This is a genomic window from Legionella sheltonii, from assembly GCF_026191355.1.
GTDB classification, from domain to species: Bacteria; Pseudomonadota; Gammaproteobacteria; order Legionellales; family Legionellaceae; genus Legionella; species Legionella sheltonii.
Map to the genome: position 1 here is coordinate 1 of NZ_JAPHOQ010000012.1, position 115,343 is coordinate 115,343.

The following is a 115,343-nucleotide window of genomic DNA, read 5'->3' on the forward strand; positions in this document are numbered from 1 at the left end:
TATTTAGTCAATAAAAACCTGTCAATAATCTTTTAAAATCATAAGCTTTTTGAGTTTTCTATGTTAGGGATTGTCTCATAGGAGTCAGATTTTTTAATTTGTTTGAGTTTCTTAAAGAACGAATTATTTTTACTCACCTGGCTTTGAGGCTCAAAATCCCTTTTCAAACACTTCAAGAAATTATCAAATTCGAGAAAAATTTCTATTCTTAATTGATAATCATCTTCTTTATGATCGCTATTTGTTTTATAAAATACTACCGCTTCATTACTCAGAGCAGTTATTTCTTTTTGTAACTCATTCTTTGATTTACAAAAGCTACTGAGTTTCATTGCGTGCTCGGTCAATTCAACAAACTTTTCTTTATATGTTTCAATTTTCATATTAAATCCTTTTTAAATTAGAGAGTTACTCCTCAGGGCATAAAAGAAAAGCAAAAAACATGCCGGCTCGTTGGATTGAGTTTTTCATCTCACGCTATCCCGAGCGCAGTGAGGGCTCCTCATTTGGATAGACAGCTTATTTGATGGGAGAATCTCTTGCGAGGGGATAGTGGCCCTCAGTCACATTGCACTAACTGGGTTACACGCTATGTATTCCTAGTTTCTTTATTAAACCCCCCTTTACATACAGGAGAATTTAAAACGCTTTTGCCCCTGTTTTCCCATTCTTCGGGGGTAAATAAATGCATACTTAGGGCGTGTAACCCAAGATCAAATTCATTTTTTAGTAATTGATTTAAGAGCCTATGTCGTGCGATTCGCGATAGATCAGTAAAGCGTGCAGAAACAACAGTAACTTTGAAATGTGTTTGTGCATTTTCAGGAACGTGATGATTAGCCGATTCATCTTCGACGTTTAAATAAATGGGAGCTAATTCTTGAGTTACTAATTTTTCGATACGGTTTTTACGTGACATATTTATCTCTAACACAAATTAATAATAAAAAAGCCGCCATAAAGCGGCTTTTTGAAAAGTATACTATTAGATTCTGCAGTTTGCAGGAACATATCGATCATCAGCAGCATTTTGTACTGCACAAGTCCAGGTAATTGGATTTGTAGGCGGTGTTCCTGCAACCAGTGGTTGTCTATTAGATGATGGAGTTAATGTAAGGACCACATTATTTGCTAGTGCAGTATAGGTCACTGTAATTACGCCAGTAGCTGGAGTAACCACAACACTTTGCACGTTAGCTGTTGCTGGGGGTTGAGCCCAACCTAAGTCTAAAGCATTAGCACCCGTTGTCGCATTTTCAGAAATAGTAGTCTGTGCTGAAGAGGCAAGACTTAATCCTTCTGTTACACGAGCTCTAACAACGTAGTCCTGATAAGCTGGAATAGCAATTGCGGCAAGAATACCAACGATTGCTACCACTATCATCAACTCAATTAAAGTAAAGCCTTTTTGTTTCATCATTTGCTCCCTAATGATTGGTACAACGATAAATATGCAAAAAAAATGCCATTTATCATAAACTTACAACAAAAATAGGCCAGAACAAATATACAACCTGCCATGGCAAGAAAAGGAAGTCCTCTTAACTTTCTTTTCCTCCTTTAATTGTAGCAGAAGCAGATAAGTGTTGCTTATGTTGTAGGACTATTTTAATCCGGCAATATTTTGTTTTTTTTAAATGACAAAAAAATATGAAAAAAATAATTAACTTATAACCCAGATTAGTACGGCCTAATCCAGGCTACAATATTGTTTAGGTTAAAGATTACTTGAGTACTTTGGGTACTAGTTGATTCTTTAAACGAACATAATCAGGCAATCCATTAATGTAATCTGGATAAGCTTCACCTTGAATGAGTGGTGACAAATATTGTTTGCATTCAGCAGTGATGCCCATTCCATCCTCAGCAATATAATGTTTGGGCATCGCTTTTTCTTGATTGGCAACATCGGCTAATTGGACGTGACCAATAGACCATTGATAGGGTTCATCTTGTTCACGAATGATAATGGGCATGATGGCATTATGGCCTTTGATGGCATATTCCACCGCGGCCTTACCCAGAGCATAAGCCTGATCCAGGTCGACTTTTGAGGCGATGTGCCGGGCCGCACGTTGTAAATAATCTGCGACTGCCCAGTGGTATTTGTAATTCAGTTCCGTTTTGATGTACTGAGCAATGACTGGTGCAACGCCACCTAATTGGGCATGACCGAATGCGTCACGAATTCCTGCATCACTTAAGAATTTACCTTCCGTGTTACGAATTCCCTCAGAAACGACAACAACGCAATAACCATATTTTTTAACGCATTCATCCACTTTATTCAGGAATTTGCCTTGTTGAAAAGGAACCTCTGGTAATAAAATAATGTGGGGTGGTTCATCAGGGTGTTGGCTTGCCAAACCGCTGGCAGCAGCAATCCATCCTGCATGACGTCCCATTACTTCTAGAATAAAGACTTTTGTTGATGAGGCAGCCATAGAGGCAACATCAAAACCTGCTTCTCGGGTAGAAACAGCAACATATTTAGCAACCGAACCAAATCCAGGGCACGCATCAGTAAAGGGAAGATCATTATCTACCGTTTTTGGTATACCAATGCATGTAATCGGATAGCCCATTTTCGAGCCTATTTGCGATACTTTATGTGCGGTATCTTGGGAATCCCCCCCGCCGTTATAGAAAAAATATCCTATATTATGTGCTTTAAAAACTTCAATTAACCGTTCGAATTCTTCACCATCATTTTTTAGTTTATAGCGGCAAGAACCAAATGCACCAGAAGGTGTTTGTAATAATTTAGCGATATCTGAGTCACTCTCGAGTGATGTATCAATGAGCTCTTCATTTAAGGCACCAATAATCCCGTTTTTGGCTGCATATACTTTGCCAATATGTTGTGGGAATTTCCTGGCAGTTTGAATCACGGCGCAAGCTGAAGCATTAATTACCGCAGTGACACCGCCTGATTGAGCATATATTGCATTTTTTATAGTCATTCTTTCTCCTGGTTAAGAGTAATTACTTGTCTCCATAGCCTCTTGGAGGAGAGTAAGTGAGAAGATAGGTAATCACTTAAATTCTTATTTTTTGATGTTCATATTCATTAATTACTGCATCAATGCTTTGAATTAATTCGGCAAAAGGGGTGGCGAGCTCTTCAATTGAAGCAGTGTGTGCTGCCAGTTTTTCTACCTGTACTACTTTTTTCTGTAACGTTGGCACCCCAGAAAAACAACATGCTCCATGCAGTTTATGTGCTGCTTCGCCAATTTTTTTAATATTTTTATCATGCATTAATTGGATAAATTCTTCACGATTTTTATGTAATTCCTCCACAAATCGGCTAAGAAACTCTTCGGCAAGTGCTTGATTTCCAGATACTTTTTGCACACATAACTGCCAATCAATTGCTGCATGTTTTGCTTTATCGGCAATCCGCAGGATTTGGGTCAGTAATTGTTTTTCATCTATAGGTTTTTGCAAGCAAAAATCCACACCTGATTTTTTTAAATCAATGCTATTCACATCGCTGCCATTCGCACTAATTAAAACAATAGGGGTATGGCGGTTAAGTTGTGATTTTTGTCGAATGAGTCGGGCTGCTTCTAATCCATTGACTTTAGGCATCTGCAAATCGAGCAAAATGAGGTCGTATTTTTTGTCATTACACGCTGCTACGGCCATTTCACCGTCATCAACTGAAGTCATATTTGCATGAGTGCCCAATAAAGAGTCCAGGAGCATTTTGTTAACTGGGTTGTCTTCGGCAATGAGTAAATCAGGGTGCATAAAGCGTAGTTGTTCTCTTAAACCATCCAATTCATGATTGACTGGTTTTTCAATGTTCTCTTGGCTGGTGAGGGATTCAATAACATCTTGAAGTTTTTGAATGCTGATGGGTTTATATAAAAAGCCCTGAGCTCCAAGAGCTGTGTAATCATTAATAAGCCATTTGGAAATGAGCACGTATGGAAAATAATTATGTTCGGCAATGATTTTGGCTATCTTTTGTTCATAACCTCTATTGATATTGAGAAAAGCAATGTTACAGTCTTTGTTATTCTCAAGAGCACTCGCAAGTTGGTTAAACGAATTTACGGGAATACATTGAATTCCCCAATAACCTAAGCCATTGCATAGTGCTTCCAAATGGAGCGAATTATCATCAAAGCATAACATTTTAAAATGCGCGAAGGGGTGTATTTGATTTTTTTCTATTTCATAGGCAACTAACTTTTCAACCTTCACCTGAGCAGTGAAGCTAGAACCTTTATTGAGCTCGCTGGTAAAGCTGATACGCCCATGCATTTCTTCACAGAGCTTTTTACAAATGACTAATCCTAGACCTGAACCGCCATAACGACGAGTAATGCTTGTATCGGCCTGATTAAATGCAGTAAATAATTTACTTTGATCCTCTGGAGAAATACCTAAACCAGTATCAGTTATTGTGATGCATAAAGTGTAATCTTTATCTGTTTCTTGTTCTACTTTAGTGCGGACCAATACATAACCATGATCGGTAAATTTAACCGCATTAGTCACTAGATTGGTGATAAATTGTTTGATTCTAAAGGGATCACCTAAAACAATTTTAGGTACACTGACATCGGTTATGGGGATTAAATCAATACCTTTTTTATGAGCATTTGGTGCTGCAAGGGTAAGCACTTCATCGATACAATGACGAATATTTAAGGGGATGCAATCCAGGTGAAGTTTTCCCGCATCAATTTTAGAAAAATCGAGGATATCATTAATAATTCCTAACAAATCTTGTGCAGATGCTTTGATTGTTTTTACATAATCTAATTGCAAGGGATCAAGCTTGCTTTCCAATAAAACATTAGTAAAGCCAATAACTCCATTCATTGGTGTACGGATTTCATGACTCATATTGGCAATAAATTCTGATTTTTGCCGACTTTTTTCTTCTATTTTTTTCTTCTCAAGTGAGAGCTCGATATTTTTTTCTTCTAACAGTTCAAGACTTTGCTGTAAATCTTCCGTGGCTATTTCGATGTGTTGATTTAAGTCACGTATTGTCTCGAGGTATTTTTTTTGCAAATGGGAACATCCTTGCTCAATGATGCCTAGTTCACCTGGACTCGTTGTTTTGATTTCTGTTTCGAATTCATTGCGTAAAATTTGTTTCATGCTCCGACGTAAACGGGAAATGGGTAAATAAATACGCTTAGAGAGAAAGTAGTGTATGGTCAATCCCATGAGCAAACCAAAAAGAGTAATAAAGATGGTTACAATGAGCATTTGATAACGTTTGATGATCATTGAGCGAGTATCAATATCAATGGATAACCAACCTAAAATATCATCTGCGCGAGTGGTCATTGGGCTGAGGATGTTCTTAAAAGACGAATTGGAATAAAGATTGAATTTAGGAATAGTAACTGGTGCGATGAAGTTAATGGTAAAAGGATTAATTTGCTTACTTTCAATATAATCCCCCGTAAATTTAGGAGGATTGAAGGGTTTATTCAGGGAATGTTTACCACCACGGTAAGCCAGCAGTTGTCCGTCACTACTGTAAAAAGCGAGGGCTTTTACTTCTGGATTGATTGTGGATGCATTAATTAACCCTTGCAACGTGCGATCGTCACGTCGAAGCATGGCGTATTGTGCTGCAGGAAGTAGTTGACGGATGTATGCTTCGCCCAGACGAGACATGTGCTGTTTTAAGTCATTACCAAACAGTCCATTATAAAAAATAGCGAGAAGCAGGGCGACTAAAAAGGCGGGAATTAGGGTGGTAATTCTCAGTTGATACTTAATACCAATTCTTTTCAAAGTGACTCACCAATATAGTTCGGATAATACTTTAATTTTAGCCTGCATAGAGCACATCGTAACGTGAATGGTAATAAACAGACTTTAGGTGGCTCTGCTCATAATATCCTTCACCCAGGCTTCAAAGTCAGTTATTATAGCCCGATTATTTTATTCCTTACAATGTGGAAGAGATTATGACAGTTAGAACCCGATTTGCACCAAGCCCAACTGGTTTTTTACATGTGGGTGGAGTCAGAACTGCTTTATTTTCATGGCTTTATGCAAAGCGCCATCAGGGGCAGTTCATTTTGCGCATAGAAGATACGGATCAAGAACGTTCTACTAAGGAATCGGTACAAGCTATCCTGGATGGTATGTCTTGGTTAGGTATGGATTATGACGAAGGCCCCTTTTATCAAACTGAACGTTATGATCGATACAACCAAGTAGCACAGCAATTTTTGAATGAGGGCAAGGCTTACCGTTGCGAGTGCAGCAAAGAGCGTCTGGAAGCGTTACGAACCGCTCAATTAGCTGCCAAAGAAAAACCCCGTTATGATGGCCATTGTCGAGATAAAAACTTACCCTTATCGGATAAGCCTTATGTAATCCGTTTTAAAAATCCTGAACAAGGTACTGTCTCATTTCATGATGAAGTATATGGAGAAATCCATGTAGCGAATAGTGAGTTAGATGATTTGATTCTTGTACGTTCTGATGGCCACCCAACCTATAATTTTGCTGTGGTTATCGATGATATCGATATGAAGATAACCCATGTAATTCGAGGTGATGATCATATTAATAACACCCCAAGACAAATAAACTTGTTTCAAGCGCTTAACGCTTCAATTCCAGTATTCGCTCATTTACCCATGATCTTAGGTGAAGATGGCAAACGTTTATCCAAAAGACACGGTGCGGTAAGTGTGTTGCAATTTAAAGAGTTAGGGGTTTTACCACACGCATTACTCAATTATTTAGTACGTTTAGGCTGGTCTTATGGCGATCAAGAAATCTTCAGTATCAATGAGATGATTGAATGTTTTGAATTAAAAAACGTGAGTCGGGGTGTTTCAAGTTTTAACTATGAAAAGTTATATTGGCTCAATCAACATTATCAAAAAAATGATTCTGTTGAGGCGGTAGCTGAATCATTGCGTTGGCATTTTGAACAATCGGGCATTGATCTGACTAAGGGGCCAAAATTAACCGATTTAGTGGCAATTCAGGCTGAGCGATGTAAGACTTTAGCTGAAATGTGCCAAATGAGTTTATATTTTTTTACTGATTCAATTGAATATGATGAAGCCGCTGTGAAAAAACATTTACGCCCAGTCATCTTAGAGCCTTTGACGGCACTTTATGAGCGTTTACAAACAGTGGAGACTTGGGAAAAGGATCATTTGCAAGAATGCATTAATGACATCAGCGCACAATTTGATATCAATATGGGGAAAATCGCACAGCCATTACGGGTCGCTGTAACGGGTTCGGGCATGTCACCATCAATTGATATGACCCTGACTTTATTAGGTAGAGAAAGAGTATTAACTCGCCTGAAAAATGCTTTAGAACAATTGAAAATTAGAGCTCAAGCCAATAGTTGATTTCTAAATTGGTTGTAGTTCATAGTCTGCAGGTCGAAGTAAAATCTTGATCTGCAGATTCTAAATTCTTAGATTCGTGACTATCATATATTCTTTCGTATGAGAGATCATTTTAATAAAACAAAGGGATAATTGCTTATGAAATTAAAATCACCGTTCTTAGAATTAGCCTTTGTGGCTTTTTTCTCTCCACCCATGCTTTATGCTGCTAATTCTGACTCATCGTCTAATATCACAAATCAGTTACAGAAAGAGATTGATAGCTATTATCAGCAATACAGTAAAAAGGAAAAGTTTACAGCGATTGCCGCATCCGTCTTAATTCCTCAGAATCAAATGAGCTCTAAAAAAGAAACCCATACGGTGGTACACGGTACTATGGGAGTTCCTCCCTTATCTCAACCTATTACCTCAAGCAATTTGTTTGATATTGGCAGTATTACCAAATCATTTACTGCGCTTATCCTTTTGCAATTGCAGACAGAAGGTAAATTATCTCTAGATGACCATTTGGGGAAATGGTTACCTCAATATCCTAATTGGAAAGAGGTTACTCTAAGACAATTATTGAATATGACAAGTGGTATTCCAAATTATTCAGCAGATGATGAGTTTTCCAAGAAAATGGAGGCCAATTTAAATCGAGTTTGGACGGATGAAGAGTTACTTAAATACGCTCACCCTGAAAAACCGCTTAAAAAGAGGCAGGGAAATCTTTTTGAATATTCTAATTCCAATTACATCCTTGCCGCTATGGTTATCGAAAAAATAACCAATGATACCTTTGCAAATCAATTAAAATTGCGGATTATCAACGCACAAAATGGATTAAATAATTCATTTTATCTTGCTGGACCAGATGGTCAAGCGGAAGGAAAAGCCATTGAAAATCGCCGAGTCCATGGATATTTTTATGATGAGAAAAAGAATAAATTAATTGATACATTGACTAATGATTTATCTTGGGCTGCTGCTGCTGGTGCAATCGTTGCAAATACGGAAGATGTAGTTCGCTGGGTACAACAGCTTTATCACGGAACATTGGTTAAGCCTATTTATAGAGAGCGGATTTTGGCTGAATTAGAGTCCGTTGTCTCTATGAAAACAGGACAACCTATTGCTCAAGTCACTGAAGAAGATCCTCATGGATTTGGTTTAGGAGTAGGGTATCTTTATGATAAAGAATTCAAACAACGGTTTTGGGTTTATAAGGGAAGTACTTTAGGATTTCGCGTCATGTATTTTTGGCAGCCTTGTAATAATGTAACTACAGTAGTTGCTTTAAATAGTAAAGGCGGTGAAGGGAATCCAGACTCTAAGTTAGGCGATGAGATTATTAAAGCGAACCTAGGTTTATACAAGGTCATTTTAAAAAATTATCCTGAACTCCAGTGTATTTCTTAGCTTCATCTTTTTTGACCCTTTTCTCCCTGTGGAGAAGGGGTTATCTAGCTTTTAAAGCCTCAATTTGAATTAAATAAAAACAAGTTGTAGTGGCAATGTAATTAACATGCTACAATTTGTGCTTTACGATTTATAAATCAACATATATGGCTACTTCTAAAGATGATACTATAAATTCTAAATCCCCACCTGCAATCCTTAAAATTAATAAAAAAACCGATCATTTTTTTATTTCCATTAGTAAGAAGCGGGGGGTACATTCATTCCTAATGCTCGGGACATATGACCCGCAAGAACATAAAATCCAACGGTTACTTTGTCGTGTAGGCAAGGCACACAATCTTACTGATCCTAACTTTTTGACTAATATGCAGTGTATCTGTAATGGATTGTTTTTTAGTAATCCAGCAACTTTAAGGGATGAATGGATCTATAGGGAGAAAATTGGCGGACAGCCGATCAGTTATCAAGCATATGATATTACCTATGAACAATATATCGAATTTTTACGAATATTGGAGTCATTGCAAACAGATACAAATAAGTTCCCCTGTTATAAACCCATAAGGCCAGCAGGACCTTTTGAATCCGAACTGGAGGGCGAGAGTGCTGAAAAGACTATAGAAAATCAGGATAAAATTAAATTAATATACAGTCAGGATATAGTCTTTCCTGCTCGTGATGTACGTCAAATACAAGAAAGTGTTAGTGGATTGGATTTAGGTAACACCTGCAGGCATTCAGCAATCAAAATCGTTGAAGAAGTTCAGCATGCACCAGTTGGCTCTTTAGTTTCTCCCAGTTTTTTTATGGAATTACCTTATCAAACGGTATTGGAGTACGGTAAACCCAGTCAAGATATCCCTTTTTATGTACTTCCAGCTCCTCCATCCGCTTTTGTTCTAAGTGATGAAGGGGATGGGGTAAAAGAAATGATACTCAGAAAGCTATATGCTCGAATGGAAAAGCTGCCGTGTCTAGAGCCTGATTCACAAGATACACAAATTAAATTTTCAAAATTAAAAGAATTATATTTAGACCTGGTTGGACCAAAGAAAGATTTAACTTTGGATTTATTAATTAAAAATATTCAGGATTGGAAAGATATAAATAAATCGAAATTAGAGGTTTTAAGAAAAACATATTTTTGGGATTATCTCCCTCTCGTCAAAAGAACATCGTCTACTATGAAGTTACTTGATGAGATAGAAAATGATCTTAACAGTGGACTTAATACTAGATTACATGGCTAGTATAGCTGATTCCTGGTATGAGCAACTGAATGCAAAAGAAGACATTAATAAGTCTGGGGGGCTAGTATTTATTGCCATTAAGTTGAGGCGATACAATAGTTGAGGTGTCATTTCCGTCAAGGGGCTAATCCCTCTATAAATTTTGTCCAATGCCAGTTGACGAATCCATTTTCGTCTTTGTCAAAATGACATACAATGATTTTCTGCAAAAGCCATTCATAAAGAGTGGTTTCTTCTTAACATTATCGTAGTAATCTAATATTTGAATAGGAATCAAAGGAGTGAATATGAAACTTTATTATACTAAATCAGCATGTTCCTTAGCAGTACGTATTGTTCTTAATGAATTAGGAATAGATTTTCAAGATGAAGAAGTGGATTTAAAGGCGAAAAAAACACGTTCAGATGAAAATTATTTATCGATTAATCCTAAAGGTGCAGTACCAGCACTTCATCTGGATAACGGGGATTTGTTGACAGAGAATCAGGTTATTTTGCAATATTTAGCGGACAAAACACCAGGCCAAAAACTTTTACCCGCAGTAGGGGACTTAAAAAGATACCACACCCTCGAGTGGATAAATTATGTTGCTACGGAATTACATAAAACTATAGGCATGTTCTTTTATCCTAATCTTAATGAAGAAACAAAAAATATTTTTATGTCCATAATCACCACTCGATTGAAGTATGTTAATGAGCATCTTGCAAAAGGGCCGTACTTGATGGGAGAAGACTTTTCTTTGGCGGATGCTTATTTATTTGTCATAACCAGATGGGCGTATTATTTTAAAATGGATCTTTCCGCGTATAAACATTTAGAACAATTTATGAAGGTCGTTGCCGAACGTCCTGCGGTTGTGACTTCGCTACAACAAGAAAAATTGTAATAAGTACTTGTCACTGAGTAAGAACGTTTGTATTGTGTGTATTTTTTGCCTTATCTGCACTTTATATCCAATCGTTCTTCAATTTTTTTGCTCTAAGATAAGGAAAATACTACTCTAATTATTTTGGGAGGTGGAATGTGCCTGTGAAATCTGCTTTTCGAGGTGGAATAGAACTTAATTTTTCCCCTCAACGCAAATTTGAACCCATTGAAGGTGTGGAACAAGAGAAACAGGCACCGATTATTGCACGCAATGCAGTGCGCTTTTTAATGATGGGTTGGACAGAGCAGTGGACTGAGTTTTTAACCCCAGCCGTAGCTTATGCTGTTTTTGTAAAACGTGATCATGAATTATTACGGGAATTACGTTTCGCTTTTCAACAGGGTTTTTTAGATCTTTTTGAGCAATTAAAGGATAAGGAATTAACTGCTGAGCAAAAAGAGCAAGTCCATCTTTATTTAAGTAATTGTTTCACGTTACTCCCTTATGGAGATTTAACACCGTATGAAGCCTTTAAAATTCCTCAGTACATTGATGGTCATCTGGAACTAGTCGAATATCAAGTCAAGCCAATTGAATTAACCAAAAGATCAGGATGGAACCGTTTTTTTATTCAAGATCAAGACCGTGTTTTTGCTTATGGACTTGAGCCACTTTTTCAACAAAAAGCAGAATCTCACCTAATTTTCATGGGTACAACTTATCCTATGGGACAAGGCTTCATCCCCCAAGTGAATACTGATTCCAAAGGTTTTGAAACGGTTGGTGAGTCACTTTATCAAACGGGACGAGATCGGATTCATCAATGGTTAAGTAGTCAAAAAAATAAAGTGCATGTATGTGGTGTAAGCCTAGGCGGTTCATTAAGCTTATTACTTGCTATCGATAAAGGAAATTATGCATTGTCTCGTGTTGATGCGCTCAATCCTGCCGGGCTGCATGATGGTTGGTCCAAAAATAGAAATGATCATTGGAATGAATTGGCCGATAAGCCACTAGTCGTTGTACAAAAGCAAGGCAATGACCCTGTTTCAGCTTTTGGAGTCTGGAAGGATGATTGGTACATTATACAAGTAACTCCACCACCTGATAAGCAAGGGCCTAATTGTTTTTGCGACCATTTTTTAAATTATGCCGGATTCGCCGATACGACTTTTACCTATATTGAGGCCGAACAGGATAATGTCAAACGAAAAGCTCGTAATTTTTGGCTTTACACCATTGGCAGGGCATTACTATATGGTCTTTTTTTTCTACCATATACTTATGCAGTGCGTCCGCTTGCTTATTTTTTTGTACAAAATTGGATGTTTTCGCTTTCTGTATTAGGAGTATTTGCAGGAGTGGGTCTTACCTTGGCTGGCATCTTACCCGTAGCCGCTTTATTTATGATTGCAGGGGGATTGCTGGCCTCTATTTTTGCCTATGTAGAGTATCTTTCTAAAAAGAATCCAGAAAATTCTGCCATTCGAGCGCTTGTAGAAAAAGAGGAGCTGGCGGAGATGCATGATCCTTCTCTTTCTCGCAATCCGACTATGGATATTTACAATAAAGACGAGACAGTAGATATAGAACTTACTTATCAGCAAATCCACACCTATTATGATGTGATGCGGCGGCTAGTAAAAGGAAAAAACTATTTGCCTGACGACGAACACAAAAGTAACCATGTAGAAGGAGTTAGCAAAAAAGCATTACTCGAAGAAAGTTCTAATTCCCAAAAGGCAGATTTTGTAGTGCCTTTTAGAGTTACTCGAGCGAAGGCCACTCACATTCGTCGTACTTTAAATTGGGTACAACAATTAGGAATGGAGAACGAAGCCTTATTAAAGACGAATTTAGAAAAATGCTACACTGAGTATCGAATAGGTAAAGGCATATAATTTATAGTCATAGTTCCCTCGGCTGGATTGGCTGGGGCTAGGTTATTTTTATTCAACGACCAGAATAGGGAAAGGGAGGTTGAATTGTCAGACGGAGCAACATTTAAAGGAGGCTTGGAACTCAAATTTTTTGAGCAAGGTGAGTTTGAATCTCTTGAAGGGGTGGATTCTTCTCAAATCACTCCCATTTTAGCGCGCAATATACTGCGCTTTTTTACTATGGGATGGACAAAATCCTGGACTCAATTTTTAACTCCAACGGTCATCTCTTCTTTTTTTCTTCAGCGAGATATGGATTTGTTAAGAGAAGTTCGTTTAGCCATGCAACAAGGGTACCTGGAGCTTTTTAAGCAACTCCAGGAAAACGAATTGAATGCCGAGCAAAGCGAACAAGTTCAACTTTATTTAAGTAATTGCCTGTCTATGCTTCCTTATGGCGACTTAACTCCTTATGAGTCCTTTAAAATTCCACAATGTATTGGTGGTCATTGGGAATTAATTGAGTATCAAGTTACTCCGATTGAACTCACAGAGAAACATGGGTGGAAGCAGTTTTTTACCTATGATCATGATCGCGTTTTTGCTTATGGACTTAAGCCCATCTTCCATGAAACAGCAGAATCACATTTAATTTTTATGGGGACTACCTATCCTGCCGGTCAGGGTTTCTTAACCCAAATAAAAACGGACTCGAAAGGATTTGAAACAGTTGGCTTATCCTTATATCGCAGTGGTAGAGAAGCAATTCGAACGTGGCTCAATCAACAGAAAAATACAATTCATGTATGTGGAGTAAGTTTGGGAGGGGCTTTAAGTTTATTGCTTGCTCTTGATAAGGGGGATTATAAAATATCACGTGTTGATGCATTGAACCCTCCAGGGCTTTTTGATCCTCTATTTAAAAGTAGGTATGACCACTGGGAAGAATTGACTGAAAAGCCAAGAGTTGTGGTACAAAAACAGGGTGATGATCCAGTTTCCTCTTTCGGTATTTGGAAAAAAGATTGGGACATTCTTCAAGTGGTACCTCCAAAAGAGAAGAAAGGTCCCAATGCTTTTTTTGATCATTGTTTAAATTATGCAGGATTTGCAGAGACCGAATTCAGATATGTTTCCGCAGAATATGATAATTCCCAGCGCAAAACACATCATCTCTTAATTAATGCATTAGTGAGATCGCTTATTTATTACAATATATTAGTACCTTATAGCTATGCATTTCGTCCTTTTGGACATTATGTGCTGAATAAATTACTCCCGCAAATGGCTAGGAGTATCTTTCCGGGGGTGAGGGAGTTAGCCCAAATACATCATCCTGCTTTACCTCGCAATCGAACGATGGATATGTATGATGAACATAATACTATTGAACTGGATCTCACCTATCAACAAATCAATACTTATTATCATGTCATGCGCCGTCTTGTTAAAAATAAAAATTTTATACCCAGTAAAGATAAAGAAATTCAGCATGTGAACGGCATCACCAAAAAAGCTTTATTAACAGTTATCAGTGATCCTAAAAAGTCGCAGCTAAATATTCCTTTTACAGTAACTAAAGCCAAAGCGTCGCATATCATGCATACTTTAGCCTTGGTGGAGCGATTGGGTTTGGATGATAAAGAGACCCTTAAATACGAATTAGAAAAAAACTACGAAACATATCGGTTGGGTAAGCAATAATTAATTTTCTTCCGATGGTTGCACGACGTTTTAACGTATTCAGTGGCTGCATACAAGATAACAAGAAGTTCGGATTAAATTATCTTAATCCGAGCTGTAATTTGTATCATGACTCTTGATTTAAAAAATTTTTAAAAACGAAAAATTAGATGGCCAGCGACTGAATAGAGAAATGGATAATATGAGTCGGCAGGATTCAGTTGTGACTCCCCATAACCCGCATTAAAATTTCCAGCAACTTCACCGGTTATATGCTCAGTGAAATTATAATTCACACCTACAGTAAAAGCAGGTCCTGGACGCCAGTTATCGACAACAATATCTTTACGATGCACACCTGCAACTCCAGCTCCGGAAAAGATTTTCATTTGGGAGTGAGGAATAGGGACCATGAGTTTCCCCATCAGCGTTACGACTTCAGTTTCGGTTGTTAAAACGTCTAAACCATCGTGTTTGAAACTGAATAAACTTATGGAGTCAAAATGAACATTCGCCTCTGGAAAATGCATATAACTGGTTTCGATTGCAAAGAAGCGAGTAAATTCATAGCCAGCTAAAACTCCCCATGCACTCCCACCTTCTTCGACATCAATAGGAGTTGATAACATCAAGGCCACATTTTGATTTTCTTCACTTGGAACTAAACCTTGCCAGGTAGTTGAACCAAAACCCGCAATTGCACCTATATAAAAAGGGTGGTGGGGCATATCATTGGCTTGTGCGAAACAAAAAGATGTTGAAAGAAATAACAATGAGAATAAAAATGATTTTGAATTTTTATTTTGCACAATAAGTTCTCTACGAAGATTGATTTGGTCATTAGAATTTCTGGTTGGGCTATAGCCCAACCTTAATTACTTTTTTATTGACTGTAACAATTTAATATAAATTACTGACAGGGTTGTTTCGTGGAACTACAAATTCTACCACGTGAATCTATTCCACCGAGACGATAACAATTCCAATTATCAAGACAATCTTGTTTCGTAGTGTAAGGTTGAGCAGCACAGGCTTTATCCAATGAACCATATACGCTAACCATACGAGCATACAACATATTCATGTCTTGACACATGCCAGCAGGTAAGCCAGAGCTAGTACAGTAACATGTTGCGACTTTTTTAAATGAGGAACAAAAACTGGCATCATTAGTAGGGACAGCATTACCACAAGTATTTCCATATGAAAAAACTGAGAAACTAAGCAAAAACATTAAACCTGCAAAAAATCCTCGAATCATTTTTAAAATCCTCTATGGCAGAAAGTTTATCTGATTTACTCTATCAGAAAATTAATCGGGCTGCAAAATATCGTATGAATAATGTAGTTGAGACGAACAAGAAGTTAGCATAATTAGTGAATTATTGCCGGAGAGTCTTAGTAGGTTAGGCTGTGTCAAATCAATCAACATATTACTCCCGCCAGGGCAGAGATTTGGGAGGACGAGTTCTGCATTAACGATGAGGGATAATTGGCTGCGTAACGTTGTAATAAAAGCGATAAAGTGAATTCTAAATCACGGGAATTTAAAAAAATTGTTCTACATGTTCCTGTTTTTGCATAAGCTCACGTGAATTGTTCTCAAATACTATTGATTCCATGATCTGAATGACCTCTTGGACAATTTGTTCACGAAATGCAGGTTTTAAGTTGGCTGAAATGACTAAATAATGGAGATTTTGATTGTCATCACGTATGAAACTTGCTTCAAAGATATAATTTATTGCAAGTAAATCATCATTATTGTTTTTAATCTGTTTTGTATTAAGCCCAAATAAGTCCAAATTTCTATTAGAGCGTTCAACGAAATTACCTCTTATATTGAGGTTAATAAGAAATTTTGTATTTCGTTTAAATGAGATCATCCGACTGCCACATCGTTTTAATATTTTTCTATAAATAGAGGGTATCTTGAGTAGTTTTGTATAGATTGGAGTCACTAGATGAGTAAATAAACTTTCTACCGTATTGGGCTTAAACGAGCTAATAGCGCAAAGCTTTACTAGGTTTGAGCAATATTGATAGTTGCTGGTATCAATAATGGAGTTGCGTATTTGTTGAGATAAACTGGTTAGTGTTGCTTTATCATCAAGGCTAATTTTAGCCGGTTCCACTCTCAGGAAACAGCCAATCGTATTATCATAAATGGAGTTATCTCGAGTGGATTGAATGATATTGATATAAGTATAAGGGGTTTCACTCGTGTAGTTTCCGCAGCAGTTTCGTAAAGCCAACGCAATCACTGCGCATAATGTATTATTGATGCTGATGTGGTTGCGTTCGCAAAAAAGTTTGAGATGATTGATTAGGTTCTCTGATATTACTGAATAAGTTGAATAAGGAATATGTGCCGTATGCATGTCATGAATTACATGCTCTTCGGGAAAAGTAAATAAACTGGCATCTTTCAAATATTCCTCCCAAAATGGAATATCTTCCTCCGAATGCATTTTCATTGCAGTTCGCTCATTAAAAATATGTTCTTTAAAACGCGTATCAATTTCAATTTTATCAAGAGTTACTTGATTATAAAGTTGATAAAATTGAGATAATTCAGCAAATAAAATATCGATACAATGATCATCAGAAATGAGGTGTGGAGTGCAAATTTGCAGTTCTGATTCATGCTCATTTATGTAAAATAATTTACCAATGATTAAAGGAGTTTTTTTAGGCCATGGATATAAATTGATGAGTTGATTCATTGACTCCTGTAATTCACGTTCACATTGTTGCATAGGAAGTGATGTGAAATCATTAATACTCAATTGAAACGAATATTTATTTTGCTTTTTTTGTGCTGGGTTTAATTTTAAGATCTGAAAAGTTAGTGCTTCATGTTTTTTTAAAACCGCTTCAAAGGCAAATTCTAAAGCTTTTTCATTTAAATGACCACTCAGCCTCTTTCTCGCGACAATATTTAGTTTTTGTGCTTTAGGCTCAAATGTGTATGACAGTAAGCGCTCCAAGAACCACAGGCTTACAATTTACAACTTAGGGGTATAATCTAAGCCAATATTCCAAGGCAACAGTTTTTCATAATCATCAACACTGTTGCAAAGAGGAGCGTTCTTTAACAACATGACATAGTAATGATAAGGGTCGAGATTGTGTAATTTAGCCGTTCTGATGATACTGAAGTGTAAACACAAGGCCTCAGCACCTTCAACAGAGGCGCAAAACAAGAAGTTCTTTCGAGCAATGACCAAGGGTTTGATTTCTTGTTCAGTAAGATTGTTATCGATTTCCAGACGCCCATCATCTAAAAAGCGCATCAGTCCATCTCTATATTTAACACAGTAATTGAGTGCTTTCCCAAGCGGTGATTGGGGCAAAGTTGTAGGATAGACCTTATCAACCCATGTATTAAAGGCTTCCATGAGTGGTTTGGATTTTTCCTGACGCAACTGGTGACGTTGGTCTGGATTCAGTTGATTATTTTTAGCCTCACGCTCTATTTTATAAAGCTCTTTAAAAAAGCGCATGGCTTCTTTGGCAATGCCTTTGCCTTTATTAGATTGGGCAATAGGTTCAAATTTTCTGCGCGCATGCGCGTTGCAATTGACAATGTGCGCATTGCTGCTACCCACAAGTTCAAAAAAATTGTCACCATCGACATGTAAATAGCCATTGAATCCGACAAACCAATCGTAAATAAATTGTTTGTGCTCCACATCGTTGTAGTCATAAAGAATAACGGATTTATCCGGTGGTCCACCCCGAATGCAATACACATAGGATTTGGTTTCTGCTTTTCTTCCAGGCTCATGCAAGACCTGCAAGGTCGTTGCATCACAACTGGCCACATCATACTCAATCACACTGTCTTTCAACAGATTATAAATGGGACGCAGTGGTGTCATTAACTCAATGAGCCAGCGCGCCATGGTTTGGCGTGAGCAATCAATACCATGTCGTTCGCTGAGTTGTCGCTCCAGATGGTACAGTGGTTGCCTGTCATCCAGCTTGCTGACCACCAGGAATGATAAAAACTCTTCTGTTGCTTTAATTTTGGGGAGAATTTGTTTGGGCGCTGCTGCGGTTACGATTTGATTCTCGCATCCTTTAGTGCAAGCAACTACTTCACGTCGTTGCTCCACAATTTCGATGACGCAAGGTTGGTAATGCAGTAGCTCTTTGGTTTCATAACGAATCACTGTTTTGCATGCACCACAGGCACATTGCTTGTCTTCATCAGATACCGGAATAATTTCAATGCGACGGGGTAGTTCTTTCTGCGCTTTTTTATTCTTCTTTCTTGTATGGGCAGCCACTGGTGTCATTTCTTCGGTCTGCTCACCGCTTGCTTCAGCCTGAGAAAAAATGCTCTGATTATTTTCAAACAAAGACAGCTGAGGATTTTCAGGGTCAATATAACGCTCAGAGCGCTTGCCAAAACGGTGACGGCGTAGCTCCATGATTTGTGCTTTTAAAGAATCATAGGCTTCCGCGTAGTGTTCATTGCGTGCTTGAGATAGAGCAAGCTCTGCTTTTAATGCGAGTATTTCGTTACTTAATTGCTCTATTTTTTCTTCGTACATCATGTTGAAATGGCACCTGTTTGCTGAGTCAATTATATCACATTACGTTGATTTTAAAAACAAATTAATCGTTTTTTGTAAATTATTTCTAATAGAAATTCGTAGCCAATACTTCCGGCAACAATGTGTGTTTTGCAAAATCCAATCCTGAGAGCAGCCAGCTTAATTGGTCATTGGTAAGGCTCATGACCGCGTCATCGTGTTTGGGAAATTTTAGTTTTCCTTGCTCCAATCGCTTATAACAGAGCCAAAACCCATTTCGCTCCCACCACAGCATTTTTATTTTATTGGCTTGGCGGTTTCTGAAAAGAAAAATTTGCCCTGATGTGGGGTTCAACTGAAGATGGTCGGAAATCAACATCACCAGTCCATCAATTTGTCGCCTAAAATCAATAGGCTTTGGATAGAGCCATATGCTTGCATTAAATGATAAAAACATGGCTAACCCCACAAGGACAACAACATTGGCAATAAAGTCTGGTCGTGAATTTTTAGCTCATGCCCATTGTTCAATACCAAGGTGCATACTGTCTCTGGAGCTCTTTGTGTCAGCTTATTTAATTGAATCGGTACTAATTTGGATGAAGCTATTTCTTCCCGATACTTTCGCTCCCAATAGCCAAATTGATGGTAGTTTAATTGATGCTTTCGACAGTACGTTACTCGCGACAAACCACTTTCTTTTTGATGCGTTACATGCTCCATCCATCTCTGTTCTTTCGTGCCATCTGTTTCTTGGGGGGATATAATTTGTGGGGATATATTCATCGTACTCTCCTCTCTAAATTGATGTTGCAGAGTATGACGAAACGGAGATAATTATTAAATTATGTAGTTGCTGGCGCGCTTACGTATGACATCCAGAGTAAAAACTGAAAATCACTCAGAGGAATGTTGATTAGTTTATGATAGTCAGGTTGCTTATTTGAGCGTTTTTTCTTACTTTTTTTGGTATTTTTGATAATTGGGATTAGTTTGGCAATATTTGTGGCTTTATAAAAGTCATGAATGCTGATGCTTCTATTTAAATCCTCACTTATTTTCGCAATGATACGAGCTGCTGATAAAGAGTGTCCTCCTAAATCAAAAAAATCATCATGAATACCGACCAGGGGAACTCCTAATTCTTCTGACCAAATTTGTGAAAGTTTTTTTTCTAAGGCAGTACTGGGTTCTACATAATCATGACTGGCACTTAATGAGGGTAAAGGTAATGCTGTTTTATCTAATTTACCATTAGCGGTTAGAGGGAAGAAATCAACCTTTACAAAAACTGAGGGAATCATGTATTCAGGTAAATATATTTGTAAAAATTGTCGTAGTTGATTTGCATTTAGGGCGCTATCACCGTTTTTTAGGATGTAATAGGCTACTAATCGTTGTTCTCCAAAAGAATCCTTTTGAGTCAGTAGCACTGCTTCTTTAATATCAGGTTGAGTAAGCAGGTATTTTTGTATTTCACCTGGTTCAATACGATATCCACGTATTTTGACTTGCTCATCAATTCGCCCTAAATATTCAATTACTCCATCCGAACGTTTTTTGCATAAGTCTCCTGTTTTATATAAACGAGTTTGGTTATTGGTAATAAATTGTTGTTGCGTTAATTGGGGTTGATTTAAGTAACCACGAGCCAGACATGTGCCACCGATATATAATTCGCCTGGCTCTCCATCTCGAACAGGCTGACCTTTAGTATCAAGAATCAAGCAATTCATATTGGAGCCTGCTGTTCCAATAGGCACATTGGTACCTAAATCGACACAGTTTAAAATACTTATTTTATAAGTTGAAACTGCTACAGTAGTTTCTGTTGGTCCATATTCGTTATATAAAACATGTTTAGGGTAGAGCTTAAGCCAAGATTGGCATTCAGTAGAAGACAAGTTTTCTCCACCAAGGATAATCGAGCGTAATTGGGGTAAGGTAACGAAGTTATTTTTTGCTTCTTGCACAAGTACCTTAAAATAACTTGGAGTCGATTTTATGATGTTAATGCGCGATTTTGCTAAATAATGCAGATAAGATCGTACATCTTTCTTAATCACATCTTCGCAAAGAACCACAGTTAACCCAAGCATTAGAGGAACAATAGTCGAAGTGACTGACATATCAAAGATAGGATTGGCAGAAAAATCAATTCTTTGCTGAGGTTTACACTGAGTATAATCAGCAAACCATTTGCAATAATTCACCACCGAACGATGCTCAATGAGCACGCCTTTGGGAGCGCCTGTGGAGCCAGATGTATAAATTATATAGGCTAAATGTTCAGGAGTATTTGTTGGTGCGAGGTTATCTATTGGCTGTTTATTAATCTTATTATTATTCCCATTCAAGAGAATTACTGTTCCCTGGTAGGATTTAAATGAATCAGTAAACTGAGATTGTGTGATTAAAATTGGTGCTTGGCTATCATGAAGTAAAAATAATAAACGTTCTTTGGGTTGAGATGCATCTAAAGGCAGATATGCTCCGCCTGCTTTTAAAATGGCAAGAAGTGTTATTAGAAAATTAAATGAACGGTCCAAACAGAGTGCAACGGGAGTGTCTGGCTTTAAACCTGAGCTTTGTAAATAATGAGCCAGTTGATTGGCTCTTTGATTAAGCTCGCGATAAGTCAGTTTTTCATTCCCTTTTAGCGCAGCGATATAATTGGGGAAGTGGCGCGCATATCCTTCAAATAAGGCATGTATTATTTTTTTATTAGCCATTTTTTGTCCTAAATTCGGCAGTTAAAGAATAGCGTACAATCTAAATCTTTTGCTGAATTTAAAGCTCTTTTGGTTATTTTTTTATCCATGTTTTTGCTCTTTGAGCAATAAAAAACACCTTTATTTTCCATAAAAAATAACTAAAAAACCTTTAAATTCAGTATAGTAAACACTTTTGCTATATTCAACTTAGAAAAAAAATAATAAGGATCAGCCGCTTTTTATCGGTTAATTTTGCGAATTTAGGATTAAAGTTTAGGCAAGAGTCGATCTAACCATTTGGGAAGGTACCAGACCCAATTTTTAAAGAGAGCCATTGTGGCAGGTACCAAAAAGCTTCGTATTAAAAAAGCATCCACGAAAATGGCAACAGCAATGCCAAGTCCAAATGCTTTGACCATTAATACATCTGCAATCAAGAAGGAGCAGCAAATTACTATAACAATAAGAGCCGCACTCGTAATAATACGACTGCTTTTTTCGATACCAAAAATAATACTTTTATTGTTGTCTTTAGTGACCTGATGCGCTTCTTTTATACGAGTTAGTAAAAATACCTCATAGTCCATTGAAAAGCCAAATAAAGCACAAAAGATAATGACTAATAAACTAATATCGAGCATTTCTTGTGGTTGGAAATTAAGTAATTTAGATAAATATCCTTTTTGAAAGACAAAAACCAGTGCACCGTATGAGGCGCTAAGGCTTAATAAAGTCATTAAAATAGCTTTCAAAGGGAGGAATATAGATCTTAATAGTAAAAGCAAGATGAGATAAGAAAATACAATGATCCATAGAATGGCATAAGGAAGAACACGATAAATACTATGCAGCACATCAATATTACTCACAGTGATGCCAGTCAATTGCACCTTTAATCCCGAACCTAATTGGATGTGATGTAGTTCATTAACCAGTTTTTTGGTTTCTTCTGAATTGACGGGATACTTGCTAATTACATTGATAATCGCCAAATGCTTGGTAGTGGTGGTGTCCAACAATTGCTTCACACGCGAATCGAGTAACTTTTTATCGAGATGATAAAGGGTATAATATTGACCTTTTTTGAGATCCGAATTGCTGCTAATAATGCCATTGACCTCTTTGACCAAGGGATTTTGTTTTAACTTATGAACCAAATCATATATTTTGGATAAGTTATGACGTGATAAAATTGAGGAAGAGGGTGATTCTATGACCAGGATCACCGGATTTAGCTGTTCAATTTGAAATTTCTTTGCATAGGTATCATAAAAAGCTCTGTGTTCTGATTGTTCAGGAAAAATCCGATAATCTGAAATGCCAAATTTTGCTACTAAAAAAGGATATCCAAGCACTAATAAAAAGATAAGAATAGGAAAGAAAAACAGGTAAGGGTGTTGCACGACCCGTTCTGCCAGCCAACGCCAATAACCATAACGTTCTTTTTTCCTAAATAAACGTACCGATAAAAAGTTAATTTTTGATTTCAGTACAGCAAGGATTGCTGGTAAAAATATGGTTGAGATTAATACCGCAAAAAATACAGCCGCTAAACCACCCACTGCAACTGAAAATAAGATGTTGACCGGGAATAAAAATAAGGCGCTGAGACTTACAAAAACAGCCAAGCCGCTGAAGAAAATGGCTTTACCTGCTGTTTCTTGAGTTGTTGCAATTGCTTCTTCAATATTTGAACCGTTTTTTAATTCATCCCTAAATCGACTAATAAAAAACAATGAATAATCCAAGCAAAGGCACAAGCCAAGTAATAAAGCGATGTTAATTGTGAAGATAGAAAGAGTAAACAAATGTCCAAAAAAATAGAGTGTGGTTAAAATAATGATTGCGCACCCACCACCCAAAATAATTGGAAGTGTGGCTGCAACTACCGATCCAAATACAAGAATTAACGTAATAATTGCGACTGGTGTAGCGACAAAATCCGCTTTATAAAGGTCAATTTGTGTCTGTTGATTCACGTTTTGCACGAAAAGTGGTTCCCCCCCAAGTAGCACTGTCATATGGGAAGGCTTTTTTATTGATTGTTTAAATTGCTTTAATAATTCATCACTAAGGGGTTTATTCGTTTTAAAGATTACTGCAGCATAAGCTGTGTGTTTATCTTTGGAAATTTGATTTTTAGCATCCGGGTAAATTATTTCATTTTTAATCGGAAAATCTTTTAAATCAGACAATGATTTTTTGATTTTTTCTTTAAATAAAGACTGAGTCGCTAAATATTTTGAACTATGGTACATGATAAGAAATTTATTTTTATCGTTGTAGCCTAATTTTTTATTCATGTACTGTTCTGTTTTTGCACTCGCAGAACTCTCATCAATAAATCCAGTTGTTTTAAATGGGGTAATAATGTGGGGTAAAAAAGGAATGCAAAAGACGATTGCAAGTAACCATAAAGCTATAATTGGCCAACGCAGTTTATTTATAAATCTTCCTAATCTGTATGATAGCGCTTTTTTTTGCATTTTTATTGTCGGAACTCCAAATTCCCTAAACTTATAAATATGATGACTCTTTAAATATATTAGTATAAATTAGACAGTATGTGTAAATTAATGAGTGAAAAGCTATTTGTGCATCAATATCAAGATCTAATAACCCTTTTTTATAATTGTTTCGGCAAAGAATTTAATACTCGACTTATAAAAGGCGATAACGAACCTATTTACTTACCAGCTGATGAGCAACGCCCTTATAATGCGCTGTATTTTGCTCATGGCTTTTTTAGTAGTGCACTTCATGAATGTTCCCACTGGCTTATTGCCGGAGAAGAGCGTAGAAAACAAGTAGATTTTGGATATTGGTATATGCCAGACGGGCGGACTGCAGAACAGCAAGCCTTATTTCAGCGTGTTGAAGTAAAACCGCAAGCATTGGAATGGATACTCTCTAAGGCTGCAGGACATAAATTTTATATCAGTATCGATAACCTAAATGGGACAGAATCAGATACTGTTGCTTTTAAACAGGCAGTTTACGAACAGGTAAGTCATTATTGTACCCATGGATTATCACCACGTGCGCAAAAATTTCGTGAGGTTTTATGTTCCTTTTATGGCCAGCCATCCGTTTTAAAGATAGAAGATTTTTCTGTAGAAGAATTATGAGCCATCAATTATGAAAATCCCCTCTCCCACGAGTGGGAGAGGGGTGAGGGCTGATTATTGATGTCAATTTCCTCATCACCCTGGAACCCCTCTACACAAAGGGAGAGAGGATATCCTTACTTAAGGACAGGGACTTTTGCGCTTTCGCCCAGGTTACAATAGGAAATTAATGATGTAACACTACACCGAGAGTCCAATCCAGGTTTTGTGCTGAAGGGACATAATTCACTTTCTGGTTTGCTGTTAAGCCATAGCCTTCTACCATTAAAGCATAATAAAAAGCGGGTAACAGGCAATAGGATTCAATGTATTCATTATTGGGGAATTGACTGCTAAGACTTTCCCATTGCTGATGACAAATTAGATTATTTGCTTGTTGCAGTAAATCTTGAATCGCTAATTGATTGCCATGGAACTGAAATGGTTTACTTTCTACAAGATTGGGAAAACCGCCAATGGCATACCACGAGTTAATATGGCTGGCAGAAAGAATAGGTTGGACTTCATTTTTAACTTTATGCATTTTAATTAATGGGGATACCTCTTGTTCACAAATCATCGCATCACCTTGTCCAGAGTTCCCATCTGGAAGAGGATAACCCTCAGCGAAGCACGAAGTAGTATCCAGAAGTTGGTGGGTCATTTCGTTTTGGCCAAGTCCCAGAAAACTGTGAACAGATAGATTGATATGTTGACCGTACAAATCCAATTCAACTTGTGGGCCTTTGTTATCCGCATTTTTTTGAATTGGGAAAACGATTTGCACTGACGCGCCACCAATATCCATAACTCCTACAGATTGGCCTGATGACGTGAGGGCCCCTATATGATAATTCACTGCAAGCCAGTCATATAATGCTTCATCAAGACCAGTAATTGTTTTCGCGTCCATCAATTGCCATTCAGATTTCTGACCAAACCACTTTTGTACTTCTTGATAATAAATTTTTTGTTTGGTTTGTGGTACAAGACGCATTCCTGCTGTTGCATAAAAATAAACAGGTATGTGTTGTGTAGGGGCGCCTGAGAACAGTGTTGTTAAGTACGCATCTATGGTATTTTGATTTGCTTCAATCATCGCAAATCCGGGTTTGACCTTCTTAGACCATATTTCATTAATATGAGTGGGAGTGTTCGTTTCATCAAGATCATAAGCAAACACATGAAGTCTTGATCCCGTGCTCCCAGCATCAACAACGGCAACACATTGATGCTCACTGCATGAAGGAGAATCAGCATAAACATCGGTTATTACCACAAAGAAACAAGAGATAAAGAGCAAAAAACGAAGCATAGTTAAAATCTCAATAAAAAAGTATGTAAATGATACAGTATGTATTTTTTGTTTTCAATATGATATTATATGTAAAAAATGATACACTATTTTTTACATTTTTTATGTAGGTGGAATTTTTACCTCCATACTTTAGGCTGGGTTAATAACCCAAGCTTCTTTTTTATTTAAGTCAGTTTTCAGGCAGTATTATCATTATGATAAATCAAGAATATCGCGGTTCTCTCTATGCTATTTTATCTGGATTTCTTTATGGTTTTATTGGGTATTTTGGCTTAAGCGCGATTAATGGCAATTTGTCCGCAAGCACGATGTTGTTTTGGCGCTTTCTTATTTCAAGTATGATTATTTTAGTGTTCATGCTTCCCAAAATAAAAAAAACTAATGATTCTTATAAAAACATGTTCATAGCTTTTTTCACAGGTGTTTTTTTCTATGGTATTTCAACCTGGCTTTACTTTTTAGCCTCTTATTACATTGGTTCTGGATTGGCAATGGTTATCTTTTTTACCTATCCAGTACTGATTATGTTGCTGAATTATTTCTTTTATAATCAATCTATTCCCAAAGTTTATTATTTGGCTATTGCCGTTATTTTAATTGGTATGGCACTTATGGTGGATTTAGATGCATTATCTTTTAACTTATGGGGAATTTTACTCGGTATTGCTTCCGCATTTTTTTATGCATGCTATGTGATAGGCAGTGAAAAAAATGAACTTTCTCCCAATATGTCTACCTTTATGGTTTGCTTGGGTTGTATGACAACGAGTTTGGTTGTTTCCCTTTTTAGTCATTCGTTTGCAATCCCGTCTACTATGGATGTTTGGTATCATTTAATTGGAATTTCTGTTATTGCAACTGTGATTCCCATAGTATTGTTGTTATACAGCTTAAAATACATCAGCTCAGAAAAAGCCTCTATTTTATCCGTTTTGGAACCAGTGTTTGTGGTAATTTTTGGCGTCTTACTTCTAGGGGAAGAGTTAAATCTGTGGGGGACCGTAGGTATTGCATTGGTATTAACTGGCGCATTAGTTACTTTATTCAGCCATAAAATTAACTTTGATCAATTAAAAATTCGCCTCATTCGAAGGGCGTGTTGACAATTCATCCCCACCGCCTACGTGCCGCGACGTGTTCGCGGCAACCAGCCGATCTTAATCAGTGGCAAATTTCTTCATAAAGATCATGCCATTCTGTATTTAGGTTCTCAATCAAATGTAACTTCCACTGCCTGGGCCAATTTTTGAATCGCTTCTCACGTCGAGCAGCTTCTATATAGGTTTCATGAACCTCATAATAAACCAATATATGTACATTGTACTTAGCTGTAAATCCCGGAATCAGGTTGTTTTTATGTTCCCAGACTCGTTTAATTAAATCTGATGTTGAACCAGCGTATAGTGTACCATTTCGCTTGCTTGCCATAATATAGACATAAAATGACTTCATTTGGCTTCCTTGTTTTGATCAGAGTGTTGGACTCAATGCGATGATATCACCTAAATTTCACTGATTACATTGGTAGCCAAATATAGGAACAAGCCATTGCGAGCATTGACGCATCATTTCTCTTCAATTTATCATATCTTGTGGCAACAGCTCGAAAAAGTTTAAGTCGCGCAAATACGTTTTCAACTAGATGACGATATTTGTATAGACCCCAATCAATATCAGCATTCCCAGTTTTAGAGTTCGTCTTCCGAGGAATCATTGGAGTAGATGATTTTTGCCTAATCTGATCTCGAATTTCCTCGCTATCATATCCTTTGTCTGCAATGGTGTAATCAGCTTTAGGGAGTGTTTCAATGAGACCTGAAGCTGCTTTAGCATCATGTACCTCTCCGCCAGTCAATTGAAATTCAATCGGAAGGCCGCAAGCATCAACTGCCATATGAATTTTTGTTGTAGCATTATCTCCTTTAGCTTAGACCATAGCTCATCACTGAGCATCAATCTAGCCATTGCAAACTCGTTTTATACTTGATATTGAAATCGATATATTATGAGTTTGCTCTTATTCATCAATCGATTAGAGCAATGAATTAAGTTCATCTTTAACTTGACCATTTCCTGGATGCCGCGAACAAGTCGCGGCACGTAGCCGGTGGGGATAAATTGGCAACACGCCCTAGTGAAAATGCTGGATAATGAGTCCCATATTGGTTTGAGGATTACAGCAGGAGAAGCCAAGCATCCTGTAAGGACCTGAATTTCGCCTACGTCCTGCGCATAAGCCGTAGGACGTAGGCATGCCGTGGTTATTGAGTATTTTTAATACCAACTTCCATTACATCCACCACAGCCCCCACAATCACTAGCACAAGTTCCGCAACATGAACCATTAGAACAATTGCCTAGCAAGGCAGTTGAGCACACCAGTATTACAGCCAGTATTATTTTTTTCATTACCTGTCCTTATTATGGTATGTATATTAACTATACTCTACGTTTTTGAATTTAACCAATTTATATTCAAGTCTTACCTTTTTTATTCTTAATAAAAGACTGTCCAATAAAATCCTAGAGCAACTTGCAAACTGGCTCTAGTTTTCTTCAATATATAGCCATTGCAATTTCCATAAATTATAAATAAATATTTGATTTTGTGTAGCATTCAAATAAGTAACGAGAGCTTGATGAGATAAGTAGCGATTATTGGCAATATAGCTTATCAAATCTTGAGAAACTCCGGCGGTGTCCCATTCACAGCCATTAATATAAAGTTGATATTCAGATTGTTCGTCTAGAGTCTGATAAGCAAAACGACACGATGCGTCTCTGGTAAGATTTGCTCCGGCTTTTAATTCTTTAATAAAACTCGATAAATCAACGGCTTCATTATCTTCTAAAGGTAAAGGTAATTGAAGTTCTGCTTGTTGATCTAGCCGTGTTGCAAAACATCCAAACCATGATTTGATTGTTTTTTCGTCGCTAATTAATTGCTGTAGTAGTTTTTGTGCACTTTGCCAAGCTGGACGAATAATCTCGGAGGTATTGTGTGACGTTGACCAGTCAGGATCTTGATATAGTGCTTTGAATGTTTCTTTTTCAGCTAAATATTCACTAAGACTATCTAATAATTCTTGTCCTTCATAACTCCGATAACCAAAAGAATAAGTCATGCATTCTTCGGAAAGTGAAATACCGTAATGGCCTACATGGGGTGGAAGATATAACATATCTCCTTCTTCAAGAATTAAACGTTCTTCTACCGCAAATTGGTTCATGATACGAAGTTCGAGATCTTGAATGTAATTTTCATTATTACAGCCCTTAGTCGTAAGTGACCATTCACGCCGTCCTTGGGCTTGGTATAAAAAAACATCATAATTATCGTAATGAGGACCAACACTGCCATGGAGCACTGCATAACTAATCATGATGTCATCAATTCTCCATTGTGGAATGAAATCAAAATGATCCAGCAGGGCATAAACCTCTGGAATTAGTCTATCAACTCCTTGAACGAGCAAAGTCCAATGGGTTGGGGGCAGGCTACTAAAATCATTTTCGGAAAATGGCCCTCGTTTTAAGTGCCAATAAGGTTTTTCATTGGGTGTTTCAAAGACTAGACGACTTTCAATATCCTCTTCAAGAGCAAGTCCAGCCAGCTCATCGGGAGATAATGGGGCTACAAAACTTGGCAAAGCATTGCGAATCACTAAAGGTTTTTTTTGCCAATATTCCCTAAGAAAGGTGTCAAAAGAAATGTGCTGAAGGTTGATCATGTGTGGTTGATACTCCGTGATTATCATTTTTTAATCTGGATGACGCGGACAGAAATCCAAGCGTTTAACTTGATTGAAGAATACGCTCCAATTCTCCTTTTGCTTGACGTGAAAAATTGATTAAATCACTTTCTTTTTCAAAGAAATCAAAGGATTGGATTAGTGATGTTTCATCATGTTTTCTAAATGCTGATGCTTTTTTTTGAATGTCCTCATGGGAGTATCCTAGGAACTTCATTACTTCTTTAGTCATAGATAAAGAGGAATCAAATAATTCGCGAATGAAATAATTCACACCCAGTCGATGCAGTTCATAGGCATGGCGACGATTACGTGCTCGAGCAAAAATTTTTAAGTGGGGAAAGTGTTGTTTGGCGAGCCTCACAATTTTTAGATTCGCATCGACATTTCCTACAGCAACTATAAGCAGTTTGGCATGTTCAGCCCCAGCACTTTTTAACATATCCAATCGACTGGCATCTCCAAAATAACCAATGTAACCAAATTTTCTGAGAAGCTCGATTTGTTCTGGATTTTTTTCCAATACGGTAATTGTGATGTTTTCCCCGTTGAGTAAGCGTCCAATAATTTGACCGAAACGCCCATAACCGGCAAGAATAATTCCATTTTGTTCATTGAAGGTGTCATACTCTCTCTCGGGTATAACACTCATAAATTTCGGTATAACAAACCGATGATAGAGCAGCATTAAAAAGGGAGTGGCGAGCATGGATAATGCAACAACAAGGGTAAAAAAGGCTTCAATTTCCTGACTAATTACTTTTGTAGACCCGGCATATTCAAAAAGTACGAAGGCAAATTCGCTTCCTTGGGATAAGGCGAAAGCAAAACCCATGCTTTGAAGTTTTGTTAAATCAAAGAGATTCCCCAAAAAATATAAAATAATCGCTTTGATGATAATTAAAGTAAACACAGCCCCCACAATCATCATCGCTTTTTGAGAAAAAAGGGAGAAATTCATCCCCATACCCACTGAGATGAAAAACAAGCCAAGTAGGAGTCCTTTGAAGGGCTGAATGTCTGCATCCACTGCATGTTTGTATTGGGAATTTGCTAATACAACCCCAGCAATGAATGCACCTAAAGCAGGGGATACACCTATAGATTCCATTAATAAGGTGACGCCAACGACCAAAGCAAGAGAAAAAGCGGTGAATACCTCACGTAAATTGGTTTTGGCGATAATTAAGAACAAGTGTCTGGATAAATAGTGACCCACTAAAATAACTGCCCCTATGATTGCAGCAACTAGAATGGCGTGTAACCCTCTAGGAAGATGCATCATGAATGAAACTTCATGAGGATTTATTTGAATGCTCTCATGCTGTGCGAGTAATGGAATGATGATTAATATAGGGATTACTGCGATATCTTGAAATAACAGCACTGCAAAAGAAGTTTCACCCTCTGCTGTTTTCAAAAGGTTTTTTTCTTGAAGCATTTGTAATACTAGAGCTGTTGATGAAAGCGACAAAGCCATACTAACTGTTACAGTCGCCTTCCAGTTAAGACCAAGCATTAATCCAACGGCGATTAAAACACACGTCGTTAAAAGTACTTGTAAATTACCTAAACCTATAATGAGTTTGCGAAGTTTCCATAACATGGCAGGTTCTAATTCTAACCCGATGAGAAATAACATCATGATCACCCCAAATTCACCAAAATTCATGATTTGTTGTGAATTTCCAATCAATTTCAATCCAAAAGGGCCAATAAGAATTCCCACTATCAGATAACCCAGGACAGACCCCAGCTTAAAACGGCTGGCAATAGGAACCATAATGCTAGCGGCAGCAAGAAAGATAAAAATATTAAGCATTAAGTGACCATTCATAGTTTAACTCGATTTTCCATGACAATTTTTAAATTTTTTACCACTACCACAAGGGCAGGAGGCGTTACGGGCGACTTGGGGTTTCCGGATTTTATTTAAACCGTGTTTATGAATTCCGCTGACATAGAACCAGCGGCCATTTTCTTTATGGAACTCACTTGACTCGTGGATAATTTTCACTTGGTCGCTTTCTGAAAAACGCGCTGCAAATTCGACAAATCCTTTATCTGGACCTGACATGCTTGCTTTAATGACTTCTAAATTGATCCAGGTCACGCTTTTAGCCCATTGTTCGGCTTCCAGTTCATTAAAACCAATTAAGGCTTTGCCCTTCATGGTATGTTTAATGTACTCAATTTTACCCATAGTGTATGCAGTATAACGTGATCGCATCAATTGTTCCGGGGTTTCAGGCAATTGGTTTTTATCTAAATATAAACCGCAGCACAACTCATATGTATTTTGTGATCCACAAGGGCAAAGTGACATGGTATGATCCAGAAAAGTAAAAATTGGATTTTGGGATTATATGCGATGTCGCATTAAATTTTTACTAAAAAATTCAATATAGTCCATTTCGACAGATTATTTAGGATAAAAGAATGAATTCTTATTTGTTCACACAAAATATAAAGCAAATTGATCAGCAAAACAGTATGAATCAATTGGAGGAAGGTAAAGTTTTATTTTTCCCAGAGTATTGTTTTTCTCCTGTAGACCCTGCCTTACTATCAGAACATATTCTGGATGGTAGTCGTAAAAATGTCAGTTATGACATTCGTAATAAAAAGTTGAATGCGTATAGCAAGAAAATGGGTAGTTTGGATACTAAACTTAGAGCGATGATGCACGGTTATGCTGAATTTGCACATCAATTAATTCAAAAGACGCTTCCTGCTTATGTGCCTCATTTGCAATGGGGAAGGACCAGTTTTAGACCGGCACAAATTCATGGGCGTATTTCCTCAAAACGAAAAGATGATACGCGTTTGCATGTTGATTCATTTTCAGCAAGCCCTGTCGATGGGTTGAGAATTTTGCGTGTGTTTTGCAATGTTAATCCCTATAACGTACCTCGAGTATGGAATCTGGGTGAGCCATTTGCTAATGTTCTCCATCGTTTTGCGCCGAGGATCGCTCCTTACAATAAAATGAAAGCAAAAATGCTGAAACTGGTAAAAGCAACAAAAACTTTGCGTTCACCATATGACCATTATATGTTGCATTTACATGATGAAATGAAGTTGGATGATGCTTATCAGGCAAATGTTGAAAAGGTGCAAATCGATTTTCCTGCTAAAAGTACCTGGATTGTTTTTACTGATCATGTATCGCATGCGGCATTAAGTGGCCAGCACTTGTTAGAACAAACCTTTTATCTCCCAGTCGATAAAATGGCAATGCCAGAACATTCGCCCTTAAATCACTTGAAAAAAATCAGACCGGAGGTGGGTTCTTATTTTTCATGAAGAATGGATGATCTAACCCTCCCCTAAAGTAGGGAGGGGCGAGTGGCGAAATTAAATTCAGATGCCACTGAAAATACCTCACCCGAGCTAGGAATTTTACTTAATGATTAAAGACGATGTTTTAAAAACTTTTCAATCCCGCGCGATGTTAAGGGCCTACTGAAAAAAAATCCTTGCACTTCATCACAATGCTGTTGCTTTAAAAAATCCAGTTGCTTTTTGCTTTCTACTCCTTCGGCAATCACTTTAAAATTAAAGCTACGAGCCATAGAAATGATGGCTTCAATGATTACTTCATCACTACGTGAAGAGGATATATTTTGGATAAAAGACTGATCGATTTTTAGGGAATCAATGTGAAGTTGTTTGAGATAATTGATACTGGAATTTCCTGTTCCAAAATCATCTAAAGCGATTTGGATACCTAGTTGCTTCAGTTGATTCAGTGTCTGCACAATATCTCTATGCGTTATGATCACATTTTCAGAAATTTCAAATTCTAAATAGTGAGGATCAAGAAGATGTTCTTTTAAAATTTTTTCTACCGCATAAATAAAATTAGGTTGTTGTAACTGGCGAGTAGTTATATTTACAGCAACTTGAATGTAAGGTAATCCTTTTTTATGCCAAGACTTTATTTGTTGACAAACTTCACTGATAATCCATTCACCTATAGGTATAATTAAACCAGTTTCCTCGGCAAAGGGTATGAAATCTAAAGGTAATAACAATCCCTTTTCTGGATGTTTCCAACGAATTAAAGCTTCAACGGCTAATATATTTTCTTTATTATCAAGACTGAATTGCGGCTGATATAATAAAAAAAACTCTTGATTTTTAATGGCCTGGCGTAAATCAGACTCGAGTTTAAAACATTTATCAGTATACTCATGCAGTTGAGAGGAGTAAAACGAATACTGATTTCCTCCACGTTCTTTCGCTTGATACATCGCTAAATCAGAATTTTTTAATAAATCAGCTGGCAGATCTCCATCTTGAGGATAGATACTTATTCCTATAGCAGTAGTAATAACTAAATCCCGATTTTCGATTTTGAATGGCTCACGCATGGAGTCTAAAATTTTATTGGCAACTACTCGAATATCCTCGTTTTTAGCTATCTGACGGGTCATGACAAATTCATCCCCTCCAATTCGAGCTATAGTATCCTCTTTGCCAATTAAAGAAGACCAGCGTTGTGAAACCAAGCGTAATAATTGATCACCAACTTCATGTGACAAGCTGTCATTTACTAATTTAAATCGATCCAAATCAAAATACAGAAGCGCAAACTGTTGTCTATGTTTTTTTGCATATTCAATACCAGTTTGTATTTTGTCGATTAACAAAGCTCGGTTAGGTAATTGGGTTAATGGATCATGCAAGGCTTGATATTTAAGTTGTTTTTCAAGATTTGCCTGTTCCGTGATGTCACGAAAACTCCAAACTCGACCGATGGTATTTTCATTCAAACGGTGAGGAAGCGTATAGCATTCCAATATTTTACCATTCTTAAAAGTCACAATATCTCGAGTGATTTCATCAATATTTTTCCGGAGACGATTAATATCAGCTAAATATTCTCTCGGGTTAATGAGCTGGTTGAGCATATAATACAGAATAATATTTCCATTATCAGTCTCTAACATGGAGTGGGGGATATTCCACATCGACACAAATTTCGAATTACAATCAATAACTTTGTTATTCAAGTCGACAACTAAGATTCCATCAGCAGATGATTCAAAGGTAGATCTTAAGAGCGACAATGACTGTTGCAATGATTCTGTGCGCTCCTCAACAGTCTGTTCCAGTATTTTCTTATGATGTTTGGAATCATTGGCCAAAATCCATTTTCTCGTTAGTGCACAGGCAAGTTGTCTTACTGCTACCACATCGAATGGTTTTTTCAGAATAAGATAATTATCTCCCATTCCTAATTCTTTTACGGTTTCTTCCCAGCTGTAGTCAGAGTATGCAGTACAAATGACTACTTGAATATCCGGATCAATTTTCCACATGTGCTTAATGGTTTCAATACCATCCCATCCAGGTGGCATTCTGATATAGGCGCGGTTTTTTGGACGAAAAAAGGTAATTTTTAAGAGCTATTCTTCTAAGTAACAGAGGAGAATAGAATGAGCAAAAAAAGAAACTATTACACGGCATCAAAAAAATCAAAGATAGCAGTTGCGGCAATTGAAGGAAAATTGACTCAGGCTCAACTGACCAGCGAATACGGTGTGCATCCTACCCAAATTAAAGCATGGAAGCAAACAGCATTGCAGGCTATTTCAGATGCTTTTTCCAATTCTCATGATAAGGATAAAAAAGAGCAAGCCGAGCTTGTTGGTGCTTTGTATGAGGAAATTGGTCGACTTCAAGCCCAATTATCATGGTTAAAAAAAAAGACTGCCACTGAGCTTGGATGAAAAGCGTAAGCTGATTGATAGCAACGCTGAAATATCAATCCGAGAACAATGCATGCTACTCGGATTGAGTATTTCCAGTTATTATTACAAAGCGTCTCCTATATCAGCAGAGGACGAGCGGCTCATGGCGCTGTTAGACGAGCATTATCTCCAGTATCCATGTGAAGGTAAAGTGAAGCGCGCACAATGGTTGTCCCTTGAAGTTGGCTATCCTGTTGGTAAACGACGCATCAAGAGACTCATGGAGGCTATGGGATTAGAAACCGTCTACCCAAAGCCAAATACAAGCGTTCCCAATAAAGAGCACACCGTGTACCCCTATCTATTACGTGACATCGATATCACTAAGCCTAATCAGGTCTGGGCTGCTGATATTACCTACGTGCGTATGAAGGGAGGCCATGTTTACTTGGTTGCCATCATGGACTGGTATAGTCGGTATGTGCTTCAATGGGCGGTGTCCCCAACATTAGAAGCAGAATTTTGTGTAGAGGCGCTAAAAAACGCGTTATTACAGGGGCGGTGTGATATTTTTAATACCGATCAGGGTGCTCAGTTCACGTCTAATGATTGGATCAATACCTTGAAGGCCCACAAAATCTCTATCAGTATGGATGGGCGCGGCCGATACCTCGATAATATTTTCATAGAACGTTTATGGCGCAGTGTTAAGCAAGAAAAACTCTATCGGTATGATTTCGAAACAATCGAAGAGATAGAGCTGGAATTAGCTGAGTATTTTGAATATTATAACAACCGAAGACTCCATCAGTCTTTTGGATATTTAACACCAGCTCAAGTGTATTTCGGACACCCTAGTACGGTTTCTAAAACATAGTTCGGTGTGTCATGGCTTACCCACAGGGTCCACAGGCCTATCCGAGACGATGAAGGCTCTACTGGCCTATGGACTTGTGGATAAGCCATTCTGTGAGAGCAGGAGTTAATAAACCAATTCGGAATAGCTCTTATTTTTCCTGAATTTTGTTCCAGATTACCAGACCTAGATTATTCTTATATCCACAAAAGCCAAAGCATAGTGTATGCCTTGTTTTAAATCCTCCTGAATTTTGTTAATTGCTTCTTGGCCTTGGCACGCTGATGTAAAAATAAATTTAGGTAAAAAGCATTCAATTTCAGGATTACCACGACCAGGTAAAGAGGGCTCATCATCAAATAATTGTTTGTCTAAATGATTCAATTCCGACTTCGTATTTGATGCAGTTAAAACTTTAATAAAATCCTGATGTATCGATGGGTTATCATCAATAATCATAATGTGTAATGGGATATCACTCATCAGGGCCTCCCTGTCTATAGGAGCTGTGGAAAATAGGTAAGTTCAATGTAAATCGAGCTCCATATCCTTCTCCTTTGCTTTCGGCTAAAAGCGAACCACCCATTTCTCGAGCTGATAACGCAGAGCTGTGTAAGCCAAAGCCATGACCATTTATTTTTGTTGTAAAACCAAAAGCAAAGATGCGTTGCAAATTTTCCGGATTAATGCCAACCCCATTATCTTCGACAATGAGTTGCATTAATTTTTTTTCTGTTTTTTGAATCGTTAATTTGATTTCTTTAATCGGAGAAGAAGTATTTTCTAAAAGGGAGTCTTTGGCATTTTGAATAAGGTTGACCAATATTTGCAGTAGCTTCGACTTATCAACAGTAATTAAAGGCGCAGGTTTAAATTCTTTAATAATCTGGATGTTAGCATTTTTTGAGGAGCTCATCGTAATGTTGACTGCAGTTTCGAGTAATTCAGGAAGGTAGACTTGTTCATTTATACTCGATAAGCCGCTGATTGATTTTTGAGTATCTACTATTTGACTAATATGTCGTAAATCATTCTGTAAATTATCTACTTCAATATTATTTTTCTCATTTTCTTCTATGATAATTTTGGAAAGAGCTAGCAAGTATTGCGGAATGATCTTTCCTTTGGGATCATGGGATAAAAAATCTTTCAGATCGAGTTGATGTTGCTCCATCATCTCCATAATTTTCAATAATTTTTGATAATAATCCAGATTCAAGCTGTTTTTTAAAAGAGCAATTGAAACATTGGAACTATTCAAAATATTGCCAATATTATGCAAAATAGTGGTTGCTACTTCCGCCATCCCAGCCCGACGGGCAGTGGATGATATTTGCAGATTTAATTCTTTAATTTTCTCTTCAGAAATTTTACTTTTATGAATATCGATAACGATTCCAGCAAGTTGTTTTTCGCCTTTCTGACATTGACAAATTATCCGATACCAATGGTAATTTCCATCAGGGTTTCTTACACGTAACTCACATTCATAATCTACTCTATCTTTAAGAGCACGCTTTACTTTTTGTTCTAATTCAAATCGATCTTGCTCATGAATTAAATTGATAAACTCACTTAGTGAAGGAGCCTTACGGCTAGGATTTAAATGGAATAGATTGAATAATTCATTGGACCAGATTGTTCGGTCGAGGATGCCATCATAAGACCAATAGCCTAAACCAGCAATATGTTGGGCATATTCGAGTTTCTCATTCAAACTCATCATTTCTCTGGACGATATTTTTATAGAGCGTTCGTGCAAATAGCGTTCCTGCTCTGCTTCCAGATAAGTATTATTGACGCGTTGAATAAAAGTCTGCCACTGCTCATCAGTTTCTGGTCTTTTATCCTGAGCGATTTTTGAGTGTTCTAGTTGTCTCTTTAATAATTTATGAATTTCCATATCATTCTTATTTTAATAATTATGTTTCGTAAATCGTTGTAATCGTCATCGTTTGGTTATGTAATTCGCAATTTCCAACAGAAAAAGGTGATAATTCCCCATATGAATAAAAGCCAATCTGAGTCGAACCTTGAGGTAAAGCGGACATCGTTGATTCGATCTCTTCTTCTGTTCGTTCCCCTAAAAGCAGTCGTCTACCTACACAGCTGATGTCAATCGCTAAAACAGGACCTAATTCTTTTAAGTTGTCGTTGAGCATTAGTTTATTTGCTAGAAGACCTGCTTCATTAGCGCTATCGATTAATCGGTCAAAATTGGCCCTCATTAATTGCGCATGCCATCCTGTCGGAATATCTCCTGCAAATACTAAGGATTGTTCTTGCTCATCAATGGCTAGGATTGTACGAACCAATTGGGTGTCATTATGGGCCTCAGGATTATTGATTGCTAAAGGATAAAGCAACCCTGAAGAGGGCAGTCCAGAAGCCTTTTCACCTAAATATTCCTTATAAAGTTGCAAAGCAGGTTGATAATCTAACTCATATAAGACATTAGCTTCTGAACGCGTAACTCGGCGAACAGGACCAAAAATATCCCATCCTCCCTTAGAGGCGTGTCCAACATGAACATCGGAACCATAAAAACCTACGGCTACAACATAATGATCAAGAATTTTATCATTTAAAATGGTCCATGTTTTTTTGAAATCACTGCCATCACCTGCTAATCCACCGGTAATAATGAGTTTGTGAGTCCCATTTGCTGTATTCAATCCTTCTACTAATTCAGAACCATTTACATTAAGTCCATCAGACAAGATAAAGATGCTGTGTAGATCATCAGCTTTTAATTGTTCAGCTATTAATTTACCTGTATGTTCTGAGTCTTTACTGTGATTTACCTCTGCTTTTGCAATTTTTAACTCATGTTACGCACGATCTATTTTAAGCAGCCATATTTTTAAGCTCCCGCCATGCAAGCTGATTTGCTCTAAGGATCAATCTGTACTTAATGGCAAAATGATTTAATTGAGTTTTTATCTTCAACAATTCCAGCTTGCAGTATGCAATAATAGAAGCATAAATATGATTACACTGAGTTTTAACGGTTCGAGTGGGCGACTTGGTTAAGCTTGCATTTTGCTTAATTGATTTGTGATACTCTTCAATCCGCCACCGTTTCTGGTACACTTCATAAAGACGTTCGGCACTACTTGGCATGTCATTAGAAACAAGATAGAGAATTCCTGTTGAACCGTTTTCGTTTTTGAACACTTTTTTCAGGAGCCTCACGGGGAAGTCTAGGCCTTTAAGCCAGACTGTGTGGGCTACATCCTCTTCTAATTCTAAAGCTCTTACTTGTTGGTACCGTCCGTTTTTGGCCTCGTTTTCAGATAAAGCTAACGTGCGGTTAGATTTAATCCCAATGATAAACGATTTTTGAAGGTCTTTATGGATGTGAACCATATTGGCCTTCGAGCCAAACCAGTTGTCTGCAAGCACATAATCAAACATCACTTTATTGGTAATGGCCTGAGTAATCAGGTTTTGAAATAATTGATTTTTGGTAACCGATGATTTTCTTCTGGCTTGTTTGGTTTTAATATCACAATAGGCAACATCTTTTTTAATCACCTCATACCCTATGGGTACACTGAAGTCAGCATAGCGAACCATGCATGACAAGATGTTGATTCCTTTGAGCACGCTCCCTTTAGCATGAGAGTAATGCCAACAATTAATTTCATTCTCATCCGTGTAGGGTTTCTCTTCGATGGAGTCATCCAGTATTAAGACACCACCAACCGTTTCTTGCGACCTCACTGGCTTTTTTACATAGCGCCAAAGGGATTTTGAATCAAAAGACTCAAAACGAAGAAATCGAGTCACCTTGTCATGCGCAAATGCTCCATCAACCAAATCAGATAATCCGGTGGCTGTCGCATATTTGTTCTGACAAATTAAATAATCACTATAAAGATCAAGCATATCCATTTAACTTCCTCCCTAAAATAAGGACGAAATTCTAATGCTTTTTATTCAAACTACAAGGTCATGTGCGTAACATGAGTTTTTAATGCTGTTTTGGTAAATTTGACCACAGCAACGGTAATGCTGTGGTCAAAAAGATCATCACCATAAATTTCGCCTGCTGTGGAGCAACCTATGACTTTTGATTTGCAATAAAAATTCGATAATTGAATAATCGGTTCTTGAAAATCAATGAACTCTGGTGCTGCAAAAATAAGCACTAAGGTGTTCTCTGAGTCTAGATCGGGAAACTCTTCCAAGTTCCATCCTTTATTCCTGAGGAATTGAAAGGTTTTTATTTCCATATTCTCTCCTGAGCGAAATAACCATGGGCAATAAAAAGTCTTTTTTATTAGTATAGTGTCAATTTTAGTTTTTTTCTTAAACAACAGGACGTATCTTAAGACACAAATGGGCGTGACCTGTCTTTCATTAGATTTTTTTGCTACCCTCATGAAAATTCGTTATGATGACTTTCTTCATTTTCGCTCAAGGAAACTGGTTTTTATGGAAGAAAAAAAATCACCTACGAAGCATAATCAAACGGTGATTTCTAGGCGTTGGCAAGAACGTGTTTCAGCAGATAATTTCTTAGGACTAGTCATCCTTTGCATTACTTTGGTTGCAGCATTATGGCTTTATATCGCCACTAAAAAATCAAAAAATACGGCTCCCAAACCTATTCCTGTTGTTGCTGGAATTTCTTCCACTCGTGATGTACCCATTTATGCTCCAGCACTGGGTACGGTAACGCCGGTTTATACAGTGACAGTGCAAACCCAAATCAATGGGTTATTAATGAAAGTCCTTTTTAAAGAAGGGCAGTTGGTTAAGAAAGGGGAGCTACTTGCCCAAATTGATCAACGTCCTTATGAGGCATTGCTTACTCAATATGAAGGGGATCTCAAGCGGGATTCGGCGCTATTAGCCAATGCCCGAATTGACTTAAAACGTTATCAAAAATTATGGAAAGAAGACTCTATTTCCCAACAAACCCTAGCGACCCAGCAATCACTTGTAGAGCAATATGAGGGTAATGTTAAAACTGATTTAGGCTTGATTCAGAGTACTAAAATCAATCTTATCTATTGTAATATCACTTCCCCAATCGATGGGCGAATCGGTTTGCGCTTGGTTGACCCCGGTAATTTTGTGCAAACGTCAAATACCCAAGGTATTGCAGTGATCACGACACATAATCCCATTACCGTAATTTTCCCTGTTGCGGAGGATTATGTGCCAAAAATTGCACCTCAGGCTTATGCTGGAAAAGAGATGCAAGTGAAAGTTTATGATCGACAACAGAAGACCTTGCTGGGAATAGGGAAATTGTTGGCTTTGGATAACCAAATCAGTACAACTACCGGAACAGTAAGGCTAAGAGGGATTTTTAACAATGAAAAAAATAAATTATTTCCAAATCAATTTGTTAATGTAAAAATTTTAATTGAAACCTTGAAACAAGTGACCGTTGTGCCCACGGCGGCAATACAACACGCAACCAAAAAAGATTTTATTTATGTGATTCATGCAAATAATACCGTGACTGCACAAACTGTGGTTATGGGTCCCACCAGTGGTGATTATACTGTAATCAAAAGCGGTGTGCTGCCAGGCCAAAAAGTAGTTGTAAATGGGGCCGATAAATTAATGGATGGCTCGGCGGTATTTGTCCAAAATGAGCATTCCAGCAAGCCACTTCAAAAAGCAGGTAATAAACCTCTATCTAAATTCGCTTTGGACAGACCAGTGTTAGGAGGAGCAAAACACATAACCGGAATGTATACCTCAGTACATGAGGATTCGAGTACTGTACCGAAGACGCAGTGGACCTCTGCAATAGAGATTCGAGAGAGGCCTAATGAATCCATAACCCGCAATATCACATGAGTATTTCAGGCCCCTTTATTGCAAGAGCTATAGCCACCTCATTGTTAATGTTCGCTATTTTCTTGAGCGGAGTCCTTTCTTATAAATTGTTGCCTGTTTCGGCCTTGCCTGATGTGGAATATCCCACCATTCAAGTATCTACTTTTTATCCAGGAGCGAGTCCATACGTGATGAGCACCACGGTTACTGCACCACTTGAGCGACAATTTGGACAAATGCCAGGCTTGGAGCAAATGACCTCAAATAGTTCATATGGTTCATCGATTATTACGTTACAGTTTAAACTCGATCTCTCATTAGATGTTGCCGAACAAGAAGTCCAACAATCAATCAATGCAGCGAGTAGTTATTTACCTGCTGATTTACCAAATCCCCCCGTTTATAGCAAAGTAAACCCAGCAGATACACCAATTCTTAGTTTAGCATTGACTTCAAAAACGATCCCTTTAACACAAGTTGAGGATTATGCTGAGACTCGTTTGGTTCCAAAAATTTCTCAATTAACCGGTGTGGGATTAGTCAGTTTGGGAGGAGGGCATCGGCCTGCAGTACGTATTCAAGCTAACCCCAATGCATTATCTGCTTATGGATTAACTCTAGAAGATCTGCGCGCTATTGTTATGGCTTCAAATGTGAATACAGCAAAAGGGAGTTTTTCTGGCCCTCGGTTGGCATATACAATTAATTCAAATGATCAATTGTTGTCAGCAGAAGCGTACCGTCCTCTTATTGTATCTTATCAAAATGGTGCTCCAGTTCGTTTATCTGATATAGCTCATGTCATAGATGGCGCGGAAAATACCATGCAGGAAGCATGGATGAACAATGAGCCTGCGATTATTGTAAACGTTCAAAGGCAACCTGGGGCTAATGTGATTGAAGTGGCTCAACGGGTTAAACATCTATTGAGTCGAATGCAATCCGCAATTCCTGCGGGAATGGAAATTAAGGTACTTACTGACCGTACTCTTAGCATTCAGGCATCGGTAAAAAATGTTCAATTCGAATTACTATTGTCTGTAGCGTTGGTGGTTATGGTCATTTTTCTTTTCTTACGAAAATTACCTGCAACGATTATTCCCAGTATTTCAGTACCTTTGGCGCTGGTAGGTACTCTGGGGCTAATGTACTTATTAGGATTCAGTCTTAACAATCTGACTTTAATGGGATTGACTATTGCAGCAGGGTTTGTGGTCGACGATGCGATTGTGATGATTGAAAATATTATGCGCTACATTGAGCATGGTGAAAAACCATTAGTCGCCGCGGTAAAAGGAGCAGAACAAATTGGTTTTACAATAATTTCATTGTCTATATCACTGATTGCGGTTCTCATTCCTTTGTTGTTTATGGGGGATGTTGTAGGTAGATTATTTCGAGAATTTGCTTTGACTTTAACGATAACGATTGCAATTTCTGCATTCGTTTCCTTAACCTTGACTCCAATGTTGTGTTCTCGCATTTTAAAACCAGAAAGCGAAAGCAAAAGTAATGACTTACAAAAATTTCTCGAAAGAAATTTAAACTATCTTATTGAACAATATAAATTGTCTTTGCGTTGGGTTTTATCACGCCAACCACTAATTCTAGTCATTTTCTTTGTTACCATAATTATCACTGGGATTTTGTTATTTCTTATTCCTAAAGGTTTTTTCCCTATTCAAGATACTGGGGTGATTCAAGGGATTTCTGTTGCGGCTGACTCCGTTTCATTTCAAGAAATGGCGAATCGTCAGAAAGCTTTAGCAAAAGCGGTACTTTCTGATCCTGCTGTAGAAAGTTTGTCTTCATTTATTGGAATTGATGGGACCAATATAACTTTAAATAGTGGGCGGATTCTTATTAATCTTAAACCTTTTGATGAACGTCCCGGTGTGGCTGAAGTCATAAGCCGATTGCAATCTAAGGTAAGAAATGTGGTTGGTGCAACATTGTACATGCAGCCAGTCCAGGATTTAACGATAGATACGTTAACAAGTCGCACTGAGTTTCAATACAGTGTGAATGGACCTGACCTTCAGGAAGTGACCCAATGGTCAAAATTAATGTTGCAACGCATGCAAAAGTTACCGGCGTTAAAAGATGTCAACTCGGATCAACAAAATCTAGGTTTGGTCACCGAATTGAATGTTGACCGTGATACGGCATATCGCCTCGGAATCAGCATGCAAATGGTTGATGATACCCTTTATGATTCATTTGGCCAGCGGCAAATATCGACTATGTTTACCCAACGAAACCAATATCGAGTTGTTTTGGAGGTTTTGCCTGAGTTACAAAAGGAACCCATTGCCTTTGATAATATCTATATCAATTCCACAGTCTATAATTCTTCTCCTCGTACTTCCTCAGTAACGAACGCCTCAAGTCCAGGGATAAATTATCCAACGGTTAATTCATTAGGAGCGCTTATTACCCCAGGCTCGGTATCCTCATCTATAACTACATCCAGTGGCTCAGTTCCTATTAAGACTATTGCCAGTGTGAAACAAACTGTAGGGCCATTAGTCATTGCCCATAAGGACCAATTTCCATCAGCTACACTTTCTTTCAATCTCTCTAAGAATGGTTCATTAGGAGAGGCAGTAAAACAAATCGATGAGATGAGGAAAAATCTTGATTTACCTCTGAGTATAACTGCTGATTTCCAAGGGACGGCAAAAAGCTTTCAAAATGCGCTTGCGAATGAAGGATGGTTGATTGTTGCTGCAGTTGTCGTCGTGTATATTGTTTTGGGAGTGCTTTATGAAAGCTATATCCATCCCTTAACTATTTTGTCTACATTACCCTCAGCTACAATGGGTGCTTTGTTAGCATTGTATCTCACCAATAATGAGTTCAGTATTATTGCTTTAATCGCCATTATTTTATTAATCGGTATTGTATTAAAAAATGCCATTATGATGATTGACTTTGCGCTTGAACAAGAGCGTGAATACAAAAGAAAACCTGTGGATGCAATTTATGAGGCTGCGCTATTACGTTTTAGACCGATTTTGATGACGACTATGGCTTCAATGCTAGGCGCAATCCCTTTAGCCCTTAGTAACGGTATCGGCGGCGAGTTACGACGCCCATTAGGAATTGCGATTATTGGTGGTCTAATGGTTAGTCAATTAGTTACTTTGTACACAACTCCAATTATCTATCTGACGTTTGATCGATTATCACGCAAAGTAATGAGTTATCGCAGTAACACGGATAAAGTGGGGGGAGAGGTATGAATTTATCCTCTTTATTTATTCATAAACCCATAGGAACAATATTACTTGCCTTTGGACTGAGTTTTGCGGGTATCCTCGCATTTAATTTTTTACCTGTGGCTCCTTTACCACAAATTGATTTTCCCACAATTACAGTTCAAGCTCAGTTACCGGGCGGAAGTCCGGAAGTAATGGCCACTTCAGTAGCCGCTCCCTTAGAACGTCAGATTGGGCTTATTGCGGGAATCACTCAACTGACTTCATCGAGTACCTTAGGACAATCGATGATAACGGTTCAATTTGACTTATCTCGCAATATTGATGGAGCTGCGCGGGACATACAGGCAGCTATTAACGCCTCTTTAAGTCAATTACCCACGAATTTGACGAATAACCCAACCTATCGCAAGGTAAATCCTGCTGATGCGCCGATTATGATTATTGCCTTGACCTCAGATAAAAAAAGCCCTGGCCAATTGTATGATGTAGCATCTACCTTTTTGCAACAAAAAATTTTGCGAAGTGAAGGAGTAGGGCAAGTAAACGTCGGTGGAAGCTCTTTGCCTGCTGTACGGGTTGAAATCAATCCGACTGCATTAAACAGTTATGGATTAGGATTGACGCAACTTGCCAATGCAATTGCTGCTGCTAATTTAAACCAAGCAAAAGGTCAATTGATTCGTGAGGATTTAGCCTCAACAATTAAAAGTAATGATCAAATACTCAAGGCTGCCGGATACGCTCCCCTTATTATTAGTTATTATAACAATCAACCAGTGCGGCTTTCTGATGTAGCTGATGTTATTGATTCAGTTGCTGATGTTCATAATGCGGGTATCTCTAATGGAAAACCTGCTGTTTTGCTGGTTTTGTTTAAAGAGCCAGGCGCCAATATAATCAAAACAGTTGACAGCATAAAAGCAATGTTGCCACAACTTGAAGCGTCAATTCCCAGTGACATTAAATTAAATATTTTAATGGATAGAACAACAACAATTCGAACATCATTGCACGATGTCGAAATTACCTTACTTATTGCAATGTGTTTGGTAATTTTTGTTACCTATTTCTTTCTTGGCAGCATACGTGCCATGATGATTCCTGGAATTGCTGTACCATTGTCTTTGCTTGGTACCTTCGCAGTTATGAAATTATTAAACTACAGTCTCGATAATTTATCGCTGATGGCATTAACCATTTCAACTGGCTTTGTAGTGGATGATGCGGTTGTTGTACTTGAAAATATTTCTCGCCATATTGGCATGGGTAAAAAACCATTCCAGGCAGCTTTAGATGGCTCTAAAGAAATTGGTTTTACTGTATTATCAATCAGTATTTCATTAGTTGCAGTTTTTATTCCCATCCTGCTGATGGGGGGAATAGTTGGACGTCTATTCCGTGAGTTTGTGGTTACGCTTTCACTGGCAATCATTATCTCTATGGCTGTTTCATTAACTTTGACGCCAATGATGTGCTCACGAATGCTTGATGCAGATGAGGGTGAAAAGGATCACTTTTTTATACGTTTTAATGAATATATCAGAATGCATTATGCACGGGGCCTGCGTTGGGCATTATACCACCCCATACTCATGATAGTGATAACTTTGGGTACTATTTTACTGACTACTTATTTATTTATTATCATTCCCAAAGGTTTTTTCCCCCAACAGAATACCGGCAGAATTGTGGGGTCATTACAGGCTGATCAAAATATTTCATTTGATGCAATGAAAAAAAAATTAATTCAATTTGTTTCTGAAATTCGTAAAGATCCTGCAGTAGAAAATGTAGCTGCTTTTATAGGGAGCGGTCCAGGGAATAATACGGCAAATACTGGGTCTGTATTTATTATGATGAAGTCATCTGTACTCAATAAAGAGACTACAGATGAGTTGAAGGACAGGTTACGAGCGAATTTATCTCATATTTCTGGGGCAACACTCTATATGCAAGCAGCGCAGGATTTGACTCTAGGTGGGAGACAGAGTGCGGCACAATTTCAATACACCGTGTCGGCTGATAATTTAAAGGATCTTGCGACTTGGACACCCCTAATTATGCAAAACTTGTCAAAACTACATGGGATTGTTGACCTGAATAATGATCAGCTAAATCATGGGTTGCAAGTCTTTGTAAATGTAGATCATGACACCGCTTCTCGTTTTGGGCTTACACCGGAGCAAATTGATAACGTGTTATATAATGCCTTTGGGCAAAGTCAAATTTCAGTGATGTATATGCCCATGAACCAATATTACGTAGTAATGAATGTGGCGGAAAAATATTGGCAATATCCCAAAGTGTTGGAGGAAATTTATGTTAATTCCCCTGATGGCAATAAAGTCCCTTTATCTACATTTGCGCGTTTCGAACAAGGGGCAACTTTGTTGTCTGTCAATCATCAAGGTCAGGCTCCAGCAGCAACATTCTCGTTTAATTTAGCTCCAGGTACCTCTTTAGGTGGGGCGGTACATAAAGTGACGCAAATCATTAATAAAATGAATTTACCCCCAACGATGCGTGGGGCATTTCAAGGAACAGCCCAAGCATTTCAGGAGTCTTTTGCGAACGAAAAATTTTTGATTATGAGTGCTATTCTCGCTGTTTATGTTGTGTTGGGAATGCTTTATGAAAGTTTGATTCATCCGATTACTATTTTATCTACTTTACCCTCAGCAGGGGTTGGTGCATTACTGGCTTTAATGTTGTTCCATTCAGACTTAAGTATTATTGCTCTTATTGGAATGATCCTTCTTATTGGTATAGTGAAAAAAAATGCCATTATGATGATAGATTTTGCTTTAGAGGCTGAGCGCAAGGAAAATAAATCACCGCGCGAAGCGATTTATGAAGCAGCATTATTACGTTTTCGTCCAATCATGATGACTACTATGGCGGCTATATTAGGCGCTATGCCTCTGGTCATCGGCTTTGGTGTGGGTTCTGAATTACGGCGACCGCTTGGAATCGCAATTGTTGGCGGCTTAATCGTAAGTCAGCTGTTAACACTGTACACTACCCCAGTCATTTATTTGGCAATGGATACTGCAGGATTACGTGTGCGTCATTTTATAAAACGATTTAAGTTACGAGGTGCCTATGGCCACTCATAAACGATTAAGATCGCTACAATCTTTTAAGAAATTCAAGTTTTTTTTATTTTTAGCACTGTCTTCTTGCATATTTTCTTCTTGTATGGTCGGTCCTAATTATGTACCTCCAAAACTTGTAGTACCGCCACATTTTAAAGAAGCCAAAGGCAAAACAGAAATTGGAACCAAGCGTAAAAATTGGAAACCTATCCAGCCCCAGGATGATAGGGACAGAGGTGAATGGTGGAAGGTTTTTAATGATCCAGTATTGAATGATCTGGAGAATCAGTTGTATCACTACAACCAAAGTATTGTGAATGCTGAGGCAAACTTCCGACAGTCGCTCGCAATTGTTGACCAGGCTCGGGCGAGTTTGTATCCCACGCTAGTTGGTGCCTTTAGTTTATTTGAACAACGTCAAGCTGGAGGGTCGACATCTATTATCACTACCTCTGGAACTACAGGAACGGCAACGACCAATATTGTACCTGCAGCAAAAACCACAACAATTTATACCGCTTTTTTGAATGCAACTTGGGAACCCGATCTTTGGGGACTTGTGCGTCGAACCATAGAGGCAGATCTTTCTTTAGCAGAATCTAATGAAGCATTGATCGGTGTGACGCGTTTATCCGCTCAAGGTGCTTTAGCACAATATTATTTTGAATTACGTACATTGGATAAGGTGCAAAAGTATTTAGATGATACGGTGATTGCTTATAGAAACATTTTACAATTTACAAAAAATCAATACAAATCGGGGGTTGTATCACGTGCCAATGTGGTTCAAGCTCAAATCCAGCTCGAAGCGGCTCAAGCATCAGCGATTAATAACGGTATTTTACGCGGTCAATACGAACATGCAATTGCTGTATTGATGGGACGTCCACCTGCTTATTTTACGCTAAAACCAGTGATTATTAAATTAAAACCACCACCAATTCCCTTGCAAGTCCCTAGCGTTTGGCTGGAACGAAGGCCTGATATTGCACAAGCCGAGCGTTTGGTGCAACAAGCCAGTGCGTTAATTGGAGTCGCCGTTGCTGCCTATTTTCCTAATTTAACTCTAACTGGAACCATTAGTGCTGCTGGGCACAGCTTTCATCAACTGATTCACAAACCTGCAATCAGTTGGTCTACTGGTTTTCAACTGGCAGAAACTATTTTAGATGGAGGCTATCGTTCTGCGGGAGTGAGGGCGGCAAAAGCACAATACATGGCTCAGGTCGCCAATTACCGTCAAGTAGTGCTCTCTGCTTTTCAAAACGTGGAGGATAATTTGATTTCTTTACGTCTTTTGGAACAACAAAGTCTAGTTCAAGATAAAGAAGCAGCCGATGCGCTTTTCGCACTCAAAATAGTTAAAAATCAATATGAGGCAGGAACTGTTACTTATGCTAATGTCCTTACTGCTCAGATCAGTGCACTTGCAGCAGAACAGGCAGCAACACAAGTAGATGGCCTACAAATGGCTTCTACTGTGGGTTTGGTTAAAGCTCTAGGAGGGGGCTGGGTAGCGAGTGTAGTATTACCCCCTAAAAGGTAAAAAACTAAGGGAACTCCATTTCTATGAATTGACTTTTTGAGTGTCATCTTGAGGCGGGTTGTCTCTTGGATTTGTTCAAATATTTTTCTTGTGGACGTTTTAAAAATCGTGAATCTTCGATGCGTATCAATGATCGTTACATTTGCGCCTTGGGAGTTTAGAAACCTCAAGGTTGGCTTAATGATCGCTCATTAACTATGTAATGAATTTCAATTCAGTATCTGGTTTAAATTTTTTATATTAATAAATTGACATCAACAAATCATCTCTTTAGCATGGGCAAAAACTAAACGCAATGAGGGATGTATGTTAGGATTAATCAGTTTAGATGAGATTAGCTATGTACTTAATGATCGGGATGATCCCAATCATTTATTGTCAGGTGAAGCAAAAAGATTTATTGAGATTTATAAAAAGCGGCCATGCTTTTTTAAGCCCTATGACGATGGTAAAGAATTTGTTGGCGGTTTAATCGCGTCGGTTATTTATCCATTAGGATTTGCGGCTTTAGGTTTAGTTGGAATTATAGCGGGCGTGGTTTTGCCTTTTGCTGCCCTGGGAAGTTGGTTTGTTGGTATAGGGGCTGGAGTATTGGGTTACACTCCATTACACAATGATGCGCTTACTGCTGCCAGCCAATTCTTATCTTTTACCGGTTATGCGCTTGCAAACGCAGCAGCAAGCCTTTTATTGGCGGTTTTGAGTATTCCATGCTCTTTAATTACGTTGGCTACTCGTAGTCTCGCTACCGTCGGTGCTGATGTGCTTGAATGTATGAATGAGGCATCTACTACTACTGAAATCCAGACTAGTATGCTTATTTAAGAGAAACAAATAACTCCCTTTTTATTGTGGGCTTTGTGAATGGTTTGGAAAAATATGATCACTGCAAAAAAAATTATTTGTCATTCCTGGGAAGGCACCAATCAAATGGGACATATGTCCAACTGATGAATGAATTCCCCTTGTGGGATTGAACTTAAATTCAACAAAGCTCGCTTTGGGAGAAAGGCGGGGAGGAGGATATTGATGCTTTATTTACTCGGTGAAAAAGAACTCTATTACATTTTTGATGGACAAACCATTAAAGAGATCAAAAATAGATCGGTTGAAACCTACAGAAATCGCCCTGGTTTTTTTACTCCCTATGAAAATGTTTGTGAGTTCGGGGGCGAATTAATTGCCCCTGGTTTTTATCCATTTTGTGGTCTTGTTCTCTCTGGGTTTTCTGCATTTGCTTTTATGGCTTCGGCTGTTGCTTGCATGGGGACATACCTTATTGCTGCTGGCGCTGACTTATTTGGTGCTACAGAGTTCCGAAACAATGTACTTGAATTAGCTGGATTCGCACTCTATTTTACCGGAGTAGCTCTTTCAACATCTGCTGTGGGTGCTTTACTGGCCATCATAAGTTTTCCTCACAGTTTACTCTCTATAGCTACTCGATCAATGAGTACATTAATTGCTGCAAGTTCAGGAACTTCTGGTGCAGCAGAAACGGCGCAAGTGGTGATTGACGCTGAGAGGAATACAGCTGAGGATTGTGCGAGAGGGTATTGTCTTTCTTAGCTAAGCCCTTTTTTTCTGAGGGTTCTCTTCTCGTTGCAAATAATGCTCTATCATTTTTAATTCCATTTTAACGCGAGTAATTTTTTCATGTAACTTACTTTGGAGTTCCTGACAGTTTTTAAGATCTAGAGTCATCGCTTCTTTTTTTTCTTGCTGCTGCATAAGGAAATTAAGCCAATTGATTTCAATTTCGGGATTCATACTGAGCGAGTTAGGGACAATTTGATTGATTTGCTCTTCAATGTGTTGAATTTGATGTTCGAGCTCTTGCTTTTGGTGTTGCACTGCATGTAAATGCAAATCAAGATCATTGAATTGTTTGTTTAATTTGTTAATTAGGCTAACGAGTGACTTATTCATTGTAAGGTTGGCGTTCATTTTCAATTCATGTATCCGTTCTAAGGTTCGATTTTAGAGCTTAAAATTTCCACAAAGTAAATATTTAAAATGCTGATTAAATCAAACTGATACAATGAAAACAACCCCACATAAGAAAATTGAAGAAAAATCTTCTCTAAGTGATTGATATTGAATATTTTGAGTTAAATGATTTGGAATTCAAAATGTGATTAATATGATTGTTAATTGTTCATTGAAGTTGTTAGAATACACACAAAATTGCCTGCTAAAAGAGATACCTAATGAAAGAAATCACCTTAACCGCCATCTTTGAAGGAACTATCTACGAAATTGAAAAACCTCATACCCATTTGCATCGGGTTTTGATGGAGGATTGTAAGGGACAACGTATCCGCTCAGCCAAAGAGCTTAATCAAGATAAAGATACTACTCATTATAAAATGGGTTTTAATGGTTGTGGTATTGATTATGGTTACAAAGGGGTTTTATTTGGTGTCGGATTGGAGGAGCAAAGTGATCAAGTTGTTGAAGTGGTCAAAAAGCTGATTCAAGACGGATATAAAGTAAAGTTAAACTGCATTGGCTTAAGTCGAGGTGGAATTGCGGCGATTTTGGCAACCCTCAAATTATCCCAAGTTGATCGCTTTCATCTGGAAACGAATCTACTTCTTTTAGATCCTGTACCAGGTAATTTATTTTACACGGCTTTTTTAGATTTTTTTAAATATTCATTGGCGAATCGTACGGTTGATTTATCTGGCTCTAAAAACTTAAATTATGTTGAAACACTGTATCCCTATCTTGAGGTAGGTGATGATACTGGCGAATTTGTGGATCACGTTCTTGCTAAATTCCATATACCCATAAGGCCTACTTATCCCAAACATTGCGAAGTGAGAGAAGAGGTTATTTTAGGAGCTCATTTAAAGGCTTTCCAGGATCTTAACAAAGAGAATGATGCGAAACATTTGATTTATGGGGTTGATGTCATTCCTGTAATTAGGAAACTCAGTAAAGCGATTATGTACCAATTCTTGGGTCGAGTGGGCAGCTTGGCAAAGTTGGGAGAAAATGTTGAACAATCTGAGATCATTAACGAGTTTGAACGAGAGCGAAATAAATGGACACAAACTCTGACAAATATTATTAAGAATATTATTCCTAAAAGTAGAAAGTTACATTCGCAGGATGGTTCTAAAATAACAGTTTCGAATACCGCCAAATATCTAAATAAAACGCACCGTGAACTTATTGATACAAGGTCTAATGATCCCGATGAATTATGTTTAAAAGTAGAACCGGAACGAATCCATTTAGAAAAGAAAAAAAATCAATTAACCAAAGCAGACTTATCTGATTTAATAGAAGTTATCCAAAATAATATGACCGTTGAAAGCAAACAAGGTAGAAAGGGACAACTATTAAGAAAAATTAAAACAGAGCTGGAAAATGGAGCATTTTATAGTGAAGAGCAGTTGAGTTTTATACTTAGAGATATTCTCGCAATTGGATTACAAAGAGACCGTTACCGCTATAGCTTTTATAAGACAACTGCCTCTGGTTTAGCATTGGTTAACGCATTGAATCAATCGAGATTTAATGCAATCAAAGAGTTGATGCAATCTGATGATAAGCCAATTGAATACGCTGATCTCAGTGCTTATGTGTTGGGTAGAGCTGATCCAGTCCATTTCAATAGTCAAGATAGGGATATAAATCTTTCTCAAGTTGAACGGCATGGGTTAGGAGAAGACGGATACAGTCTGCTGATTTAGAATCTTGTTGAGCGGTGCAGCTCAAGATATCAGTCAAATAGCGAAGACAATCAGGGAAGAAAGCAATGCAACTAAAGAAAAAAATGAGAATATTATTTTATGTTATTAAAAGACTGCGTCGTGTTTTTTCAAGAGAACTATTCCGTTTTTTTGTTGCAGTAGGGTTGGCGGAATGTTCCGCAGGTTGAAGGAATGGTGGTGTGAACGAATCATACGTCATTCATTGATAACGAATGATGAGTGGAATGAGGCATTTCATAATTTATTTTTATTGAGACGCTTGAGTGAACAAGAAAAGATAAAATTAAAGCGATTAGCCATTTTATTTCTTTATTACAAATCATTGGAAGGGGTGGGCGATCTGCAGATAACCACTCCTCTGCAGTTAAGTATTGCGTTACAGGCGTGTCTTCCTATTTTGAACCTTGGCCTTGATTGGTACGAAGGTTGGGTTTCAGTCATAATTTATCCCGGGGCGTATTCACGAGAAAACAAGGTAATCGATGAGTTTGGAATAGAACATTTAGGGAGAGCTCATTTAAGCGGTGAATCATGGCAACGTGGTCCTGTGATTATTTCTTGGGACGATGCACAACATCATGGTGGACATAATGGCCGTAATGTGGTGATACATGAGTTTGCGCACAAGTTGGATATGCAAAATGGTCGAGCGAATGGATTTCCTCCGCTTCATAAAGGAATGTCTGCGGCACATTGGGCTGAGGTTTTTAATTCAGGTTATAATGATTTGGTCAATCGACTTCAACAAAACGAGCCTATTCCGATTGATCCTTATGCTGCTACATCACCATCTGAATTTTTTGCAGTATTTTCTGAATTATTTTTCGAAAAACCCGAAATAATAGAACACTATTATCCTGAGATTTATATTTTACTGGCCCAGTTTTATCGTCAAGATCCGCTGAGAGGGGATTTTAGCCTGGCTACACATAACTAAGAGTGATGTTCTGTGGCGAATAATTAAGATGCAGGGTTGGGCCAGTGCCCAACCTAGTCAAAATTACCAACTAAATGTATAACGTGTTTCCTTGGAGCTCCATCCATCAGTCACGTAGACTTCAAGCATTCGTTCCGAGATGAGATTAAATTCGATTATTGAGCCCCAATAGGGATTATGAAACTCAAAACCTTGTTTTGTCTGCCCAGTTGTTAGTTTGCAAGACAGCTGCCTCGGTTCGGGAGCACCAAGACCATCGCCATAGCTTAAATCCAATTGCGTCGAACCCTGTGAGTTACCTACAGAAGCCACTGCATTCAACCAATTGCATTCAATTTTTGCAGATTGAGCATTTTGGTTTTTAAGTTTAAGACAGCTTCTATGTGTACTAACACACGGTTTGGCGAAACTTGTACCAGCGAGTAAACCCATCAAAAGAAAAGCGTAAAATTTAGTCATTTTTATACCTAATCAGTTAGGGTGTGTGATGTTTTTATCATTGTTATTAAATTGTTGTCAATGATTTCAAGTAATGACTATTTAAAGAAAACCAAAAAATAAGCGTAATAACGAGACTAATAAGGATGCAGGTAGTAATAGGAAAATAAAAAGTGAAGTTGTTTTTCTGAATTATGACATCACCTGGTAATTTCCCAAGCCCCATTTTTTTATAAATGACCAAAAAATCCCTGTTATCAGTAAAATAACGCCAGTAATGATTAAGATTTTTGAGGTCATAAAATGAAATCTGAATTCAATAAATAATAGATTTTATAATAGACGATCTTCGGATAATATTCTTTATTGCAATTCGCAGCAGAATTTTAATAGGAAGGAAAAAGGATGAAACAAAATATTTCAATGTACTCCGCTTCGGTACCGGTTTTCAAACAAATGCTTACTGCATTAAATGCAATTTTGGAAAAAACACAAGCCCATATTGATAATAACAAAATAGATCCCAATGTGTTTTTACAAGCAAGCCTTTTCCCAGATATGTTCAATTTCACCCGTCAAGTACAGATTGCGACTGATTTTGCTAAAGGTGTTGCAGCTCGTTTGGCAGATATCGAAGTGCCTGCTTTTGAAGATAACGAGAAAACATTTTTTGAATTACGTGGCCGTATCGAAAAAACATTGTTCTTTCTTTCCAGCATTCTTCCAGAACATATTAATGGCAGTGAGACGAAAGAGATTATTATTCGTCCGGGAACACCAAAAGAACGAAAATTTGTTGGCCAAACCTATCTCTTACATTATGGAATACCGCAATTTTTCTTTCACATTACGACAGCCTATGACATCTTAAGAAGTTTGGGTGTTACTATTGGAAAAATGGATTATATGGGAACATTTTAGAATTGCAGGTTGAGGAAGAGTGCTAAAAAAATTCCCGCGAAGCGAGAAATCCTGCTAGGAACACCTCGCGACGCTTTGGATGGCAGGAGGAGTGAGCTCCTCCTGGATTACGCTGTATCAATCCGAGCTACAAAGCGAATTAGAAGGCTGATACTGGAGCATTTGAGAGTGTTCATCCAACTGTGTCACCTCAGTCATTATCTAAGTCCCAGGGTTAGTCTGTCTTCGAAATAGATTTGTAACTGGGACACGATAAGCGCCCAATTGTGCATGGGCTGATTCCATTTTTCCAGTACTTTCTGGCAAGCACAATAAATAAGCTTAATAAGGGCGTTTTCACTGGTGAAAGCGCCTTTATTTTTAGTGTACTTGCGAATTTGCCGATGAAAGCCTTCAACAATATTGGTAGTGTAAATGATGCGTCTTAGCTCTTCTGGGTATTTGAAGTATTGTGATAGAGCTTCCCAGTTGTTATTCCAGGATTTCATCACCGCCGGGTATTTTTTGCCCCATTTCTCTTCCAACTCAAGTAGATGATGCAAAGCCATATCTTTGCTTGAAGCCTTATAAACCAGCTTTAAATCGGCCATAAAGGCTTTCTGGTCCTTACTAACCACATACTTTAATGAGTTGCGAATTTGATGAACGACACAAAGCTGGATCTCGGTGTTAGGAAAAACTTCAGCAATGGCATCAGGAAATCCCTTAAGTCCATCGATGCTTGCTATAAGGATATCCTCTACACCACGAGCTTTAAGGTCATTTAATACACTAAGCCAAAAACGAGCTCCCTCTGCCTCAGATAAATAGAGCCCTAGAATATCTTTTTTACCTTCTGAATTTACAGCAAGGACGGTGTAAAATGCTCTACTTATGACCTTACCTTCAACACGTACTTTAAAGTGCATGGCATCAAGAAAAACGATTGGGTATACAGATTCTAGGGAGCGATTACGCCACTCGGTAATCAGGGGTAATAGTTTGTCAGTAATCAGGCTGATTTTAGCACTCGAGACTTCTAGTCCATACATCTCAGATAAATGCTCGCTTATCGCCTCGTAACTCATGCCTATCGCATAGAGGGCTAGGACTTTATTATCCAGTGACTCGTTGAGTACCGTTTGACGTTTTTTTACAAGCTCGGGTTCAAAGCTGCCATCCCTATCTCGAGGTGTTTCTAAATCAAAAACTCCAGTTGTTGATTTAATTGTTTTAGTCGTTTTGCCGTTGCGACGGTTTGAAATACCTGTCTCATGACAATCAGTCATATGAGAATCCATTTCACCTTCTAATGCCGCCTCTAATAGCTCTTTTATTAAGGGGGTCAGTATGCCGTCTTTTCCAGTGAGAGATTGGCCAGACTTTAACTGGGTCAAAGCCTCTAATTTGAACTCATTGAAATCAAAATTCGATAAATCTATTTTCTTTTTATTCATATCTACCTCTTTTAAGTGTTAAATTATAAACAAATTAAAAGAGATGACACAGTTATTTAAACACTACCGAGCATTTTTAAAATTCTCTAATTCGAATTCTCCAATGGGCCCTTCTTTTCCACATATCATTTCTTCTTCATGAGTTAAAAGCGCTTCATAGCGTAATAATTCACTTGTTTTGAAGAATCGACGCGTCTGATAACGTGTTTTTTTGATTTCTTCATCTGCAATTTTATTGACAGCTGGCTCTGCTTCTTGAAGTTCTTTATCTATCATTGCAACATGTTGTTTCGCTTCTTCAACAAGATGATCTGCCAGATGGTGTTTAATCTGCTCAAAGAGTCCTGATATAAACCCGATTCTTTTTCTATCCAATAAATCATCATTATCGCTTATTGCATCCATACATTCGGTTTCTTCGCCTTGAAATTCACTTAAGGTCATACTGAGCGTTCCCAAATGCTTTTCAAAGGATTGGACGTTTTTTTCTAGAAAATGGTTTTTAGTCTTTAACATATACCATTCCCATGAGGGGCAATTAGACTCTTGCATACGGTCTTGAGCTGTTTTAATCAGGTGTTGCGTATCTGATTTTTCTTTTTCCTGTATACGGATTTTTTCTTGAATATCCCTGATCTTACTTCGAATTCCCTCAAGATCACTTTTGAGCTTAGATTGTTCATCAAGAAGGGCAGTAAAACCATCATCAGGTTCTTTACCCAAAAGCCCCCTGAGTTGATTCAGATTCACAGGGCTTACTTTCCAATTTAAATGTTTCAATTCATCGACATGTTCCAGTTTTTGACGAATTAATGCAGGGAAATCATTGCGTTCGATGTTGAGATGATTCCAATCAAGATTTAAAAGTTCTTTTAGTTTGAATAATCTTTCAAATTCGAGACGCTTTCGTGCAGGAAGAGTTTCAATCGCTTTTGCATCAGATAAATTAAGAAGATTATTTTTACTCTCTTCAAAAACTGTTTTAACTCTTCGTAGTTCATTTCGTTCCGCTTCAACTCGCTCAAGGAAAGAGGATTCATATCCAGTAAATCCTTGTTGCAATCGCTCATCTTCAATTTGTAATTCTATATAGGATTGGATACCATCAGTGCCACTTTGAATACGAACATGCTCTGGATTTACCTTCAATAAGTTGGCAAACCGTTCTTGTTTTTGTGCAAATAAACTTTCTTGTACATCTTGATTTAGTCCATCCGTTTTACCCAACTCTACGATTGAGTATGCCAGTTGTTTTTTCAATGCATTAAGTTGCTTTAAATAGGGCTGATAGGCTTTATAAGAACTAAAACGCTCAATCGCTTCATATAACTCATGCACCACATGACTGGGATTATCTTTACTCTGACGACTCATTTTGAGGAGTGTTTCTTTCAAATGCATCCAAGTAGGGTCGACAGTCTTAAAGAAATAAGGGGATGTATTGCCCAAATAGTTCCGAAAGGCATTAATTTGATGCTCTGCAACGATTTTATCATGGCAGTTTTTTCTAAAATCCAAATCGCAGTGTGGGATGCTATTTAATGAATCAATTGCATCAAGCGCATCGTTAATCACATTTCGAGGCGATGAGTGACTTATTGAAAACAGATACTTATCTTTTAAAACGGCTTTGTGACGTTCAAGTGCTGAATAGAGCTCCTGTATTTTATCTTTATCCTGAGGAAAATTATCTAACTCCTTAGCCAGAGCATAAATTTCTAGGGCAGCATTTTTGGCTACAGTTCGTTCGAAGTAAGCATGGAAGGGTTCTGGCTTTTGTTGTACCCAATCAAACTCATCGATTAGGTATTTTGCCAGCTTTTTCATTATTTCTTCGTCGTAGGTCTTCTTCAATGTGTTTAAACTCTCATCTTCTGGCAAGCCTAAGTTTCGATAAAGAGTAGAAAAGGAAAGTACCAGACCCTGTACTTTAAACTGTTCAACAAGTGAAAAATTGTTTAATTGACTGCAGTGGCCTAAGATTAAAAGTTTAACTTTGGATAATAATTTAACGGTCTCATCATCTGCCTCCATTAATTTTTTTTGATAAAATTGGATGATGCTTTCAGTAATCTCTTGTTTTTCCTCACTGCGCCATACTCTGTTTTTTTGTTCGATGAGCTTATTTATTGCTTTTCGAATAATTTCAGGTACAAATGAGCCATTTTGTGATGTATTTTTAGGGAAAAGTGTTTTTATAGCCTCTGGACAAACAGTACAAAATGCTCCAACCAAAAAAGGTAAAACTTGTTTACCTTGCGCTAACTCTAAACTTTTTTTGGTTTGCTCTGAAGGCTGGGTATATTCGAGCACGGCTCCTGCTTTATCCGCAATAACCGTTTCGAGATTTTGGTTCATTAAAGCTTTGGCACCAGCCGAAAACGGTTTTCCTTTTTGTTGCAGCTTTGTTTGAATATTTAATTCCTGAGAGAAATCTAACTGTTTTAAAAACTTAAGTCTTAGGTTTTGCTCATAACTCATATGAGGCGCCTTCTCGGCTTTAGCTGCCCATTTTTCTTCTAGAGCCGTTCCCCAAAGTCTGCATGCTGACTTTTTAAATTGTTCAATACTTTCAGTCAGGGAATTTTCGGTTACATTGGTATCTTGAGAACGAGTCAATTCACTCAAAAGCGTTTCGCGCCATTGGTAGAGCTCAAATTTTATTTGAAGGTTATCTGGGTAAAGTTCATGAAGTAAGCTTTCCCAAGCTTCAATTTGTTGCATCAGTATCTGTTGCGCTTCATCTATTGCCTGGGTATATATCCTATCTACAGTTGCTTGTAATTTGATTTTATTTCTTACTGCTTCAACCGATTGTTCGTTTATATGTTGACGAGTCCAGGGGAACACATAATAAAGAAACTGATCGAGTAAATTCTGAGGCGGCTTTACTTGATAAATTGGCAACCATTCACCTGGTTTACCATTACGTGCAGCGCGACCACCGATTTGGGTGGTCATTCTTTCGGTATCAGGATAAGTTTGAATGACAAATAAACCTTTAGGGTGATTCCCAGGATTGATATCTATTCCTTTTGCAAGCATTGCTGTCCCTACAGTAATGGTATTCACTTTACCTGCCTGTTCTATGAGTTTCTCTAGTTGTTCCGGAGATTCCTTACCGGTAATCACTTGGATTATGAATCCTTGCTTTTCGTATTCTTTTAAACTGTTACCAATTGCTTGAGCTTCATCAAAATCTTCACTCACAATAAGAATGGGTTGAGTTTGAGTGTGACTCCATTCTTCAATAGCTTCTCTTCTTTCTTCAAAAATTTGTTCCTTTTGCTCATAGGTTTGAATCTGTTCATTAGGATTCTTAATCTTCACGCTTACTTCTGTAACAGGACACTTTATTTTATTGAGGGTCTCATGTATGGCTTTGATTGTTCCTTCCCGATCTAAGGTAAAAATCGGATCGTGGTTGATACGCTTGTCTCCAGCATGCGGTGCTACGCTGACTGCCTGTATTCCCAGCGATGTCGCTAAGCTTTCAAGCTCACGTTTATCTCCCGGAGTTGCTGAAATTCCCAGTAATCGCCCTAAGGTCTTCTGGAAGAATTTAATTAAACCTTGCGCTGATTGACTCGCCAGCACAGAGGAAACTGGATCAATAAAAATATACTGGGATTGATCTTTGCGTTCGGCTTTAAGTCGAGCCTGTAACGCTTGTTGAACTTCCTCGGTGAAAATTGAACCAAGCTTAGGTGTACTGCGTATTAAAGGAACACAGGCAATTTTTTTTATAGTCTCATGGCCTGACTCATCCTTTTCTTTGACAGGTTGCATTATGAAATGTTTGTTTTCCACTAAAGTTGCAGCGATGCAACTGGCATGGATCCATTGTTTGAGTTGAGTATTACTTGATCCCATCAAATAATTTTGTTTATCGACATCGCCATTAAATTGTTCGTTGATTTGTTTGCTGAGAAATATACGAAATTGATCGAGATCTTCATCTTCGTCCCAGGCAGGATTCGTTTTGCGGAACGCTGGGAGTTTTACAAATTGATAGGCAAGGGGGTATATCCATTGGGCTGGGTTGTCACCGTGCGCTGCCTCGGCTTCAGCAACGAGTTTATAAAGTGTTAGCTGATCTAAAAGTGCATCGTCACATTCGTCTAAAACAATATGTACAGGTCCCTTCGGTTTCAGTAATTTTTCTTTTCCATCTATTTTTGCAGCTAAATGAAAACTAGCCATATCCTCAACTGTGGAGCAGTTAATTCCATCATGGATAAAATTTTTCGTTGGTGTATTACTTTGAATGAGTGCTGAGCCAATTCCCAAAAAATTGAAAAATGGCTCACAGTTGTTCTCATAATCCCGAATCAGAAGAGTTGGATTAGCAGTCCATTGCACCACAGTACCACCTTGTGCCCACTGAAGCACAGAGAGCATTGGTGTATTGATGCTTTTTCCTTCCCCAGTTTTGATACGCATTAATAAATTGGAGGTGGGATCCTTTAGGGCAAGTAACAATACAAGCATCTGTGTGGTATTTGGGAATAAACCTGTCGTTCGAAAGTAGATTTCTCTTAAATAAGCTAAGAGTTCAAGGTAGGTTTCTTCAACTTGCTCTTGATTAATTGCTTTTGAGCGTAATTGTTGAAGTAGAGTGCAGGCTCGTTCTTTTAAATCATGGCGTGAACAGGCGGTTAATTTTTTTAGCCCAGTGAAATTATTGGGATTTAAGGGGTCGGTATATCCTAATGTTTCAATATAAGTTAATTGTCTTGCAAGTTGCATTTGTAATGCATGAGGGAACTCGGTTTCATGAAGCAAGTCTTGTAAACTGAGTAGCGCATCTTTTATTCGATCCGTTGCAAATTGTTTCGCCAAATCTCTTTGTACACCCGCTTTAGCAAAAGGATTTGTGTCGAAGCTCAAACAATAAGCACGAATTTTTTCAGAGTCATGAGCAGCCAGGGCTAAGTTGAGACTTTGAGTATTAGGGTAGGGCTTTGTTGCAAATAATTTAAGAACTCGATCAACCTCCAAAGAAGGACGCCTTCCCAAACCTTGAGTGAGCTCTAACAAGGCGGGAAGATTCACTGTGGCGTCTTTTTTATTGTTTGCTAAACCAGACAAAATGGTGGCAATTTTCACTCGCTTCTCTGGATCAATTTGGGCTAGTTGTTGGAGAATAAGAGGATAGGTGGTTAAATCTTGATCGGGTTTCTTGTGGGATACTCTATTGAGTAACGCAATGCATAGCTCGGCTTGGTCTTGATTGTTGGTTAAGAATAATTGGGTCTGTTCGATTAGGCTATGAATCAGCTCGGAATTCGTACCTGATAATCCCACTAAAAATTGAATAATTTTCTTGATAATAGATGATTTGATTTCTTCAGGGAGATTGGACTTCTTGAATTCGTTTAATGCAGCAAGAGGGAACGGGCTCGCATTTCTCAAATTGTGGGCCAGACTCATTTTGAAGAACATGGTTTGTGCTTCTGGCTCAAGATCAGCAATCTTAAACAGTTCCACCAAGCCATTGATGGCTCGTTCAATCGCGGTATCATCTGCAGCAGAATTATCCTCTAAAGCTTGAGTTGTGAGCTTTAGATAAAGGTCCAGTTTTTCTGAGCTGTCTTCGATTAATTTACCTGCTAAAATATGTTTTTGTGCATAATTTAAGCGTTTTAGAGCTCCAGTGCTCAGTTGCTTGTAAATCTTATTGAATTGTTGTGGATGTCGAGAGTTTATATCAATAAGCAAGTTGAGATAATTGGCAATTGACTCAATTTTATTTTTATAATTTTGTAGCGCTATGTGTGAGGGAGCATTTTCATCGATTAAAGCTGCTTCATCAAGGATACTTCGTTCAAAATCCGGATCTTGGGTATTGAGCTGATGTAATGTCTTTTTCAAAGCAGGCAATACTTTTTTCTGGATCAATTCTTCTTTGAAAAAGAAAGTTAAAGAGAGTGTCTCATTAAACTTTGCCATCCAACCAAGACAAGTGTCCAAATCCAAGTCTTTTACGCTCTGCTTATGCTTGGGATTTTCAAAGAAGGCTTTCATTTGAGACACAAGTAAGTGATGAACTGGCCCTAAAACAGCAGCAAAACCGGACCCAGTAATCTTATCAGTCTCTTTTCTTTCCCCAGTGAGCAGGAAACTTAAAATATATTCGCCTTGAGTTTTTACCTCGATACCCAAAATGCTAAGACCATATGTTTCCTGAAGCAACTTAGGTTTTTCTTCTTCAAATGTTTTAAATTTTTCAAGAGCCTCTGAGAATTGAGGATTCGGTTTTTGTAATTCAGTAAACAAATCATTTACCGTATCAAAAAGTGGCATCAGTGTTGTATCTAATTTATCGCGTAATTGTTGAGGCACCATGCGGCTTTGCAAATTCTTTTGTAGCTCGCTCTTCAACTTTTCCACTTTAAATACGGCACTTCGCTTTTTAATTGCATCAGCTAAAGCATCAACAATTAAATCATCGAGTTTAGATATATCTCCATTACCAAGCACACAACCTTGTAAAAGATTTTTATCAACGATGAGTGCTTTTAACCATTCTTCTTGTTTTTCTGGAGTGTTACATTCAGCAGGGATGACCATTTCTTCTGAATTGACAAATGTTTCCAGAAGAGACTGAATCTTTTCGATTTTAGGTAATTCTTGTGACTTTGAGATATTGATTTGACTTAATGTACTGAGTACCACTCTATGAAATTCTGGACCTTTTGTATTCTGTATCGCCTTTATTGCTAATAATAAACGATCAATTTGTTCATCAGCAAAATTGGGTTCATTGAGCTTTGCCAATAATTTAATGAGTTCTGGCGATAAGGCCTGACGTTTTTTTTGCAGCATTGCTGTAAACGATGCAGTAGCTGATAGAGAAAATTGGTTGGTTTCAGGCGCTGGATCTGTTTTTTGAATACGATCTTGCAATGTATTAAATAGTTCCATCCCTTCATTTTCCAAGCATGAAACCAGTGGGGTAATGAAATCATCTTTGATTTTTTTATCAGGGAATGCAGTTTTGAATTCAATACATTGGCTCATTAAGGTATTGATTTGAGCGAATGACAAGTTAGGCTTAAATTTAAAAGCTCGAGAAAATGCCTGCAATAAATCATTACGATCATTTTCTTCCAATGTTTGTAATGCATGAATAGAAAGACTTAAAGTGTCTCTCCATTGTGCAACATTTAGGGGGTCTTTATTTGAAAAAGCACAAGTTAAAATAAAAGTTAATTGATTTTTTTGAGCGGAGGTCCAAGAGGCGAGTTTTTCAATTTCTAAAAGTTGGGCCTGGATATCAGATAATCTAATTTCTGTTTTCCAATGCTGTCCCATATATCGAAATAGCCAGGGCTTAAGTTCGAGATGTTCATTATTGAGTTGTAAATAAATAGGTTCCGGATCTGTAACACAATCCTCAGGATTCTCAATTTGCATGCACGCAGCAACTTGTTTCAATTGCTCTGAATCTGTTTTTTGCAGCATGGCATGATGTACGCCTGTTGAGCTCCAATTGAGATTCGACAAAGAAAGGCATTGTTCCTGTGGATTTTTAGCGAGCTCTATAACCTCCAACACTCTATTTAAGGTAACGAGCATATGACCATCATGTTTGATGGGACAGGGGTTAGGTAGTGTTAAATTTTTTTCTGCAATCCGAGGAAGGAATATTTGTGTATAGGCCTCAAAAAAGACATTAAAATCAAAACTATTTTTATCATAGTTTAAATGTGCAGCAACCAGGGTATTCCACCATACTTTTTGTTCTGCAGGCAGTTGAGCTAATTTTTGAAGATTTTTAATTCCTCGAGCGCTCAAAAGAGCATTTTGCACCTCAGGAGTTTCGAGAAACTCAAGATTGATTTTTTTATTCAAACAGGCAGTGATTAGTCTTACTAAAACAATGGAATGTGCTTCTCCTCCCAGTACATATTGTTTGCAAAGCAACGGAATGACGAACTCATCATGCTGTCGCAATTGAAGTAATGCTTTGATTTCATTTTCATATGCAGGAAGCAATGTTAAAAAGGTATTCTTTTGATTGGGTGAGTATGGGGTGTCTAAAAGAACTGAAATGGTTTGTTGAGAAAGCTGAGGTAAAAGCACCGTTGCTTCATCAAGTGAAGGCAAAACTAAAGAGACTTGTTTTTTAAGTACCGGTGCTAAAGGAGAAGGAAGTTTTCTAGGGGTATCAGTATAACAAAATGCTTTTTTGCTTTTGTCTATATAAAACCCCCTGGGAGGATTGTTTGGGATAATACCGTCCCTAAAAGCATAGTGATGTTCTTTTATTATAGGAATAGCTGATTCTTGTAGATTCTCGATGCCTAAGGCTCTAAGTTGTTTGACCAACTCGGGAAGCTCGAGGAGATCAATTGATACTAGCTGCAAATCGGGGCTTACTACATGTTCGCTCTGTTCTAAGTGAACATCCTTTTGTGAACTAGGAGGTTTAGGTAAAAGAATGCTTTTTTGAATTTGGATGCGTGGCCGAACCGCAGGCGACTTAGAATTCAATGCATATTTTAAAGGGTTGATCTTTGGAACGTTGGATGTATTTTTAAGAATCGTTTCTGCTGTTTTATTTAATACTGCGCGACGTGCATGAAGGGCGAGTTGTTTTGATACGGGTTCATTTTCTTTAATTTTAAAAATAAAGAGACGCTTGCGATCATCGCTAACAAATGTTTTTAAAGCATCGACGTCCTTTACAGTGAGTTGTTGTGCTTCAAGCTCAATTTCTAAGGGATTATAATTAACTTCTGTTTCATATGAAGTAATTAAATTTTCTAGTAAAGATTGCAGGTTTTTATTTTCTGAATATTGACGCACAAAAATAGCTCCTTCTAGAATCAAAAAAATAGATAATACATCGTTATTCTTAACAGGAGATTAAGTGTCAAAAATGAAATGAATGTATTTTTAACTCGCTCATAACAAATTGTATTACAATGAGAAATAAAGAATAAATTTAGCTCGATATGAAAATAAATATTTCAGCGGCTGGGCGATTCCTGTTAAAAAGTAGCAACATTGAAAAGAAGTATCCTCCCAAAAATTTATCTAAACAACAGCCGAATGCAGTTCAACTATACTATTTACAAACACATGCTATACTTAAGCTTGATTCGGTTAAGATTTGTTCTTTTTGGTGTGTAAATGTTCTTTCCTAGTGTGTTCGTTAGGAAATATATTCATTGTAATGGAATGGAAATCCATTTAAAACCCAAAGAAAATCCCTCATTGATTGAGCGTTTTATTAGTGAAATACGCCATGCACTCGACTCAATTGTTGTAGAGTATCTTCATCTTACTTTGGAGCATTTTTTTTACCTCCTGCGGTGTTTTTCTAGCAGTCAATGGTCTCATTCACCTCGCAGCTTTAATTGCCCCCAGACACTCTTTCTTCTTGAGATTTACCCTAAAGCCAATTTTTATTTTGCATCATTGCGGGTAAAGAGGATGATGTCCGCTATAGAGTCTGGACGATTTAAGTCTCTTTCTAAATGGCCGTTAGGGCGTCTGACTCAATTTAATCGTGTAAAAAATGATGCATAAATTGGAGTTTTACAATAGTGAGATAGAAATGAAAGAATTACATTTGTACCGTCCTTTAACGCGTTCCGAAAAATGGTACAGTTTAGCCATAGTCTGGATTCCAGTACTGGTGACAATCTATAGCATTACTTCAGGAATATTATTTCACATACATTTAGGTACTTTAGTACTGCTTTTGATTTGCTACAGCTGTACTGTGTTAGGGGTGATTCACTATTTATTCCGTTGATATGACGGGCTACCACCGCACCGTATCATTTTTTTGTGCTTGGTCTGTTAAATCGTTATTTCATCTTTTTATCGATTGAAAAAGAAACTTCTTCATGAAAAATGTAAAATATACTTGACAGATCATGGGGAGCTCATTAAACTGCGAACCTAATTTTAGGGGTTATAGCTCAGCTGGGAGAGCGCTTGCATGGCATGCAAGAGGTCGGCGGTTCGATCCCGCCTAGCTCCACCATCAACATCTTTGATGTTGATGGAAAAAACGTTCAAGGTCCCCATCGTCTAGCGGCCTAGGACACTGCCCTTTCACGGCGGTAACAGGGGTTCGAACCCCCTTGGGGACGCCATTATTGGTGTTTGAAGTTTTTAAATTGTAAAAAGATCCAGGTCCCCATCGTCTAGCGGCCTAGGACACTGCCCTTTCACGGCGGTAACAGGGGTTCGAACCCCCTTGGGGACGCCATGCTTACTTAATAGTTCATGGATTTTCAATTCTGTAGTTTCATTTTAAGTCTTTAAATGCTTCCCTAAATGTCTCGTTTTATTAATCTGAGAATGTTTCTCATTAAACGCTTTATAAATGGACTCCTGGTTTGACTGAAACGCATCGCATGTAATACTTCGATTTGAACAAAATGATTGCAAGTTAATATTCCCTTAATCAATTTGAAATACAATTTGCCTCCAATTATTTTTGGAGTAATATAAATGAAATTAAAATTTGATGGCTTTTTTGGCAAGAAAAATGATTTCTGCGTCAACATGCCTAAAATAAATACAGGAAGCATTAATATAAATCATGGTGAATGTTTTGATAAACCCAGTATAAGCGTTACCGTGCCGCATATTACTACTGATAATGAAGCGGTGTCTAAGCTCATCGCTAAAGAGCACACCTATACTTTTAAGTTATAAGATGTGTAGCCCGGATTCGACGAAGTCGTAATCCGGGATTCAGTTTATAACCCGTATGAGACTTTTGCTAATACGGGCTATGTATGACGCCTTTGCAAAAAGGCTTAGTCTTAACCCGTATACGATCTTTTATATACTTTGATAGCAAGAGAAGTCAAGTAAAAGTAGCCCTTAAAGTCGCTCGAAAATAGTTCTTGTATTAAACCCAAACAAGCGTTCATGCATTCTGTAAGCATACTCATCCGTCATATTGGCCAAATAATCACAAACAATTCGATAGGCAATTGTTTCATCTTCAGCTTGTTTAAACAAAACTCGATTTTTGTTATCCAATAAACTTCCAGGATTTGAACTGATGGCATCAAAGAGTCTAAGTACGACCGTTTGACCTCCATATTCAAAAGTACGGGCTTCTTGGGAATCAATTACATTGTTGTAGATACACTGTTTTAAATAATTCAGAAGGGCGTTTGCTTCGGGAGTAAGTGCCAAATTATATTTGAGTAAATTATTATCAAATTGTTCGTTGACTATTATGATTTGGGTTGATGTTATAAAATAATTAACCATTTCCCCTATAGTTTGTTTTCTTAAATAAAGATCTTGAGAAAAAAGTGAGTCGATTAACTCATTTTTACGTTTGCTTAATAGAGTATTGTTTAATAACTGTCTAAATTCCGGCGTATCCAGATGAGAAGAATTGATAAGACGCAAATGAATAGCGTCTTCAAGATCATGAACTCCATAAGCGATATCATCGGCTATATCCATTATGGAGCAATCAAAACTATGGTAGGCAGATTTCCCTGTTTTCGTACCATGTGGTTTTTGTGATAAAGATTGGAATAATTCTTTGTCATTATCCGAAAAAGGGGATAATAACCAATCAATCTCAGGCTGTTCACAATCAAAATAAGCTTTAGGTGGTAACCAGTCATTAATTTTGATGGTTTTATGAATGGATTCATGAACAGGAGGTTGTCTTGGGGCGACGACAGTAGAACGTTTCACTGGGTACTTTAAAATACCCAATAATGCACGGCGGGTTAAATCAAGACCATACGTTCCATAACTGCTTTCAACCTTAGTGAGCAGTCGCAGCGTTTGTCCATTTGCTTCAAACCCTCCATAATTGCGCATCATATAATTAAGGGCCACTTCACCACCGTGTCCAAATGGTGGATGTCCAATATCATGAAGTAAACAAATAACTGAGATCAGATCGTCATTAGGTAATAAGCCAGCTAAAACTAGATGTTTCTCTTGGTTCATTAAGAGATTATGTACAATACTGCGTCCAATTGAATCGACTTCAAGAGAGTGGGTTAGGCGAGTACGGTGGAAATCACCTTCATCAGTCCCTAAAATTTGTGTTTTTCTTTGCAATCGTCTGAAGGCTGGACAGTGAATTACACGTGTACGGTCTCGTTCATAAGGATCTCGATGATCCAGATTACCTCGTTGATTTGTTTGTCCAGAACGTCGATGTGTCCACATAAGTTTTTGCCATCTAAATAAAAAAATAATTACTGTAAGACATAATTTGTTCTTTAACAACACAAATTCCTAAAGTTTTTTCTAGTTATGTAGATATAGTAATCAGGAAGTAAATAATAAGAACTAAAAATTAGGGGAATGACTATGGATAAGAAAATAAACTTAGCGCTCATAGTAATTTGTGCTTTAGCTATGTCTTCCTGTACTAAAGATGAATACATCTCATATCCAGCATATTCATATGTAGATATTACTCAACGGCCTTATAATATAAATAGCTACAATATGACGAACTATGATTATGGATATCAACAAAAGCAGGAAGTAAATGTTCCTAACTCATATCATGTGGGAGAGTTACATTCTCCAGTTTCTTTTAAAGACAGAGATGAGACTTGGGTTAATAGTCAAAATCCTAAAGGATATACAATTGAATTGACTGAAGGGGACAAGGCATCTCAAGTGGCACAAGTCTTGTATAAAGCACCTAAAAAAGATCGGATGGCTCAAGTAAAATATGAGCGAGATGGTAAAACGCGATATAGAGGAGTATATGGAACCTTCAGTACTCCTGAAGAAGCACAAAAAGCCTTAAACTCTTTACCTCAAGAACTGAAAAGTAGTGCTTCAGTGATTAATTGGGGCAGTGTGCAACAACAATGAAGGTAAGTACTCAATCGCTAACAGGGGAAGGTTGGTTTGAGCACCTCTTGTGCTCAAACCTAATTCTTCGAGAGTAAACATTCAATGGTACACAGATCGATTCCTGCGATTAGGCAGTTACTATAATTTTACCTATTTGTTCATTGGACTCCATGTATCTGTGTGCGTCGACTATATGCTCCAAAGAGAAAGTCTGAGCAATTTGGGGCTGAAATGATCCATCTTGAATATGATCAAAAATATATTTTTCAGCTTTTTGGCGAGCTTCGGGTTGAGTACTAATTTCAAAAAGTGTATAACCCCGCACGGAAATTCCCTTATTTAACGCGATGAAAAGAGGGAATGGAGTAATCTGCTCTAGAGACAAGTTACCATAAACAAAAAGGATTCCGCCTGGGGAGAGTGCTTCTGTTAAAATTTCAATGCCCTTTCCTGCGATTGGATCAAAGACAATTTTTACTCCTCTACCTTTGGTGATTTCATCTACACGGGCAGGAAGATTTTCTTCATGAGTTACAATGACATGATCTGCACCTAAAGAGAGCAATTCAGCTTTTTTCTTAGAGGTTCGTGTGGTAACAATACTAATGGCTCCCTGAGCTCGTGCAATTTGGATGGCAGCGATTCCCACACTACTGCTTGCTGCAGTAATTAAAACAAAATCATTTTTAGCGAGCTTTCCATAATGGATCAGAGCTCCATAAGCCGTCATGTATTGCATCCAAATGGAAGTTCCTTCCGCATAGGAAAGTTTCTCAGGATAAGCTGCAAGCGCATAAGCAGGGACTATTGCCACTTCGCCATATACCCCATACTTGCCTAGATCAAAACAAGGAACGGTACTGTATGTCTTGCCAATCATTTTTTTATCTACATCCGGTCCAACGGCTTCAACCACACCCGAGGCTTCATAGCCAATTTTTGATGGGAAATGGGGTTGTACTAAATAGCGCCCCGTACGAAACATAATTTCAGCTCGATTTAAACCAATTGCATGAACACGCAAGCGAACTTCACCTTTCCCAGGTTCTGGCAATGATACCTCTTCAAGCCTTAATACCTCGGGCCCTCCAGTTTCGTGAAAACGAACAATTTTAGCTGATGAATTTGACATGGAATATCCTTATTTTTATGAGATACTTGAATAACTCTTAACCGGAAACCTTTTTCCTCATTCCTCGTTGCACTTGGGCTGACGAAGTTTCCTCAGCGTTTCATCCCGACTATAGTAGGCTAAGTTTTTGAAGCTGAACTAAGCAGGATCATTAAACGAGTGACGCCTGGCGTTTTCGAGCGGTCTGCTTCAAACTGTTTTACAGTAATTGCGTAGCGTTGATTTATTTTTTCCAACCAGGTAATAAATAAATTAAAAGCAACTGAGTCAAAAGTAATTTGTATATCTCCTGAGCCAGTTTGTTGTAGTTGATAAGGAAACTTTAAGGTGGAATCGTTTTTTAGTTGCGTGGCCAAAGTGGTCAATAATTGGCTGTTATCGACTATTTGCTTTTTCGTTTGTTTTGTATGACTTTGCTGTTTTATTTTTCTCATCCACTCTAGGGTAGTTGATTTTTCAATGAGTTGTTTTGATTTTTGGTCTACTCGTTGGCTCAATGGGCTGTATAAAAACAAATAATACACATAAAGAATAAGGCACACTGCTGTTCCAATTAACATCCATTTTTCTCGTTCATTAAGTGTACTTAAATAGGCTTTCACATTAACTCCAAAGTTGCGACAACTTGTTGTTCACGAGTTGATGCTTGGGTTTGTTTTACTTTAAGTTGCAGTTTTTTTAATTCATTTTCCAATTCTTCTAAACTGGCGAAGTCCGTGCTGACCAAGGTCACTGATAAAGTCTTATTTTGATATCGTAATTGTTCCAGGGTATTGTGATCATTTTTCATGACTTTCGAAAATTGATTGAGTAAGAACCAAAAGCGATTTTGTTCTTCCGTATTATTGCTTTTTAATAGCTGTGTGATGCGAAATTTAGGACTAATAACTTGTTTTGCATCAGGAAAAAATTCATGATAAATCACTGCAATTTGTGTATCAATTTTTTGGGTTTCTTTATTGAGTAAATGCAATTTGATCCCATTCGTTACAAGTAGGGAGATTAGCCAAACACAAAAAAGAGCACCGGCGACCAGATATCCCTTTTTTAGTAGATCTGCTTTATTTCCGTGCTGCATTTCCCCTTGGCAGAGATTCATTAACTTTGATCTGAGTATTCTTTGTGCAATCCAGGTATAGGATGTTTCCTGTTTTTTAGCTAATGATGAATCACTTTGAATTGCGCTGTCTGCAAAAAGTAAGGGTTGATGCTGGGGATGCTTTTTTAGATAGATATGAGCTAGCTCTCCAGAAAGAGCCCCTTTAAAATCATCGGTATTAATCAATAAAGTGGTTCCACAAACACATAATTCATCTGGTTCCAGGGCAAACCAATCTACAGTGATCCCAGAAAATCCTATTCCTTGTTCATTGAGGAATTGCATCAGATATCGAATTCGTTGTTTACTAATCACAGTAATCAAGTACTGATTATTTTGATATCGTGCTTTATCAAAGGCAAAATGAAGCTCATCTACAGGTTGTGCTAGTTTTTCTTCTAAAGCATAAGGGATTGCTGTTCTTGCTTTTCTATCTGGAAGCCATGAAAACTCAAGGTTAAGGAGACTGACCTGCTCACATGTTTCAATAACTAAAGTGTTACATTCCGTTTGTAGTGGCTTAATTTCGGCAAAGCTACGTTGAGCAGGGGGAGCAATTAATGCTCCGTCTGCATTTATTTTGAGGCATAAACAACCTGCTTCATCAAGATGTTTTGCAAAGAGAAAAAGTGTATCCATTCCTAAGCATAAGCCCTATGTTTTTTTATATTCATGGCAGTCCATTGTTGTTTTAATTGTTGTGACAGAAGATAAACGACAAGTGCATACTGGGGACTTGAGTTGTATCGGGTTATCACAAAGAAATTGGGATAAGCGATCCAATATTCATTGCCTTGAGCAGTTACCAACTCAATCAAGGCGGCACGGGAAGGATGATTATGTGCTGCAGTGACCGGTCTAACCCCATTTGCAATCAATTGTGAATAGTAATAGTTGGCTTTTTTAGGATTTACTTGAATTCGTTTATAACGAGTACCTACCACTGTGGCATGTTGGGCAACCCCATCATTGGGCCGCCAACCATGATGGTAGAAATAATTCGCAATACTCCCAATCGAATCGGCGTTATTCGTTACAATATCTCGTTTTCCCGTATTATTAAAATCAACAGCAAAGTTACGATAACTACTGGGCATGAATTGCGGTTGGCCAATAGCACCAGCATAGGAGCCTTTGAATTGGGTTGCAGGAACTCCATGTTCGCGACAAAGAAGCAAGTATTCTTTTAATTCTTTAGTGAAATAAGGCGCGCGTTTTGGATAATTAAAAGCCAGTGTGGCTAAGGCATCGAGAACTCGATGTTCTCCTTGTTTCTCTCCATATAAGGTTTCCACTCCCAAAATTGCAATAATAATTTCTGGAGGAACGCCGTATTTTTTCTGGGCTTTGTCTAATGCCTGTTTATTCGCCGCCCAATAGTCTAATCCGCCTTTTAGACGCGCAGGGGTGAGAAACAAATCTCTATACACGTCCCAATTCTTCTTTTCATAGGGCTTTTCCATGGATTCAATGATATCGGGCCGGATTACTACCTGATTCATAGTTGCTGTAAGCTCTTTAGCATTAAAGTGATATTCCTTAACCATGCTTTTGATAAAGAGTTGCACATCTTTTCTTTGTGTAAATGCGGTATCTGAATAAGTTGAGAACGAAAAAAGTAGCAATATTATTGCTATAAACCCCAAACTTGATACTCGTCGCATAGCACACCCTGATAATAGAAAAACGAAATGATAAATCTTATTAAAAATGCAGTGCATTAGCAAATACTTTAAGGCTGCGCTTATTTAAGCTAGAATGCGCTATTTGCAAAAAAGGGTATTTCAGTTGAGTGATTTAAAGCGAATTCGTAATTTTTCGATTATTGCCCATATTGATCATGGTAAATCAACCTTGGCGGATCGGTTTATCCAAATTTGTGGTGGTTTAACAGAGCGTGAAATGAGTGCTCAAGTTCTTGACTCGATGGATATAGAGCGAGAAAGGGGGATTACGATTAAAGCTCAATGTGTATCTTTGAACTACACTGCGAAAGATGGCAATAGTTATCTGTTGAACTTCATTGATACGCCAGGACATGTGGACTTCAGCTATGAAGTATCTCGTTCTTTGGCCGCTTGTGAAGGGGCAATTCTTGTTGTAGATGCCGCCCAGGGTGTGGAAGCTCAAACTGTTGCTGTTTGTTATACTGCCATTGATCAATCATTATCGGTTTTGCCGGTACTGAATAAAATTGATTTACCCCAAGCAGAACCAGAGCGTGTTATCTCAGAAATTGAAGATATCATTGGTGTGGATGCACACGATGCGATAAGAGCTAGTGCAAAAAGCGGGCTGGGTGTGGAAGATGTGCTGGAAGCATTAGTCACTCGTATTCCACCACCAGTGGGCGATATCGACGCCCCTTTACAAGCTTTAATTATTGATTCATGGTTTGATAGCTATCTCGGAGTTGTTTCTTTAGTGCGTATCGTCAATGGATCAATACGAAAGGGAGACAAGATGAGAGTTATGTCTACAGGTCGATCTTATGAGGTTGATCAAGTAGGTATCTTTACTCCTAAACGGACTAAGCTGGACATGCTGAATGCCGGTGAAGTAGGTTATGTCGTTGCCGGAATCAAAGAAATTCAAGGAGCTCCAGTAGGCGATACACTCACTCTGGAAAAAAATTCTGCGGACAAACCACTTCCTGGTTTTCAACGTGTGAAACCACAAGTTTATGCGGGGTTGTTTCCTATCAGCGCTGATGATTTTGAAGCATTCCGGGAAGCTTTGGCTAAATTAAGTCTTAATGATGCGTCTCTATTTTATGAACCTGAATCTTCTGAAGCATTAGGTTTTGGGTTCCGATGTGGCTTCTTAGGCATGCTGCATATGGAAATTGTACAGGAGCGTCTCGAACGAGAATATAATCTTGATCTTATCTCTACTGCACCCACAGTCGTTTATCAAATTGTGACGCAAAAAGGTGAGACGATGCTTATTGATAATCCATCTCATCTTCCACCGCTTCCTCAAATTAAAGAAATGTATGAGCCTATTGTGAGAGCCAATATACTTGTTCCTCAAGATTATCTCGGCTCCATTATTAATTTGTGTATTGAGCGACGTGGTGTTCAGGTCAATATGACCTACAGTGGCCGCCAAGTTTCTGTAACTTATGATATTCCTATGAGTGAAGTAGTTTCTGACTTTTTCGATCGATTAAAATCAGTGAGCCGTGGGTATGCTTCATTGGATTATAATTTCTTGCGTTTTCAGGAAGCTGATTTAGTTAAAATGGATATTTTGATTAATAGTGAGCGCGTGGATGCACTTTCAGTGATTGTCCATCGTTCCTCATCACATAGTCGTGGAAAATTAATTGCTGAAAAAATGCGTGATTTAATTCCAAGACAAATGTTTGATGTGGCGATACAAGCGGCATTAGGCAGCCATATTATTGCCAGGCAAACCGTAAAAGCGTTACGGAAGAACGTTACTGCAAAATGTTATGGTGGTGATGTGACACGAAAACGAAAATTATTGGAAAAACAAAAAGCCGGTAAAAAACGTATGAAGCAAGTGGGACATGTTGAAATACCGCAAGAGGCGTTTATGGCTGTGTTTCAAACAGATAAAAAGAAATAGTAACTATTTACCAGGGGCCACTGAAAAGCCGCATTTGGTGAATTTGACTTTTCACCAAGATTTAAAATTAGTGTATGGTTATTGGAATATATAAATTAAGTTTGATTAGGATATAAATTTATGAATTTTGCTTTAATACTCGTTGTCCTATCTTTTATCAGTGGGTTGATTTACCTATTGGATGTACTTTTTTGGGCAAAAAAGCGTACTCAGGATCAAAAGCCCAATCGTATCATCGAATATTCGCGATCTTTTTTTCCTGTTTTTTTCATCGTCTTAATTTTACGTTCATTCATCATTGAACCCTTTCGTATTCCTTCAGGTTCATTAGAACCTACATTGCTTGTTGGTGATTTTGTAGCCGTCAATAAGTTTATTTATGGATTAAGGCTTCCAGTTTGGGAAAAGAAAATTATTCCAATTTCTGACCCTAAAACAGGGCAGGTTGCTGTATTTCGTTGGCCACCAGACCCTTCTTATGATTATATTAAAAGGGTAATAGGAGTTCCCGGGGATAAAGTGAGTTACCATAATAAGGTATTAACCATTAACGGAAAGGAAGCAAAACAAACTTTTGTTGAGTACACCATTGATGAGAGTTCTGGGAAAGCGGTAGCTAAATATAAAGAAGATTTGAACGGAACCATACATGATATTTTCATTAGAGCTGATGTTCCGGCTGTAGATTTTGATATTGTAGTGCCCGAGGGAAGTTATTTCATGATGGGCGATAATCGCGATGACAGTGCAGATAGCCGATTCTGGGGATTTGTACCCGAATCCTATTTGCGAGGCAAAGCATTTTTAGTTTGGATGAGTTGGAATAGCAAGACGGATAATGTTCGATGGTCTAAAATAGGAAAATTGATACCCTAAGTAATAGTTTGCATGGTTCTTAGATCGAGATATTGTTTTTAATTAGAGCAGAGAAAAGGAATAATAAATGCGAAAACAACATGGAATGACTTTTATAGGGACGTTGTTAACTGTGGTTGTGCTTGTCATGGCTGCTGTGGTAATAATGCGTATTATTCCAGTTTACTTGCAGTATTACTCTGTTCTCAAATCGGTCAAAGGATTAAATACGATACCTCCATCTACACTAACAGGAGATCCTATTGCGGATGTCAATGTTCTGAAAAGTACTTTGGATAAACGCCTGGATATTAATGGGGTAGAAAGTCTAAAGGAAAATCAATTATCTATTGAACCCTTGGGGGCTAATAAATTCAGAGTGAAATTAAAATATCAGGTGATTAAGCCTTTAGTATACAATATGAGCTTATTATTTGATTTTGATCACACAGAAGAGGTTGTAACAGGCAGTGAAAGTTGATTTAGAAAGGCTATGCCGACGATTAAATTATCAATTTAAAAAAGTTGCTTATCTTAAGCAAGCTTTGACGCACTGTAGTGTTGGTAGTGAAAACTATGAGCGTTTTGAATTTCTAGGCGATTCAATTTTAAGTTTTGTAATTGCTAATGAACTATTCCATCGATTTCCTATGCAGAGTGAAGGACAATTAAGTCGTTTACGTTCATTTTTAGTTCGAGGCGAAATGTTGGTCGAACTGGCTAAAGAAATTGATCTTGGCGAATTTCTTTTTTTAGGTCAAGGCGAGCTTAAAAGCGGCGGTTTTCGCCGTGCCTCAATTCTATCCGATGCTATGGAAGCCGTTTTCGCAGCAATTTTTCTTGATGGCGGCATTGAGTTCGCAAAAGAGGTCATTTTAAGGTTATATCATTCTCGACTCGAAGATCCTAATTTAAACGATTGTTTAAAAGACGCAAAAACGCAATTGCAGGAATATCTACAAGCTGAAAAAATTGCTCTTCCAGAATATACCTTAACTAAGGTAGAGGGTGATGAGCACAATCAAATATTCTATATCACTTGTACGGTTAATGGTGCAAAACAAAAAACTTTTGGCCAAGGTTCTAATCGACGAAAGGCAGAACAGGTCGCTGCGAAGTCGATGTTAGAGTTGTTGCGCTCAGGTAAATAGCTAGAAAATAAATTGTATCAAACCTAAGATATAAGATAATTGAAAACTTGGAACAGAATGAAGCTACACTGTTTATAAGAATTTCCGAGGTTTGGTATAAAAAAGAAATCATAGTTTTGCTGCAGCGAAGGCAATGGCTCAGCTATGAACTTCCCGTAGTGTTCTTATTGGCAATCGGATGTTATTGCTTCTGAATTAGTACATGATGTGCTGCTTGAGATGTTATCAATAAAATTTATGAAACAATTGGTTCATGGCTCGTACCACTCATACCACTGCTAAAAGCGGGGGCATTGCAATCACACCTAATAGAATGCATGGTATTTTTCCAAATTATTCAAAAGTCGATCTTTTATTTGTGGCACAAATATAAAAATATTACCTAAAGATGAAGAGTACCTGGAGAAATATGCATAGGAGGTGGAAGCCATCGCCGATGAAGTGATTTTCAAGGTGGAAAGCGATGCCTGGAAGGTGACCTGTTGACCCAAAGTTCGGCAGAGATCAGCTCAAGAGACAGTATCTTGCATCCAGGTTTCTGTGAGTTAGCTTAAACTATATCTTCTAGGCTGGTACTAATTTCTAGCCATTCTTCTTCAGCTTGATTTAAAGAAAAGTGGGAGCTGGCACGTTTTTGTAGCAATTGATTTAGTTTATCTTGTTGGGTACTGTCCTCATAAAGACTGGCATCACCAAGTTGAGTATCCAACTTGGTAATTTCACTTTGATATTGCTCAATCAATTGTTCCAGTTTTTTTAGACGGTTTTGTAACGTTTTCTTTTCTTTATAATCAATGGCAGTTGAAGTAACGCTATTTACTTTAACTGAATCTTTAGTTTGTAACCAGGAATAATAATCATCTAAGTCTCCATCAAAAGCTTGAACTTTTTGTTGGTAAACCAGATAGAAATTGTCGACGCTGGTTTTGAGCATATGACGATCATGGGAAATAAGAATTAATGCACCTTCATAGCTTTGCAACGCCAGCTCAATGGCTGAGCGCATTCCTAGATCCAGATGGTTTGTAGGCTCATCAAGCAAAAGCAGATTGGGCTTAAGCCAAACAAGTTTTGCTAAAGCTAAACGTGCTTTTTCGCCACCGGAAAAATGATTTATAGGTTGAACTGCCATATCACCAGTAAAGTTAAATCCACCTAAAAAATCGCGAATGGTTTGTTCACGTGCTTCTGGTGATAGAACTTGAATCGTTTCCACAGGACTTAAATTAAAATCCAGCTGTTCTAATTGGTGTTGTGCGTAATAACCAATCTTTAAATGGGCAGAGCGGTGGATTGTACCATTCAAAGGTGTTAAAGACCCCGTTAATGTCTTGATTAGCGTCGATTTTCCCTCTCCATTGGGTCCTAACAGAGCTATTCTGTCACCTGGATTGAGTGAGAAATTGATTCGTTTTAATATCGGTTTTTCAGATTGATATCCGGCATCAACCATATTGCATTGAAGTAATGGATTTCCTGCTCGCGGACATGGAAAAAAATCAAAAGAAAAGGGGGAGTCAGCCTGTGCTGCAGCAATAATTTCCATTCTTTCTATGGCTTTGAGACGTCCTTGTGCTTGTTTTGCTTTAGTCGCTTTCGCTCTAAATCGATTGACAAATGACATCATATGATTAATTTTGGTTTGTTGTTTTTCATACATGGCTTGTTGTAATGCCAATTGTTGTGCATGTGTTTTTTCAAAACAACTGTAATCACCACTATATAGAGTTAGATTTTGTTTCTCGATATGCAGAATATGAGTAACAAAGGCATCAAGAAATTCACGATCATGGGAAATAAGGATGATGGTGCTCGGGCTTTGTTTTAAAAAGCGCTCCAGCCAAAAAATTGCTTCCATGTCTAAATGGTTAGTCGGTTCATCCAGTAAAAGTAAATCAGCCGGGTTCATTAAGCAGCGTGCGAGGCTTAAACGCATGCGCCAACCCCCGGAAAAACTATTTACTGAAGCCTGTTGTTGCTCCCCTCTAAAACCCAGGCCAGACATAATCGTCGCGGCTTGAGCCGGTTTACTGTAGCCTCCGCTATGACTTAATTCCTCATGGCATGCTAACACTTCGGCATCATTGCCCGTCGCTTCTGCATCGCTTAAACGTTGGAGCAGCTTCATATAATGCGCATCACCACCGAGTACAAAATCAAGTGCTTTTTCATCACTATCGGGTAATTGTTGTGATAAATGGCTGATGTTGAGTTGAGGATTAATTAAAAAATCGCCGGTATCAGGTTGCAATTTCCTTAATAAAAAATCAAATAATGTTGATTTGCCACAGCCATTATGGCCAATAAGACCAATTTTTTGCTTTTCATATAAAGTGACATTGACTTTATCTAATAAAACTTTATTGCCACGACTTAGAGTAATTTGACGAAGAGTAAGCATGATAAATCTTTAGCCATAAATAGAGTGGGTTATACAAAAATTATGAGTTCTCATCATCGCGATTAGAGCGAGAGAGCTCCTATCATAAGCCTGCGCTACAACCCGCAGATCCTTCGCTATGCTCGGGATGACGGCAAAGTATGCGGATTACACTGCGATAATCCGGGCTACAAAGCTACGAATTTACCTCAATTCTACCATAAATCCGCTTAACTGGGTTCTGGTTCAATAGTTTTTTTCCTAGCAGATTGATAGCGAGCTTGTTTTTCAATATCAATATAACGATCTGTGGTTGCACTGGAACTGTGGCCAGCATCATCCCGTACATGCTCACGAGGACGAATTTTTACATCTTCAGAAATACCAGTATGCCTTAGCCAGTGAACTGTTGCTGCAGCCAAATTATCTGCCTCTTCTCTGTAACCCTTCACCCGAAGTTGTTCTCCGGCTAAGTCAAAACAACGTTGAATAATTCTTCGTATTGGCGCCGTATCACTCATAGGGCCATTTCCACGAATTTTGGGGATGAGAGGGCTATTATCAGCAGGGGAAGGGAGGGGAGATAATCCTAAGAAGCTTCGCCATCGCATCAAACTTTCGAGCATCGCTTCGCTGACTGCGATTTGCCGCTCCTTATTTCCTTTACCAACAGTTGTGAACCACCAATGACCGTTACTGTCCTTGGCAAAGTCATTCATACTAGGGATCCAACGGTCACTTGCTGCCAATTCGGAGATACGTAGATACATACCAAATAATAAACTCAACATAAAACGAGTGCGTTCATGTTTCAGGGGAGATTCTTCCGCGAGAGATTCCGCAGCGTCTAACACGGCACTCCATTGTACTAAACTCAATCTGCGGATAGGGGCATTCTGTTGACGTTTACGAATAAACTTACTTTTTTGGCGAATCAGGGCGACTGGATTAGAAACCAGATATTCTTCAGCAATTAAGAAATTAAATAATGTACTTAAAATGGCAAATATTTCTTGGATGGCTCCTTGAGACAAATTGAATTGATCAATTTGGGGTTTATGTCCATTTTTTATTGCTGACTTACTTAACGTAACTACAAAAGGTCTCCATTCTTCATTGGGGATACGTGTTCCGTCTTTTTCAATAAATCGCGGTACTTTCTTTAAACTAATCCATGATTTAGGAGGATTCTGGCAAAAATGAATGTAGTCTTCTATGTCATCACGTTTTAATTCATTGAGGGTTTTGCTTTTTATTAACCAGGACCATTGCAATAATCGTTCAGTTTCCCTGCGGTAACTATTGAATGTACCTTGACTGCCCGTATAGCTTTTCAAAAAGTTTAAAGCGTAATTAAAATCATTTTGAAATCGAATATCAGGCAACACAACATGCTCATGATTTTTATGAAGGTAATTCATGTTGTCAAAGATAGGAAGTAGTTTAAATTTCATAGATTCAAAGTGAAATAATAAGTATCTCCAATGCTAGCTGAAAAGTAATGAAGATTCGAGTAGTTGAGTTTAGTGATTGGATGGTTAATCGGCTATGTGGTTGAAAAAACAACGATTTGTTCAAGGTAAATAAATATCTACAGCAATAAATTAAAATTAATTAAAATTAAATGATTTAAGATATTGACCTTGATGAAAGCACCTAGTATTATCTGCGCTCTGTCCTTGGGACGGGTTTTACGGGGTATAGCGCAGTCTGGTAGCGCGCCTGCTTTGGGAGCAGGATGTCGGGGGTTCGAATCCCTCTACCCCGACCAAGATGCGCCCGTAGCTCATCTGGATAGAGCATCGGCCTTCTAAGCCGAGGGTAGCAGGTTCGAATCCTGCCGGGCGTGCCAGCCCAGATCTTGTTCATAAGAATTTCTGGTATAAAATTTATGGTGAGCGTAGCTCAGTTGGTAGAGCCCCGGGTTGTGATCCCGGTTGTCGTGGGTTCGAGTCCCATCGTTCACCCCATTTGAGAGAAACAAAAGGTTTATCGCTAAAGATTTTATCTGAGTCTTTACAAGACCGAATTACTGATTGATAATCCAACCTGATTTGCGAAAGTGGCGGAATTGGTAGACGCACTGGATTTAGGTTCCAGCGGGGCGACCCGTGAGAGTTCGAGTCTCTCCTTTCGCACCATTTATCATTATAAATTCCAAGAGGTGATATTAATGCAAGTTTCTGTTGAGACCCTAAAAGGTTTGGAACGTAAGGTAACAGTTTCTGTACCTTCAGAGAAAGTTGAGGAAGAAGTGAGCTTACGTCTCAAGAATCTTGCTCGCAAAGTTAAGATTGATGGTTTTCGTCCTGGTAAAGTACCCTTCCAAGTTGTTGTAAGTCGCTATTCACAAAGTGTTCGTGAAGAAGTAGCTCGAGATATGGTGCAATCTACTTTGTTTGAAGCATTACAAAAAAATGAATTAGTTCCTGCGGGCTATCCCTCTGTTGAACCTGAGCAACTAGAGAAAGGAAAAGACTTTAAATATTCTGCAATATTTGAAGTAATGCCTGTATTTGAAATTATAGAATTAAATCAAGCGGCAGTTGAGCTGGCTCGTTCAGAAGTTACAGATAAAGACGTAGAAGACATGCTGGATAAACTTCGTGAGCAAAATAAAGAATGGCATGACGTATCCCGCGCTGTCAAAAAAGGCGACAAAGTCGTTATCGATTTTGAAGGATATCTTGATGATAAACTGTTTGAAGGCGGTAGCGCTAAAGGACATGAGTTAGTAATAGGTTCTGGATCAATGATCCCTGGCTTTGAGGAAGGAATTATTGGTAATAAGAAGGATAAATCTTTTGATATTAAAGTAACCTTCCCTGAAGATTATGGACATAAAGAATTAGCAGGAAAAGAAGCTGTTTTCAAAATTACACTTCACAATGTGATGGAAGGAAAATTGCCTGAACTCAACGAAGCCTTTGCTGAAAAATTTAACATAAAGGAAGGCGGCATTGACGCATTGAAAAAAGACATTAAAGAGAATATGGCTCGAGAGTTAGAGCGTCGTGTCAGCATGATGAACAGAGAAAAGTTGTTTGATAAATTAATGGAAGTTAATGTTATTGAATTGCCATTAGCTTTAATTGACAAAGAAATCGAAAATTTGAAACATGATATGTATCATCGTCTATTTGGACATGAACACCATGAGAATGAAAAGATACCTGATTTTCCTCGGGAGCTGTTTGAAGAACAAGCAAAACGTCGTGTTCATCTTGGTTTGCTCTTTTCTGAATATGTTAAAAAACACCAAATTGTTGCAGATAAAGATAAAGTGAACGCGGTAATTGAACGATTCGCCAGTGCTTATGAGAATCCTGATGAGTTGCGTTCTTGGTATCAAAGCAGCAAAGAGCATATGGCTGAAATTGAAGCGATTGTTATGGAAGAGATGGTTGCAGATAAAATTGCTGAAGATGCAAAAATTAAATATAAGAACAAAGATTATGATTCAATTATGAATCCTAAGCCTGCAACTGAAGCAACTGAGAAAAAAGGAGAGTAATTGTATGACGGGATATTCAGATAACATAATTCGCAATGCCAGTGGATTAGTCCCAATGGTTATTGAACAAACCTCACGTGGTGAGCGTTCGTATGATATTTATTCAAGATTATTAAAAGAACGTATTATCTTTCTTTTAGGTGAAGTTGAAGACCATATGGCTAATTTGGTAGTTGCTCAATTGTTGTTTCTTGAGTCTGAGAACCCTGAAAAAGATATTTCTCTTTATATTAATTCTCCTGGAGGTGTAGTAACCGCTGGCTTAGCAATTTACGATACCATCCAGTTTATTAAACCTGATGTAAGTACTTTGTGTATAGGGCAAGCAGCAAGTGCTGCTGCCTTGTTACTTTGTGCAGGAGCTGAAGGTAAGAGATTCTGTTTGCCAAACTCACGAGTGATGATTCATCAACCCTTAGGTGGTTATCGAGGCCAAGCTACTGATATTGAAATTCATGCTCGCGAGACCTTAGCCGTAAGAGAACGTTTAAATACTATTATGGCAAATCATACTAAAAAGACACCTGATCAGATTATGCGTGATACCGAACGTGATAATTTTATGAGTGCCACACAAGCTGTTGAGTACGGCTTAGTTGATAGAGTGCTTTATGATCGAGAGTCAGTGAATAAAACAGAGTAACTATAACTTTAAATTCAAAGAACTGAACTATAATGTATCATAACCCGGGTGCAGTGAAGCGGAACCTGGGTTTTAGGTTCAGATTTACCGGGTTCCGCTTCGCTGCACCCAGGCTAGGAATGCGATTAGGGTTCTTTTATATTGATTCATTATTACTTTTTTTCGTATTTCTTTTTTGTTTTTAAAAAAGTAGTTACATGAAAAACAGTGGCATATCTTTTTCTGATTGACTAATATTTTACATATATTATCTTTTTTCCGATAATCGTTGTAAGAAGGGGTTTGGTTATGAGTAAATCCGGTAACGGAAGTGGCGATAAAGTTCTGTATTGTTCTTTTTGTGGAAAGAGCCAACATGAAGTAAAAAAATTGATTGCTGGCCCTTCTGTATTTGTCTGTGATGAATGTGTAGAGCTCTGTAATGATATTATTCGTGAAGAAACACACGAAGCTCATGAAGAAGCTGAAGTACGTTTACCATCACCCAAAGAAATTTCAAACTTTTTGGATGAGTATGTCATAGGACAATCGCATGCAAAAAAAGTCTTGTCCGTAGCTGTTTACAATCACTACAAGCGATTACAACATAAAAGTGAAGACGGAGTGGAACTTGGTAAAAGCAATATCTTACTTATAGGTCCAACTGGAAGCGGAAAAACACTTTTAGCCCAAACATTAGCTCGAATTCTCAATGTTCCATTTGCTATGGCAGATGCAACTACATTGACTGAAGCGGGTTATGTCGGTGAAGACGTTGAAAATATTATCCAGAAGCTTTTACAAAAATGTGATTATGACGTGGATAAAGCACAGCATGGTATCGTGTATATCGATGAAATTGATAAGATATCACGTAAGTCTGATAATCCTTCGATTACACGCGATGTTTCTGGTGAGGGAGTGCAACAGGCACTTTTAAAACTCATTGAAGGGACCATTGCTTCTGTTCCACCCCAAGGCGGACGCAAACATCCACAACAAGAATTTTTACAAGTTGATACTTCAAATATTTTATTTATTTGTGGTGGTGCTTTTGCTGGATTGGAAAAGGTAATCAGAGAGCGAAGTGATAAGTCAGGTATTGGATTTTCTGCTCAATTAAAAAATAAAAAAGAAAACAGTGATGAAATATCTAAAGTATTGAACCAGTTAGAGTCAGATGATTTGATTAAATATGGCTTAATACCTGAGTTTGTTGGTCGATTGCCTGTTGTTGCTACGTTGCAAGAACTGGATGAATCAGCTCTTATTGATATTTTAACTAATCCTAAAAACGCTTTGACGAAACAATTCCAGTCTCTATTTAAAATGGAAGGAGTAGAGCTTGAATTTAGAGAAGAAGCACTGATTGCTATTTCCAAAAAAGCTCTGGAACGTAAAATGGGTGCACGAGGTTTACGTGCTATACTTGAAAATATTCTATTAGACACCATGTATGAATTACCTTCTCTTGAAGGAGTAATTAAGGTTGTAGTCGATGAGAGTGCTGTAAATAGCTCATCAAAACCAATTCTTATTTATGAGCAAGAAGGGATGAAGAGTGCAGCAGGTGGTCAAGAGTAGTTTTTCTACTCCTCTCCTGCACCTAGTGTGGGAGAGATGTTCTTTAGATAACTTTAGATAACTTTAGACAACTTTCTTAATTATAACGCTTTGTTTTCTTGCAATAACTCTCCCTTCCTTTTAAATTATAACTAGTAGTCGCGTAAATTTTAAATAAAGTTTTTCGTTTGAATAAGGGTTCATTATGTCCACTGAAATTATAGAGACTTCGAATGAGGCAGAAAAACTGTCAAATATACCTGTATTACCATTAAGAGACGTAGTGGTCTACCCTCATATGGTTATTCCTCTGTTTGTTGGAAGAGGAAAATCAATTAAAGCCCTGGAAGCGGCTATGGTTGATAGTAAACAAATCTTTTTAGTAGCACAGAAAAAATCGTCGAATGACGATCCGACTGAAGAAGATATTTTCCAAGTTGGTACGTTATCCAGTGTTTTGCAGTTATTAAAATTACCAGATGGCACCGTAAAAGTTTTAGTCGAAGGGGAAAAACGTGCCAAAGCAAAAGAATACAATCAGGCTAAAGGCTATCTAGAGGCTGATCTGGAGTTATTGGAAGATGCCAATGCAGCTGTTCAAGAACCAGATGTCAGTATTTTAATGCGCTCTTTAATGTCGCAGTTTGAGCAATATATTAAACTCAATAAAAAAATTCCACCAGAGGTTTTATCACCGCTCGCGGGAATAGAAGAACCAGGACGATTAGCTGATACGATAGCTGCTCACTTAACACTGAAGGTAGATGATAAACAGGAATTACTGGAAACTTTAGATGTAGGTACTCGTCTTGAGCGTTTAATGTCTGCGATAGAAAACGAAATTGACTTGTTACATGTTGAAAAGCGTGTAAGAGGGCGAGTTAAACGACAAATGGAGAAAAGCCAGCGCGAGTATTATCTCAACGAACAAATGAAGGCGATCCAAAAAGAGCTGGGTGAGTTAGGCGAAGAAGGTAATGAAATTGAACAATTGGAAAATTCAATTAACAAAGCCGGAATGCCTAAAGAAGCAAAAGAAAAATCACTCGCTGAACTTCATAAATTGAAAATGATGTCGCCTATGTCTGCTGAGGCTACTGTCATACGCAACTATCTTGATTGGATGCTGGCAGTGCCCTGGAAGAAGAGAACTAAAATTCAATTTGATTTACTCAAAGCAGAGAAATTATTAGATAAAGAACATTATGGCCTAGAGCGGGTTAAAGAACGCATCATTGAATATCTGGCCGTTCAACAAAGAGTTAAACGCTTAAAAGGCCCAATACTTTGCCTAGTTGGACCTCCAGGCGTGGGTAAAACCTCATTAGGACAATCCATTGCAAATGCTACAGGTCGTACATTTATTCGTATTGCTTTGGGTGGCGTCAGGGATGAAGCTGAAATTCGCGGTCACAGAAGAACCTATATTGGATCCATGCCAGGAAAAATTATTCAGAAATTATGTAAGGCTGGAGTAAAAAATCCTCTCATTATGCTGGATGAAGTCGATAAAATGGCTATGGATTTCCGTGGAGATCCTGCTGCAGCATTGCTTGAAGTACTTGATCCAGAGCAAAACCATACGTTCAACGATCATTATCTTGAAGTAGATTATGATTTGAGTGATGTTATGTTCATTGCGACAGCAAATTCTTTGGAAATTCCTGCTCCGTTATTAGATAGAATGGAAGTGATTCGACTCGCGGGTTATACAGAAGATGAGAAAGTCAGCATTGCTGATAAATATCTGGTTCCAAAGCAAGTCGTCCTGAATGGTTTAAGTAATCAAGAAATTCATATTAGTGAAGGGGCAATTCGAGAAGTTATCCGCCACTATACTCGTGAGGCAGGCGTACGTAATTTGGAACGAGATATTGCGAGTATTTGTAGGAAAGTCGTAAAAGAAATCCTCTCGAATAAAAAAGTTAAAAAAATGACGGTTACTACAAGTAATATCGAAAAATATTTGGGTGTGAAAAAGTATCGATATGGCTTAGCAGAAGAGTTTGATCAAGTGGGGCAGGTTACAGGTTTAGCTTGGACAAGTGTGGGCGGAGAGCTGTTAACAATAGAAGCATCGATGATGCCGGGTAAAGGTAAGGTCACGCATACAGGTCAATTGGGTGAGGTCATGCAGGAGTCTATCCATGCTGCGATGACTGTTGTACGAAGTCGAGCTAAAAATTTTGGCTTGCCCGATGATTTTTATGATAAGAATGACTTCCATGTCCACGTTCCTGAGGGAGCTACTCCCAAGGATGGTCCAAGTGCTGGTATTGGAATGTGTACTGTTTTGGTTTCTGTAGTGACTCATATTCCTGTTAAAGCAGATGTTGCAATGACAGGGGAAATAACGTTGCGAGGGCAGGTATTGCCAATTGGTGGTCTTAAAGAGAAATTATTGGCAGCTCATCGAGGCGGAATTAAGCATGTCATTATTCCTGATGAAAATGTAAAAGACCTGGAAGAGATACCAGATAATGTTTTGCGTAAGCTCACAATACATCCAGTTAAGACCATAGAACAGGTTCTAGAACTGGCTTTACAACGCAGTCCATGGATAAATCAGCCAACAAATGTACAATCTGAGGCTTTAGTGGGTAAAAGATCAAAAAAAATTAAAAATAATGATTTACATACCCATTAATTAGAGGTATATTTCGTTTCGTAGCCCGCCACTAGCGGGCACTGCAAGGAAGTAACTACTTGACCGGTTAATTTGATGAGTTTAATTAAATTAGCTTGAAGTATGGAAGATTAACTGTATAGGGGAAGCAATGAATAAGAGCGAATTAGTTGATGCTATAGCAAGTGGTTCGGGTTTAACAAAAGCTGACGCCAGCAGAGTTCTCGAGACTTTTACTAGTACTATTACTGATGCTTTGAGAAGCGGCGATCAAGTGGTAATACCTGGTTTCGGATCTTTTTCAACAGGCAATCGTTCAGCACGTACAGGTAGAAATCCACAAACTGGCAAAGTTATTCAGATTAAAGCGTCACGAGTAGCCAAGTTTAAAGCGGGTAAAAACCTGAAAGAAGCGGTGCAAGAAGCATAAGTTTTCAGGGTGCTTAGCTCAGCTGGGAGAGCATCGCCCTTACAAGGCGAGGGTCGTAGGTTCGATCCCTACAGCACCCACCAAGAAATGGAGTGGTAGTTCAGTTGGTCAGAATACCGGCCTGTCACGCCGGGGGTCGCGGGTTCGAGCCCCGTCCACTCCGCCAGATTAACGCGCCGAAAGGCGCGTTTTTTTTATCTGGAAAGAAATATTTGCTTTAGAACTCTTATTTTTTCCTAATATCTGCTTTTTATCTTAGAGAGGCGGGTGAAATTTTAAGGTAATCTATTCAATGCAATCAATTTTCTAGTAATTCCAGAAAGAAAATTTTTATTGAATAGGTGAGTTTTTTGTTTTTATGTTGATTTTTTTCAGCCTGGGCTATAATCGGTTCGCGCTAAATTGAATAAAGCTTTAATTAAATAATTATGGATCTCGGGACATGTTACAAAAGTTAAATGAACGTATACAGGGTGTTGTAGCTTGGCTAGTAGTTATCTTAATCGGTATTACGTTTACACTTTTTGGTGTGGATTATTATCTGCAATCACGTCAAACGACCAATTCTAAGGTAACCGTCAATGGTCAGCCTTTAACACTTCAATCATTTGAAAATAATTATAGACCCGCCCGTTCCATGCAGGATGTTGAGCAAATGACTGCTGCTGATGAGAAAAAATTGCAAAATCAAGTGCTCGATCAAATGATTACAAATGAAGTATTGGTGCAAGCTGCACGTAAAAATGGCTTCGATGTTAGCTTAAATCAAGCCAATGCAGCAATTTTGAGTATTCCTCAATTCCAAGAAGACGGCCATTTTTCAGCTCAAAAATATCAACAAGCACTAAACGCTGCTTTGTTCACGCAATCAAGTTTTCAGAATGAAGTAAAACAAGGTATGTTATTAAATCAGCAACGATTTGCTTTTATGGGAAGTTCTTTTGCGTTACCTGATGAAATTGATCGCTTTGTGAGCTTGTATATGCAAAGCAGAGACTATGACTATTTAACAATTCCGGCTTCTAGTTATGAGAAGGACGCTCACGTATCTTCAGAAGAGGTTGAGAATTATTATAACAAACATAAAAAAGAATTCATGACTCCTGAAAAAGTGAGTTTGGATTATGTAACTCTATCTATGCATGATATTAAGGATAAAATTAAACTGTCTGATGACGATGCAAAACGTTATTATGAAGAAAATCAAAGCAGTTATTTGATCCCTGCAAGCTGGCAAGTAGCTCATATTTTATTTGCTGTTCCTGATGATGCAAGTCAATCTGATTCTGAAAAAATTCAGAAAAGAGCAAATGATGCTTATCAGTTATTACAAAAAAATCCAGAACAATTTGAGCATCTCGTAACAACCATGTCAGATGATAAACTTTCCATTGCTGACAAAGGCATTCTTCCCTGGATTACAGCGAGTGGACAAAATAATTACAATCAAATTTTATCTAATTTAACTAAGCCAGGACAGATTTCTCCTCCTGAAAAAACAAAACACGGATATGAGATTTTTAAACTCATTGCTTATAAACCGGTTTCAACAAAAGCTTTTTCTGAAGTAGAATCATCTATTAAAGAGCAGCTCATTGCTGAAGCTGCTCAAACTAAATATACCCAGGCTTTGGAGCAATTATCGGATTTAAGTTACCAGTCCCCCGATTCACTCCAACCGGTAGCTGAAGCATTGAATCTGAAAATTGAAAAAACACAACCTTTCTCAAGAACTGGTGGTGTAGATAGTATTGCCAAAAACAAACAAGTAATTAACACCGCATTTAGTCATGATGTGCTTGATTTAGGAAACAACAGTGAGCCAATACAAATTGATAATGATTCAGTCGTAGTAATAAGGGTTGACCAGCATTGGGCTGAAAAGGAACAACCTTTAGAAGCGGTTCAGGATCAAATCAGCAAAATTTTAACTAAAAAAATTGCTGAATCAAAGGCAAAGGAAATGGGGGTTAGTTTATTAAACCCAGTCGAGGATAAGAAACAACAAGAACTGATTCGTAGCAACAAGCTATCATGGAAGTCGGTAGTTAAGTCTACTCGTGATAATGATAAGGTTGATACAGATATAAATGATATGGCATTTAATTTATTACGACCAGAAAGTCGTAATGGTCTTGTTATGCCAAATGGTGATTATGTCGTAGTACGATTGAAACAGATTCATGATGGCAAATTAAGTACCTTAGACAGGGAGCAACAAGATAGCCTGGTTCAACAAATTGAAGCAAGCTACGGCATGATGGATTATGACTTGTATGTAAAAAGTTTAATTAATCGAGCACAAATTGTAAGACACTAGGTTTATAGACAAACGTGTTAGCTTGAGCTTCATGGTTATTTGATTTTTTATTTTAAAATTAATGTCTTAGGATCAGGATAGAGCGTTTGCCTATAAACCCAATTAATAGGAGTGAATGCTATGCCTGATTTAAGTAGGAAGTTTACTGACCAAAAATTAAAGATATTATATGGTCATTTACTAAATCATTATCAGAGTTGTAAGGAGCGAGGCTTAGATATCAATACAATGTACGCCGAGATGTATTATGCGGTACAATTTGCTATTGAATCAGACCTAAGTACAAGCCCGTTACATCTTCTAGAGAATTCTGAAAAAGTTAAAGCATACCATGCATTTAGTACAATCTTTCGTGCCCTGCCTTTAGGAATTTCTCATCACGAGCTACGTTTTTTTAATCCGCCAATGCCTCCGTATAATCCGAAGATTGAATATAAAATTACCACCTATAACAATTACAATTCTAACGACTCTGCACTTTTAAATTATTTACTTATTAGATCCCTAATACATGATTCGCATCATCATCACGGAGGGAGTTCTTGTTTTGGCTCTTCAAATCATCATGGCCATGATTCAAAATCAAATGATGATTTTACTAAATTGATCTTCGTTTTGCTTGTGATCGCTTTAGCTGCAATTGCTGCTGGTTTAGCTTTTATTGCCTTGACTTATATGTTTTATGAATTTGCAGACAGCATCGATCGCTTTTGGTATGGTGAAGGATGGCTGAAGGGCGCATTAATGTTCGCTACTTCTATAGGATTTGGTGCTGGTTCAGCGTTCTTAACCCTTAGTGTTGGCGCTTTACCATTGATTGCGCTCGCGGTAGTTACGGGTTTTAATCCAGTTGGTGTAGTCATTATGGCTACAGTACTTCTTAGCATCATGGGAGCGGGTCTTGGATGTTTTGCAATGAGTCTTCTCTATGATTCTGTCAATAAATCAGCTAACAAAGAGGCTATGGATCCCAAGGATCCCGATAGATTTAGATTAACGGCTTCAGAGGAAGAATTTTTACGCGATAAAAAGCACCTGGATCCCATTGCCGTAAAATGCGCTATGATTGCACTACGTGCCGAAATGGAAATTTTAGTCGGTAAGGAAAAGGCTATACCTTCTTTTTTCAGTCGTGATAATGAAACGCAGCAGTTGCTGACTCAATTAAGAAAATTACGCAAAGGGGAGCTGAGTGAACTGGACATTGGTGGGCTACATTTTGATTGTCGTTTTCCTATTGTGAATTTTGTTCCAACTGTATATCAACCAGTCCAGCAAACTTCTTCTTCCTATGATGCGGGGATACCCGAATTTCCGGGATATAGCCCATCTGCCCCCGCTTTTAATCCACAATTTATGTAACTGAATTAGGTGCTTTTTGACTGAGTAAGATATTTTTACTCAGTCAAATTCTGATTTAAGAATTTCTATAATTTATTCTTCGATGCAAAAGGAAGCATGCGCTTTAATACCTCATCTTTGTGAATGAAATGATGGTAAAGGGCCGCAAGAAAATGAAGCCCGACAAGAGCCAGAATTATAAAGGCAAGTATTTGATGGGTTGAGAACATCACATTACCCAGTTGCTCATTCGCGGCAATAAGGCAGGGTATAGTGAACCAACCAAAAAAGTTGATGGGTTTACCATCAGAGCACGTTAACAGGTAGCCTACGATGGGTATAAGTATTATCAGAATAAAAAGACAATGGTGAACTATTTTAGAAGTTATATATTGCCAACGAGGTTGATTTTCTGGCGGTAGGGGTTTGATATTTAGAATATGCCAAATAATAAATAAGATTCCGAGTATTAAAATAGTTACTCCTATTGATTTATGAAGCATCATATAGCGGGGCATAAGTGGTGAGTTGTCACTAAGAGACCAAACTAAATAAAATTGAGCAGTAATAAGAATAAAGATTAACCAATGCAGCAGCTTTGTAATACTGCCAAAACCTTTCATTGTATTCCTTAGCATGCAGATCTCCATTAACGTTAGATAGTGCTACTATACCGACGGCCTAAATAATTTCAATAGCAAGAGATTTAGTCTAGTTTAGACGATGTTGTACGACGGGTATTAAGACTGCATCCAAGTATTCTGGATCTCAAATTAATTAATCCACTCATCAATTGTATTTTTTGAAATGAATCGCCATGTAAATAGAGGCCGATGGATTTTTAAATGGTCAACTCATGTTGAAAAATGTTTTTTTAATAGACTGTTAGCAGGGAAATTTAAGATATTTAGAGAAATGATAAATTAAGGTGTTGTACTTGGCGGAGAGACAGGGATTCGAACCCTGGGAAGGTTGCCCTTCAACGGTTTTCAAGACCGCCGCATTCGACCGCTCTGCCATCTCTCCAGGCGAGAATACTATCCTAACGACTTTGGATTTGCAAATATTTTTTTAAAATTCTTAGCGATTATTGAGCTCTTTTTTTATAAGGTCGAATTTAGTGTGATTACGCTTCAAAAAAAGTGTAAGAATGTTCGCAAATTATATAGTCCTAGGTATAATGTTCCAAAATTTTGTGACTGTTGTGGATGCAACAGATATATATTTATAAATAGGTTAGGTGTAGTTTATGAAACGAATTCAAATGTTGTTCCTAATAGGTCTTATTGTATCTTTATCTGCATGCAAGACATGGTGGGGAAAAGATGATGAAGATAATAATCCATATAAAGGGATGACAGCAGATCAACTTTATACGGAGGCCCAGAAGGACTTACGTAAAAAAGAATATGCGACAGCAATAAAACATCTTGAAGCAATCGAAACAATGTATCCATTTAGTGATTATACAGAGCACTCACAAATGGAACTGATTTATGCTTATTATAAAAATGAAGATTATCCTTCAGCTGCAGCTACTGCAGAGCGATTTATTCATCTTTACCCACGTGCCAAAAATGTAGATTACGCTTATTACATGCGTGGAATGGCTAATTTTCAACAAACTCGTGGGGTTTTTGCAAAATTCCTGCCGCTGGATGAGTCATGGAGAGATCCTGGAACACAAACCCAAGCTTATTCGGATTTCGGAATTTTGATTCAAAAATTCCCTGACAGTAAATATAAAGCAAATGCTTTGCAGCGCATGATTTATTTACGAAATATGTTTGCACAGCATGAGTTAAATGTTGCAACATTTTATTTTAAACGTAAGATGTATGTCGCAGCAATAAACAGAGCAAGCTATGTCGTTAAAAATTATCCTCAAGCCCCGAGCGTAAAACAAGCTTTAGTAGTTATGTATCATGCGAATATGGCTTTAGGCTTCAAAAAGGCTGCGGACGAAGCGCTTACTGTTTACAATGCAACTTATCACACAACTAAAATGGACAGAATTGTTTAATCTCATAATCAGAGGCTTGGAGGCTTTATAGCTCGGATAATTGCGTTATCCGGGCTTTTTTTACAATGCGTTTAAGGTTTGAGATTTTTTTATTTATTGCTACTGAAATAACTCAAGCTTAAAGTATCTTAATAAGAGTTGCTTCAAAAGGGAGCTTTATCAAATGCTCCCTTATAGACATTCCTATGCGATCACGTCTAATTCAGGTTCTTTTTCTTTTACTGCAAGTGCGGCTAAAAGATCATGAGTCAGTTCACGTAGCTCACCGGATAATAAAGCAAGCGCTGCATCGCGTTGTTGATAGTCTTCATCAAGTTGTTTCACTTCATTAAAATCATCGAGAAGAAAATCAAGGCACTTGAGCTTTTTAAAGCTAAAGTCATGAGTTAGAGTCAATTGAATTCGTTCTTTCCAAATTAACGAAATTTCAGCAGTTCCCATACCTTGCGATAATAATGTTAAGACTTCTTCTGCTGGTAGCTCATAACCCTTGCAATGTACCCTTTTTTTCTCATCATCTAGAGAAAAGAGTATGCAGTCAGACGCTAATTGAAAATCGCTAGGAAGAGTGCCAGGGGAGTGAATCCATTCCGCAAAACGCACTGCAAGATTCTCTGTGTGGGTAATTGGTTCAATCGAGATACCGGCTACTGATTTACGTAAAAGAGAGGTAAGTTGTGCAGCCTGGTTATTACTGGAAGCATTAACTATGATTCTTTTGCTGACACTGTCAAGGATGGCAAACATTTTTTTCTGAATGCAAAACGATTTAGGCAATAATTCAAACTCGATGTCTTCAGCCATTTGTGCTTTTTCAGCGCGTTTTACTGGACGACCTTGTTGCGTTTCGAGCATTTGCACTTTCTCCGCCAACATTTTATTGATCACGCCACGTGGGAGCAATCGCTCTTCTTTGCCCATGCAAATCAGTGAACTTCCAGCAACTTCTTGAACCATCTCATCTGCAAAAGCCGGAAGCCATCCGTATACAAAGCGAGCGTGAGGGGGGCAAGGTTTTAGAATGTTTTCAGCCAAGGACGCTGCTAAATCACACGCTTCGTCCAATTCATATTGATAAATTAGTGCATTGTTAAACCACATAAAAAACTCCTGAGATTACATAATATAATAGGTACCGATGGCCATTGTTCTGTTGTATGGTAGTTTATAAAAGTCGATATTTAAATTGGCTGAATAATTACGTATTAAAAAAGCAAATAATTTTTCTTGCCAATAGAAGGTTAATGATTTTTTTGATTTTGATGCAGTAATATTTGGAATTTCCACCATATAAGTAGCGCGATCAACATTGAGCTTGAATGGGAAGAGATTCTTGTTAGAAGCTCGTTCTAGGGCCCTGGGTATTGAAATCGTTTCCATGAATCCATAATGTAAGGTGAGATTAAAGATCTTCTCATGCAAGCAGGTAATTTCATAACGTTGGCTGTAATGGACATAAGGAATGTTGTCCACAATATAGTTAACAATAAGGACTCGTTCTGGAACTGCGCGGCTTAACTTGAGGAAGTGAAGGAAGCTTCCTCCACTTTTATCATAAACATCCGTAATAAAAATGGCGGTCAAATCAGTAAGCTGATTCAAGCTTTTGTATTCCAATTGCCGAATAATCTTGGAAATATCATCTTTATTCATGTAATAATTTTCACGCAAATATTCCAAGCCAAATTTCCAGGTGTACATAATGGTTGCTATCAGTAAAGCAAAGGTAACCGGGACCCAGCCTCCGGTCAAAAACTTATGTAAATTGGATCCGAGAAATGCAAAGTCTATGGTGAGAAATAATCCGAATATCAGTGTGACTTTAAATTTTGACCATTTCCAAATCGATATTGCAGCATAAGCAACCATTGCATCAATCAACAGCATGTATGCATTTACGGCAATTCCATATGCATGAGCTAAATTATCTGATGTTTTAAAGGCAACACAAAAAGTGATTGTCCCAATGAACAGAATAAAATTAATTTGAGGGACATAAATTTGTCCAGAAAATTCCTTGGATGTTTGTACTATGGGGATACGAGGACATAGACCAAGCAAAACGGCTTGTTTTGTTAAAGAAAATGTAGCTGAAATAACAGCTTGCGAAGCAATTACTGTTGCAATAGTCGCAAGAATGATTAATGGAATATAAAACCATTGGGGTGCAATCATATAAAAAGGATTGCCAATCGCTTGGGGGTGTAAGAGTAAGTTGGCTCCTTGGCCAAAGTAATTTAAGATTAAGCAGGGAAGAACAACTGCAAACCAACTGGCACGAATAGGATTTTTTCCAAAGTGCCCGATATCGGCATAAAGTGCTTCCCCGCCTGTAACTACTAGAAAAATTCCTCCTAATAATAAATATCCTTTAAATCCTGTATCGTGTATCAATGCAAAAGCATGGTAAGGATTGATGGCTGTCAGCACTATTGGTGCTTTTACTATTTGTATTATTCCGAGCACAGCGATTGTTATAAACCAGAGCAGTATAAATGGACCAAATAGATTTCCTATACTTCCTGTTCCTCTTGCTTGCAACAAGAAAAGTAAGATCAGAATTACTCCGGCAATGGGCAAAATATAGGGTGTAAATGAGTCTGAAAGAGTACTAAGACCTTCTACGGCACTGACTACAGATATGGCAGGCGTCAGCATGCCATCACCTAAGAGTAATCCTGCACCAAAAATTGCAATAATATAAAATAAGGGGACATACCGAGTGCTTTTATGCTTCATTAGTGCCAAAAGGGCAAGAATTCCTCCTTCTCCATCATTATCTGCTCGAAAAATCATAATTAAGTATTTGAATGAGATGATAATAATCAAACACCAGAAAATAAGTGAAAGTACTCCCATAATATTGGATTGAGTGATAGGGAGATTATCCAGCGTGACTTTTAAGGCATATAATGGACTGGTACCTATGTCACCAAACACAACTCCTAATGCTCCTAGAGTGAGTCCATAAGAGAATTTTTGCGTATTTTCCATATCGATTACCAAAATGTGTTAATTGTTAGAACATAGGTCGTAAAAAGGGGGATAAAACGTTTTTTTATAGTCTGTGGCATCACTGTCCCTAATTCTTATTTTTAGTTAAGTTGAGCGGGTACTGCTTTTAAGCTTTACAGGAGGCTGTTTACAATTTTACTACCCACTCGTTTCCCGGCACAGCGAGGGATCTCCACGATGTAGCACGATATTACGATAGGAGATCCCTGGCGGCGCTCGGGATGGCGTAGGAGCAGGCTACGGTGCTCTAAAATAACGCCATTTAGACTCAATCTAGCGAATTATAAACAGACCCTAAAATTTATGAACTATTGCAGGTCTATCGTTCTTTGTGTAGATTAGCCGATTTTTGTTCTTTGGGAAATAGAAAAATGAATGCAAAAGTTATTTTGCTTAAGGCAAAACAAAATACAGTGTTACGCGGTCATCCATGGATATTCCCCAAGGCCATTGCTAAAACTCATGGAAAATTAGTAACAGGACATTTGGTTGATATTTACAATGCAGATGACGAGCTTATTGGTTTCGGTGTTTATAATGAGCATTCTCTCTATAGAGTCAGAGTATTAGCCCTTGCAAATGAATCCATAGATAAAAGCAATTTACATTCCTTGATTGCACATCGTCTAATGCAGGCAAAACAGGTCAGAGAATGTTTAAATCTGCCTAATGAAGAAACTACTGCTTATCGTTTGTTTAATAGTGAAGCAGATGGTCTTTCCGGATTAACAATTGATCGTTTTAATCAGATTTGTGTCGTTGCGAGCTCTGCGTATTGGGTTGAACTCAATCGGGAAGTAATCATGCACGCTTTGCAAAATTTATTTCCAGCAGATCAGATTGTTTGGATGCCACAAAGTAAGCCATTAGGACAAGATGGATGGAAACAAATTACTGTGCAAGAGAACCATTATGATACAAAAGTTCTTGAGGCTGGGGTTGTTTATGAGGTTGAATTTGCTCAAGCACAAAAAACAGGCTTGTTTCTTGATCAAAGGGAGAATCATCAGCGTATTGCTCAATTATCAAAAGGAAAGAACGTATTAGATCTTTACTGTTACAGTGGCGGTTTTGCCTTACATGCTGCTCGCTCTGGAGCCTCAAAAGTCACCGCGGTGGATAGTTCTGCTCAGGCAATCGCGCAAGCAAAGAAAAATGCTGCGTTAAATGGAGTGACTCAGATTGAGTTTATTGAGGCAGATGCGCGTGACTACTTAACAAAAGCAGGAGATTATGATCTCGTTATTCTCGATCCTCCTAAATTGGTTCCATCAAAACAACATGTGGAACGGGCTAAAAATTATTATCGATTTTTGCACCGTGAAGTATTTAAATATATGAAAGCAGGTTCATTATTAATGACATGTAATTGTTCTTCAGCACTTTCATCTCAGGAATTTTGTTCTTTGGTCGGTGCCCAAGCTGGAGCGGTTGGGAAACAAGCCCGTATTTTGGGTGTTTATGGTCCAGCAAGTTGTCATCCGACTTTAACTTCATTTCCAGAAGGGAATTATCTGACAGCCATCCTTTTGGCCGTAGTTTGATAGAATTTGTAGTTTGGATTATGGCTTAGTCGTAACCCGTGAATTGTGTCGTCATCCCTTAGTATGCTCGGGATGACGAGATAGGCTACTTAGGCTAAGTATGAACGCTTCGGTCTCTGTCACGCAAACACTGCAATACATCATAAAAACTTAATTCACATGCTTTTAATAAAACAAATAAATGAAAAATTAAGTCAGCGCATTCATTTACCAGTTCTTCCCGATTGTTATTTACAGCCGCAATCACGGTTTCTACTGCTTCTTCACCTACTTTTTGGGCGCATCGAGAGAGTCCGGAATCTAATAATTGTGCGGTATAACTGTTTTCATTTTTGGAGTCTGCACGTTCATTAATCAGTTCAATTAAATCATCTATAAATCCTAAATTGGTATTATGTGTCGGTTGAAAACAACTGGTGTAGCCTAAATGACAGGCTGGTCCTTTGGGTAACACCTGAATTAAGAGGCTGTCACTGTCACAATCAACACTGATATGTTGTATGGACATGCTATTACCGGAACTTTCTCCTTTACGCCATAAGCGTTTTCGACTTCGACTGTACAGATTTAATTGGCCGGTGGTGAGTGTAGCGATTAGAGCCTCTTGGTTCATATAACCTAACATTAGCACAGTACCGTTTTCTGCATTTTGGATAATCGCTGGTAATAAACCATTCATTTTTTTCCAATCTAAAGAATTAATTTCCATGTGAATCATAATCGTACCTCAATATTTTGTTTTATTAGTGCTAATTTTATTTCGTTTATTGTCAAAATTTTGTCATGAAAAATGCTGGCAGCTAAAGCACCATCTACTCGAGACTCGAGAAATACTTGAGTAAAATCATTCAGCGCCCCGGCTCCTCCTGATGCAATTAATGGTACCTGACACAAGGGGCGCATCATTTTTAATTGGTATAAATCATAGCCGTTGCGTACCCCATCTGATTGCATACAATTTAATACAATTTCTCCTGCTCCTCGATCTTGTACTTCCTTAATCCATTCTTTGGTTTTTCGTTTGGAGTTAAGGGTTTTTTTTTCATCACCTGTATATTGATAGACATAATAATCATCATCTATCCATTGACTATCAATTCCTATGACAACGCATTGGCTTCCAAAATTTCGACTTAATTCATTAATTAAGTCAGGCTTTTCCAATGCAGGGCTATTAATGGATATTTTATCGGCCCCAGAATTTAATACGGATTTTGCCTGATTAAGAGAACGAATTCCACCAGCTACGGTGAATGGAATATTAATTGTTCCAGCTACTTGGTTCACCCAATCGGGACAAACCGAGCGTTGCTCCGAGCTTGCAGTAATATCATAAAATACAAGCTCATCTGCACCGGCTGCAGAATACTCAGCTGCAAGCTCAAGGATATTCCCAACAATGCGATGATCGCGAAATTTAATTCCTTTGACCACTTGATTATCACGGACATCCAGGCATGGAATAATTCGTTTGGTTAACATAATTTCACCTACATAAATCATAAATAAAGCAGCATGAGTTTAGCGCAACGGGCCCCGAGCCTTCTTACCGTCATCCCTTGCTAGGCTCGAGATAATGTGGCGGCCAGGTCAAAGCCGCCTTGGTAAAGTGTCAGTCCAAGAATCGCAGCACTCACTCCTAATGCATCTAATTGATCGATATCCTCAGCATTCCTGATACCTCCCGAAGCTTGCCATTCAATTTGTGGAAAAAGTAAGACGGCCTCTTTATAAAGTTCAAAATTCGGTCCTTGCATCATTCCATCACAAGCGATATCCGTACAGAGTATTTGTTTAATACCTAATCGTTGGTAAAAGGAAACAACATCCCATAGATTATGGGCGGTGGTAGTTTGCCAACCATGAATAGCAGGTATAGGAATTCCATCATGCATGTGCACATCTAAGGCTAGTATAATGTGTTGGGGATTTATTACGTTAATAATTTGCACGGTCAGTTCAGGATTGCTTATGGCAATACTGCCTATAACTAGATTAGAAATTCCCGATGAAAAACATAATACGGCTTGTTCTAAAGAGCGTATTCCACCACCTGCTTGTACGGGGATTCCTGTGTTTTGCATGGCACGGATTAAAGCGAGTTGTTGCATCGTTCCGGTTTGTGCACCATCCAAATCAACTACATGCAAACGTTTGGCCCCTAATTGAGCGAAATAGGTGGCACGTTCAATAGGCAGTGTATCGAACTGAGTGACTTGATCAAATTGTCCTTGCCGTAAACGCACACATCGACCCGCTTGGATGTCAATTGCAGGGATAAGGATCATAAAGCCTCCATATGTTAATCACTTCCTCGGAAACTCTACTACAGAGGTGAATTGCTTGGTCGATACGATGCTCGAATCCTCATGTACTTATTGTACACTCCGGTTCAGTACCCCGTGTCTTCTCGAATTTCTCCTCTGTAGCGAGTACTCAAAAAAAGTCTAATGGTTACAAAAATTATTGAGTAGAGTCATGCCCGCTTCTGCAGATTTTTCTGGATGAAATTGCATACCCCAAATATTATTTTTTTGAATTATTGCCGTGAATGGTTGACCGTATTCACAATATGCCAAAGCATACTCACTCTCACCAAGGGCGTAGCTATGAACGAAATATACATAATCCTGTTCTTTTAGTCCTTGTTTTAAAAAGGACTCAGTGCACCATTGCAACTGATTCCAGCCCATGTGAGGCACGGGATACCCATCCTGTTGTTGCAAACGACGTACTTTTCCTGAAAGCATACCTAGACAGTGTATATCGTTTTCCTCACTGTATTCGAACAATAATTGCATACCCAGACAAATACCAAGCAGTGGTTGTTCCAGTGAGGTAACCACATCAATCAAATCATATTGGCGTAGGGCACTCATGCCAAAAGCTGCCGTACCTACTCCTGGTAAAATCACATGGCTTGCATTACAAATTTCCTTTGGATCATGGGTTAATTGATAATTAAATCCTAATCTCTTTAATGCATTACCTAAAGAGGTTAGATTGGTGCCACTGACATCAATAACAGCAATCATAACAGCCCCTTGGTTGATGGAAGGGCGTTATTTGTTTGCAGACAGGCTTGGCCTAGTGCTCTCCCTAAAGACTTGAAGCACGCTTCAATCATGTGGTGGTGATTTTGACCTTTAACTTCGACATGGATGGTTGCACCGAGGGCAGCGGCTAAGGAATTAAAGAAATGAGGAACCATTTCAGTTGCCATGCCGCCAACAAATTCACGAGTAAATTGGCCCTTAAAGTCGCAAAAACTTCTACCACTTATATCTATAGCTATAGTGGCTAAAGCTTCATCCATCGGTAAAGTAAAGCCATAACGGTTAATGCCCCATTTATCACCAAGCGCTTTTTTTAGTCCTTCACCTAAAGCAATTGCTGTATCTTCGATTAAATGGTGATCATCCACTTCGATGTCGCCATTGGCATACAATTCAAGATTAAATCCACCATGTTTGGCTACCTGCTCCAGCATGTGGTTAAAAAAAGGCAATGGTGTATTGATTGGACTACTTTGATCGACATCCAATGTTAGGTTCAATTTAATCTCGGTTTCTTTTGTCTTTCTTTGAATCACGGCGCTTCGTTTGTGATTAAGAATTGTTTGTGTAATTTGATCCCATCCATGTTCTTTAGACACTGGCAAGAATTTGATACCTAAATTGTCAGCTAATTGTCGATCAGTCTCTCTGTCACCAATAACCCATGAACAGGAATGATCAATTGTTTTTTCTTTAAAAAATTGATCCACCAATCCTGTTTTAGGTTTCCGGCAGAAACAATTGTCTTCGGGCATGTGGGGACAAATAAAAATTTCATCAAAAAATATGCCCTGTGAAGAGAAAAGATCCAGAGTAAATTCATGACAAATCATAAAATCATCTTCCGGAAAAGCAGGGGTACCTAGACCATTTTGATTGCTCACTATCACCAAGCGGAAACCTTCATTTTGTAGTCGCAGTAATGCGGGAATAACATAGGGAGTGAGCTTAATTTTATCCAATGAGTCCACTTGAAAATCAAAAGGTTCTTCGATTAAGGTCCCATCACGATCAATAAATAAGATTTTTTGCATTTTAATATCCTAAGCCATTATTTTGAAAAGAAGATAGAGCATTCAGCAACAGCTGATTCTGTGGCTCATCACCTACAGTGATTCGTAAATGATCGTGCAAAGATGATTGAGGTGAAAAACTTTTGATCACCATGCCTTCTTTGATAAGCCAAGAGACTAATTGGGTTGTATGTTTTGTTTTAATAAGAATAAAATTCGTTTCTGTTGGATATACTTTCTCAATGACTGGGCAAAATTGTAATTTCTGGATTAATTTTGTTCGCGAATTTCTAATCCTCTTAATTGCTTCTAAAAACCAATCAGAATTTTCCAATGCGCGTAGTGCTAAATCAATTACAACACTTGAAAGTGGAAAGGGAGGCATAATTTTATTAAAGGTTTGGATTAGCTGTTCTTGTGCCAATATAATGCCCAAACGAAGGTTGGCAAGACCATAGGCTTTCGACAAGGTACGCAAAACAATTAAGTTATCGTATTCAGGAATTAAACGAGTGGCACTTTGTGCCTCAGTAAATTCGATATATGCCTCATCAACCACGATGACGCAGCGATTTTTGTACTCGGCACAAAGCTGTGCGATAAAATCCAGATCGACTCGATGAGCAGTTGGATTATTTGGATTACATAAAAAGATAATTTTACAATTTTTTTGCCAACTCTTGCCAATGTCTTCTAGCGTGATTTTAAACTGACACAGAGGGTCTAACGGACACTCGATCAGCTGGGCATCTTGTAATGATGCATAAAAGGAATACATGGAAAAGGTAGGTGGAAATTGCATGCAGGCGTCTTGGCCTGCACTTAAAAATAAACGACTGATTAAATCAATGCCATCATCTGAGCCTCGAGTCAGTACCATTTGATTTACATCAACTTGATAGCGTTTTGCTAATTGCTCTTGCAGCTGGTCTTGTAACCCTTTTTCTGGATAAAAATTTAAGTCGATATCCGTACTTAATGCAGACCAAGGAAGCTCGTTTGCGTGTAATCGGTATTTTATTGGAGCATCGCCAAGAACATAGGGTTCTTTGTTTAACAATTCAGAGCGTATTAAGTTAAGTACGGACATTTATTTCTCCAACGAAGCAAGTCTGATTTCCACCGCTTTGGCATGGGCATCCAAACCTTCAATCTGTGCTAGTGCAATTGCCGAGGACCCTAACTCCCTAATTCCCTCGGTGCTAATCGATTGCACGTTAAAACAAGTTAAAAAATCGAGGGTACTCAGGCCATTATGATTTCTGGCAAAACCATAGGTTGGTAGAACATGGTTTGATCCGGTCACGTAATCACCAAGTGTTTCGGCAGCCCAGGGACCTAGAAATATAGTTCCTACCGAATTGATTTCCTCTATCCACGATTCGGCATCTTTTCGATTGAGAATCAAATGCTCTGGAGCATAGGAGTTAATAATGTTTAATTGTTCTGCTTTTTCTGCGCAGACAATAATCATGCTGTTTGTCATGGATTGCTTAATTATTTGTGTTCTTGACAAAGCACTGAATTGAACTTGCAGTTGTTGGTTCACTTGTTCTGCACATTGAAGCGTGTCACAAACCAAAATGACTTGGGAATCGATACCATGCTCTGCTTGCGCAAGCAAATCAGCAGCAATAAATGCTGGATTTGCTTGATTGTCAGCACTAATCATGACTTCGGATGGTCCGGCGGGCATATCTATAGCGGCACCATATGGATCTGCGGCAACTAGTGTTTTGGCTTCTGTAACATAACGATTACCTGGCCCAAAAATTTTGTCTACTTTTGCAACTGTTTCTGTGCCATAAGCCATAGCTGCGATGGCTTGTGCCCCCCCAAGGGTATAAATAGTATCTATGCCACATAAACGTGCTGCTACAAGAAGGTGCTCATTAATTGAACCTGATGCATCGGGTGGAGTGCATAATATTTTTATAGGACATCCTGCTACGAGTGCAGGTACAGCTTGCATTAATAATGAAGAAACTAACGGCGTATTATTACCACCAGGTATATACAGACCAACATGCTGAATTGGTCTATAGGTGGTGTAAATTGTCACACCATTAGCAGTACAAATTTTTTTGTTTTCTGGTAAAAGAGCTTGGTGATAGAGAGTAATTGTCTTTATGGCTTCAGTGATGGCAGCCAGTGATTTCTTACTGATGCACGAATTCTCAATTTTCTGTTTGGGAATTTGCAGGCTTTCCAAACGAGCGCCATCAAACTGTTCTGTGAATGCAAATAATGCATCATCTCCAAAGGTTCGGACCTGTTTAATAATCTCTTGCACTTTGTCTTTTGCGGAAGATGCTTGCAAGGGACGAGTAAGATAGTGTTTTTTTTCAGCCTGCGAGAGGGATTGCCAATTTTTAATCGATAACATCATATTACTCCAACATTTTTTCTATAGGTAACACCAATATAGAACTGGCACCGAGGGTTTGAATGGTTTCTAAAGTGTTCCAAAATACACGTTCACTAGAAACAACATGAACGGCCACTTTATTCATATTTCCGGGTAAAGGCAGAATGGTGGGAGACTCAGCGCCAGGTAGTTTTTCTGCAATTGCTTCGAGGGCTGATTTTGGGGCATGAAAAACAATGTATTTTCTTTCTTGTGCTTGTTGTACGGATTGAATTCTTCGCGAGAGCATGTCAAACAAGTCTTGAAAGATGCAGGAAGGCTTCTCATCACTTTGGATCAATACCGCTTGGCTTGAAAGCACGGTATCAACTTCATAGAGCTTGTTATCTTCCAATGTTTGACCGCTTGAAACCAGGTCACAAATCGCATCGGCCATACCCATGCGTGGAGCAACTTCAATAGAGCCTGATAATACAAGGCTTTCTGCACATATCTTTTTATTCCGTAAATATTGGTTCAGCAAATTTGGATATCTGGTAGCAATTCGCTTACCATCTAAACTCCCAGGACCTTGATAATCAGTGGATTCAGGGACAGCTATAGATAAACGGCAAGTACATGTGCCTAATGCGGCTGAAATTTTGTATGATTTGGTTGGATTCGCAAGAGCTGCTTCAAATAAGACATTTTCACCCACGATGCCGCCATCACATAGGCCATCGAATACTAAGGTGGGTATGTCATCATCACGTACAAAAAGTAAATCAATAGGAAAATTATCAACATGGGTGAGCAAGCTATTCGGTTTGATACGAAATTTTAAACCACATCTCTGTAAAAGACTTAAAGATTCTTCAGATAACCGCCCCTTTTTCTGCAAGGCTAAACGTAAACGATTTTTCACGATGACTCCAATCTCTTCGCGATTAATTCATAACCGCCTGTACCAAAACTTAAACAGCGCGCCACACGGGTTATTGTGGTTACACTGACCCCCGTTTGTTCATGAATGGTGCGATAGGGGATACCTTGTCGCAATAAAGGAACGACCTGCCAACGATCGGCCATTGCTTCCAATTCTGCTGGGGTGCAGAGGTCAGTAAAAAACTGCAACGCTTCTTCTTTATTCTCGAGCAAGCTGAGGGCATGCATTAAATCAGGGAGAGCAGAATGATTTATCGTAGTATGTGTTTTCATGTTAATGTATTAATGTAGTAGAACATTAACTCGATGATAATGCCTATTTTTAATACTGTCAATAAAAAATGATGACAAGAATTATATCTTTGAGGAACTTAGCCTGTAAGCAGCGCAACGGAGAGGGGTTTTGGCCATCATCATCACCCCCAAGCGATGACGGGGGGCTGCACTGAATCCAGGCTACCCAAATTAATGTAATGTTGGTGAACTAAATTTATAGACTAACAGATGTTGGTTGGGTCTTGACCCTATATTTGAGCGCCCTGGGGGCGGGTAATCAGAAATGAATACCCATATCCGCCTAATGGACACCTTCTTACCTAATGAGGAGAAGGGCAAACCAATCTTGCTGTGCGCCACTCAGGTTATCGCAAAGAGGTGTCATATTTTGGTAGATGCGCAAAATTTTATAGGCTAACACCATAAAGCGCTTGATAATCCTCAAGCTTTTTAACCTGCTCGTTTTGATTGACACTTTTTAAGTAGTCGATTAAATCAAATAAGGTGATTATGGAATAAACGTCAATACCTTGAGCTTTAATTTCAGCCAATGCTGAGTTTTCAGATACTCCTCGTTCGCAGCGATCGAGTGCTATGATAACTCCAGTTAATTGCCCTCCATTTTCTTTAATTAAAATTTGAGACTCTCTAAACGCAGTACCAGCAGTAATGACATCATCAACAATAATCGTTCTTCCAGTTAATGGAGCACCAATTAATTGACCTCCTTCACCATGATCTTTTACCTCTTTACGGTTAAAAGTAACGGTAGTTTCTTTGCCTAATTCTGCTAAGGCTATCGCGGTAGCAGTAGCAAGAGGTAACCCTTTATAGGCAGGTCCAAATAAATGGTCAAATCGAGCCTTTTGCTCGGTTAGCGTCTTTGCATAAAATTGTCCTAATTGCCGTAAAGCGTTCCCTTGATAAAATAATCCTGCATTAAAAAAGTAAGGACTGATCCGACCTGACTTTAAAATAAATTCCCCAAATTTTAATACTTGGCAATCAAGTGCTAATTTTATAAAAGCTGATTTCATCTGATTCATTATGTAGTTCCAGTAGAGAAAAAAAATTTAAAGATCGCGATTTTTTTTAAAAAATCCTTAACAATCAATAAAAAACTGCTATGCTAATCTATATGTAGTGAATTATTTCCTACATGAGTAAATGTTTATTATAACTCAGTGTTTTAATCATGAATATTTTTTACACTGAAAATAAACATCTGTAATAGTTGGATAGTAAAGCTTAAGACAAAGGGGATAGCTAATGTCGCAAAGAGAAACGGGCCATGTAAAATGGTTCAATGAGAAAAAAGGATTTGGATTTATTATTAATGAAAATGGCGATGACATTTTTGTTCATTATAAAGATATCCAAGGTGTTGGATTTAAAACTCTTCATGAAAATGATCCAGTTTCCTTTGTGCTTGATAAAGGACCCAAAGGGTTGAAGGCACAAGACGTTACCATTATTACTGAATAAGTAAAGTAACGAATAAAATATTCTCAGCTATCGCTGCGTGTTAAGTTTAACCTGGGCTAAAGGTTTCCTGCGACCTGGGTTTGCTTTTCATGCAATTAAATTTTGGTTATAGCTGCAGTCTAAGAATTATTGTTCTGGCGAAGTCTTTTACTGAGCCTGAACGTATAATCTAAGGATGTAGTAAACTAATCATGAATTGTTATTGTCTAAAAATTCACTCTAAAAAATAATCTAAAAGAAACTCTATCAATACTCTTGAATTTCCTACAAAGATCTTCATATATACCGTTCTTGTTTTTGAATCATCGTTATAGAGGTATGTATGAAAAATTTACCTATGTATCAAGTGGATGCATTTGCATCTACTCTTTTTGAAGGTAATCCAGCAGCAGTTTGTCCTTTAGATAATTGGCTCACAGAAAATGAAATGCAAAAAATTGCTACAGAAAATAATTTATCAGAAACTGCTTTTTTTGTTCCTGAAGAAGATGGATTTTATATAAGATGGTTCACGCCCAATGAAGAAGTTGCATTATGTGGCCATGCTACGCTTGCTACGGCGCATGTTATTTTTAATCAATTAGGATTTAAGGGTGAAGAAATAAAATTTAATTGCAAGAGTGGGAGGCTGATTGTAGGCAAACATGGTGATGGATTAATGATGGATTTTCCAGCATTACCCTATCATCCAATTGAACTTTCTCCTGCGCTGCAACTGTTAAATTTAAAAAAGCCTCAGAAAGTCCTTAAAAGTCAGTTTGATTTAATGTTTGTTTATGAAAATGAAAGCGACGTGAGAGATGCTGATCCTGATTTGGATGCTGTAGCCCGTTTGGATTATAGAGGTTTAATTTTAACTGCCCCAGGTAAAAATACTGATGTCTATTCACGCTGTTTTTATCCTGGATGCAATGTTCCAGAAGATCCTGTGACGGGTTCTGCGCATTGCGTTATTGCACCATATTGGTGCGAGCAACTGGGTAAATCACATATCAAAGCGATGCAAGGAAGTAATCGTCAGGGCAAACTGCAATGCGAGGTTAGAGAAGGGCGTGTTTTTCTTTATGGAACGAGTCATCTTTATCTACAAGGTACAATTTATTTGCCATGAACACTATTGAGACACCCAGGCTATTATTAAGAGCGTGGAGCGATGAGGATATCGCTCCATTTTTTTCTATGAATCAAGATCCTAAAGTGATGGAGTTCATGCCCAATCTATGGACTATGGATATGGTGACATCGTTTATACAACGAATGGATACTCAACTGGCTGAAGCTCATTATACTTTATGGGCTGTAGAAGAAAAAAGTACACACCAATTCATGGGGTTTATTGGTTTAAACAGTCCAGTTTGGGAAGCACATTTTACACCTTGTGTAGAAATCGGATGGCGTTTGGCATTTTCTTTTTGGGGTAGGGGTTATGCAACTGAAGGAGCCAAAGTTGTTTTGAATTACGCTTTTAATGTTTTAAATTTAAAAGAAATTGTTGCCTTTACAGTACCAGATAATTTACGTTCCCAACGCGTTATGGAAAAGCTTGGAATGATTCGAGATGAACAGGGGGATTTTCTTCACCCTAAAATTGACCCTGTCAATTCTTTGGCGAAACATTATTTATTTAGGATAACTAATAAGAGGGATTAGTCATTTTTATCATTAATCTCATTGATTTTATTCTGTTACCAAGTCATCTCTGCGTTACGCTTGGGTTGACGGTGTAGAGCAATTATTTAATGACTTTATATATAGTTCTAATTATTATGATTTGTATTTGGAATGTTCATGTGAGAAAAGGAGAGCTATGACTATTTATATGTTTCCTGGGCAAGGTTCCCAGGCAAAAGGAATGGGAATTGAATTATTTTCATATTTCCCTGAACAAATAAAACAAGCTGATGAGGTTCTAGGATATTCCATTAAAGAATTATGTTTAGAAGATCCAAAGCAGCAATTAAGTCATACCGCATACACTCAACCTGCGTTATATGTGATTGAAGCACTCTCTTTTTTAGCCAGAGCAGCGGAAGAACCAATGCCAGAATATCTCATTGGACATAGTCTAGGAGAATATGCTGCATTATTTGCTGCGGGTGCCTTTGATTTTGTTACTGGCTTAAAGCTGGTGCAAAAACGAGGTGAGTTGATGGCTCAGGCTAGTGGTGGAGGAATGCTTGCTGTAATTAATTTAACTGAAGATCGAATAAGGTTTTTACTTAGAGTTAATGGATTGGATTCTGTGGATTTTGCTAATTTTAACTCGCCGAAACAAATTGTCCTTTCAGGACCTGCAGTCGATATTGCCAAAGCGAACGACCTACTTGCCAGTGAAGCGTTGATGTGTGTACCCCTAAAAGTTAGTGGCGCATTCCATTCACGTTATATGCAATCAGCAGCTGATGAGTTTGCAAAATTTATTGCTCCTTTTCAGTTTTCGCCACTTCAATCACAAGTGATTGCTAATGTCTCATCGGAACTTTATAGCGACAATATGGTGAAAGATAATCTGGTGAAGCAAATTACTCATCCTGTACGCTGGACTGAAACAATTCGCTATTTAAAAAATCAAGGCGAAACAGTTTTTATAGAGGTGGGCCCCGGAAATGTGTTGACACGCTTGGCCTCGCAAATTTGATTGTCTTAAAAGAATACCCTCATTCGCCCGGAAAGGGCGCCTTTTGTTTATTTTTTGTCGTCCCGAGCATAGCGGGGGATCTCCATACTGTAGCGCTATGTGACGATTGAGAGATCCCTCGAGGCAGTCGGGATGACGGGAATAGGAGTGAATGATAAATTCTCCAATTCATGATATCCAAATGAAAAAAATCATCTACACTTAATCATGGTTCAATTTACAGAGGAAGTAATATGACAATTAGACTGAAACATGATGGCGGTACTCTAGAAGCAATAGAACTTGCTCATTTACAACATCATTTAGCGATTCCTCACCTTATGAAGTATCTGCAGTCAAAAGGTTCAAAACAATGTAAATCAATCAAAAAAATTAGTGTGGATCACTCTTGCTTGAATGATAATGATTATTTTGCATTACATGATATTTTGAAATTATCCTCAAAAGTTAATGAGATTTCATTTGAAGCGAATCATATTGATACTGATCGCATTGCTTATCTATTTGAGTCTTTGCCCAGTAAGGAACTCAATAAAATCAAATTCACAGACAATTGGATGGGCGATAAAATTTCTAGTGATTTTTTCTCTTTTTTAAACAATAAAAAACTGACATTTTTGGATTTATCCTTAAATTGGTTGCGAGATATTGGTGTGCAGCGCTTACTCAATGCAATAGATGCAAATACTGAATTGAATGAGTTGGTACTCAGCTGTAATGATTTTGGTTTGGATGGAATGAAAGCATTGCGTTATTTTGTATTGAGGCATCCTTCATTAAAAATTTTGGATATATCCTATAACAACATGAATGAACGATGTGCTGAAGAAATTTCCGCTATGATAACCGAATCACAATCTCTGACTCATTTGAACGTCAGAAGTAATAAAATTGGTGATGCTGGTGCTATGCTTATTGCACAATCATTAAAATCTAATAATAATCTAAAATATGTAGATTTATCAGATAATAAAATCTCAGAGACAGGTCTGTCTCAGCTCGTACGTGAGGCAGAAGCTCATAGTCATCTTGAAGACTTAATATTAAAGCATAACCATCTTCTTCCCTCAGCATTAAAAACGAGTCGTTCAGACTTGCAAATTGTTTATTGATAACATAGATGCAGAATTAAATAACCGTTCAGTGTAGTATGCATCCCTAATGATGAATATTAATGAACGGTTATCGTTTAAACTTTGGAGTTATGTTGATGGGCTTTGGTGTTTTTTACCTCTTGAAAAAGCGTATTTTCTTGCCTTTTTTTCTCACCCAGTTTTTTGGCGCTTTTAACGATAATGCATTCAAATTAGCGATGCTCACGTTGATTAGCTACCACTTAACCCATGACCAAGCTCAATCTGAATTTTATCAAGCAATAGCAGGTGCTTTATTCATAACGCCTTTTTTTCTTTTCTCAGCCACTGCCGGACAATTAGCAGATAAATACGATAAAACTTTAGTGACCAGGGTCATTAAACTATTAGAATTATTTTTAATGATTGTTGGTAGCTTCTCTCTATATTTTGGCAATATTTTTTTGATGATGATAACCCTGACTGGTTTAGGTATTCACTCAACATTTTTTGGACCCATAAAATATGCCATTTTGCCCGAGCATTTACCCAAAAATGATTTATTAGGTGCAACAGGTCTAATTGATGCGAGTACCTTTATTGCTATACTAGTTGGAACTACTATGGGTAGCTTATCCATTGGCGCAAATAATCCTAGACCTTACATGGCAGTTTTTTTAACGGTGATTGTTGCTCTTGCTGGGTTAACTTCAAGTATGCTGATACCTAGGGCTCCTTCGACATCCGAATCGATTAAGGTTGATTTTCAGATTTGGCGTGCCACTTATCAAATGTTAAAGCAGGCTACAGCGCATTTTGGTATTTTATTATGTATTTTAATTTTATCTTGGTTTTGGTTGTTAGGGACAGTAATCCTTACAAAACTACCTGACTACACGAATTATGTTTTAGGAGCAAATAATACTGTTTTTGCGCTGTTTCTGGCATTGTTTTCATTAGGCATTGCATTCGGTTCTCTATCGGTTAATTATATTTTTCAAGGCCGGATTAATCTTAACATGGTTCCTTGGGCTATGTTTGCCTTTACTTGTTTTTCAATGGATCTGTATTGGGCCTCACCTAATGCAACTGAACAAAATACTTTACTTAGTCTACATACCTTCTTCACACACTTTAATCATTGGCGCATTGCTGTTGACTTATTTATGTTAGCCTTTAGTTCAGGTTTATTTCTTGTTCCCCTGTATACTTATTTACAGGTTATGAGTCCACCCCACTCTAGAGCACGAATTATTGCTACCAATAATATTTATAACTCGTTATTTATGGTTGTGGGGACATTTATGGTCATTGGTCTCTTGCATTTTAGCGCGGCAATTCCACAAATTTTTTTAATTTTAAGTCTATTCAACGCCATAGCTGCAGCTCTTGCTCGGATTTATTTAAAAAGGGTGGCTTTGCCCTAAATGTGATAGGAAAAAAAGAATGAAACAAACAAGCAAGGGTGAATAAATAAAATGTATATTGGGCCTTGGCCCAACATAATTCAATTTAGCATTGTAGCCCGATTAGCCCATCGTAATCCAATTACACTCTTTGTTTCTCTGCTAACCAATCACGTGCTGGCAGAAAATCGGTATAAAGTTTCGCTTCCGCACTCTGTGCAACAGGCTGCCAGTTGTATGCCCACGTGACCTCGGGTGGCAAAGACATTAAAATGGATTCGGTTCTGCCGTTTGACTGTAATCCAAATAAAGTACCGCGGTCATAGACTAAATTGAATTCTACATAGCGTCCTCTTCGATAATTTTGAAATGCTTTTTCTCTTTCACCAAAGGGATGGGATTTGCGACGTTCTACTATGGGGGCGTAGGCTTCAATGTAGTGATTGCCTATACTTTGCATCAGGGAAAAACTATGATCAAAACTTATTTCATTATAATCGTCAAAAAATAAACCACCAATACCACGCGCTTCATTTCGATGTTTGATGAAAAAATAATCATCACACCATTGTTTGAATTTTGGATAAATCGATTGGCCAAAAGGTTGGCAGGCACGTAATGCAGTTTGATGCCAATGCATGCAATCTTCTTCAAATCCATAATAAGGTGTTAAATCAAATCCACCACCAAACCACCAAACGGGATCAGCCCCTTCTTTTTCTGCAAGAAAAAAACGAACATTCGCATGTGAAGTAGGCACGTAAGGATTATCAGGGTGAATGACTAAGGAGACACCAAGTGCATTAAAGTTTCTTCCTGCTAATTCGGGACGGTGTGCGCTGGCTGACGCAGGAAGTTTTTCTCCAGAGACGTGGGAAAAATTGACACCTGCTTTTGCAAAGACGGAACCTTGAGTCAAAACACGTGTAATTCCACCACCTCCAGCAGGACGCTCCCAAGCATCTTCAATAAATTGAGCTTGACCATCTAAATTTTCAAGTCTGGAACAAATTGTATTTTGTAATTGCAGCAGATAGGTTTTTACTTGTTGTATCGCATGTTCAGGAAGGGTGTTGTCTTTTGACATGGTTGAGCTCCCCAGGGTTATAACCTCTTTATTTTCTCACTTATTTGAAATTGGCACAATGTTTGCTTTTCAAGTTGTACTTACTTTAAGAGGGGGAACTATGGCGTTAGATCTTGATACCTATTTCGGAATACACGCTAAAGCCTTAGTAGCACGTGAGCATAGAGCTTCGCAGTTGGCAAACAATTTGGCTAATGCCAATACGCCCAATTATAAAGCTCAAGATATCGATTTCAATGAGTTTTTAGCTGCTAGTATGGCTGGTGGAGCACAAAAAATGCAGGTTACCTCCCCAGACCATATTAATGCGAATGCCGATTTTTCAGCGAATTTGAAATATCGAGTTACTTCGCAAATGTCATTAGATGGAAATACAGTAGATAAAGATTTAGAAACCACAGAGTTTGCACATA

General features: G+C 38.1%; 94 protein-coding genes, 10 tRNA genes and 2 pseudogenes (1 of these 106 running past the window's edge). 53 read left to right on the forward strand and 53 right to left on the reverse strand.

The features are described from left to right. Positions 1-38 precede the first annotated feature (38 nt). The 5 genes from OQJ26_RS13910 to letS form a co-directional block, all read right to left on the reverse strand. A complete protein-coding gene (locus OQJ26_RS13910; protein WP_265704352.1) occupies positions 39-383 on the reverse strand; it encodes a hypothetical protein in 345 nt (114 codons plus the stop codon). A gap of 206 nt (positions 384-589) precedes the next feature. Then, positions 590-919, reverse strand: a complete 330-nt coding sequence (locus OQJ26_RS13915) for a BolA family protein (protein WP_265704353.1) — start codon at positions 917-919, stop codon at positions 590-592. 66 nt (positions 920-985) lie between these two features. After that, the gene (locus OQJ26_RS13920; protein ID WP_322783970.1) at positions 986-1,417 is read right to left on the reverse strand and encodes a pilin; all 432 of its coding nucleotides are present in this window, start codon (positions 1,415-1,417) and stop codon (positions 986-988) included. A 307-nt stretch (positions 1,418-1,724) separates the two neighbouring features. Then, the gene (locus OQJ26_RS13925) at positions 1,725-2,963 is read right to left on the reverse strand and encodes a 6-phosphofructokinase (RefSeq protein ID WP_265704355.1); all 1,239 of its coding nucleotides are present in this window, start codon (positions 2,961-2,963) and stop codon (positions 1,725-1,727) included. 76 nt (positions 2,964-3,039) lie between these two features. Then, a complete protein-coding gene (gene letS / locus OQJ26_RS13930) occupies positions 3,040-5,772 on the reverse strand; it encodes a two-component system sensor histidine kinase LetS (RefSeq protein WP_265704356.1) in 2,733 nt (910 codons plus the stop codon). A 176-nt stretch (positions 5,773-5,948) separates the two neighbouring features. Between letS and gltX the strand changes: the two genes are divergently transcribed. From gltX to OQJ26_RS13960, 6 genes are all read left to right on the forward strand, one after another. Then, positions 5,949-7,364 carry a glutamate--tRNA ligase gene (gene gltX, locus OQJ26_RS13935; protein WP_265704357.1) on the forward strand — a complete coding sequence of 472 codons (1,416 nt, stop codon included), beginning with the start codon at positions 5,949-5,951 and terminating at the stop codon, positions 7,362-7,364. A 138-nt stretch (positions 7,365-7,502) separates the two neighbouring features. Beyond that, positions 7,503-8,768, forward strand: a complete 1,266-nt coding sequence (locus tag OQJ26_RS13940; protein WP_265704358.1) for a serine hydrolase domain-containing protein — start codon at positions 7,503-7,505, stop codon at positions 8,766-8,768. A 269-nt stretch (positions 8,769-9,037) separates the two neighbouring features. Beyond that, a complete protein-coding gene (locus OQJ26_RS13945; protein WP_265704359.1) occupies positions 9,038-10,021 on the forward strand; it encodes a hypothetical protein in 984 nt (327 codons plus the stop codon). 287 nt (positions 10,022-10,308) lie between these two features. Further along, on the forward strand, positions 10,309-10,911 hold the full coding sequence (gene gstA, locus OQJ26_RS13950; protein WP_265704360.1) for a glutathione transferase GstA: 603 nt from the start codon (positions 10,309-10,311) through the stop codon (positions 10,909-10,911). 137 nt (positions 10,912-11,048) lie between these two features. Further along, a complete protein-coding gene (locus OQJ26_RS13955) occupies positions 11,049-12,794 on the forward strand; it encodes a hypothetical protein (protein ID WP_265704361.1) in 1,746 nt (581 codons plus the stop codon). An 84-nt stretch (positions 12,795-12,878) separates the two neighbouring features. After that, positions 12,879-14,477, forward strand: a complete 1,599-nt coding sequence (locus OQJ26_RS13960) for a hypothetical protein (protein ID WP_265704362.1) — start codon at positions 12,879-12,881, stop codon at positions 14,475-14,477. 131 nt (positions 14,478-14,608) lie between these two features. Here OQJ26_RS13960 and OQJ26_RS13965 read toward each other — a convergent pair whose 3' ends face one another. The 8 genes from OQJ26_RS13965 to OQJ26_RS14000 all read right to left on the reverse strand — a co-directional run bounded on the left by OQJ26_RS13965 (position 14,609) and on the right by OQJ26_RS14000 (position 24,200). After that, positions 14,609-15,265: an outer membrane beta-barrel protein gene (locus OQJ26_RS13965; protein ID WP_265704363.1), complete on the reverse strand. Its 657-nt coding sequence runs from the start codon at positions 15,263-15,265 to the stop codon at positions 14,609-14,611. Between the two features lie 101 nt (positions 15,266-15,366). Then, the gene (locus OQJ26_RS13970) at positions 15,367-15,717 is read right to left on the reverse strand and encodes a hypothetical protein (protein WP_265704364.1); all 351 of its coding nucleotides are present in this window, start codon (positions 15,715-15,717) and stop codon (positions 15,367-15,369) included. A gap of 286 nt (positions 15,718-16,003) precedes the next feature. Continuing rightward, positions 16,004-17,446: a condensation domain-containing protein gene (locus OQJ26_RS13975; RefSeq protein ID WP_265704365.1), complete on the reverse strand. Its 1,443-nt coding sequence runs from the start codon at positions 17,444-17,446 to the stop codon at positions 16,004-16,006. Between the two features lie 18 nt (positions 17,447-17,464). Continuing rightward, positions 17,465-19,021, reverse strand: a complete 1,557-nt coding sequence (gene tnpC, locus OQJ26_RS13980; protein WP_265702303.1) for an IS66 family transposase — start codon at positions 19,019-19,021, stop codon at positions 17,465-17,467. A gap of 85 nt (positions 19,022-19,106) precedes the next feature. Further along, positions 19,107-19,457: an IS66 family insertion sequence element accessory protein TnpB gene (gene tnpB, locus OQJ26_RS13985; RefSeq protein WP_265702305.1), complete on the reverse strand. Its 351-nt coding sequence runs from the start codon at positions 19,455-19,457 to the stop codon at positions 19,107-19,109. 2 nt (positions 19,458-19,459) lie between these two features. Beyond that, positions 19,460-19,786 (reverse strand): IS66 family insertion sequence element accessory protein TnpA, encoded by a 327-nt coding sequence (gene tnpA / locus OQJ26_RS13990; RefSeq protein ID WP_265702306.1) that lies wholly within the window; start codon positions 19,784-19,786, stop codon positions 19,460-19,462. A gap of 59 nt (positions 19,787-19,845) precedes the next feature. Continuing rightward, positions 19,846-21,732, reverse strand: a complete 1,887-nt coding sequence (locus OQJ26_RS13995; protein ID WP_265704366.1) for a non-ribosomal peptide synthetase — start codon at positions 21,730-21,732, stop codon at positions 19,846-19,848. Between the two features lie 248 nt (positions 21,733-21,980). Further along, positions 21,981-24,200, reverse strand: coding sequence for an MMPL family transporter (locus OQJ26_RS14000; RefSeq protein ID WP_265704367.1), 2,220 nt, complete (start codon positions 24,198-24,200; stop codon positions 21,981-21,983). A 108-nt stretch (positions 24,201-24,308) separates the two neighbouring features. On the opposite strand from OQJ26_RS14000, the gene OQJ26_RS14005 reads away from it, so the two are divergent. After that, entirely contained in the window at positions 24,309-24,842 is a 534-nt protein-coding gene (locus tag OQJ26_RS14005) for an elongation factor P hydroxylase (protein WP_322783971.1), read from the forward strand. A 166-nt stretch (positions 24,843-25,008) separates the two neighbouring features. Here OQJ26_RS14005 and OQJ26_RS14010 read toward each other — a convergent pair whose 3' ends face one another. Then, complete coding sequence (locus OQJ26_RS14010) at positions 25,009-26,136, reverse strand: acetate and sugar kinases/Hsc70/actin family protein (protein WP_265704369.1); 1,128 nt, start codon at positions 26,134-26,136, stop codon at positions 25,009-25,011. Between the two features lie 197 nt (positions 26,137-26,333). On the opposite strand from OQJ26_RS14010, the gene OQJ26_RS14015 reads away from it, so the two are divergent. Beyond that, positions 26,334-27,242, forward strand: a complete 909-nt coding sequence (locus tag OQJ26_RS14015) for a DMT family transporter (protein ID WP_265704370.1) — start codon at positions 26,334-26,336, stop codon at positions 27,240-27,242. 58 nt (positions 27,243-27,300) lie between these two features. Here OQJ26_RS14015 and OQJ26_RS14020 read toward each other — a convergent pair whose 3' ends face one another. From OQJ26_RS14020 to OQJ26_RS14045, 6 genes and pseudogenes are all read right to left on the reverse strand, one after another. Continuing rightward, complete coding sequence (locus tag OQJ26_RS14020) at positions 27,301-27,591, reverse strand: GIY-YIG nuclease family protein (RefSeq protein ID WP_265704371.1); 291 nt, start codon at positions 27,589-27,591, stop codon at positions 27,301-27,303. Between the two features lie 64 nt (positions 27,592-27,655). Then, positions 27,656-28,063, reverse strand: a pseudogene (locus tag OQJ26_RS14025) (IS5 family transposase); the annotation flags it as partial. Between the two features lie 350 nt (positions 28,064-28,413). Continuing rightward, complete coding sequence (locus OQJ26_RS14030) at positions 28,414-28,548, reverse strand: hypothetical protein (RefSeq protein ID WP_265704372.1); 135 nt, start codon at positions 28,546-28,548, stop codon at positions 28,414-28,416. A 137-nt stretch (positions 28,549-28,685) separates the two neighbouring features. Further along, positions 28,686-29,870 carry a cupin domain-containing protein gene (locus OQJ26_RS14035; RefSeq protein WP_265704373.1) on the reverse strand — a complete coding sequence of 395 codons (1,185 nt, stop codon included), beginning with the start codon at positions 29,868-29,870 and terminating at the stop codon, positions 28,686-28,688. Between the two features lie 64 nt (positions 29,871-29,934). Further along, the gene (locus OQJ26_RS14040) at positions 29,935-31,728 is read right to left on the reverse strand and encodes a monovalent cation:proton antiporter-2 (CPA2) family protein (protein ID WP_265704374.1); all 1,794 of its coding nucleotides are present in this window, start codon (positions 31,726-31,728) and stop codon (positions 29,935-29,937) included. Positions 31,729-31,731: 3 nt separating this feature from the next. Beyond that, entirely contained in the window at positions 31,732-32,217 is a 486-nt protein-coding gene (locus OQJ26_RS14045; protein ID WP_265704375.1) for a YchJ family protein, read from the reverse strand. A 113-nt stretch (positions 32,218-32,330) separates the two neighbouring features. On the opposite strand from OQJ26_RS14045, the gene OQJ26_RS14050 reads away from it, so the two are divergent. Further along, the gene (locus OQJ26_RS14050; protein WP_265704376.1) at positions 32,331-33,197 is read left to right on the forward strand and encodes a Kdo hydroxylase family protein; all 867 of its coding nucleotides are present in this window, start codon (positions 32,331-32,333) and stop codon (positions 33,195-33,197) included. A 107-nt stretch (positions 33,198-33,304) separates the two neighbouring features. Here OQJ26_RS14050 and OQJ26_RS14055 read toward each other — a convergent pair whose 3' ends face one another. Next, the gene (locus OQJ26_RS14055; RefSeq protein WP_265704377.1) at positions 33,305-35,218 is read right to left on the reverse strand and encodes a putative bifunctional diguanylate cyclase/phosphodiesterase; all 1,914 of its coding nucleotides are present in this window, start codon (positions 35,216-35,218) and stop codon (positions 33,305-33,307) included. A 117-nt stretch (positions 35,219-35,335) separates the two neighbouring features. Here OQJ26_RS14055 and OQJ26_RS14060 point away from each other — a divergent pair, with 117 nt between their 5' ends. Together OQJ26_RS14060 and OQJ26_RS14065 are read left to right on the forward strand one after the other, a co-directional pair. Then, positions 35,336-35,629, forward strand: a complete 294-nt coding sequence (locus tag OQJ26_RS14060; RefSeq protein WP_065235619.1) for a hypothetical protein — start codon at positions 35,336-35,338, stop codon at positions 35,627-35,629. Next, the gene (locus OQJ26_RS14065) at positions 35,622-36,467 is read left to right on the forward strand and encodes an IS3 family transposase (protein WP_082650874.1); all 846 of its coding nucleotides are present in this window, start codon (positions 35,622-35,624) and stop codon (positions 36,465-36,467) included. Before OQJ26_RS14060 ends, OQJ26_RS14065 begins: the two co-directional genes overlap by 8 nt. A 165-nt stretch (positions 36,468-36,632) precedes the next feature. On the opposite strand, the gene OQJ26_RS14070 is transcribed toward OQJ26_RS14065, so the two are convergent. From OQJ26_RS14070 to OQJ26_RS14090, 5 genes and pseudogenes are all read right to left on the reverse strand, one after another. After that, complete coding sequence (locus OQJ26_RS14070) at positions 36,633-36,929, reverse strand: hypothetical protein (protein ID WP_265704378.1); 297 nt, start codon at positions 36,927-36,929, stop codon at positions 36,633-36,635. Further along, a complete protein-coding gene (locus OQJ26_RS14075) occupies positions 36,922-38,349 on the reverse strand; it encodes a sensor histidine kinase (RefSeq protein WP_265704379.1) in 1,428 nt (475 codons plus the stop codon). The genes OQJ26_RS14070 and OQJ26_RS14075 overlap by 8 nt, the downstream gene beginning before the upstream one ends. Positions 38,350-38,368: 19 nt before the next feature. Continuing rightward, a pseudogene (locus OQJ26_RS14080) lies at positions 38,369-39,274 on the reverse strand (FIST signal transduction protein); the annotation flags it as partial. 19 nt (positions 39,275-39,293) lie between these two features. After that, the gene (locus OQJ26_RS14085; protein ID WP_265701959.1) at positions 39,294-40,343 is read right to left on the reverse strand and encodes an IS701 family transposase; all 1,050 of its coding nucleotides are present in this window, start codon (positions 40,341-40,343) and stop codon (positions 39,294-39,296) included. Between the two features lie 50 nt (positions 40,344-40,393). After that, positions 40,394-40,684, reverse strand: a complete 291-nt coding sequence (locus OQJ26_RS14090) for an FIST N-terminal domain-containing protein (RefSeq protein ID WP_265704380.1) — start codon at positions 40,682-40,684, stop codon at positions 40,394-40,396. A 202-nt stretch (positions 40,685-40,886) separates the two neighbouring features. On the opposite strand from OQJ26_RS14090, the gene OQJ26_RS14095 reads away from it, so the two are divergent. The 6 genes from OQJ26_RS14095 (at position 40,887) to OQJ26_RS14120 (ending at position 51,682) form a co-directional block, all read left to right on the forward strand. Further along, positions 40,887-42,269 (forward strand): efflux RND transporter periplasmic adaptor subunit, encoded by a 1,383-nt coding sequence (locus OQJ26_RS14095; RefSeq protein WP_265704381.1) that lies wholly within the window; start codon positions 40,887-40,889, stop codon positions 42,267-42,269. Further along, entirely contained in the window at positions 42,266-45,493 is a 3,228-nt protein-coding gene (locus OQJ26_RS14100; RefSeq protein WP_265704382.1) for an efflux RND transporter permease subunit, read from the forward strand. The genes OQJ26_RS14095 and OQJ26_RS14100 overlap by 4 nt, the downstream gene beginning before the upstream one ends. Continuing rightward, entirely contained in the window at positions 45,490-48,588 is a 3,099-nt protein-coding gene (locus tag OQJ26_RS14105; RefSeq protein ID WP_265704383.1) for an efflux RND transporter permease subunit, read from the forward strand. Before OQJ26_RS14100 ends, OQJ26_RS14105 begins: the two co-directional genes overlap by 4 nt. Beyond that, positions 48,575-50,113 carry an efflux transporter outer membrane subunit gene (locus tag OQJ26_RS14110; protein WP_265704384.1) on the forward strand — a complete coding sequence of 513 codons (1,539 nt, stop codon included), beginning with the start codon at positions 48,575-48,577 and terminating at the stop codon, positions 50,111-50,113. Before OQJ26_RS14105 ends, OQJ26_RS14110 begins: the two co-directional genes overlap by 14 nt. A 306-nt stretch (positions 50,114-50,419) precedes the next feature. Continuing rightward, positions 50,420-50,938 carry a hypothetical protein gene (locus OQJ26_RS14115; protein ID WP_265704385.1) on the forward strand — a complete coding sequence of 173 codons (519 nt, stop codon included), beginning with the start codon at positions 50,420-50,422 and terminating at the stop codon, positions 50,936-50,938. A 204-nt stretch (positions 50,939-51,142) separates the two neighbouring features. Next, complete coding sequence (locus tag OQJ26_RS14120; protein ID WP_265704386.1) at positions 51,143-51,682, forward strand: hypothetical protein; 540 nt, start codon at positions 51,143-51,145, stop codon at positions 51,680-51,682. Here the strand turns inward: OQJ26_RS14120 and OQJ26_RS14125 are convergent, their stop codons facing one another. Beyond that, positions 51,683-52,060, reverse strand: a complete 378-nt coding sequence (locus OQJ26_RS14125; protein ID WP_265704387.1) for a hypothetical protein — start codon at positions 52,058-52,060, stop codon at positions 51,683-51,685. A 263-nt stretch (positions 52,061-52,323) separates the two neighbouring features. Here OQJ26_RS14125 and OQJ26_RS14130 point away from each other — a divergent pair, with 263 nt between their 5' ends. Further along, positions 52,324-53,817, forward strand: coding sequence for a hypothetical protein (locus tag OQJ26_RS14130; protein WP_265704388.1), 1,494 nt, complete (start codon positions 52,324-52,326; stop codon positions 53,815-53,817). Positions 53,818-53,989: 172 nt separating this feature from the next. Continuing rightward, positions 53,990-54,775 (forward strand): M90 family metallopeptidase, encoded by a 786-nt coding sequence (locus tag OQJ26_RS14135; RefSeq protein WP_265704389.1) that lies wholly within the window; start codon positions 53,990-53,992, stop codon positions 54,773-54,775. A 63-nt stretch (positions 54,776-54,838) separates the two neighbouring features. Here the strand turns inward: OQJ26_RS14135 and OQJ26_RS14140 are convergent, their stop codons facing one another. Both OQJ26_RS14140 and OQJ26_RS14145 read right to left on the reverse strand, forming a co-directional pair. After that, positions 54,839-55,234, reverse strand: coding sequence for a hypothetical protein (locus OQJ26_RS14140; protein WP_265704390.1), 396 nt, complete (start codon positions 55,232-55,234; stop codon positions 54,839-54,841). A 46-nt stretch (positions 55,235-55,280) separates the two neighbouring features. Further along, the gene (locus OQJ26_RS14145; RefSeq protein WP_265704460.1) at positions 55,281-55,439 is read right to left on the reverse strand and encodes a DUF2905 domain-containing protein; all 159 of its coding nucleotides are present in this window, start codon (positions 55,437-55,439) and stop codon (positions 55,281-55,283) included. Positions 55,440-55,618: 179 nt separating this feature from the next. On the opposite strand from OQJ26_RS14145, the gene OQJ26_RS14150 reads away from it, so the two are divergent. Next, a complete protein-coding gene (locus OQJ26_RS14150; protein ID WP_265704391.1) occupies positions 55,619-56,134 on the forward strand; it encodes a DUF1993 domain-containing protein in 516 nt (171 codons plus the stop codon). A 197-nt stretch (positions 56,135-56,331) separates the two neighbouring features. Here the strand turns inward: OQJ26_RS14150 and OQJ26_RS14155 are convergent, their stop codons facing one another. Next, on the reverse strand, positions 56,332-57,570 hold the full coding sequence (locus OQJ26_RS14155; protein ID WP_265701939.1) for an IS256 family transposase: 1,239 nt from the start codon (positions 57,568-57,570) through the stop codon (positions 56,332-56,334). 63 nt (positions 57,571-57,633) lie between these two features. Next, complete coding sequence (locus OQJ26_RS14160) at positions 57,634-66,384, reverse strand: hypothetical protein (protein ID WP_265704392.1); 8,751 nt, start codon at positions 66,382-66,384, stop codon at positions 57,634-57,636. A gap of 375 nt (positions 66,385-66,759) precedes the next feature. Between OQJ26_RS14160 and OQJ26_RS14165 the strand changes: the two genes are divergently transcribed. The 6 genes from OQJ26_RS14165 (at position 66,760) to OQJ26_RS14190 (ending at position 68,253) form a co-directional block, all read left to right on the forward strand. Next, a complete protein-coding gene (locus OQJ26_RS14165) occupies positions 66,760-67,110 on the forward strand; it encodes a hypothetical protein (protein WP_265704393.1) in 351 nt (116 codons plus the stop codon). A gap of 28 nt (positions 67,111-67,138) precedes the next feature. Next, entirely contained in the window at positions 67,139-67,339 is a 201-nt protein-coding gene (locus OQJ26_RS14170) for a hypothetical protein (RefSeq protein ID WP_265704394.1), read from the forward strand. Positions 67,340-67,497: 158 nt separating this feature from the next. After that, positions 67,498-67,573 (forward strand) — tRNA-Ala (locus tag OQJ26_RS14175). Between the two features lie 36 nt (positions 67,574-67,609). Next, positions 67,610-67,685 (forward strand) — tRNA-Glu (locus OQJ26_RS14180). 40 nt (positions 67,686-67,725) lie between these two features. After that, a tRNA-Glu gene (locus OQJ26_RS14185) sits at positions 67,726-67,801 on the forward strand. A gap of 245 nt (positions 67,802-68,046) precedes the next feature. Then, a complete protein-coding gene (locus OQJ26_RS14190; RefSeq protein WP_265704395.1) occupies positions 68,047-68,253 on the forward strand; it encodes a hypothetical protein in 207 nt (68 codons plus the stop codon). 171 nt (positions 68,254-68,424) lie between these two features. Here OQJ26_RS14190 and OQJ26_RS14195 read toward each other — a convergent pair whose 3' ends face one another. After that, the gene (locus OQJ26_RS14195; RefSeq protein WP_322783972.1) at positions 68,425-69,750 is read right to left on the reverse strand and encodes an anti-phage deoxyguanosine triphosphatase; all 1,326 of its coding nucleotides are present in this window, start codon (positions 69,748-69,750) and stop codon (positions 68,425-68,427) included. 144 nt (positions 69,751-69,894) lie between these two features. Here OQJ26_RS14195 and OQJ26_RS14200 point away from each other — a divergent pair, with 144 nt between their 5' ends. Beyond that, the gene (locus OQJ26_RS14200) at positions 69,895-70,413 is read left to right on the forward strand and encodes an SPOR domain-containing protein (RefSeq protein WP_265704397.1); all 519 of its coding nucleotides are present in this window, start codon (positions 69,895-69,897) and stop codon (positions 70,411-70,413) included. 109 nt (positions 70,414-70,522) lie between these two features. Here OQJ26_RS14200 and OQJ26_RS14205 read toward each other — a convergent pair whose 3' ends face one another. The 4 genes from OQJ26_RS14205 to mltB all read right to left on the reverse strand — a co-directional run bounded on the left by OQJ26_RS14205 (position 70,523) and on the right by mltB (position 74,290). Then, complete coding sequence (locus OQJ26_RS14205; RefSeq protein ID WP_265704398.1) at positions 70,523-71,527, reverse strand: zinc-dependent alcohol dehydrogenase family protein; 1,005 nt, start codon at positions 71,525-71,527, stop codon at positions 70,523-70,525. Positions 71,528-71,646: 119 nt separating this feature from the next. After that, a complete protein-coding gene (lspM, locus tag OQJ26_RS14210) occupies positions 71,647-72,129 on the reverse strand; it encodes a GspM family type II secretion system protein LspM (protein ID WP_265704399.1) in 483 nt (160 codons plus the stop codon). Beyond that, positions 72,126-73,265 (reverse strand): type II secretion system protein GspL, encoded by a 1,140-nt coding sequence (gene gspL / locus OQJ26_RS14215; RefSeq protein WP_265704400.1) that lies wholly within the window; start codon positions 73,263-73,265, stop codon positions 72,126-72,128. Before gspL ends, lspM begins: the two co-directional genes overlap by 4 nt. A gap of 2 nt (positions 73,266-73,267) precedes the next feature. Beyond that, positions 73,268-74,290 carry a lytic murein transglycosylase B gene (gene mltB, locus OQJ26_RS14220; protein WP_028380255.1) on the reverse strand — a complete coding sequence of 341 codons (1,023 nt, stop codon included), beginning with the start codon at positions 74,288-74,290 and terminating at the stop codon, positions 73,268-73,270. A gap of 94 nt (positions 74,291-74,384) precedes the next feature. On the opposite strand from mltB, the gene lepA reads away from it, so the two are divergent. From lepA to rnc, 4 genes are all read left to right on the forward strand, one after another. After that, entirely contained in the window at positions 74,385-76,220 is a 1,836-nt protein-coding gene (gene lepA / locus OQJ26_RS14225; protein WP_265704401.1) for a translation elongation factor 4, read from the forward strand. Between the two features lie 120 nt (positions 76,221-76,340). Continuing rightward, a complete protein-coding gene (gene lepB / locus OQJ26_RS14230) occupies positions 76,341-77,096 on the forward strand; it encodes a signal peptidase I (protein ID WP_265704402.1) in 756 nt (251 codons plus the stop codon). Positions 77,097-77,163: 67 nt separating this feature from the next. Next, the gene (locus OQJ26_RS14235) at positions 77,164-77,556 is read left to right on the forward strand and encodes a DUF4845 domain-containing protein (protein WP_265704403.1); all 393 of its coding nucleotides are present in this window, start codon (positions 77,164-77,166) and stop codon (positions 77,554-77,556) included. Continuing rightward, complete coding sequence (gene rnc, locus OQJ26_RS14240; protein WP_265704404.1) at positions 77,546-78,226, forward strand: ribonuclease III; 681 nt, start codon at positions 77,546-77,548, stop codon at positions 78,224-78,226. The genes OQJ26_RS14235 and rnc overlap by 11 nt, the downstream gene beginning before the upstream one ends. A gap of 550 nt (positions 78,227-78,776) precedes the next feature. Here the strand turns inward: rnc and OQJ26_RS14245 are convergent. After that, the gene (locus OQJ26_RS14245) at positions 78,777-80,627 is read right to left on the reverse strand and encodes an ABC-F family ATP-binding cassette domain-containing protein (RefSeq protein ID WP_265704405.1); all 1,851 of its coding nucleotides are present in this window, start codon (positions 80,625-80,627) and stop codon (positions 78,777-78,779) included. Positions 80,628-80,836: 209 nt separating this feature from the next. After that, a complete protein-coding gene (locus OQJ26_RS14250) occupies positions 80,837-82,060 on the reverse strand; it encodes a tyrosine-type recombinase/integrase (protein ID WP_265704406.1) in 1,224 nt (407 codons plus the stop codon). A gap of 240 nt (positions 82,061-82,300) precedes the next feature. On the opposite strand from OQJ26_RS14250, the gene OQJ26_RS14255 reads away from it, so the two are divergent. From OQJ26_RS14255 to OQJ26_RS14315, 13 genes are all read left to right on the forward strand, one after another. Next, positions 82,301-82,377: transfer RNA gene (locus OQJ26_RS14255), tRNA-Pro, on the forward strand. A gap of 4 nt (positions 82,378-82,381) precedes the next feature. Continuing rightward, positions 82,382-82,458 (forward strand) — tRNA-Arg (locus tag OQJ26_RS14260). Between the two features lie 42 nt (positions 82,459-82,500). Continuing rightward, a tRNA-His gene (locus OQJ26_RS14265) sits at positions 82,501-82,576 on the forward strand. Between the two features lie 86 nt (positions 82,577-82,662). Next, positions 82,663-82,747: transfer RNA gene (locus OQJ26_RS14270), tRNA-Leu, on the forward strand. Between the two features lie 32 nt (positions 82,748-82,779). Beyond that, positions 82,780-84,120: a trigger factor gene (gene tig / locus OQJ26_RS14275; protein ID WP_265704407.1), complete on the forward strand. Its 1,341-nt coding sequence runs from the start codon at positions 82,780-82,782 to the stop codon at positions 84,118-84,120. Positions 84,121-84,124: 4 nt separating this feature from the next. After that, positions 84,125-84,763: an ATP-dependent Clp endopeptidase proteolytic subunit ClpP gene (clpP, locus tag OQJ26_RS14280; RefSeq protein WP_265704408.1), complete on the forward strand. Its 639-nt coding sequence runs from the start codon at positions 84,125-84,127 to the stop codon at positions 84,761-84,763. A gap of 288 nt (positions 84,764-85,051) precedes the next feature. Continuing rightward, complete coding sequence (gene clpX, locus OQJ26_RS14285; protein WP_265704409.1) at positions 85,052-86,326, forward strand: ATP-dependent Clp protease ATP-binding subunit ClpX; 1,275 nt, start codon at positions 85,052-85,054, stop codon at positions 86,324-86,326. Positions 86,327-86,510: 184 nt separating this feature from the next. Then, entirely contained in the window at positions 86,511-88,952 is a 2,442-nt protein-coding gene (lon, locus tag OQJ26_RS14290) for an endopeptidase La (RefSeq protein WP_265704410.1), read from the forward strand. 130 nt (positions 88,953-89,082) lie between these two features. Then, positions 89,083-89,361 carry an HU family DNA-binding protein gene (locus OQJ26_RS14295; protein ID WP_003631985.1) on the forward strand — a complete coding sequence of 93 codons (279 nt, stop codon included), beginning with the start codon at positions 89,083-89,085 and terminating at the stop codon, positions 89,359-89,361. A 7-nt stretch (positions 89,362-89,368) separates the two neighbouring features. Further along, positions 89,369-89,444 (forward strand) — tRNA-Val (locus tag OQJ26_RS14300). 6 nt (positions 89,445-89,450) lie between these two features. Next, a tRNA-Asp gene (locus tag OQJ26_RS14305) sits at positions 89,451-89,527 on the forward strand. A 276-nt stretch (positions 89,528-89,803) separates the two neighbouring features. Then, on the forward strand, positions 89,804-91,681 hold the full coding sequence (locus OQJ26_RS14310; RefSeq protein ID WP_265704411.1) for a SurA N-terminal domain-containing protein: 1,878 nt from the start codon (positions 89,804-89,806) through the stop codon (positions 91,679-91,681). A 120-nt stretch (positions 91,682-91,801) separates the two neighbouring features. Then, positions 91,802-93,043 (forward strand): hypothetical protein, encoded by a 1,242-nt coding sequence (locus OQJ26_RS14315; protein WP_265704412.1) that lies wholly within the window; start codon positions 91,802-91,804, stop codon positions 93,041-93,043. 65 nt (positions 93,044-93,108) lie between these two features. Here the strand turns inward: OQJ26_RS14315 and OQJ26_RS14320 are convergent, their stop codons facing one another. Together OQJ26_RS14320 and OQJ26_RS14325 are read right to left on the reverse strand one after the other, a co-directional pair. Continuing rightward, on the reverse strand, positions 93,109-93,660 hold the full coding sequence (locus OQJ26_RS14320; RefSeq protein ID WP_265704413.1) for a cytochrome b: 552 nt from the start codon (positions 93,658-93,660) through the stop codon (positions 93,109-93,111). Positions 93,661-93,960: 300 nt separating this feature from the next. Next, a tRNA-Ser gene (locus OQJ26_RS14325) sits at positions 93,961-94,048 on the reverse strand. Between the two features lie 223 nt (positions 94,049-94,271). Here OQJ26_RS14325 and OQJ26_RS14330 point away from each other — a divergent pair. Continuing rightward, entirely contained in the window at positions 94,272-95,045 is a 774-nt protein-coding gene (locus OQJ26_RS14330) for an outer membrane protein assembly factor BamD (RefSeq protein ID WP_265704414.1), read from the forward strand. Between the two features lie 183 nt (positions 95,046-95,228). Here the strand turns inward: OQJ26_RS14330 and OQJ26_RS14335 are convergent, their stop codons facing one another. Both OQJ26_RS14335 and OQJ26_RS14340 read right to left on the reverse strand, forming a co-directional pair. Beyond that, complete coding sequence (locus tag OQJ26_RS14335; protein WP_265704415.1) at positions 95,229-96,146, reverse strand: recombination-associated protein RdgC; 918 nt, start codon at positions 96,144-96,146, stop codon at positions 95,229-95,231. A 15-nt stretch (positions 96,147-96,161) separates the two neighbouring features. Beyond that, positions 96,162-98,039, reverse strand: a complete 1,878-nt coding sequence (locus OQJ26_RS14340; protein WP_265704416.1) for a potassium transporter Kup — start codon at positions 98,037-98,039, stop codon at positions 96,162-96,164. A gap of 392 nt (positions 98,040-98,431) precedes the next feature. Between OQJ26_RS14340 and OQJ26_RS14345 the strand changes: the two genes are divergently transcribed. Beyond that, positions 98,432-99,604: a class I SAM-dependent rRNA methyltransferase gene (locus OQJ26_RS14345; RefSeq protein WP_265704417.1), complete on the forward strand. Its 1,173-nt coding sequence runs from the start codon at positions 98,432-98,434 to the stop codon at positions 99,602-99,604. A gap of 94 nt (positions 99,605-99,698) precedes the next feature. Here OQJ26_RS14345 and hisIE read toward each other — a convergent pair whose 3' ends face one another. The 10 genes from hisIE to pyrE form a co-directional block, all read right to left on the reverse strand. After that, on the reverse strand, positions 99,699-100,322 hold the full coding sequence (hisIE, locus tag OQJ26_RS14350; RefSeq protein WP_265704418.1) for a bifunctional phosphoribosyl-AMP cyclohydrolase/phosphoribosyl-ATP diphosphatase HisIE: 624 nt from the start codon (positions 100,320-100,322) through the stop codon (positions 99,699-99,701). After that, positions 100,319-101,086, reverse strand: coding sequence for an imidazole glycerol phosphate synthase subunit HisF (hisF, locus tag OQJ26_RS14355; protein WP_265704419.1), 768 nt, complete (start codon positions 101,084-101,086; stop codon positions 100,319-100,321). Before hisF ends, hisIE begins: the two co-directional genes overlap by 4 nt. 80 nt (positions 101,087-101,166) lie before the next feature. After that, on the reverse strand, positions 101,167-101,892 hold the full coding sequence (locus tag OQJ26_RS14360) for a 1-(5-phosphoribosyl)-5-[(5-phosphoribosylamino)methylideneamino] imidazole-4-carboxamide isomerase (RefSeq protein WP_265704420.1): 726 nt from the start codon (positions 101,890-101,892) through the stop codon (positions 101,167-101,169). A gap of 159 nt (positions 101,893-102,051) precedes the next feature. Then, the gene (gene hisH / locus OQJ26_RS14365; RefSeq protein WP_265704421.1) at positions 102,052-102,639 is read right to left on the reverse strand and encodes an imidazole glycerol phosphate synthase subunit HisH; all 588 of its coding nucleotides are present in this window, start codon (positions 102,637-102,639) and stop codon (positions 102,052-102,054) included. Beyond that, complete coding sequence (gene hisB, locus OQJ26_RS14370; protein ID WP_265704422.1) at positions 102,636-103,694, reverse strand: bifunctional histidinol-phosphatase/imidazoleglycerol-phosphate dehydratase HisB; 1,059 nt, start codon at positions 103,692-103,694, stop codon at positions 102,636-102,638. The genes hisH and hisB overlap by 4 nt, the downstream gene beginning before the upstream one ends. Before the next feature lies 1 nt (position 103,695). Then, positions 103,696-104,763, reverse strand: a complete 1,068-nt coding sequence (hisC, locus tag OQJ26_RS14375; protein WP_265704423.1) for a histidinol-phosphate transaminase — start codon at positions 104,761-104,763, stop codon at positions 103,696-103,698. Beyond that, entirely contained in the window at positions 104,764-106,059 is a 1,296-nt protein-coding gene (hisD, locus tag OQJ26_RS14380) for a histidinol dehydrogenase (RefSeq protein WP_265704461.1), read from the reverse strand. A gap of 4 nt (positions 106,060-106,063) precedes the next feature. Continuing rightward, positions 106,064-106,945 carry an ATP phosphoribosyltransferase gene (gene hisG / locus OQJ26_RS14385; protein WP_265704424.1) on the reverse strand — a complete coding sequence of 294 codons (882 nt, stop codon included), beginning with the start codon at positions 106,943-106,945 and terminating at the stop codon, positions 106,064-106,066. Then, the gene (locus tag OQJ26_RS14390; protein ID WP_265704425.1) at positions 106,942-107,238 is read right to left on the reverse strand and encodes a YerC/YecD family TrpR-related protein; all 297 of its coding nucleotides are present in this window, start codon (positions 107,236-107,238) and stop codon (positions 106,942-106,944) included. The genes hisG and OQJ26_RS14390 overlap by 4 nt, the downstream gene beginning before the upstream one ends. Before the next feature lie 410 nt (positions 107,239-107,648). After that, complete coding sequence (gene pyrE, locus OQJ26_RS14395; RefSeq protein WP_265704426.1) at positions 107,649-108,287, reverse strand: orotate phosphoribosyltransferase; 639 nt, start codon at positions 108,285-108,287, stop codon at positions 107,649-107,651. A 223-nt stretch (positions 108,288-108,510) separates the two neighbouring features. On the opposite strand from pyrE, the gene OQJ26_RS14400 reads away from it, so the two are divergent. From OQJ26_RS14400 to OQJ26_RS14425, 6 genes are all read left to right on the forward strand, one after another. Further along, the gene (locus tag OQJ26_RS14400) at positions 108,511-108,726 is read left to right on the forward strand and encodes a cold-shock protein (RefSeq protein ID WP_003631957.1); all 216 of its coding nucleotides are present in this window, start codon (positions 108,511-108,513) and stop codon (positions 108,724-108,726) included. A gap of 322 nt (positions 108,727-109,048) precedes the next feature. After that, entirely contained in the window at positions 109,049-109,837 is a 789-nt protein-coding gene (locus tag OQJ26_RS14405; protein ID WP_265704427.1) for a PhzF family phenazine biosynthesis protein, read from the forward strand. After that, positions 109,834-110,376 carry a GNAT family N-acetyltransferase gene (locus OQJ26_RS14410; RefSeq protein ID WP_265704428.1) on the forward strand — a complete coding sequence of 181 codons (543 nt, stop codon included), beginning with the start codon at positions 109,834-109,836 and terminating at the stop codon, positions 110,374-110,376. The genes OQJ26_RS14405 and OQJ26_RS14410 overlap by 4 nt, the downstream gene beginning before the upstream one ends. Positions 110,377-110,533: 157 nt before the next feature. Then, entirely contained in the window at positions 110,534-111,364 is an 831-nt protein-coding gene (gene fabD, locus OQJ26_RS14415; RefSeq protein ID WP_265704429.1) for an ACP S-malonyltransferase, read from the forward strand. 233 nt (positions 111,365-111,597) lie between these two features. Beyond that, entirely contained in the window at positions 111,598-112,476 is an 879-nt protein-coding gene (locus OQJ26_RS14420) for a leucine-rich repeat domain-containing protein (protein WP_265704430.1), read from the forward strand. 98 nt (positions 112,477-112,574) lie between these two features. Beyond that, positions 112,575-113,864: an MFS transporter gene (locus tag OQJ26_RS14425; RefSeq protein WP_265704462.1), complete on the forward strand. Its 1,290-nt coding sequence runs from the start codon at positions 112,575-112,577 to the stop codon at positions 113,862-113,864. 121 nt (positions 113,865-113,985) lie between these two features. On the opposite strand, the gene hemF is transcribed toward OQJ26_RS14425, so the two are convergent. Then, complete coding sequence (hemF, locus tag OQJ26_RS14430) at positions 113,986-114,930, reverse strand: oxygen-dependent coproporphyrinogen oxidase (RefSeq protein WP_265704431.1); 945 nt, start codon at positions 114,928-114,930, stop codon at positions 113,986-113,988. 100 nt (positions 114,931-115,030) lie between these two features. Between hemF and flgB the strand changes: the two genes are divergently transcribed. After that, positions 115,031-115,343, forward strand: the 5' portion of a protein-coding gene (gene flgB, locus OQJ26_RS14435) for a flagellar basal body rod protein FlgB (protein ID WP_265704432.1). 80 nt of this gene lie beyond the right edge of the window; only the first 313 of its 393 coding nucleotides appear in the window; its start codon is at positions 115,031-115,033; its stop codon lies beyond the right edge, outside the window.

Coding starts and splice junctions, on each gene's coding strand:
- hisIE (WP_265704418.1), bottom strand. CDS start 100,322: ATGATTCACATGGAAATTAATTCTTTAGATTGGAAAAAAATGAATGGT.
- OQJ26_RS13940 (WP_265704358.1), top strand. CDS start 7,503: ATGAAATTAAAATCACCGTTCTTAGAATTAGCCTTTGTGGCTTTTTTC.
- hisD (WP_265704461.1), bottom strand. CDS start 106,059: ATGTTATCGATTAAAAATTGGCAATCCCTCTCGCAGGCTGAAAAAAAA.
- OQJ26_RS14360 (WP_265704420.1), bottom strand. CDS start 101,892: ATGATCCTTATCCCTGCAATTGACATCCAAGCGGGTCGATGTGTGCGT.
- OQJ26_RS14235 (WP_265704403.1), top strand. CDS start 77,164: ATGCGAAAACAACATGGAATGACTTTTATAGGGACGTTGTTAACTGTG.
- OQJ26_RS13970 (WP_265704364.1), bottom strand. CDS start 15,717: ATGATTCGAGGATTTTTTGCAGGTTTAATGTTTTTGCTTAGTTTCTCA.
- OQJ26_RS14035 (WP_265704373.1), bottom strand. CDS start 29,870: ATGATCAACCTTCAGCACATTTCTTTTGACACCTTTCTTAGGGAATAT.
- OQJ26_RS14015 (WP_265704370.1), top strand. CDS start 26,334: ATGATAAATCAAGAATATCGCGGTTCTCTCTATGCTATTTTATCTGGA.
- OQJ26_RS14030 (WP_265704372.1), bottom strand. CDS start 28,548: ATGAAAAAAATAATACTGGCTGTAATACTGGTGTGCTCAACTGCCTTG.
- hisC (WP_265704423.1), bottom strand. CDS start 104,763: ATGTCCGTACTTAACTTAATACGCTCTGAATTGTTAAACAAAGAACCC.
- OQJ26_RS14295 (WP_003631985.1), top strand. CDS start 89,083: ATGAATAAGAGCGAATTAGTTGATGCTATAGCAAGTGGTTCGGGTTTA.
- OQJ26_RS14075 (WP_265704379.1), bottom strand. CDS start 38,349: ATGGAAATTCATAAATTATTAAAGAGACAACTAGAACACTCAAAAATC.
- OQJ26_RS14150 (WP_265704391.1), top strand. CDS start 55,619: ATGAAACAAAATATTTCAATGTACTCCGCTTCGGTACCGGTTTTCAAA.
- OQJ26_RS14345 (WP_265704417.1), top strand. CDS start 98,432: ATGAATGCAAAAGTTATTTTGCTTAAGGCAAAACAAAATACAGTGTTA.
- OQJ26_RS14165 (WP_265704393.1), top strand. CDS start 66,760: ATGGAAATCCATTTAAAACCCAAAGAAAATCCCTCATTGATTGAGCGT.
- OQJ26_RS14390 (WP_265704425.1), bottom strand. CDS start 107,238: ATGAAAACACATACTACGATAAATCATTCTGCTCTCCCTGATTTAATG.
- gltX (WP_265704357.1), top strand. CDS start 5,949: ATGACAGTTAGAACCCGATTTGCACCAAGCCCAACTGGTTTTTTACAT.
- OQJ26_RS14000 (WP_265704367.1), bottom strand. CDS start 24,200: ATGCAAAAAAAAGCGCTATCATACAGATTAGGAAGATTTATAAATAAA.
- OQJ26_RS14320 (WP_265704413.1), bottom strand. CDS start 93,660: ATGCTAAGGAATACAATGAAAGGTTTTGGCAGTATTACAAAGCTGCTG.
- OQJ26_RS14190 (WP_265704395.1), top strand. CDS start 68,047: ATGAAATTAAAATTTGATGGCTTTTTTGGCAAGAAAAATGATTTCTGC.
- OQJ26_RS14055 (WP_265704377.1), bottom strand. CDS start 35,218: ATGTGGAAAATTGATCCGGATATTCAAGTAGTCATTTGTACTGCATAC.
- OQJ26_RS14335 (WP_265704415.1), bottom strand. CDS start 96,146: ATGTGGTTTAACAATGCACTAATTTATCAATATGAATTGGACGAAGCG.
- OQJ26_RS14085 (WP_265701959.1), bottom strand. CDS start 40,343: ATGGATATGCTTGATCTTTATAGTGATTATTTAATTTGTCAGAACAAA.
- OQJ26_RS14420 (WP_265704430.1), top strand. CDS start 111,598: ATGACAATTAGACTGAAACATGATGGCGGTACTCTAGAAGCAATAGAA.
- lon (WP_265704410.1), top strand. CDS start 86,511: ATGTCCACTGAAATTATAGAGACTTCGAATGAGGCAGAAAAACTGTCA.
- OQJ26_RS14130 (WP_265704388.1), top strand. CDS start 52,324: ATGAAAGAAATCACCTTAACCGCCATCTTTGAAGGAACTATCTACGAA.
- tig (WP_265704407.1), top strand. CDS start 82,780: ATGCAAGTTTCTGTTGAGACCCTAAAAGGTTTGGAACGTAAGGTAACA.
- OQJ26_RS14200 (WP_265704397.1), top strand. CDS start 69,895: ATGGATAAGAAAATAAACTTAGCGCTCATAGTAATTTGTGCTTTAGCT.
- OQJ26_RS14250 (WP_265704406.1), bottom strand. CDS start 82,060: ATGAAATTTAAACTACTTCCTATCTTTGACAACATGAATTACCTTCAT.
- pyrE (WP_265704426.1), bottom strand. CDS start 108,287: ATGAATCAGATGAAATCAGCTTTTATAAAATTAGCACTTGATTGCCAA.
- OQJ26_RS14245 (WP_265704405.1), bottom strand. CDS start 80,627: ATGCTTACTCTTCGTCAAATTACTCTAAGTCGTGGCAATAAAGTTTTA.
- tnpB (WP_265702305.1), bottom strand. CDS start 19,457: ATGTTTTTATCATTTAATGCAAGCATATGGCTCTATCCAAAGCCTATT.
- OQJ26_RS14410 (WP_265704428.1), top strand. CDS start 109,834: ATGAACACTATTGAGACACCCAGGCTATTATTAAGAGCGTGGAGCGAT.
- OQJ26_RS14140 (WP_265704390.1), bottom strand. CDS start 55,234: ATGACTAAATTTTACGCTTTTCTTTTGATGGGTTTACTCGCTGGTACA.
- OQJ26_RS14340 (WP_265704416.1), bottom strand. CDS start 98,039: ATGGAAAATACGCAAAAATTCTCTTATGGACTCACTCTAGGAGCATTA.
- OQJ26_RS14110 (WP_265704384.1), top strand. CDS start 48,575: ATGGCCACTCATAAACGATTAAGATCGCTACAATCTTTTAAGAAATTC.
- OQJ26_RS13925 (WP_265704355.1), bottom strand. CDS start 2,963: ATGACTATAAAAAATGCAATATATGCTCAATCAGGCGGTGTCACTGCG.
- OQJ26_RS14070 (WP_265704378.1), bottom strand. CDS start 36,929: ATGAGTGATATCCCATTACACATTATGATTATTGATGATAACCCATCG.
- hisH (WP_265704421.1), bottom strand. CDS start 102,639: ATGATTGCTGTTATTGATGTCAGTGGCACCAATCTAACCTCTTTAGGT.
- OQJ26_RS13995 (WP_265704366.1), bottom strand. CDS start 21,732: ATGGCTAATAAAAAAATAATACATGCCTTATTTGAAGGATATGCGCGC.
- OQJ26_RS14100 (WP_265704382.1), top strand. CDS start 42,266: ATGAGTATTTCAGGCCCCTTTATTGCAAGAGCTATAGCCACCTCATTG.
- fabD (WP_265704429.1), top strand. CDS start 110,534: ATGACTATTTATATGTTTCCTGGGCAAGGTTCCCAGGCAAAAGGAATG.
- OQJ26_RS14045 (WP_265704375.1), bottom strand. CDS start 32,217: ATGTCACTTTGCCCTTGTGGATCACAAAATACATATGAGTTGTGCTGC.
- OQJ26_RS14020 (WP_265704371.1), bottom strand. CDS start 27,591: ATGAAGTCATTTTATGTCTATATTATGGCAAGCAAGCGAAATGGTACA.
- mltB (WP_028380255.1), bottom strand. CDS start 74,290: ATGCGACGAGTATCAAGTTTGGGGTTTATAGCAATAATATTGCTACTT.
- tnpC (WP_265702303.1), bottom strand. CDS start 19,021: ATGATGTACGAAGAAAAAATAGAGCAATTAAGTAACGAAATACTCGCA.
- OQJ26_RS14310 (WP_265704411.1), top strand. CDS start 89,804: ATGTTACAAAAGTTAAATGAACGTATACAGGGTGTTGTAGCTTGGCTA.
- OQJ26_RS14405 (WP_265704427.1), top strand. CDS start 109,049: ATGAAAAATTTACCTATGTATCAAGTGGATGCATTTGCATCTACTCTT.
- OQJ26_RS14170 (WP_265704394.1), top strand. CDS start 67,139: ATGAAAGAATTACATTTGTACCGTCCTTTAACGCGTTCCGAAAAATGG.
- OQJ26_RS14330 (WP_265704414.1), top strand. CDS start 94,272: ATGAAACGAATTCAAATGTTGTTCCTAATAGGTCTTATTGTATCTTTA.
- OQJ26_RS14050 (WP_265704376.1), top strand. CDS start 32,331: ATGAATTCTTATTTGTTCACACAAAATATAAAGCAAATTGATCAGCAA.
- OQJ26_RS14120 (WP_265704386.1), top strand. CDS start 51,143: ATGCTTTATTTACTCGGTGAAAAAGAACTCTATTACATTTTTGATGGA.
- OQJ26_RS14105 (WP_265704383.1), top strand. CDS start 45,490: ATGAATTTATCCTCTTTATTTATTCATAAACCCATAGGAACAATATTA.
- OQJ26_RS13915 (WP_265704353.1), bottom strand. CDS start 919: ATGTCACGTAAAAACCGTATCGAAAAATTAGTAACTCAAGAATTAGCT.
- OQJ26_RS14060 (WP_065235619.1), top strand. CDS start 35,336: ATGAGCAAAAAAAGAAACTATTACACGGCATCAAAAAAATCAAAGATA.
- OQJ26_RS14425 (WP_265704462.1), top strand. CDS start 112,575: ATGGGCTTTGGTGTTTTTTACCTCTTGAAAAAGCGTATTTTCTTGCCT.
- clpP (WP_265704408.1), top strand. CDS start 84,125: ATGACGGGATATTCAGATAACATAATTCGCAATGCCAGTGGATTAGTC.
- lepB (WP_265704402.1), top strand. CDS start 76,341: ATGAATTTTGCTTTAATACTCGTTGTCCTATCTTTTATCAGTGGGTTG.
- OQJ26_RS14010 (WP_265704369.1), bottom strand. CDS start 26,136: ATGCTTCGTTTTTTGCTCTTTATCTCTTGTTTCTTTGTGGTAATAACC.
- OQJ26_RS14400 (WP_003631957.1), top strand. CDS start 108,511: ATGTCGCAAAGAGAAACGGGCCATGTAAAATGGTTCAATGAGAAAAAA.
- OQJ26_RS14145 (WP_265704460.1), bottom strand. CDS start 55,439: ATGGGGCTTGGGAAATTACCAGGTGATGTCATAATTCAGAAAAACAAC.
- OQJ26_RS14095 (WP_265704381.1), top strand. CDS start 40,887: ATGGAAGAAAAAAAATCACCTACGAAGCATAATCAAACGGTGATTTCT.
- OQJ26_RS14155 (WP_265701939.1), bottom strand. CDS start 57,570: ATGAATAAAAAGAAAATAGATTTATCGAATTTTGATTTCAATGAGTTC.
- OQJ26_RS14315 (WP_265704412.1), top strand. CDS start 91,802: ATGCCTGATTTAAGTAGGAAGTTTACTGACCAAAAATTAAAGATATTA.
- lepA (WP_265704401.1), top strand. CDS start 74,385: ATGCGCTATTTGCAAAAAAGGGTATTTCAGTTGAGTGATTTAAAGCGA.
- hisF (WP_265704419.1), bottom strand. CDS start 101,086: ATGTTAACCAAACGAATTATTCCATGCCTGGATGTCCGTGATAATCAA.
- hemF (WP_265704431.1), bottom strand. CDS start 114,930: ATGTCAAAAGACAACACCCTTCCTGAACATGCGATACAACAAGTAAAA.
- OQJ26_RS14135 (WP_265704389.1), top strand. CDS start 53,990: ATGTTCCGCAGGTTGAAGGAATGGTGGTGTGAACGAATCATACGTCAT.
- OQJ26_RS14090 (WP_265704380.1), bottom strand. CDS start 40,684: ATGGAAATAAAAACCTTTCAATTCCTCAGGAATAAAGGATGGAACTTG.
- hisB (WP_265704422.1), bottom strand. CDS start 103,694: ATGCAAAAAATCTTATTTATTGATCGTGATGGGACCTTAATCGAAGAA.
- gspL (WP_265704400.1), bottom strand. CDS start 73,265: ATGGATACACTTTTTCTCTTTGCAAAACATCTTGATGAAGCAGGTTGT.
- OQJ26_RS14195 (WP_322783972.1), bottom strand. CDS start 69,750: ATGTGGACACATCGACGTTCTGGACAAACAAATCAACGAGGTAATCTG.
- gstA (WP_265704360.1), top strand. CDS start 10,309: ATGAAACTTTATTATACTAAATCAGCATGTTCCTTAGCAGTACGTATT.
- OQJ26_RS14205 (WP_265704398.1), bottom strand. CDS start 71,527: ATGTCAAATTCATCAGCTAAAATTGTTCGTTTTCACGAAACTGGAGGG.
- tnpA (WP_265702306.1), bottom strand. CDS start 19,786: ATGAATATATCCCCACAAATTATATCCCCCCAAGAAACAGATGGCACG.
- OQJ26_RS13910 (WP_265704352.1), bottom strand. CDS start 383: ATGAAAATTGAAACATATAAAGAAAAGTTTGTTGAATTGACCGAGCAC.
- OQJ26_RS14115 (WP_265704385.1), top strand. CDS start 50,420: ATGTTAGGATTAATCAGTTTAGATGAGATTAGCTATGTACTTAATGAT.
- OQJ26_RS13945 (WP_265704359.1), top strand. CDS start 9,038: ATGCTCGGGACATATGACCCGCAAGAACATAAAATCCAACGGTTACTT.
- OQJ26_RS14125 (WP_265704387.1), bottom strand. CDS start 52,060: ATGAACGCCAACCTTACAATGAATAAGTCACTCGTTAGCCTAATTAAC.
- OQJ26_RS13920 (WP_322783970.1), bottom strand. CDS start 1,417: ATGAAACAAAAAGGCTTTACTTTAATTGAGTTGATGATAGTGGTAGCA.
- clpX (WP_265704409.1), top strand. CDS start 85,052: ATGAGTAAATCCGGTAACGGAAGTGGCGATAAAGTTCTGTATTGTTCT.
- OQJ26_RS14040 (WP_265704374.1), bottom strand. CDS start 31,728: ATGAATGGTCACTTAATGCTTAATATTTTTATCTTTCTTGCTGCCGCT.